Annotated in this window: 82 protein-coding genes, 1 tRNA gene and 5 pseudogenes (1 of these 88 running past the window's edge); 45 read left to right on the forward strand and 43 right to left on the reverse strand. The window is 71.7% G+C overall.

Going from position 1 to position 115343, the window contains the following annotated elements:
- The 6 genes from CG747_RS17145 to CG747_RS17170 form a co-directional block, all read right to left on the reverse strand.
- Positions 1-11797, reverse strand: partial view of a type I polyketide synthase gene (locus tag CG747_RS17145; protein ID WP_100602595.1) — the 5' portion only. The gene continues 16718 nt to the left of window position 1, outside the view; only the first 11797 of its 28515 coding nucleotides appear in the window; its start codon is at positions 11795-11797; the stop codon falls past the left edge of the window.
- A 352-nt stretch (positions 11798-12149) separates the two neighbouring features.
- A complete protein-coding gene (locus tag CG747_RS17150; RefSeq protein WP_374701780.1) occupies positions 12150-12884 on the reverse strand; it encodes a LuxR C-terminal-related transcriptional regulator in 735 nt (244 codons plus the stop codon).
- A 320-nt stretch (positions 12885-13204) separates the two neighbouring features.
- Positions 13205-15973 (reverse strand): AAA family ATPase, encoded by a 2769-nt coding sequence (locus CG747_RS17155; RefSeq protein ID WP_100602596.1) that lies wholly within the window; start codon positions 15971-15973, stop codon positions 13205-13207.
- Positions 15974-15976: 3 nt separating this feature from the next.
- The gene (locus tag CG747_RS17160; RefSeq protein ID WP_257980478.1) at positions 15977-18859 is read right to left on the reverse strand and encodes an AAA family ATPase; all 2883 of its coding nucleotides are present in this window, start codon (positions 18857-18859) and stop codon (positions 15977-15979) included.
- A 28-nt stretch (positions 18860-18887) separates the two neighbouring features.
- Positions 18888-21782: an AAA family ATPase gene (locus tag CG747_RS17165; protein ID WP_100602598.1), complete on the reverse strand. Its 2895-nt coding sequence runs from the start codon at positions 21780-21782 to the stop codon at positions 18888-18890.
- A 729-nt stretch (positions 21783-22511) separates the two neighbouring features.
- Positions 22512-23543 carry a GDP-mannose 4,6-dehydratase gene (locus CG747_RS17170; RefSeq protein WP_100602599.1) on the reverse strand — a complete coding sequence of 344 codons (1032 nt, stop codon included), beginning with the start codon at positions 23541-23543 and terminating at the stop codon, positions 22512-22514.
- A gap of 377 nt (positions 23544-23920) precedes the next feature.
- Between CG747_RS17170 and CG747_RS17175 the strand changes: the two genes are divergently transcribed.
- From CG747_RS17175 to ccrA, 3 genes are all read left to right on the forward strand, one after another.
- Positions 23921-25729 (forward strand): ABC transporter ATP-binding protein, encoded by a 1809-nt coding sequence (locus tag CG747_RS17175; RefSeq protein WP_100602600.1) that lies wholly within the window; start codon positions 23921-23923, stop codon positions 25727-25729.
- The gene (locus CG747_RS17180; protein ID WP_100602601.1) at positions 25707-27533 is read left to right on the forward strand and encodes an ABC transporter ATP-binding protein; all 1827 of its coding nucleotides are present in this window, start codon (positions 25707-25709) and stop codon (positions 27531-27533) included. The genes CG747_RS17175 and CG747_RS17180 overlap by 23 nt, the downstream gene beginning before the upstream one ends.
- A 128-nt stretch (positions 27534-27661) precedes the next feature.
- Positions 27662-29011: a crotonyl-CoA carboxylase/reductase gene (gene ccrA, locus CG747_RS17185; RefSeq protein WP_374701781.1), complete on the forward strand. Its 1350-nt coding sequence runs from the start codon at positions 27662-27664 to the stop codon at positions 29009-29011.
- Positions 29012-29092: 81 nt separating this feature from the next.
- On the opposite strand, the gene CG747_RS17190 is transcribed toward ccrA, so the two are convergent.
- Both CG747_RS17190 and CG747_RS17195 read right to left on the reverse strand, forming a co-directional pair.
- Entirely contained in the window at positions 29093-30304 is a 1212-nt protein-coding gene (locus CG747_RS17190) for an FAD-dependent monooxygenase (RefSeq protein WP_100602602.1), read from the reverse strand.
- 175 nt (positions 30305-30479) lie between these two features.
- Positions 30480-30767 (reverse strand): phage tail protein, encoded by a 288-nt coding sequence (locus CG747_RS17195; RefSeq protein ID WP_100602603.1) that lies wholly within the window; start codon positions 30765-30767, stop codon positions 30480-30482.
- A gap of 816 nt (positions 30768-31583) precedes the next feature.
- Here CG747_RS17195 and CG747_RS17200 point away from each other — a divergent pair.
- Positions 31584-31657 (forward strand) — tRNA-Met (locus tag CG747_RS17200).
- A 325-nt stretch (positions 31658-31982) separates the two neighbouring features.
- Here the strand turns inward: CG747_RS17200 and CG747_RS17205 are convergent.
- Complete coding sequence (locus CG747_RS17205; protein ID WP_100602604.1) at positions 31983-33209, reverse strand: MFS transporter; 1227 nt, start codon at positions 33207-33209, stop codon at positions 31983-31985.
- Positions 33210-33932: 723 nt separating this feature from the next.
- Here CG747_RS17205 and CG747_RS17215 point away from each other — a divergent pair.
- Positions 33933-34622 carry a FadR/GntR family transcriptional regulator gene (locus tag CG747_RS17215; RefSeq protein WP_100602605.1) on the forward strand — a complete coding sequence of 230 codons (690 nt, stop codon included), beginning with the start codon at positions 33933-33935 and terminating at the stop codon, positions 34620-34622.
- 280 nt (positions 34623-34902) lie between these two features.
- Here CG747_RS17215 and CG747_RS17220 read toward each other — a convergent pair whose 3' ends face one another.
- Both CG747_RS17220 and CG747_RS17225 read right to left on the reverse strand, forming a co-directional pair.
- Positions 34903-36168 (reverse strand): MFS transporter, encoded by a 1266-nt coding sequence (locus CG747_RS17220; protein ID WP_100602606.1) that lies wholly within the window; start codon positions 36166-36168, stop codon positions 34903-34905.
- The gene (locus CG747_RS17225) at positions 36165-37427 is read right to left on the reverse strand and encodes a cysteine desulfurase family protein (RefSeq protein ID WP_257980479.1); all 1263 of its coding nucleotides are present in this window, start codon (positions 37425-37427) and stop codon (positions 36165-36167) included. The genes CG747_RS17220 and CG747_RS17225 overlap by 4 nt, the downstream gene beginning before the upstream one ends.
- 155 nt (positions 37428-37582) lie before the next feature.
- Between CG747_RS17225 and CG747_RS48815 the strand changes: the two genes are divergently transcribed.
- A complete protein-coding gene (locus tag CG747_RS48815) occupies positions 37583-37822 on the forward strand; it encodes a zinc-binding dehydrogenase (protein WP_308303785.1) in 240 nt (79 codons plus the stop codon).
- 65 nt (positions 37823-37887) lie between these two features.
- Here CG747_RS48815 and CG747_RS17240 read toward each other — a convergent pair whose 3' ends face one another.
- On the reverse strand, positions 37888-38715 hold the full coding sequence (locus tag CG747_RS17240) for a RimK family alpha-L-glutamate ligase (protein WP_257980480.1): 828 nt from the start codon (positions 38713-38715) through the stop codon (positions 37888-37890).
- A 300-nt stretch (positions 38716-39015) separates the two neighbouring features.
- Here CG747_RS17240 and CG747_RS17245 point away from each other — a divergent pair, with 300 nt between their 5' ends.
- The gene (locus tag CG747_RS17245) at positions 39016-40131 is read left to right on the forward strand and encodes a MerR family transcriptional regulator (RefSeq protein WP_100602608.1); all 1116 of its coding nucleotides are present in this window, start codon (positions 39016-39018) and stop codon (positions 40129-40131) included.
- 21 nt (positions 40132-40152) lie between these two features.
- Here the strand turns inward: CG747_RS17245 and hemA are convergent, their stop codons facing one another.
- The gene (gene hemA, locus CG747_RS17250) at positions 40153-41415 is read right to left on the reverse strand and encodes a 5-aminolevulinate synthase (protein WP_100602609.1); all 1263 of its coding nucleotides are present in this window, start codon (positions 41413-41415) and stop codon (positions 40153-40155) included.
- 297 nt (positions 41416-41712) lie between these two features.
- Between hemA and CG747_RS50985 the strand changes: the two are divergent.
- Both CG747_RS50985 and CG747_RS17255 read left to right on the forward strand, forming a co-directional pair.
- Positions 41713-41951, forward strand: a pseudogene (locus CG747_RS50985) (AMP-binding protein); the annotation flags it as partial.
- A 15-nt stretch (positions 41952-41966) separates the two neighbouring features.
- Positions 41967-42779, forward strand: a complete 813-nt coding sequence (locus CG747_RS17255) for an AMP-binding protein (RefSeq protein ID WP_374701782.1) — start codon at positions 41967-41969, stop codon at positions 42777-42779.
- A gap of 181 nt (positions 42780-42960) precedes the next feature.
- Here the strand turns inward: CG747_RS17255 and CG747_RS17260 are convergent.
- The 4 genes and pseudogenes from CG747_RS17260 to CG747_RS17275 all read right to left on the reverse strand — a co-directional run bounded on the left by CG747_RS17260 (position 42961) and on the right by CG747_RS17275 (position 46490).
- Positions 42961-43931 (reverse strand): annotated as a pseudogene (locus CG747_RS17260) (GNAT family N-acetyltransferase).
- A gap of 219 nt (positions 43932-44150) precedes the next feature.
- On the reverse strand, positions 44151-45131 hold the full coding sequence (locus tag CG747_RS17265; RefSeq protein ID WP_100602716.1) for an AraC family transcriptional regulator: 981 nt from the start codon (positions 45129-45131) through the stop codon (positions 44151-44153).
- 32 nt (positions 45132-45163) lie between these two features.
- A complete protein-coding gene (locus CG747_RS17270) occupies positions 45164-45322 on the reverse strand; it encodes a hypothetical protein (RefSeq protein WP_257980481.1) in 159 nt (52 codons plus the stop codon).
- 40 nt (positions 45323-45362) lie between these two features.
- On the reverse strand, positions 45363-46490 hold the full coding sequence (locus CG747_RS17275) for an FAD-dependent monooxygenase (protein WP_308303786.1): 1128 nt from the start codon (positions 46488-46490) through the stop codon (positions 45363-45365).
- Between the two features lie 182 nt (positions 46491-46672).
- On the opposite strand from CG747_RS17275, the gene CG747_RS17280 reads away from it, so the two are divergent.
- The 4 genes from CG747_RS17280 to CG747_RS17295 all read left to right on the forward strand — a co-directional run bounded on the left by CG747_RS17280 (position 46673) and on the right by CG747_RS17295 (position 51922).
- A complete protein-coding gene (locus CG747_RS17280) occupies positions 46673-47011 on the forward strand; it encodes a hypothetical protein (protein ID WP_100602610.1) in 339 nt (112 codons plus the stop codon).
- Positions 47012-47243: 232 nt separating this feature from the next.
- Positions 47244-48011: an SDR family oxidoreductase gene (locus tag CG747_RS17285; protein ID WP_100602611.1), complete on the forward strand. Its 768-nt coding sequence runs from the start codon at positions 47244-47246 to the stop codon at positions 48009-48011.
- Between the two features lie 28 nt (positions 48012-48039).
- Positions 48040-50958, forward strand: coding sequence for a BTAD domain-containing putative transcriptional regulator (locus tag CG747_RS17290; protein ID WP_100602612.1), 2919 nt, complete (start codon positions 48040-48042; stop codon positions 50956-50958).
- Positions 50959-51514: 556 nt separating this feature from the next.
- Positions 51515-51922 (forward strand): hypothetical protein, encoded by a 408-nt coding sequence (locus CG747_RS17295; RefSeq protein WP_100602613.1) that lies wholly within the window; start codon positions 51515-51517, stop codon positions 51920-51922.
- A 217-nt stretch (positions 51923-52139) separates the two neighbouring features.
- Here CG747_RS17295 and CG747_RS17300 read toward each other — a convergent pair whose 3' ends face one another.
- The 3 genes from CG747_RS17300 to CG747_RS17315 all read right to left on the reverse strand — a co-directional run bounded on the left by CG747_RS17300 (position 52140) and on the right by CG747_RS17315 (position 56367).
- On the reverse strand, positions 52140-54158 hold the full coding sequence (locus CG747_RS17300) for a collagenase (RefSeq protein WP_100602614.1): 2019 nt from the start codon (positions 54156-54158) through the stop codon (positions 52140-52142).
- A gap of 182 nt (positions 54159-54340) precedes the next feature.
- Positions 54341-55303 (reverse strand): LysR family transcriptional regulator, encoded by a 963-nt coding sequence (locus tag CG747_RS17305; protein ID WP_100602615.1) that lies wholly within the window; start codon positions 55301-55303, stop codon positions 54341-54343.
- Between the two features lie 281 nt (positions 55304-55584).
- Positions 55585-56367: a helix-turn-helix domain-containing protein gene (locus CG747_RS17315; protein ID WP_100602718.1), complete on the reverse strand. Its 783-nt coding sequence runs from the start codon at positions 56365-56367 to the stop codon at positions 55585-55587.
- 262 nt (positions 56368-56629) lie between these two features.
- On the opposite strand from CG747_RS17315, the gene CG747_RS17320 reads away from it, so the two are divergent.
- The 3 genes from CG747_RS17320 (at position 56630) to CG747_RS17330 (ending at position 59720) form a co-directional block, all read left to right on the forward strand.
- Complete coding sequence (locus CG747_RS17320; protein WP_100602616.1) at positions 56630-57292, forward strand: DUF4097 family beta strand repeat-containing protein; 663 nt, start codon at positions 56630-56632, stop codon at positions 57290-57292.
- Positions 57293-57469: 177 nt separating this feature from the next.
- Positions 57470-58714 (forward strand): serine hydrolase, encoded by a 1245-nt coding sequence (locus tag CG747_RS17325; protein WP_100602617.1) that lies wholly within the window; start codon positions 57470-57472, stop codon positions 58712-58714.
- A 307-nt stretch (positions 58715-59021) separates the two neighbouring features.
- Positions 59022-59720, forward strand: a complete 699-nt coding sequence (locus CG747_RS17330) for an SDR family oxidoreductase (protein ID WP_100602618.1) — start codon at positions 59022-59024, stop codon at positions 59718-59720.
- Between the two features lie 198 nt (positions 59721-59918).
- Here CG747_RS17330 and CG747_RS17335 read toward each other — a convergent pair whose 3' ends face one another.
- The gene (locus tag CG747_RS17335; protein WP_100602619.1) at positions 59919-60911 is read right to left on the reverse strand and encodes a S9 family peptidase; all 993 of its coding nucleotides are present in this window, start codon (positions 60909-60911) and stop codon (positions 59919-59921) included.
- Positions 60908-61828, reverse strand: a complete 921-nt coding sequence (locus CG747_RS17340; RefSeq protein ID WP_100602620.1) for a zinc-binding dehydrogenase — start codon at positions 61826-61828, stop codon at positions 60908-60910. Before CG747_RS17340 ends, CG747_RS17335 begins: the two co-directional genes overlap by 4 nt.
- Positions 61829-61917: 89 nt before the next feature.
- Between CG747_RS17340 and CG747_RS17345 the strand changes: the two genes are divergently transcribed.
- A complete protein-coding gene (locus CG747_RS17345; RefSeq protein WP_100602719.1) occupies positions 61918-62862 on the forward strand; it encodes a LysR family transcriptional regulator in 945 nt (314 codons plus the stop codon).
- A gap of 276 nt (positions 62863-63138) precedes the next feature.
- Here the strand turns inward: CG747_RS17345 and CG747_RS17350 are convergent, their stop codons facing one another.
- A complete protein-coding gene (locus CG747_RS17350) occupies positions 63139-63885 on the reverse strand; it encodes a phosphotransferase family protein (protein ID WP_100602621.1) in 747 nt (248 codons plus the stop codon).
- Between the two features lie 518 nt (positions 63886-64403).
- On the opposite strand from CG747_RS17350, the gene CG747_RS17355 reads away from it, so the two are divergent.
- A complete protein-coding gene (locus CG747_RS17355; RefSeq protein WP_180985576.1) occupies positions 64404-65255 on the forward strand; it encodes an META domain-containing protein in 852 nt (283 codons plus the stop codon).
- Positions 65256-65389: 134 nt separating this feature from the next.
- Here the strand turns inward: CG747_RS17355 and CG747_RS17360 are convergent, their stop codons facing one another.
- The 5 genes and pseudogenes from CG747_RS17360 to CG747_RS17375 form a co-directional block, all read right to left on the reverse strand.
- Positions 65390-65851 (reverse strand): pyridoxamine 5'-phosphate oxidase family protein, encoded by a 462-nt coding sequence (locus tag CG747_RS17360; protein ID WP_100602623.1) that lies wholly within the window; start codon positions 65849-65851, stop codon positions 65390-65392.
- Between the two features lie 140 nt (positions 65852-65991).
- Positions 65992-66195: pseudogene (locus tag CG747_RS49515) on the reverse strand (NUDIX domain-containing protein); the annotation flags it as partial.
- Positions 66196-66212: 17 nt separating this feature from the next.
- Complete coding sequence (locus tag CG747_RS47325; protein ID WP_146022096.1) at positions 66213-66509, reverse strand: hypothetical protein; 297 nt, start codon at positions 66507-66509, stop codon at positions 66213-66215.
- Positions 66500-67048 (reverse strand): hypothetical protein, encoded by a 549-nt coding sequence (locus CG747_RS17370; protein WP_100602624.1) that lies wholly within the window; start codon positions 67046-67048, stop codon positions 66500-66502. Before CG747_RS17370 ends, CG747_RS47325 begins: the two co-directional genes overlap by 10 nt.
- A gap of 260 nt (positions 67049-67308) precedes the next feature.
- On the reverse strand, positions 67309-68163 hold the full coding sequence (locus CG747_RS17375; RefSeq protein ID WP_180985577.1) for a family 43 glycosylhydrolase: 855 nt from the start codon (positions 68161-68163) through the stop codon (positions 67309-67311).
- On the opposite strand from CG747_RS17375, the gene CG747_RS48060 reads away from it, so the two are divergent.
- From CG747_RS48060 to CG747_RS17385, 3 genes are all read left to right on the forward strand, one after another.
- Positions 68156-68653 carry a hypothetical protein gene (locus CG747_RS48060; protein ID WP_180985578.1) on the forward strand — a complete coding sequence of 166 codons (498 nt, stop codon included), beginning with the start codon at positions 68156-68158 and terminating at the stop codon, positions 68651-68653. The two genes, CG747_RS17375 and CG747_RS48060, sit on opposite strands and share 8 nt — an antisense overlap.
- Before the next feature lie 533 nt (positions 68654-69186).
- Positions 69187-69534 (forward strand): PadR family transcriptional regulator, encoded by a 348-nt coding sequence (locus tag CG747_RS17380; protein WP_100602626.1) that lies wholly within the window; start codon positions 69187-69189, stop codon positions 69532-69534.
- Positions 69531-70247: a hypothetical protein gene (locus CG747_RS17385; RefSeq protein WP_100602627.1), complete on the forward strand. Its 717-nt coding sequence runs from the start codon at positions 69531-69533 to the stop codon at positions 70245-70247. Before CG747_RS17380 ends, CG747_RS17385 begins: the two co-directional genes overlap by 4 nt.
- Positions 70248-71093: 846 nt before the next feature.
- Here CG747_RS17385 and CG747_RS17390 read toward each other — a convergent pair.
- Positions 71094-72020 (reverse strand): IS630 family transposase, encoded by a 927-nt coding sequence (locus tag CG747_RS17390; protein ID WP_146022097.1) that lies wholly within the window; start codon positions 72018-72020, stop codon positions 71094-71096.
- A gap of 83 nt (positions 72021-72103) precedes the next feature.
- On the opposite strand from CG747_RS17390, the gene CG747_RS49520 reads away from it, so the two are divergent.
- Entirely contained in the window at positions 72104-72982 is an 879-nt protein-coding gene (locus tag CG747_RS49520) for an ATP-binding protein (RefSeq protein WP_100602629.1), read from the forward strand.
- A 60-nt stretch (positions 72983-73042) separates the two neighbouring features.
- Here the strand turns inward: CG747_RS49520 and CG747_RS49525 are convergent.
- Positions 73043-73225: pseudogene (locus CG747_RS49525) on the reverse strand (IS5/IS1182 family transposase); the annotation flags it as partial.
- Between the two features lie 150 nt (positions 73226-73375).
- Between CG747_RS49525 and CG747_RS17405 the strand changes: the two are divergent.
- From CG747_RS17405 to CG747_RS47330, 4 genes are all read left to right on the forward strand, one after another.
- On the forward strand, positions 73376-73867 hold the full coding sequence (locus CG747_RS17405; protein ID WP_100602631.1) for a DUF2975 domain-containing protein: 492 nt from the start codon (positions 73376-73378) through the stop codon (positions 73865-73867).
- Complete coding sequence (locus CG747_RS17410; protein ID WP_100602632.1) at positions 73867-74139, forward strand: helix-turn-helix transcriptional regulator; 273 nt, start codon at positions 73867-73869, stop codon at positions 74137-74139. The genes CG747_RS17405 and CG747_RS17410 overlap by 1 nt, the downstream gene beginning before the upstream one ends.
- A 234-nt stretch (positions 74140-74373) precedes the next feature.
- Positions 74374-75531, forward strand: a complete 1158-nt coding sequence (locus tag CG747_RS17415; RefSeq protein WP_100602633.1) for an NAD(P)/FAD-dependent oxidoreductase — start codon at positions 74374-74376, stop codon at positions 75529-75531.
- Between the two features lie 129 nt (positions 75532-75660).
- Positions 75661-75930, forward strand: a complete 270-nt coding sequence (locus CG747_RS47330; RefSeq protein ID WP_146022098.1) for a hypothetical protein — start codon at positions 75661-75663, stop codon at positions 75928-75930.
- Between the two features lie 82 nt (positions 75931-76012).
- On the opposite strand, the pseudogene CG747_RS17420 reads toward CG747_RS47330, so the two are convergent.
- Positions 76013-76823: pseudogene (locus tag CG747_RS17420) on the reverse strand (transposase); the annotation flags it as partial.
- A 22-nt stretch (positions 76824-76845) separates the two neighbouring features.
- On the opposite strand from CG747_RS17420, the gene CG747_RS17425 reads away from it, so the two are divergent.
- The 3 genes from CG747_RS17425 to CG747_RS17435 all read left to right on the forward strand — a co-directional run bounded on the left by CG747_RS17425 (position 76846) and on the right by CG747_RS17435 (position 81249).
- Positions 76846-77613: an alpha/beta hydrolase gene (locus CG747_RS17425; protein WP_308303787.1), complete on the forward strand. Its 768-nt coding sequence runs from the start codon at positions 76846-76848 to the stop codon at positions 77611-77613.
- Between the two features lie 218 nt (positions 77614-77831).
- Positions 77832-79214 (forward strand): MFS transporter, encoded by a 1383-nt coding sequence (locus CG747_RS17430; protein WP_100602635.1) that lies wholly within the window; start codon positions 77832-77834, stop codon positions 79212-79214.
- 106 nt (positions 79215-79320) lie between these two features.
- The gene (locus CG747_RS17435; RefSeq protein WP_100602636.1) at positions 79321-81249 is read left to right on the forward strand and encodes a helix-turn-helix domain-containing protein; all 1929 of its coding nucleotides are present in this window, start codon (positions 79321-79323) and stop codon (positions 81247-81249) included.
- A gap of 64 nt (positions 81250-81313) precedes the next feature.
- Here CG747_RS17435 and CG747_RS17440 read toward each other — a convergent pair whose 3' ends face one another.
- Complete coding sequence (locus tag CG747_RS17440; protein WP_100602637.1) at positions 81314-82036, reverse strand: TetR/AcrR family transcriptional regulator; 723 nt, start codon at positions 82034-82036, stop codon at positions 81314-81316.
- 174 nt (positions 82037-82210) lie between these two features.
- On the opposite strand from CG747_RS17440, the gene CG747_RS17445 reads away from it, so the two are divergent.
- The 4 genes from CG747_RS17445 (at position 82211) to CG747_RS17460 (ending at position 88853) form a co-directional block, all read left to right on the forward strand.
- Entirely contained in the window at positions 82211-83653 is a 1443-nt protein-coding gene (locus tag CG747_RS17445) for an APC family permease (protein ID WP_180985579.1), read from the forward strand.
- A 62-nt stretch (positions 83654-83715) separates the two neighbouring features.
- On the forward strand, positions 83716-85353 hold the full coding sequence (locus CG747_RS17450) for an amidohydrolase (RefSeq protein WP_100602639.1): 1638 nt from the start codon (positions 83716-83718) through the stop codon (positions 85351-85353).
- Between the two features lie 469 nt (positions 85354-85822).
- A complete protein-coding gene (locus CG747_RS17455) occupies positions 85823-87058 on the forward strand; it encodes a cytochrome P450 (RefSeq protein WP_100602640.1) in 1236 nt (411 codons plus the stop codon).
- 271 nt (positions 87059-87329) lie between these two features.
- Positions 87330-88853, forward strand: coding sequence for a chitinase (locus CG747_RS17460; RefSeq protein WP_100602641.1), 1524 nt, complete (start codon positions 87330-87332; stop codon positions 88851-88853).
- Between the two features lie 87 nt (positions 88854-88940).
- Here CG747_RS17460 and CG747_RS17465 read toward each other — a convergent pair whose 3' ends face one another.
- Genes CG747_RS17465 through CG747_RS17485 form a run of 5 tightly spaced genes read right to left on the reverse strand, consistent with a single transcriptional unit; the run spans position 88941 to position 94351 of the window.
- Positions 88941-90128 carry an MFS transporter gene (locus CG747_RS17465; RefSeq protein ID WP_100602720.1) on the reverse strand — a complete coding sequence of 396 codons (1188 nt, stop codon included), beginning with the start codon at positions 90126-90128 and terminating at the stop codon, positions 88941-88943.
- Positions 90129-90133: 5 nt separating this feature from the next.
- Positions 90134-90751, reverse strand: a complete 618-nt coding sequence (locus CG747_RS17470; protein ID WP_100602642.1) for a GNAT family N-acetyltransferase — start codon at positions 90749-90751, stop codon at positions 90134-90136.
- The gene (locus CG747_RS17475) at positions 90748-91977 is read right to left on the reverse strand and encodes an alanine racemase (protein ID WP_100602643.1); all 1230 of its coding nucleotides are present in this window, start codon (positions 91975-91977) and stop codon (positions 90748-90750) included. Before CG747_RS17475 ends, CG747_RS17470 begins: the two co-directional genes overlap by 4 nt.
- Positions 91974-93305 carry a DUF6271 family protein gene (locus tag CG747_RS17480; protein ID WP_100602644.1) on the reverse strand — a complete coding sequence of 444 codons (1332 nt, stop codon included), beginning with the start codon at positions 93303-93305 and terminating at the stop codon, positions 91974-91976. Before CG747_RS17480 ends, CG747_RS17475 begins: the two co-directional genes overlap by 4 nt.
- Complete coding sequence (locus CG747_RS17485) at positions 93287-94351, reverse strand: phytanoyl-CoA dioxygenase family protein (RefSeq protein ID WP_100602645.1); 1065 nt, start codon at positions 94349-94351, stop codon at positions 93287-93289. The genes CG747_RS17480 and CG747_RS17485 overlap by 19 nt, the downstream gene beginning before the upstream one ends.
- A 579-nt stretch (positions 94352-94930) precedes the next feature.
- On the opposite strand from CG747_RS17485, the gene CG747_RS17490 reads away from it, so the two are divergent.
- The 6 genes from CG747_RS17490 (at position 94931) to CG747_RS17515 (ending at position 103118) form a co-directional block, all read left to right on the forward strand.
- A complete protein-coding gene (locus CG747_RS17490) occupies positions 94931-96454 on the forward strand; it encodes a glycoside hydrolase family 3 N-terminal domain-containing protein (protein ID WP_100602646.1) in 1524 nt (507 codons plus the stop codon).
- 139 nt (positions 96455-96593) lie between these two features.
- Entirely contained in the window at positions 96594-96965 is a 372-nt protein-coding gene (locus tag CG747_RS17495) for a hypothetical protein (RefSeq protein WP_100602647.1), read from the forward strand.
- Between the two features lie 343 nt (positions 96966-97308).
- Positions 97309-100011 carry a SpoIIE family protein phosphatase gene (locus CG747_RS17500; protein ID WP_100602648.1) on the forward strand — a complete coding sequence of 901 codons (2703 nt, stop codon included), beginning with the start codon at positions 97309-97311 and terminating at the stop codon, positions 100009-100011.
- 197 nt (positions 100012-100208) lie between these two features.
- Positions 100209-100445: a ferredoxin gene (locus CG747_RS17505; protein ID WP_100602649.1), complete on the forward strand. Its 237-nt coding sequence runs from the start codon at positions 100209-100211 to the stop codon at positions 100443-100445.
- On the forward strand, positions 100435-101829 hold the full coding sequence (locus CG747_RS17510; RefSeq protein WP_100602650.1) for an NAD(P)/FAD-dependent oxidoreductase: 1395 nt from the start codon (positions 100435-100437) through the stop codon (positions 101827-101829). Before CG747_RS17505 ends, CG747_RS17510 begins: the two co-directional genes overlap by 11 nt.
- 53 nt (positions 101830-101882) lie before the next feature.
- Entirely contained in the window at positions 101883-103118 is a 1236-nt protein-coding gene (locus CG747_RS17515) for a cytochrome P450 (protein WP_100602651.1), read from the forward strand.
- Here the strand turns inward: CG747_RS17515 and CG747_RS17520 are convergent.
- Both CG747_RS17520 and CG747_RS17525 read right to left on the reverse strand, forming a co-directional pair.
- The gene (locus CG747_RS17520; RefSeq protein ID WP_100602652.1) at positions 103108-104970 is read right to left on the reverse strand and encodes a glycoside hydrolase family 15 protein; all 1863 of its coding nucleotides are present in this window, start codon (positions 104968-104970) and stop codon (positions 103108-103110) included. The two genes, CG747_RS17515 and CG747_RS17520, sit on opposite strands and share 11 nt — an antisense overlap.
- 99 nt (positions 104971-105069) lie before the next feature.
- The gene (locus CG747_RS17525) at positions 105070-105780 is read right to left on the reverse strand and encodes a hypothetical protein (RefSeq protein ID WP_100602653.1); all 711 of its coding nucleotides are present in this window, start codon (positions 105778-105780) and stop codon (positions 105070-105072) included.
- 407 nt (positions 105781-106187) lie between these two features.
- Here CG747_RS17525 and CG747_RS17530 point away from each other — a divergent pair, with 407 nt between their 5' ends.
- The 3 genes from CG747_RS17530 (at position 106188) to CG747_RS17540 (ending at position 109770) form a co-directional block, all read left to right on the forward strand.
- A complete protein-coding gene (locus CG747_RS17530) occupies positions 106188-108950 on the forward strand; it encodes a LuxR C-terminal-related transcriptional regulator (RefSeq protein ID WP_100602654.1) in 2763 nt (920 codons plus the stop codon).
- Between the two features lie 111 nt (positions 108951-109061).
- The gene (locus tag CG747_RS17535) at positions 109062-109283 is read left to right on the forward strand and encodes a hypothetical protein (RefSeq protein WP_100602655.1); all 222 of its coding nucleotides are present in this window, start codon (positions 109062-109064) and stop codon (positions 109281-109283) included.
- 70 nt (positions 109284-109353) lie between these two features.
- Complete coding sequence (locus CG747_RS17540) at positions 109354-109770, forward strand: SHOCT domain-containing protein (RefSeq protein ID WP_100602656.1); 417 nt, start codon at positions 109354-109356, stop codon at positions 109768-109770.
- 71 nt (positions 109771-109841) lie between these two features.
- Here the strand turns inward: CG747_RS17540 and CG747_RS17545 are convergent, their stop codons facing one another.
- On the reverse strand, positions 109842-110966 hold the full coding sequence (locus tag CG747_RS17545) for a hypothetical protein (RefSeq protein WP_100602657.1): 1125 nt from the start codon (positions 110964-110966) through the stop codon (positions 109842-109844).
- Positions 110967-111193: 227 nt separating this feature from the next.
- Here CG747_RS17545 and CG747_RS17550 point away from each other — a divergent pair, with 227 nt between their 5' ends.
- Entirely contained in the window at positions 111194-111808 is a 615-nt protein-coding gene (locus tag CG747_RS17550; protein ID WP_100602658.1) for a GPP34 family phosphoprotein, read from the forward strand.
- A gap of 67 nt (positions 111809-111875) precedes the next feature.
- Here CG747_RS17550 and CG747_RS17555 read toward each other — a convergent pair whose 3' ends face one another.
- Complete coding sequence (locus tag CG747_RS17555) at positions 111876-112400, reverse strand: SRPBCC domain-containing protein (protein WP_100602659.1); 525 nt, start codon at positions 112398-112400, stop codon at positions 111876-111878.
- Between the two features lie 237 nt (positions 112401-112637).
- Here CG747_RS17555 and CG747_RS17560 point away from each other — a divergent pair, with 237 nt between their 5' ends.
- Entirely contained in the window at positions 112638-113429 is a 792-nt protein-coding gene (locus CG747_RS17560) for an SDR family oxidoreductase (RefSeq protein ID WP_100602660.1), read from the forward strand.
- Here the strand turns inward: CG747_RS17560 and CG747_RS17565 are convergent.
- Positions 113392-114429 carry a RimK family alpha-L-glutamate ligase gene (locus tag CG747_RS17565; RefSeq protein ID WP_100602661.1) on the reverse strand — a complete coding sequence of 346 codons (1038 nt, stop codon included), beginning with the start codon at positions 114427-114429 and terminating at the stop codon, positions 113392-113394. The genes CG747_RS17560 and CG747_RS17565 overlap by 38 nt on opposite strands.
- Before the next feature lie 161 nt (positions 114430-114590).
- Positions 114591-114896, reverse strand: a complete 306-nt coding sequence (locus CG747_RS17570) for a helix-turn-helix transcriptional regulator (protein ID WP_100602662.1) — start codon at positions 114894-114896, stop codon at positions 114591-114593.
- A gap of 108 nt (positions 114897-115004) precedes the next feature.
- Here CG747_RS17570 and CG747_RS17575 point away from each other — a divergent pair, with 108 nt between their 5' ends.
- Complete coding sequence (locus CG747_RS17575; RefSeq protein WP_100602663.1) at positions 115005-115325, forward strand: NIPSNAP family protein; 321 nt, start codon at positions 115005-115007, stop codon at positions 115323-115325.
- Positions 115326-115343 lie beyond the last annotated feature (18 nt).

The following is a 115343-nucleotide window of genomic DNA, read 5'->3' on the forward strand; positions in this document are numbered from 1 at the left end:
CGCGGTCCAGCGTCGGTGCGCCGTCGGCCTGGCGCAGCACGTCGAGCAGGGACCAGTCGACGAACTCCGAGAGGGCGGTGGCGCATTCGGTCAGGCGCTCGGCGAAGACCGGGGACTCGTCGAGCAGCCGCGCTCCCATGCCGACCCACTGGGAGCCCTGGCCGGGGAAGACGAAGACGGTCTTGCCTTCGGTGTCGGCCGTGCCCTGGACGACGCCGGGCGCGGAGCCGCCGGTGGCGAGGGCGTCGAGGGCCGCGCGCCGGGTCCGGTCGTCGGTGCCGACGACGACCGCGCGGTGGTCGAAGAGGGTGCGCGCGCTCACCAGGGAGTGGCCGACGTCGAGGGCGTCGGGCGTCGGTTCGGCGTCGAGGTGGGCGGCGAGGTGGGTTGCCTGGGCGCGCAGCGCGCCCGGGGTGCGGGCGGACAGCATCCAGGGGATGGCGTCGCCGGCCGGGGGCACCGACGGTGCCGGGGCTGCGTCCTGCGGGCGCGGGGCCTCTTCGAGGATGGTGTGGGCGTTGGTGCCGCTGATGCCGAAGGAGGAGACGGCGCAGCGGCGCGGGCGTTCGCCCTCGGGCCAGTCGTGGGGTTCGTGCAGCAGCGCGACGGTGCCCGGGGTCCAGTCGATGTGGCTGGAGGGGGTGTCGGCGTGCAGGGTGCGCGGCAGCGCGCCCCGGCGCAGGGCCAGGACCATCTTGATGACGCCGGCGACGCCGGCCGCCGACTGGGTGTGGCCGATGTTGGACTTCACCGAGCCCAGCAGCAGCGGGTGTTCGGCGTCGCGGCCCTGGCCGTAGGTGGCGAACAGGGCCTGCGCCTCGATGGGGTCGCCGAGGGCGGTGCCGGTGCCGTGTGCCTCGACGGCGTCGATGTCCTTCGCGGCCAGTCCCGCGTTGGCCAGGGCCTGGCGGATGACGCGCTGCTGGGAGGGGCCGTTGGGGGCGGAGAGGCCGTTGGAGGCGCCGTCCTGGTTGATGGCCGAGCCGCGGACGACGGCGAGGATCTCGTGGCCGTTGCGCTGGGCGTCGGAGAGGCGCTCCAGGACGAGGACGCCGACGCCTTCGGCGAGGGTCATGCCGTCGGCACCGTCGGAGAACGCCTTGCAGCGGCCGTCGCCGGCCAGGGCCCGCTGCCGGCTGAAGGCGACGAACGGGTTGGGGTTGGTCATGACGGTCGCGCCGCCGGCCAGGGCCAGGGAGCTCTCGCCGTTGCGCAGGGACTGGCAGGCCAGGTGCAGGGCGACCAGGGAGGAGGAGCAGGCGGTGTCGACGGTGACCGCCGGTCCTTCGAGGCCGAAGAGGTAGGCCAGGCGGCCGGAGAGCACGCTCGGGCTGGTGCCGGTCACCAGGTGGCCGGCGGAGCCGTCCTCGACGCCGAGTCCGTACTCCTGGTAGGTGGAGCCGATGAAGGTGCCGGTGGCGCTGCCGTGGACGGTGGTGGGGTCGATGCCGGCGTACTCGAACGCCTCCCAGGTGGTCTCCAGCAGCAGCCGCTGCTGGGGGTCCATCGACAGTGCTTCGCGCGGCGAGATGCCGAAGAAGGAGGCGTCGAACTCGCCCGCGTCGTGGAGGAAGCCGCCCTGGGCGGAGTAGGTCGTGCCCGGGTTGTCCGGGTCGGGGTGGTAGAGGCCGGTGTCCCAACCGCGGTTGATGGGGAAGTCGGTGATGGCGTCGACGCCGTCACTGACCAGGTCCCACAGGTGCCGCGGGGAACGGACGCCGCCCGGGAAGCGGCAGCTCATGCCGACGATGGCGATGGGCTCGTCGAAGCGGCCCGCGGACGTCGCGGCCACGGCCGTCGGAGCGGCCGGGTCGCCGGCGGTGCCCAGCAGTTCCTCGCGCAGGTGGCGGACGAGGGCGGCGGGGGTCGGGTAGTCGAAGACCAGGGTGGCGGGCAGGGCCAGGCCAGTGAGGGCGGCCAGTCGCTTGCGCAGTTCCACAGCGGTCAGCGAGTCGAAGCCGGCGTCGCGGAAGGCCCGCCGCTCCGCGATGGCGTCCGCGGAGTCGTGGCCGAGGGCCACGGCCGCCTCGGCGCGCACCAGGTCGATCAGCAGCCGCGTCTGCTCGTCCTCGTCGAGACCCCGCAGGCGTGCGGCGAATTCCGGCGCGGCGTTGCCGTCCTCGGTGCGGTCGAGTGCCTGGACCTCGGCGATTTCGTCGAAGAGGGCACTCGCGCGGGCGGCGGTGAAGACCGGGTGGTAGCGCTCCCAGTCGATGTCGGCGACGGTGACCGTGACGTCCTCGTGGAGGACGGCGCGGCGCAGTTCGGTGAGGGCGTTCGCGGGCGCGAGGAAGCGCAGTCCGCGCTTGTGCAGTTCGTCGGTGACGGCCTCGTGGGTGGCCATTCCGGCCTCGGCCCAGGGGCCCCAGGCAACGGAGGTGGCGGGCAGGCCGCGGGCCGTGCGGTGCTCGGCCAGGGCGTCGAGGTAGGCGTTGGCGGCGGCGTAGGAGCTCTGTCCGGCGCTGCCCCACACGCCCGCGATCGAGGAGACCAGGACGAAGAGGTCCAGGTCGTGGCCGTCCAGGAGGCTGTCGAGGTGGGCCGCGCCGAGCATCTTGGCGGCCATCGCGTCCGCGGCGTCGGCCAGCGGGGTGTCGGTGAGGGCGGCGTTCTGGCCGACGCCGGCGGCGTGCACGACGCCGGACAGCGGGTGCTCGGTGGGGACGGCGGCCAGCAGGGCGGCCAGTGCGTCGCGGTCGGCGGTGTCGCAGGCCGCGATCGTGACCCGAGCCCCCAAGTCCTCTATTTCCGCCGCGAGTTCGGCCGCGCCGGGGGCGTCGGGGCCGCGGCGGCTGGTGAGGAGGAGGTGGTCGGCGCCGCTGCGGGCGAGCCAGCGGGCCACCTCGGCGCCGAGCGCACCGGTGCCGCCGGTGACGAGCACCGTGCCGCGCGGCGCGGTGAAGGCGTCGGCGGGCGGCAGTTCGGCCTGCGGGTGGCGCACCAGGCGACGGCCGAGCGCACCGGTGGCCCGGATGGCGAGCTGGTCCTCGCCGCCACGGGTGGCCAACGCGCTGACCAGGTGCTGGGTGGCGGGGGCGTCGAGCGTGGCCGGCAGGTCGATCAGGCCGCGCCACAGCTGCGGGTGCTCCAGGGCGGCGACCCGCCCCAGTCCCCAGACGGCTGCCTGGAGGGGGTTGCCGAGCGGGTCGGCCGGGTCGGTGGCGACCGCGCCGCGGGTCAGGGTCCACAGGGGGGCGGCGAGGTCGACGTCGACCAGCGCCTGGGCCAGGACGAGGCTCAGCGCGAGCCCGGTGGGCAGGTCCGCGCTGACCTCGGTGCCGGGGCGGTCGGCGAGCGGGAGCAGGGACAGGATGCCGGCGAAGGCGCGGTCCTCCCGGGCCCGTACGGCGTCGAGCCGGGCGGCGAGTTCGGCCCGGTCGCGGCAGGCGTCGTCCAGGGTGAGGGTCTCGAACTGGGCGCCGTGGCCGCGCAGTGCGTCCAGAATCTCGTCGCCGTCGATGCCGTCGGCGGTGACGAACAGCCAGGTGCCGTCGAGTACGGGCGCGGCGGCGGCCGTCACGGGACGCCAGGCGACCTGGTAGCGGGTGGAGTCCAGCAGCGCCTTCTCCTGCCGCAGTTGGCGCCAGGAGGACAGTGCGGGCAGCAGCGCGTAGAGGGAGGCGTGCTGTTCGTCGCGCAGCCCGAGGAGGGTGGCCAGTTCGGTCGCGTCGCCGCGTTCGACGGCGCCCCACAGTGCGGCGTCCGCCGGGTCGACGGCGGCCTGGGCGGAGCGGGCCGGGGCCGGTTCGGGCCAGTAGCGCTCGTGTTGGAAGGCGTAGGTGGGCAGCTCGACGGTGCGGGCGCCGGTGCCGGCGAGGTAGCCGGGCCAGTCGACGGCCGTGCCGCGCACGTGCAGGCGGGCCAGTGCGGTGGCCGCGCAGCGCTCCTCGCCGCGTCCGGCGCGCAGTAGCGGGACGATGTGCGCGTCCGCCGCGTCGCCGAGGACTTCCTGGGCGGCGGCCGACAGCACGCTGTCGGGGCCGACTTCGAGGAAGGTGCCGGCGCCGGAGTCGTACGCGGCGCGCACGGTGTCGGCGAAGCGGACGGTGCCGCGGGCGTGCGCGACCCAGTAGTCGGCGGAGCGCAGCTCGTCCTCGGTGGCGGGCCGTCCGGTCAGGCCGGAGATGACGGTCACGTCCGGCGCGTGGTAGGTCAGCTCGGCGGCGACCTCGCGCAGCCCGTCGAGCGCGGGCTCCATGAGCGGCGAGTGGAAGGCGTGGCTGACCGTCAGGCGCTTGGTCTTGCGGCCCTGGGCGGCGAAGTGGGCGGCGATCTCCTCGGCGGCGGCCAGGTCTCCGGCGACCACGACGCTGTGGGGGCCGTTGACGGCGGCGAGGGAGACCTCGTGCTCGCGCCCGGCGAGCAGCGGCGCGACCTCGTCCTCGCCGGCTTGGAGGGAGATCATCGCGCCGCCGGCGGGCAGCGCCTGCATCAGCCGTCCCCGTGCGGCCACCAGGCGGGCCGCGTCGGGCAGCGAGAGGACGCCCGCGAGGTGCGCGGCGGTGATCTCGCCGATGGAGTGGCCCAGCAGCACGTCGGGGCGGATGCCCCAGGTGTCCAGCAGCCGGTGGAGCGCGACCCCGACGGCGAACAGCGCCGGCTGGGTCCACTCGGTGTGGTCCAGCAGCGCGGCCTCGGGACTGCCCTCCGGGGCGAACAGGATCTCCTTGAGGGGACGGTCCAGGTGCGGGTCGAGGGCGGCGGCGACCTCGTCGACGGCCTGGGCGAACGCGGGGAAGCGGGCGGCGAGTTCACGACCGGCGCCGGGGCGCTGGCTGCCCTGCCCGGAGAACATCACGGCCAGCTTGCCGGCGCCGCCGATCTCGCCCTCGGTCAGGGCGGAGGCGGGCCGGTCGGCGGCCAGGTCGGCCAGCGCGCGCAGCAGTTCGTCGCGGTCGCCGACGACGACGGCGCGCTGGTCGAAGGCCGTGCGGGTGGTGGCGAGGGAGAGCGCGACGTCGGCCGGGTCGAGGGCGGGGCGCTCGTCGAGGAAGGACCGCAGGCGGGCGGCCTGGTCGCGGAGCGCGGCCCGGCTCTGGCCCGACAGCGTCCAGGGCACGACGGCCGGGCTGAGCGCGGGCTGTTCGCGCTGGTCGGGGGCGGCCGACGGCTCCTCGACGATGAGGTGGGCGTTGGTCCCGCTGAAGCCGAAGGAGGAGACGGCGGCGCGGCGCGGCCGGCCGGCCTGCGGCCAGGGCGTCTCCTCGGTGAGCAGGCGCACCGCTCCGGAGTCCCACTCCACGTGCGAGGACGGCTCGTCGGCGTGGAGGGTGCGGGGCAGCACGCCGTGGCGCATGGCCATGACCATCTTGATGACACCGGCGACGCCGGCGGCGGCCTGGGTGTGGCCGATGTTGGACTTCACGGAGCCCAGCAGCAGCGGGTTCTGCGAGTCGCGGTCCTGGCCGTATGTGGCGAGCAGGGCCTGCGCCTCGATGGGGTCGCCGAGGGTGGTGCCGGTGCCGTGGCCCTCGACCGTGTCGATGTCCGTGGCGGACAGGCCGGCGGCGGACAGCGCCTGCCGGATCACCCGCTGCTGGGAGGGGCCGTTGGGGGCGGTCAGGCCGTTGGAGGCGCCGTCCTGGTTGACGGCGGAGCCGCGGACGACGGCCAGCACCTGGTGCCCGTTGCGGCGGGCGTCGGAGAGGCGTTCCAGGACGAGGACGCCCACGCCCTCGGACCAGCCGACGCCGTCGGCGCCGTCGCCGAACGCCTTGCAGCGCCCGTCCGGGGACAGGCCGCGCTGCCGGGAGAACTCGATGAGGGCGCCCGGCGTCGACATGACCGTGACGCCGCCGGCCAGGGCGAGCGAGCACTCCCCCGCGCGCAGGGCCTGCATCGCCCAGTGCATGGCGACCAGCGAGGACGAGCAGGCGGTGTCGACGGTGACGGCGGGGCCTTCGAGCCCGAGGGTGTAGGAGATGCGCCCGGAGGCGACGCTCGGGGCGGTGCCGCTGCCCTGGTGGCCTTCGAACTGCCCGCCGGAGAGGACCGTGGCGTAGTCGTTGTACATCACGCCGGCGAACACACCGGTCCGGCTGCCGCGCAGGGACGCCGGGTCGATGCCCGTGCGCTCGATGGCCTCCCAGGACGCTTCGAGCAGCAGCCGCTGCTGGGAGTCGGTGGCCAGGGCCTCGCGGGGGCTCATCCCGAAGAACGCGGGGTCGAAGTCGGCGGCGTTGTGCAGGAATCCGCCGAAGCGGGAGTAGGAGGTGCCGGTGCGGTCCGGGTCCGGGTCGTAGAGCCCGTCCAGGTCCCAACCGCGGTCGGTGGGCAGGCCCGAGATGGCGTCGGTGCCCTCGCTGACCAGCCGCCACAGGTCCTCGGGCGAGGCGACGCCGCCCGGGTAGCGGCAGCTCATGCCGACGATGACGATGGGGTCCTCGTCCGAGGCGGCGCGGGGCGCGCTGGTCGCGGTGGCGGCTTCGGAGCCCATGAGTTCGGCGAGGACGTGCGCGGCGAGGGCGTCGACGGTCGGGTAGTCGAAGATGACCGTCGCGGCGGTGCGCAGGCCGGTGGCGGCGCTGAGCCGGTTGCGCAGTTCGACTGCGGTCAACGAGTCGAAGCCCAGGTCCCGCAGGGGTCGCCGGGCGTCGATGTCGGCGGTGCCGGAATGGCCGAGTACGCCCGCCACCTGCCCGGCGACGAGGTCGAGCACGACCTCGCGGCGGTCGGTCTCCGCCAGCCGGGACAGCTTCTGGACGAGGGTGACGGCCGCTTCCGAGCCCGAGACGACCGAGCGGCGGGCCGGGGTGCGGATCAGGCCGCGCCACAGCGGCGGAACTGCGCCCTGGGCACCTTGGAGGCGCAGGACGGACAGGTCGAGCCTGGTCGGCACGAGGACGGCGGTGTCCATGGCGGTGGCGGCGTCGAAGAGGGCGGTGCCCTCTTCCGCGGTGAGCGCGGGGGTGCCCATCCGGGCCAGCCGGGCGAGGTCCTCGTCGGTGAGGCCGCCGGTCATGCCGGCGGTGGGCTCCCACGGGCCCCAGGCCAGGGAGAGGCCCGGCAGGCCCTGGGCGCGGCGCAGCTGGGCGAGCGCGTCGAGGAAGGCGTTCGCGGCGGCGTAGTTGCCCTGGCCCGCGGTGCCCACGGTGCCGGAGAGGGAGGAGAAGACGACGAAGGCGGCCAGGTCCAGGTCCCGGGTGGCCTCGTGGAGGTGCCAGACGGCGTCGGCCTTGGGGCGCAGGACCGCGCTGATCTGCTCGGGGGTGAGCGACTCCAGCACGCCGTCGTCGAGGGTGCCGGCGCTGTGCACGACGGCGGTGACGGGGTGCTCGGCGGGCACACCGGCCAGCAGGCGGTCCACGGCGGCGCGGTCGGCCAGGTCGCAGGCGGCGATGGCCACCTGGGCGCCGTGTCCGGCGAGTTCGGCCACGAGTTCGCCGGCGCCCTCGGCGTCGGCGCCGCGGCGGCTGACGAGCAGGAGGTGCCGTACGCCGCGCTCGGTGACGAGGTGCCGGGCCATGACGCGGCCCAGGCCGCCGGTGGCACCGGTGAGGACCACGGTGCCTTCAGGGGCCCACTCGGCGGCGGTCTGCGGCGCCTGGGCGCGGGCGAGCCGGGCGGTGAGCACGGCGGTGCCGCGGACGGCGGTCTGCGGCTCATCCAGGGCCAGCGCCCGCAGCAGCGGCTGCGCGGCGGGCTCGTCGAGGGCGGGGTCGAGGTCCAGCAGGCCGAAGCGGCCGGGGTGTTCGCTCTGGGCGACGCGCACCAGGCCCCAGACGGCGGCGGCCACCGGGTCGGGCGCCTGCCGGGCGTCGGTGGCGACGGCGCCACGCGTGACGAAGACCAGCCGGGACCCGGCGTACCGCTCGTCGTCCAGCCAGTTCCGCAGGGATTCCAGTACGTGCGCGGTGCGGGCGTGCACGGAGGCGACGACCTCGTCGCCGGTGTCACCGGCCGCCCCCGCGACGGGGGCGAGCACCACGTCCGGGACTCGGGTGTCGGTGTCCTCCGCGCCGGGCAGCGGCAGGACCGCGAGGTCCGCCGGTACGAGAGCCCGCTCCAGGCCGAAGAGGTCCGGGCCGAGCACGCCGGCCGAGGCGGGCGCCGCCTGCGGGGACCGGTGCGGTGCGGTCCAGCGGAGTTCGAACAGGGCGTCGCGGACGAGCGGGTCGGTGGCGCCGAGCCGCTCGTCGGGCACGGGTCGCAGGACGAGCGAGCCGATGGAGGCGACGGCGGCGCCGGTGGTGTCGGCGACGGCGATCGCCACCGCGTCGTCGGCGGCCGGGGTCAGCTTCACCCGGACCGTCGTCGCCCCGCTCGCGTGCAGGGACACGTCCTGCCACGAGAAGGGCAGGCCGCCGCGGACGTGCTCGCCCAGGTCGACGAAGGCCGCGGCGTGCAGCACGGCGTCCAGCAGGGCCGGGTGGATCGCGAACGACGCGACGGACTCGGCCTCGGAGCCGTTCGTCTCGGGCAGCGTCACCTCGGCGTAGACATCGTCGCCGCTGCGCCAGGCGGCGTGCAGGCCCTGGAACAGGGGGCCGTAGCCGAAACCGGTGTCGGCCATGCGGTCGTAGAAGCCGCCGAGGTCCAGCGGCTGCGCGTCGGCCGGGGGCCAGGCGGTGGCGTCGAAGTCGGCGTGGTGCTCACCGGCGACGAGGGTGCCCGAGGCGTGCTGGGTCCAGGGGAGCTCCTCCGCGCCGTCGGGGCGGGAGTGGACGCTGACGGCGCGGCGGCCCGACTCGTCGGGGCTGCCCACCCACACCTGCACCTGGACGCCGCCCTCCTCGGGCAGCAGCATCGGGGCGGCGAGCGTGAGTTCCTCCACGCGACCGCAGCCGGCCTCGTCCCCGGCGCGTACGGCCAGCTCCAGGAAGGCGGTGCCGGGCAGCAGCACCGTGCCGCGCACGGCGTGGTCGGCGAGCCAGGGGTGGGTGCGCCGCGACAGCCGGCCGGTCAGCAGCAGGCCGTCGGAGTTGGCGACCGACACGGCCGCCGTCAGCAGCGGGTGGTGCGCCGCGCCCAGGCCGGCGGCGCGCACGTCGCCGCCCGTGGCGGGCAGGCTCTTGGGCCAGTAGCGGCGGCGCTGGAAGGCGTAGGTGGGCAGCTCGGTGGAGCGGGCGCCGGTGCCCTGGAAGTAGGGCTCCCATTGGACGGCCACGCCGCGGGTGTGCAGGCCCGCCAGTGCGGCGGTGAGGGTGTCGGCCTCGGGACGGCCCGGCCGCAGCACGGCGAGCGTGGCGGGGACGCCGTCGGCGGTCTCGGCGGCGTCGGCGGACTCGGGGGCACCGTCGGCGGCGCCGGTCGCGGCCAGGCAGGTCTGGGCCATGGCGGACAGGACGCCGTCGGGGCCCAGCTCCAGGAAGGTGGCGGCGCCGTGGCCGTGCAGCCACTCGACGGCGTCGGCGAACCGTACGGCGTGCCGGGCGTGGTCCACCCAGTACTCGGGGGAGGTCAGCTGCTCGACCGTGGCGAGGGTCCCGGTCAGGCCGGAGACGACCGGGATGACGGGCGCCTGCGGGGTGAGCCCGGAGACGACGGTGCGGAAGTCCGCCAGCATGGGTTCCATGAGCGGCGAGTGGAACGCGTGCGAGACGCGCAGCCGCTTGGTCTTGCGGCCCAGCGCGCCGAAGTGCTCGGCGACGGCGGTGACGTCGTCGGCCCGGCCGGCGATCACGACGGCGGCGGGCCCGTTGACCGCGGCGATCGAGACGTGGTCCTGCCGCTCCGCGAGCAGGGGCAGGACCTCCTCCTCGGTGGCTTCGAGGGAGACCATGGCGCCGCCTTCGGGCAGCGCCTGCATGAGGCGGCCGCGGGCGAGCACGAGGGCGGCGGCGTCGGCCACGGTGAAGACCCCGGCGGCGTGCGCCGCGGCGATCTCTCCGATGGAGTGGCCGGTGAGGAAGTCCGGCTTGATGCCGAAGGATTCGGCGAGGCGGTACAGCGCCACCTCGATNGCGAAGAGCGCGGGCTGGGCGTAGCCGGTCTGGTCGAGCAGGGCGGCCTCGGGCGTGCCCTCGGCGGCGAACAGCACGTCCTTCAGCGGCCGTTCGAGACCCTGGTCCAGGTGGGAGACGACCTCGTCCAGGGCCGCGGCGAAGACGGGGAAGCGGGCCGCCAGTTCACGTCCCATGCCCGGCCGCTGAGATCCCTGGCCGGCGAAGAGGAAGGCGAGCTTGGCGCGGGTGCGGGCGGTGTCCTGCACCAGCCCGGGGGCCGGTATGCCGTCGGCCAGCGCGGTGAGGGCGGCGCGGGCCCGGTCCAGGTCGGCCGCGGTGAACGCGGCGCGGTGCTCCAGGCCGGAGCGGGCCGTGGCCAGGGAGTAGGCCACGTCCACGGGTGCGGGATCGGGGTGCGACGCGAGGTGTTCGAGCAGCCGCGCCGCCTGGGCGCGCAGGGCGTCACGGGTGCGGCCGGAGACGAGCCACGGGACGGCGCCGGGCGCCACGGGTTCGGCGGCCGGGAGTTCCGTGTCGTCCTGGCCGGCCTCGGGGGACGGGGCGGCCGGGGCCTCCTCCAGGATCGTGTGCGCGTTGGTGCCGCTGAGTCCGAACGAGGAGATGCCGGCCCGGCGGGGCTGTTCGCCCTGCGGCCACGGGACCTGCTCGGTGAGCAGGCGTACCGCGCCCTGGGTCCAGTCGACGTGCGAGGACGGCGCGTCCACGTGGAGGGTGCGCGGGAGCAGGCCGTGCCGCATGGCCAGCACCATCTTGATGACGCCGGCCATGCCGGCCGCCGCCTGGGTGTGGCCGAGGTTCGACTTGACGGAGCCCAGCAGCAGGGGGTTTTCGGCGTCCCGGCCCTGGCCGTAGGTCGCCAGGAGGGCCTGGGCCTCGACCGGGTCGCCCAGCGCGGTGCCGGTGCCGTGCGCCTCGACGACGTCGACCTCGTCGGCCGAGAGCCGCGCGCTGACCAGCGCCTGCTCGATGACCCGTCGCTGCGAGGGGCCGTTGGGCGCGGTGAGCCCGTTGGAGGCGCCGTCCTGGTTGACGGCGGAGCCCCGGATGACGGCCAGTACCTTGTGCCCGTTGCGGCGGGCCACCGAGAGGCGCTCCAGGACCAGGACGCCCACGCCCTCGCCCCAGCCGGTGCCGTCGGCGGAGTCGGCGAAGGAGCGGCAGCGCCCGTCGGCGGCGAGCCCGCCCTGGCGGCTGAACTCCACGAAGGTGGTGGGGCTGGACATCACGGTGACGCCCGCGGCCAGCGCCAGGGAGCACTCGCCCTGGCGCAGCGAGTGGGCGGCCAGGTGCAGGGCCACGAGGGAGGACGAGCAGGCGGTGTCGATGGTGACCGCCGGGCCCACGGTTCCGAAGAAGTACGCGAGCCGGCCCGAGAGGACGCTGGTGGTCGTGCCCGTCAGGGCGAAGCCCTGGACGTCGTCGTCCGGACCCACCCGGTACTCCTGGGGCATCGCCCCGACGAACATGCCGGTCCGGCCGCCCCGGACCGTCGCCGGGTCGATGCCGGCCCGCTCGAAGGCCTCCCAGGAGGACTCCAGCAGCAGTCGCTGCTGCGGGTCCATGGCGAGTGCCTCACGGGGGGAGATTCCGAAGAAGGAGGCGTCGAACTCGGCCGCGTCATGGAGGAATCCGCCGGAGTACTGCCCCGGGTTCTCGGCCAGCAGCTCCCATCCGCGGTCATCGGGGGAAGGCGTGATGCCGTCCCCGTCGTCGGCGAGCAGGGACCAGAGCTCTTCGGGGCTGCTCACGCCCCCCGGGAAGCGGCAGCTCATGCCCACGATCGCGATCGGCTCGCGGGACGCCGCCTCCAGCTCGCCCACCCGCTGCCGGGAGCGCCGCAGATCGGCACTGGCCCGCTTCAGGTAGTCGCGGAGTTTCTGTTCCTGATCCATGTTCGCCACGTTCCAACCCATCTCAAGACCGTCGGACAGCAGAGGATTTCGTCATGGCACAGCCGTCACCGGGGACGGCTGTGCCACAACGACTGAGTTATCTGCGTGCCCTGCACGAGGCAGCTCGACTTCCCGCACGCCACACGCCCAGTCTCTGTGGGGGTGGCCATGGAATTCCGTAGAGTTGGCACGGCCCGGGGCCGGCCCACGCACGGACGAGCCGGGCGCCGCAGTTGCTCGGCGGCACTCCCGGCTCCTTGTACCTTCTCGGCCCGCCTTCCGTGCGGTCCGGGTCGCCAAAGGGCAGACCTCGACCGGCGCCCGCGCGGCGGACCATCGGATTGCGGGGGTGTTACTTGATGAAATCGTCCACGACACGGGGCGGCCAGGTCCCCACCGTCAGCACGCCCATCGCATATGCGCGGGAGACCAGGGCGGCGCGGTTCGGGGCCTTCAGTTTCCGGAGCAGTCCGGTGACGTGATACTCCACTCCGTGCTGGCTGAGATACAGCCGGGACGCCAGTGGAATCGTCGACAGGCCCGCCGCGATTCCCTCCAGAATTCGCGCGTCGATCTCGCTGAGCAGTTTCCTGCGCGGTGCCACCACCGCATCGTCCTCGGAGCCGTCGCCCGACTGCATCACCACGAGTACCGCGGTGGGATCGGGTCCGTAGCTGCGCACGGCGGCGGCGGTGAGGCTGCCGTTGAACACGTCGCCGGTCGACCGCAGCGCCACCACATTCGTGGCGAACCGGTCCCGGCGGCCCTCCAGCAGCCGCTCGAACTGCCGCATGAGGGGCTGCCGCACGCTGGGGTGCACCAGATCGCGGAAATTGCGGCCGAAGACGTCAGGGGCCGTCGACGAGGAATCGGAGGGGGCCGGGGCGAGTACGTCGGCGGAGCCTTCGACGGGGGTCGCGAAAGCGCGGAAGAAGTCCTGATTGGCCTGACGGATCGTCAGCGCTGGATCCAGTACGGATATACAGACGCTGGACCGCTCCTCCCCCCGGACCGCGGTAGCGGTCCCGCCGCCCGTACCGGGACCTGCCGTCAACTGCAGAGAGTCCACCAGAGTAGAAAGCCTCAAGGGACCGACATCCTTTCCAACCCCCGCTTACACACCAGAATTCAAGAGAGATCGAGCCAGAAGGAGAAATCCAGAGAATGGACGAACCAGGGAATACGCCGGCCCGACATCCGTCGGGAACAAATTCCGAACTCCCCCTGCACAATCGACACTAAGGACCGATCCGGACAAGCGTCAACGCTTACCCGGCCCTTACGCCTAATCCTGCGGTAGACCACTCCGCACGGTACGGTCCGGACGCGATCTTTCGGCCCCCCGAACACCCCGAACCGTTACCGCCGGTATCACCCCGGCCGTGCGGGGCGTGCGCCACGGCGCGCTCAGTGCGGTACGAACGCCCCGGGCCTGCTCCGGCCGCCCAGCAGCCCACGCCGCCCCGCGACCCCCAACTTGCGGTAGCACGACGTCAGCCGCTTCTCCACCGCACGGGTGCTCACGCCCAGTTCATCGGCGATTTCCTGATTGGTCAGCCCCCGGCCCACCAGCGAGACGACCTTGCGCTCGCCGTCGGTGAGCGGTGCCTCCTGGCTGGGGGCGGCGGCTCCCAGGGCCGCGCGGGCGCGTTCGGTCAGCCAGGGGGCGCCGCAGGCGGTGGTGAGGTCCACGGCCTCGCGCAGCACCGCCTCCGACTCCTTGCCGCCCTCCAGGGCTCGGCCCAACTGGAGCAGCGTACGCGCCAGTTCGAGCCTGTTGGCGGACGTACGAAGGATCTCGACGGACTCGTGCAGGGCGGGGACGCCCCCTCCGCCGGGCAGGAGGGCATGCAGGCGCAGGGCGCGGCCGAGCGCGGCGGGGGCCGCCCACTGCCGCGCCCAGGCCAGTTCCTCTTCCGCCAGGGCCAGCGCCGGCCCGACTTCGCCCAGGCGGTGGTGGAGGGCGATGGCGCGGGGCCGCCACGGGAACAGCGCGGAGTTGCGCCAGCCGGCCGCTTCCAGCTGGCGGCCGCAGGCCAACAGGGATTTCAGGGCGTCGGTGGCGCGCCCGCGGCGGGCGTCGAGCGAGGCCCCGAGGAGCTGCCGCACGGCCGTCGTGGCGAGGTTGGCCGGCCAGCGCTGCCCGGAGTCCTTCAGGAGGCGTTCGATCAGCTGGACGTTGCCGGATTCCATGGCCACCGCGGCCCGGACGACCGCGGCCGGTTCGCGCCAGTCCGCGTCGGCCAGCCTCGTGGCCCGGTCGGCCTGTTCACGGGCCCGGGTCAGGCGCCCGCGGGCGAGCTGGATCAGGGCGTTCTCGGCGTGCGCCCCCGCCTCCGGCAGGTCGGTGTGCGGCTCGCAGGACCGGTGGGTGTTGATGACCTCCACCGCGTCGGCGGCGTACAGGGCCAGCGCGACCAGCGGTAGTGCGGTGCGGGCACGTGCGGAGGTCATCGGCTCGCGTTCGAGGATCTGTCCGGCCAGGGCGGCGATGTCCGGGGCCGGCAGGGCGCTCGCGAGGACCCCCGCGTTGATCAGGACGGCCGTCAGTTCGCGGGCGCCGTCGGTCTCCAAAGGGGGTGTGGTGCCGAGCGAGCGCAGGCGTTCCACCGCCCCGGCCAGCTCCGCCGGGTCCTCGTGCCCGGCGTGCCACAGGCGCGCTTCGAGGCGCAGGACGATCTCGCGGGGACTTCCGTGGTGCGGCGCGGCGGGCTCGAAGTCCTCGGAGACGTCGCGCAGCAGGTCCACCACCGAGGGGGTCGCCTCGCCGAGGAAGCTGGGCGGGATCAGCAGGGTGGCGGCGGCCCGGTCGGTGGCCGACGACAGGAGGCGGACGGCCTGGCTGATGTGGCGTTCGCAGGCGGCGGGGTCGATGCCGCGTTCGGCTGTGGCCAGGTCGATCAGCAGGCGTGCCCGTTCGCCGTCGCCACCGGTGCTCTCCAGCAGCGCGCGCCGCAGGTAGCGGGCGGCGGCGTCCGGTTCGCCGCGGCGCAGCGCGGTCTCCGCGGCCGTCCGCAGTACCCCTATGGCCCATGGGCGGCGGGTGGCGGTGACGGCCATCAGCAGGTCCGCGACGTGTGCGGCCGGGCGGCCGGCCTGGTGGAGGATTTCGGCCGCGGCGTCCCGGGAGCGCTCGCGTTCGGCGATGGTGAGGGCGGACTCGACCGCGTCGCGTACCACGCGGTGGAGGAAGCGCGGGGTGTCGTGCCGGGTGAGCAGGCCGAGGCGGCGCAGGGCGCGCAGGGACCGCTGATAGCTGATGGTGTCCAGTCCGGCGTGGCGTTGGATGAGGTCGGGCTCGCCGTGATCGCCGAAGGCGGCGATGGCCGCGGCCACGTCGCGTACCGGGCCGGGCTGGGCGTGCAGGCAGCCGGCCAGCCGATCGCGGAGCTGCGCGGGGCGCGCGGCGCGGACTCGGTCGGCCTGGTCGGCGGTGGGGCGGTGGCCGTCGAGGGCCAGGTCGCGCAGGACGGACTGGAGGAGGAGAGGGTTGCCGGCGCAGGTGTCGTGGCATGCGTGGGCGTAGTCGTCCTCGGCGGGTTCGCCCAGGTGGTGGTGGATCAGGGCCCGGGTGCTGTCGAGCGAGAGCGGGGCGGGGCACAGGATGTCGGCGGCGTCCGCGAGGTCGCCGACGAGCGGGTGCTGGGCCCGGGGGTCGCCCTCCCGCAGGGTGCACACAAGGGCGACGCGCATCCCGTGGGTGCGCCGGGCCAGGTAGGCGAGCCAGCGCAGGGAGGGCAGGTCGACCCATTGCAGGTCGTCGACGAGGAGGAGTACGGGGGTGGTGGCGCAGACGTCGGCCAGGAGGGACCGCAGGCCGTGCAGTACGGCTTCGGAGGCGGGGACTTCGTGGGTGCCGGGGGCGGGGAGGCCGCCGGACGGGGCCGGGCGGGCGGCGCTGTCCGCGCCGTGGTCGCCGGGGCCGGGGAGGTCATCGGCCAGGAGGGGGCTGAGGAGCTGATGGACGATGCCGAAGGCGAAGTCCTGTTCCATGGGGGCGGCGTTGGCGCGTAACACCCGTAAGTCGCCCGGCGGTGACATGCCGGCCTGCTGGAGGAGCGTGGACCGGCCGATGCCCAGGGGGCCGGTCAGGAGGAGTACGGAGGAGCGGCCCGCCTGTGCCTGACGCACTGCGGATTCGATACGGGCCAATTCGGATTCCCGCTCGTACAGCATCGTTCATGTCCTTTCCGTCGGCCGGGTTCCTGCGAGAAGTTCCTCGCGTGAGGCGATGCGCAGCTTCTTGTACGTACTGCTCAGCCGCAGCTCGACGGTGCGTCGGCTCACCGAGAGCTGTTCGGCGATCTCCCGGTTGCCCAGACCGCGGCGGGCCAGTTCGGCGGTCTCCCGCTCGACGGGTGACAGGGCGGCCCACTCCTTTGAAGGGGCGGACTCATCGGGGGCGACGGTCTGTTCCAGCCGGGCGGTGAGCGACCGTACGCGTTCGGCCAGGCGGATGGAAGTGCGGGCGACGTCGTAGCCGGACACTTCGGCCAGCAGACGGGCCGCGGTGGCGCGGTCGCCCTTGGCGGCTTCCACGCCGGCGAGATCGGCCAGGCCCCAGGCGTAGGCGAGTTGGTTGGGCCCGCGCGGGATGCGGCTGAGATCGGCGGAGCCGGCGTCCGGTCCATGGCGGTCGAGGATTCGGGCGGACAACTGGGCCACGCTCAGTGCGCTGGCGGCGCCCCAGCGGCGGGCGCGGGTGAGTTCCTCGTGGATCAGGCGCCGGGCCTGTGCCCGGTCGCCGAGTACCAGGAAGGCTCTGCCGGCCAGCGAACGCCACGGCAGCATGGCGGGGTTGGTCCACTGTCTGCGCAGCAGCCAGCGTCCGCTCTCCTTGAACAGTTCGGCGGCCTCGCCCCAGCGCCCTTCGTCGGAAGCCACCCGGGCCCGGGCGTACAGGAGGAGGGACCAGTGGACGCTGTACTCGGCACCGGGCGGGGTGGGGGCGTAGGCCAGGGCACGGGCCACGTCGCGTTGGCGGGTCTCCACGGCGAGGATGCTGCGTACGGCTGTGAGGTGCGGGGCGGCGAAGGGGTGCCAGGCAGCGGCGGGCAGCGCCTGTTCGGCTCCGTCCACGGCGCGCTCGGCGGCGTCCAGGCGGCCGCCGCGCAGGTGCAGTTCGGCGTCCATGACCAGGGCGCGGGCGAGTGTGGGGCGGCTGTGCCGGCGGCGCAGATCGGCGACGATGGCGGCGAGGTGGTCCTCGGCTTCGGCGGCGGCGTCGGTCAGCCACAGTGCCCTGGCGGCGGCAAGGCGGGGCATGACCGGTGCGGTGTGGCCCGCTTCCAGGGCACGGCGGGCCAGCTCCGCGGCGCGTTCGCGGTGCTGGCCGCATACCGCGAGCTGCCCGGCGCGGATGCCTGCCTGGGCGGGGGCGAGGGGGTTCTCGGGCAGCGCGGGGACGCCGGGGGCGGGGACGTCGGTGACCTCGGGCCGGGTCTGGACGGCGTACCAGTACAGCGCGAGCAGGTCGTCCCGCTCGCTGCCGCGGGCGGCGGCCATGGCCTGGATGGCGACGCGTCGGCCCCAGGAGTCGTCGCCGCGGGCCAGGCCCATGTCCAGGGCCCGTACGCGCAGTTGGGACCAGAGTGTGCCCCCGCCCGGACTGTTGACCACGGCGGCGAGCCTGCGGTCGCTCGCCACGGGGGCGGACACGGCCTCGGCGCCGGCCAGGTCGAGGCTGAGCTGTGCGCGCCGGACCGGGGGTTGGGGCTCCTCAAGGGCGCGGTTCAGATAGGCGGTGGCACGGGCGAACTCGCTGCGGCGCGCGACGGCACCGAAGTCGCCGCGCGGCACGTGCGCTCCCCCGGGCTCGCCGGCGGGGTGTGCGGAGCGGGTGATGTCCTCGCTGCGGCGCATGGCGGCGCCGAATCCGCCGTACAGCGCGTTGACCGACCAGGACTCGCCGATGGGGGGTGCGTGGAGGAGGAGGCGGGCGATGTCCTCGTCGCCTGCGCCGGACCGGTAGGCGAGGTGGGCGGCGCGGGCGTACAGGTCGGCGCGTTCGTCGGCGGGCATGTCCTCCAGGACGCGGGCCCTGACGACCGGGAGGCGGATGCGTTCGTAGGGGCCGTCGGGGACGGTGAAGCCGGCCGATTCCAGTGCCGAGCGCAGCCGGGATTCGGGGACGGTGCGCAGCCCGGCCAGGTTGCAGATCAGGGTGAAGTCCAGCAGGTCGCCGCCGACGGCCAGCGCCCGCAGAACGGCGGTGGACTCCTCGGTCAGGCCCCGCAGGGCGCGCCCGGCGCGCTCGCCGATGATGCCGGTGATCACGGTGCGCAGCTGCGGGACGAGGTCCGCGGTGGGGCGGTGGCCGGCGTCGGCGAGGTAGTGCAGTGCCACGTGCAGTACGGCGGGGTTGCCGTGGCACGCCTGGGCGGCCGCGGCGGCGAACGACTCGTCGCACGGGCTACCAAAGATCATTTCGGCGAGCGTGGCGATCGCGCGGGGACTCAGTCCGCGGACGGTGAGATGGCGGGTCAGCCGCGCGGAGGGGGCCGTGTCGGCCAGCCAGTCGGGGCCGTACGGGTCCACGCCGGTGCGGCCGACGAGCAGTGCGAGGGGGAGGCCCGCGGACAGGCGGCGCACCAGAGCCTGCAGCCAGTGCAGGGAGGCCGGATCCACCCACTGCGCGTCCTCGACGGTCACGAGGGTGGGTGTGCGGCGGATCGTGTGCAGCAGTTCGAGGAGGCCCGGCAGGCCGTCCGGCGCGTGCTGCTCGCGCAGCACCCCGAGCGGGCGTTCGGCCTCCTCGCCCAGCTGGGTGAGGAGTTGGATCACGGCTCCGTGGCGCAGGTCGCGTTCGGTCAGGGAGCCGCTGGCGCGCAGGACGCGTATCGAGCGCTCCTCGGCGAGCCGGGCGGTCCAGCGCAGCAGGGCGTTGTGGCCGAAGCCCGGGCGGCCGGTCACCGACATGACGGCGGGACGGCCTTCGCCGAGCCCGGTCACCATCTGCGCCAACTGCGCCTGCTCCGGCTCGCGTTCGAGCAGGGGTGGGTCGGTGCGTTGCCGCCCCGCCCATATAAACCCAGCGTATAGCTGTTCACCGTTCTGCCCCACCACAGACACCATCCCGGTCCGCTCGCCCTCAGTCCTGGCCCGACCGCGGTGCCCGTGCCTCGCGTATGCCGGAGGAGCGGAGGACCTCGGCGAGCTGGGCACGCTCGGCGATGCCCAACTTGCGGTACACGCTGGTCAGATGCATCTCGACCGTGCGGACGCTGACGTACAGCGACTGCGCGATCGAGCGGTTTCCGGCGCCGCCGGCGGCGAGACTGGCGACCGTGCGCTCCATGCTGGTGAGCAGGTCCAGCGGCGAGGTGGTCATCTTCCGCATACGACCGCCCGCGGCCACCAGCGCACCGCGGGCGTCCTGGCCCAGCGCGAGGGCGCCGCAGCGCTGGGCGAGACCGGCGGCGGTGCGCAGGTGCTCGCGTGCGGTGCGCCGGTCGCCGTTGACCAACAGGGCCTTTCCCAGGACGAGTTCGGCACGGGCGTGTTCGACGCGGGCCGGTGAGGCGGACAGTTCCCGCACCGCCTCGCCCAGCAGCTCCACACCTTCTTCGCCGGGGGTGGCCACGCCGCGTGCCAGGGCGGCCAGCCCGAGGACGCGCGGGGTGCCCCACTGCCGGGCGAGCCACGTACCGTGCGCGGCGGGCTCCTGGGCCTCCTCGACCCGGCCCAGTTCGGCGAGCACGCAGGCCGCCTCCACCCACCAGGGCAGGTATGCCGGATGGCGCACCTCGGCCTCCTCCAGCGCCCTGCCGCACTCACGGAACAGCTCCAGCGCGCCCTCGGCGTCCCCCAACGCGTGGCGGGCACGGCCGTAGGCCATCAGGTAGCGGTGGTAGGTCCACACGTACTGCTCGCACCACACGGGCTCGGTGCCGGCCAGCAGCCGCTCGGCGGAGGCGGCCTCGCCCCGGTCCACCAGTACGCCCGCCAGGGCCAGGCGGGGCAGGGCCATGGTGTCGCCCCAGCGTTCCGCGCCGCTGATCTGGACCGCCGTTCTGGCATCCGCGAGCGCGTCCGGGAGGGCGCCCAGGCTGTGCTGGAGCGTGGAGCGGGTGGAGAGGGCCAGGGCGTAGGTCCATACGGCGGAGTTCTCCCGGCCGTGCCGCAGCACGCGGTCCAGCGCGTGCAGCGCCTCCTCGGTGCGGTCGGCGAGGCCGAGGACGAACGCCGAGTTGATCAGGGTCCAGCTCTTCAGGCGCAGTTGCGGGCTGGAGGTCGCGCGCAAGGCCACCTGGACGGCCGGTTCGGGGGGCTGGCCGTCGAGTGCCGTCAGTACGGCCATGGCCGCCAGCTTCTCGCACTGGGCGGGGGTGTCGCCCTCGGGCACGGTCATCGCCGCGGCCCGCTTCCGGGTCGCGGCGAACGTGCTGCGCCCGTGCGAGCCGACGATCAGGAACACCGACTCGACGAGCGTGCGCAGTTCCCGGTCGGCCGGCACGGGGTCGGGGCCGAGTTCGGCGTCGAGCGCGTCCAGGACGTCTTCGAGGATGCCCAGGGCGACGGAGCACTCGCGTGCGGCCAGGCCGGTCAGGCCGAACTGCGCGGCGATCCGCGCCCGGGTGCGTACGTCGACGCTCGGCGCCAGCGCTTCGCGGAGCAGGGCGACGGCCTCGGGCGGGTCGGTCTCGGCCAGCGCCCTGGCCAGTCGGACGCGGACCTCCACGCTGTCGGGGTCCGCTTCCAGTACCCGGTACAGGTAGCGGGCCGCGATCCCCAGAGCGCCGCGCTCCTCGGCGTGGGCCGCGGCTTCCAGCAGGACCCCGGGCATCCACGGTTCGCAGATCGAGGGCAGCGGCAGGAGGTGCTCGGCGACCTCCTCGGCGGGCCGGCCCGCGTCGCTCAGGAGCAGGGCCGCCCGCGCCCGCAGGTCCGACAGCGCTCGGGTGTCCAGGGGCGCCAGCGCCGCCGCGCGCAACGCGCCGTCCGCCAGGGCCCCGCCGCCGGGCGCCAGTCCGGCCTCGCGCAGTACCGTCAGAACGTCCTCGACGAGGTCTGCGGGGACGGCGGCCAGGGGGCCCACGTGGTCGGCGCCGCGCTCACCGAGGACCGCCACCGCCCGCGCGACCTCGCCGACCCAGGACGGCTGGCGGTCCAGGAGTTCGCGTGCCCAGCGCGCCAGGACGCGACCGCCGGTCTCGGCGATCCGGTCGGCGCCGCCCACTCCCGGCCCGGCGCCCTCGGCCCGCAGTTCGCGCAGCAGCCGGCCCAGGAGGCGGGGGTTGCCGCCGGTCGCTGCCCGTGCGCGGGTGACGAAGACGGGGTCGGCGGGTACGGGGAAGAAGTCCTTGACGATCTCGGCGACATCGGGTTCGGTCAGCGGTCCCAGGCGCAGCGTCGTCGTGCGGTGGTAGGCGGCCAGGTCCGCCAGGGCGTGGTAGGCCGGGCCACGGCGGGTGAGGGCGGCCTCGGACTGCTGGGTGAGGACGATGAACAGCGGGAGGCCGTCGGACCGGCGGAGCAGGAATTCCAGCCAGCGCAGGGAGAGTTCGTCGCAGTGGTGGACGTCGTCCAGGGCCAGCACGAGCGGGCCGCGGCTCAGGGTGTCGGCCGTGCGGCGGTGCAGGTCGTGGAACGCGTGCTGGACAGCGGGAGCGTGCGGCGGCTCACCGGCCAGCGCGCCGGGGGCGAGTGCGGGGAGGGCGAGTGTGGGGAGGGCGTGGCGGGTGGCGCCTTCACGTGGGGCACCCTGTGCGGTCGGGCCGAATAAAGTCCGTAACCCGCTGAAGGCCGCGTCCGACGCGCCCTCTTCGCAGGTGCCCCGCAGAACCGTCGCGTGCCGGCGGGCGTCTTCGCCGAGGAAGGCACTCAGGAGAGCGGACTTGCCGATTCCGGTCGGGCCGGTCACGACCGCCGAGCACGCACGCCCGGAACGCGCGTGATGGGCGGAGCGGTTGAGCTCTCTCACGACATCGGCTCGGCCCGCCAAGGCGCTGCCTATATCAGGATCTAAGCTCCGACTCCGCACCATAGGACTCCTCGCACTTCGGAGACACAACGGATGTGACGGGGCGTCACCACATCGAACTGTAAATCACCCTAAAGAGTGATGTCTCGTGTGCGTTAGAGTACATGATCAACAGCAAACGGAGCCAGCAACACGCCCGGGCGCGCCGACTCCCTTTCTGCCGACCGGTGTTCACATGGAGGCGCCGCTACGGCGGGGCCGGATGGCCGAGGAAGAAGCGACCGCCCGCCTGGACCGGGTGCTCCGAGGCACCCGTGGCGTGCCCGTCAGTCTTAGGCGCCCTTCAGAGTCGGCCCCCCTGGTCGCCGGTGTGCCGCACCGACGGCACCCACCGAGGACGACGGCCCTGCCGGCACCTGGAGGAACCGCGAGGACCGACCGCCCGGGTGCGGGAAGCGGACGCACTCGCGCGGGCGGTCGCACCGGGCCGGAACCCGTCCGCTGCGATGGTCGACATGACTCCGGCCCCTCCTCCTGGCCATGGCACCGGACCGGTCCGCCGGGGTACGGCGGACGATCACCGGACCGGTGTTCCCCCATCCCACCGGGAGGATGACGGGAAATTCCGTAGTCTCCTCGATCGCGTTCGCAAAGTCCCGCCTGTTGGGCGGCGACTTCGCGGACACGCCCTGGGCTCCGTGCGACGGCCCGGTCGCCGTGTCGAAGCGGTACGGGCTACCCCGGGGGCTGACGACGCCGCAGGTCCGGGGTATCCCGTACGCTCCGGCCGGACTACCAGCTACCGGCCAGCAGCAGATCCCCGAACTCCCGCTCGCGGGACGCCTGGCGCAGGTCGGAGTCGACCATCATGCGCATCAGCTCGGGGAAGTCGACGCTGGGCTCCCAGCCCAGCTGGGTGCGGGCGCGCTCGGCGTCCGCGCACAGGATCTCCACCTCGGCCGGGCGCACCAGCGAGGGGTCGATGCTGACGTAGTCCTCCCAGTTCAGGCCCACGTGCTCGAAGGCGATGCGGACGGCGTCGCGGACCGAGTGCATCTGGCCGGTACCGATCACGTAGTCGCCGGGCTCGTCCTGCTGGAGCATCAGGTGCATGGCGCGGACGTAGTCGCCGGCGAAGCCCCAGTCGCGCACGGCGTCGAGGTTGCCCAGGGACATCTTGTCCTGGTAGCCGAGCTTGATACGGGCCACCGCGAGGGAGATCTTCCGGGTCACGAACTCCGCACCCCGGCGCGGCGACTCGTGGTTGAACAGCATGCCGGAGACCGCGTACATCCCGAAGGACTCGCGGTAGTTGCGGGTGATGAAGTGACCGTAGGTCTTCGCGACGCCGTACGGGCTGCGCGGCCGGAAGATGGTGGTCTCGCACTGCGGGGTCTCGACGACCTTGCCGAACATCTCCGACGAGGACGCCTGGTAGAAGCGAATCTGGGCGCCGTCGCTGCTCCGCGAGCCGTTCAGGCCGCTGACCATGCGGATCGCCTCCAGCATGCGCAGCACGCCCATGCCGTTGATCTCGGTGACGAGTTCCGCCTGCTGCCAGGACATCGGCACGAAGGAGATCGCGCCGAGGTTGTAGATCTCGTCGGGCTGCACCTTGTCGACGGCCGACACCAGGCTGGCCTGGTCCATCAGGTCACCGTCGACGAAGGACAGGTCGGAGACCAGTCGGCTCACCCGCGACTTCCGGGGATTCGCCTGGCCACGTATCAGGCCCCACACTTGGTAGCCCTGCGCGAGCAGGTGCTCGGCCAGATAGGAGCCGTCCTGACCGGTAATTCCGGTGATCAGCGCACGCTTGGACATCTCATTCCTTTCCTCCGCTTAGAACAGACCGCCCAAACGCAGAGCCGAGTCTGCCACTTGACCTCTCGGCGTCGAATGGCGTCGAAATAACGCCGCGGTCCGGACGCCGGATAAGCGCACGCTTCCAAGCGGCCGGTCGTGATGTCAAGAAATTCCGGTAACACTACGGAATTCCGGAGTCCCCGCCCTCGTGTGTTCACGGCGCGTTCGGGACCGGGTCGCCGGAACCGGCGCGGCCCCGTGGCACCCGGCAGCAGGACACTACGGATTTTCCGGTGTGCGGTGCGCTGCACTGTCCGGACGTGCCCCGCCCAGGCCCGGTGGGCGCCTCATCCGCGCCGCCGACCGGACCTGCCCGTCTCCTGGAGCGTCACCCGGTGCTGCTCAGAATCCTGCGAACCCGACTGCGTCCCCACCGGCGCGCCGTCACCCTGCTGGGGCTCCTGCAACTGGTCCAGATCATGGCCACTCTGGCCCTGCCGACGATGGGCGCCGCAGTCATCGACCACGGCGTGATCAGGGGTGACAGCGGCTACATCGTCCGGATCGGCCTGGGCATGCTGGCCGTTGCGCTGGTGCAGATCACGACGTCCGTGGGCGCGGTGTCACTGAGCGCGCGGACCGCCATGGCGATGGGCCGCGATCTGCGTTCGGCCGTCTTCCGCCGGGTGCTGGACTTCTCGGCCCGCGAGGTCGGGCAGTTCGGCACGCCGTCGCTCATGACGCGCACCGTCAACGACGTCCAGCAGGTGCAGATGCTGGCACTGTCCGCGTTCGGCGTCGCCGTGTCGGCGCCCCTGATGTGTCTGGGCAGCATCGGTCTCGCACTCCAGCAGGACATTCCGCTCTCAGTGCTCCTGGTGGCACTGATGGTGGCCCTCGGATTGTCCTTCGGTCTCATTCTCGGCCGCACCGATCCGTTCTACGAACGTATGCAGAAATACTTGGACCGCGTGAACGGCCTGCTACGCGAACGCATCACGGGAGTCCGCGTCGTACGGGCTTTTGTGCGTGACGGACACGAAGGCGAGCGATTCGGCCGAACCAATTCCGAATTGTGTGACATCTCGTTGCGCGTCGGCCGGCTGCTGGCCACCATCGCCCCCGTCGTGCTGCTGGTCCTGAACGGCTTCATGGCCGCGGTGGTGTGGATCGGCGCCCACCGCATCGACTCCGGGGCGATGCGGTTCGGTGCGCTCAGCGCGTTTCTGAGCTACCTGACGCTGATTTTGATGTCGGTGTTGATGGTGACCTTCGTGTGCCTGGCGATGCCGCGCGCACGGGTCTCGGCCGAGCGCATCCAGCAGGTGCTGACGACCGAGCCGAGCGTGACGGCGCCGCCCCGACCGGTTCACACCGCGCCCGCGACCGGCCGACTCGACCTGCGTGGCGCCGGGTTCCGGTACCCGGGGGCGAAGGAGCCGGTGCTGAGCGGGATCGACCTGAGTGCCGGCCCCGGCGAGACGGTGGCGATCCTCGGCAGCACCGGCAGCGGCAAGACCACCCTGCTCAACCTCGTACTGCGGCACTTCGACGCCACCGAGGGCTCCGTCCACGTGGGCGGCGTCGACGTCCGCGCCCTGGACCCGGAGACGTTGCGCCGCACCGTCGGCTTCGTCCCGCAGCGGGCGTACCTCTTCTCCGGCACCGTCGCCGACAACCTGCGGTTCGGCAACCCCGACGCCACCGACGACGACCTCTGGCACGCGCTGGAGATCGCGCAGGCCCGCGAGTTCGTCCAGCGCCTGCCCGAGGGACTCGACTCGCCGATCACACAGGGCGGCACCAACGTGTCCGGCGGCCAGCGGCAGCGACTGGCGATCGCCCGCACCCTGCTGCGCCGACCGGACATCTACCTCTTCGACGACTGCTTCTCCGCGCTGGACTACGCCACCGACGCCGCACTGCGGGCCGCCCTGGCACCGGAGATCTCCCGGGCGACGGTGCTCACCGTCGCCCAGCGCGTCAGCAGCGTCCAGCACGCGCAGCGCATCGTGGTCCTGGACGAGGGCCGGGTGGCCGCCACCGGGACACACCAGGAACTGCTGCGTACCAGTACGGCGTACCAGGAAATCGCCCGGTCCCAACTCACCGCGATCCCCCACCACTACGGCGGCTCCGACCCGGACGCCACGGCCGTCACGACCCCTCAGGAGGCTGTCCATGGTCTCGGCGGACAGCTCTAACCGCGGGCGGCGCGGCCCCGCCCGCCACACGCTGGGACTGCTGCGGCCGCACCGCGCCCTCGTCGCCGTGGCGGTCGCCCTCGGCATCGGCGGCGTCGTGCTCAACGCGGCGGGCCCGATACTCCTCGGCCGGGCCACCGACCTCGTCTTCGACGGCATCCGGCACGCCCACGGCTCCCGAGGAGTCGACTTCGACGCGATCGCCCGGGTGCTGCTGATCGCGCTCGGGCTGTTCGCCACCGCCTCCTTCCTCACCCTCCTCCAGGGCCGGCTGGTCGCGACGGTCGTGCAGCGTGTGGTCTTCACGCTGCGCCGGAACGTGGAGACCAAGCTCGCCCGCCTGCCGCTGCGGTACTTCGACCGCAACCCGGCGGGCGAGGTCCTCAGCCGGGTCACCAATGACGTGGACAACCTCCAGCAGACCCTCCAGCAGACCCTCAGCCAGCTGATCACCGCGGCGTTCTCGGTACTGAGCATGCTGGTGCTGATGCTCGTCGTCTCACCGCTGCTGGCACTGATCATGCTGGCCTGCCTGCCGGTGTCCGTCGTGCTCGCGGCCCTGATCAGCAAGCGCGCGCAGCCGCGGTTCGCCGACCAGTGGTCCGCCACCGGAGCGCTGAACGCCCACGTCGAGGAGGTCTACACCGGCCATGCGCTGGTCAAGGGCTTCGGGCGGCGCGAGCAGGCCGAGCGCGCCTTCGACGAGCACAACGAAGCCCTCTACCGCGCCGGCGCACGGGCCCAGTTCAGCTCCGGCGCCATCGAGCCGTCGATGATGTTCGTCTCCAACCTCGGCTATGTCGTCGTGGCGGTCGTCGGCGCGCTCCGCGTGGTCGCCGGGACCCTGTCCATCGGCGACGTCCAGGCGTTCATCCTCTACTCCCGGCAGTTCAGCCAGCCGATCGTGGAGGTCGCCGGCATCGCCGGCCGCCTGCAGTCCGCCCTCGCCTCCGCGGAGCGGATCCGCGACCTCCTGGAAGCGGACGAGCAGGAACCCGACCCCGACCGCCCCTCCCGGCTCCAGAACGTCCGCGGACACGTCCGGTTCGACAAGGTCCACTTCCGCTACTCCCCCGACACCCCGCTCATCGAGGACCTCTCCCTCACCGTCGAACCCGGCCGGACCGTGGCGGTCGTCGGCCCGACCGGCGCGGGCAAGACCACCCTGGGCAACCTCCTCATGCGCTTCTACGAAACCGACCAGGGGCGCATCCTCCTCGACGGCACCGACATCACCACCCTGACCCGCGAGGAACTGCGCTCCCACATCGGCCTGGTGCTCCAGGACGCCTGGCTCTTCTCCGGCACCATCGCCGAGAACATCGCCTACGGACGCCCCGACGCCACCCGCGAGGAGATCGTGGCCGCCGCCCGCGCCACCTGCGCCGACCGCTTCATCCGCACCCTGCCGGACGGCTACGACACCGTCCTGGACGAGGAGTCCACCAACGTCAGCGCCGGCGAGCGACAGCTCATCACCATCGCGCGGGCCTTCCTGGCACGGCCCTCGATCCTGCTCCTGGACGAGGCGACCAGCTCCGTCGACACCCGCACGGAGGTGCTCATCCAGCGCGCGATGCACTCGCTGCGCGCGGGCCGCACCAGCTTCGTCATCGCCCACCGCCTCTCCACCATCCGCGACGCGGACCTGATCCTCGTCATGGAGAGCGGCCGCATCGTCGAACAGGGCACCCACGACCAGCTCATGGCCGCCGCGGGGCCCTACGCCCGCCTGCACTCGGCGGTGGAGGACGGGGCGGGGCTGGAGGACGGTGCGGGACTGGAGGACGCCGCCGCACGTTGAACCGGCCCGTGCCGCAGCAGGCGGGACACGCCGCCCCGCCCCCGCCCCCTCGTCCCCACGCCGGAACACCGCACCGTACCGCCCCGCACCGCACGACCTGCCGAAACGCTCAACGGAGCCGATCCACCATGCCCGACAGCCATGCCCTGACCGAACTGCTCGCCGCGATCAGCGCACCCGACCGCACCTCCGAGGACATCGCCGCGCTTCCCCTGCCCGAGTCCTTCCGGGCCGTGACCGTCCACAAAGAGGACACCGGGATGTTCCACGGCATGACCAGCGCGGACAAGGACCCGCGCAAGTCACTGCGCGTCGACGAGGTACCGGTGCCCGAACTGGGGCCCGGCGAGGCCCTGATCGCGGTGATGGCCAGCTCGGTCAACTACAACACCGTGTGGTCGTCCATCTTCGAGCCGCTGCCGACCTTCGGCTTCCTGGAGCGCTACGGACGCACCTCGCCGCTGGCCGCCCGCCACGACCTGCCGTACCACATCCTCGGCTCCGACCTGGCCGGCGTGGTGCTGCGCACCGGCCCCGGGGTGAACGCCTGGAAGGCCGGCGACGAGGTCGTGGCGCACTGCCTGTCGGTGGAGCTGGAGAGCGCGGACGGACACGACGACACCATGCTCGACCCGGCCCAGCGGATCTGGGGCTTCGAGACCAACTTCGGCGGCCTGGCGGAGATAGCCCTGGTCAAGTCCAACCAGCTGATGCCCAAGGCCGCCCACCTCACCTGGGAGGAGGCCGCCGCGCCGGGCCTGGTGAACTCCACCGCCTACCGTCAGCTGGTCTCCCGCAACGGCGCCGGCATGAAGCAGGGCGACAACGTGCTGATCTGGGGCGCCAGCGGCGGTCTGGGCTCGTACGCCACCCAGCTCGCCCTGGCCGGCGGGGCCAACCCCGTCTGTGTGGTCTCCAGCGAGCGCAAGGCCGAGGTGTGCCGGACGATGGGCGCGGAGGCGATCATCGACCGCTCGGCCGAGGACTTCCGGTTCTGGAGCGACGAGCACACCCAGAATCCGCGGGAGTGGAAGCGGTTCGGCGCCCGCATCCGGGAGTTGACCGGCGGCGAGGACGTCGACATCGTCTTCGAGCACCCCGGCCGGGAGACCTTCGGGGCGTCCGTCTACGTCACCCGCAGGGGCGGCACCATCGTCACCTGCGCCTCAACCTCCGGCTACCGCCACGAGTTCGACAACCGCTATCTGTGGATGCACCTCAAGCGCATCGTCGGCACCCACTTCGCCAACTACCGCGAGGCATGGGAGGCGAACCGCCTGGTCTCCAAGGGGAAGATCCACCCCACCCTCTCCTGCACCTACCCGCTGGCGGACACCGCGCTCGCCGTCCACGACGTGCACAGCAACGTCCACCAGGGCAAGGTCGGCGTGCTGTGCCTGGCCCCGACGGAGGGCCTGGGCGTGCGCGACGAGGAGATGCGCGCGAAGCACGTCGACGCGATCAACCGGTTCCGCTGACCTCTCCCGCGGCCCGGGGCCCTTCCGCCGCACGCCGCGGACACACCGCAGGAGGGGCCCCACCGTCCACATCCGCGCAGGTCACCCACCGTGCCGCGACGTCGTCGCGAGGTCGGGCAGGTGCAGCGTGTCCGCGGGCGGGCTGAACACCGCACTCGCGACGTCCCCGAACCGGTTGGCCAGCGGGCTGGTGGCCGCCCGCAGTCCGGCCCAGACCAACGACCGCTGCCGTCGGGTGCGGGGATAGATGACACCCGGGATCCCCGGCCGGAGTTGCTGGGCCTTCTCGACGAACGGGCGCATGACCGCCTCGTAGCGAGCGAACGCGGTCTGTACGTCGGCGTGTTGACTGAGCTCGTGGGCCAGGACATAGGCGCCGGTGAGGGCCAGGGTCGTGCTCATACCACTCATCGGCGAGGCACAGTACGCGGCGTCCCCGAGCAGCACGACCCGGCCGCGGTTCCAGCGCGGGAGGCGTGCCTGGCCGAGCGCCTCGAAGTACAGCGGGGCGTCGTCGAGGGCGTCGAGGATCCGTGGCGTTTCCCAGCCGACGTCGGCGAACGTCGCGCGCAGGATCGAGACGACCTCGTCGCGGCCGAGGCGGTCGAGGCCGCGCACGGAGCCGCGCATGTTCAGCCCGGCCCGAATGGTTCCGACGTCGTCCGGCCGCAGGGTCACACCGCGGCCGCGGTCGCAGATCAGCCACCGCCACCGGTTGTTGTCGGCGTCGGTGCGCGGAATCGTGAGGTAGGCGCTGTAGACGCCGAGTTCGCGCACGTGGACGTCCGGGATCACCATCGAGCGGGTGCGCGAGCGGAGCCCCTCGGCGACGACCACGGCATCGAACCGGCGGGCCGGTCCGTGGAGGAACTCGACGTCCACGCCGTGCCCGTCGTCGTGCAGCGCGGTGATCTGGTCGCCGAAGACGTATGCGGCGCCGGTGGACGAGTGGTCGTAGAGGATCTGCCCGAGCCGCCCGCGCAGGATCTCCAGCTCGGCGGTACCACCCGAAGTGTCGTCGGTACCGGCGGCGAAACGCGCCAGCGGCCGGCCCCGCTCATCGACGAAGTCCAGGCCGGTCTCCTGGGTGTGGGCGGCGCGTACGGCGTCTTCGAGGCCCATCCGGCGCAGCACTTCGCGGCCGGTACCGCGGATGTCGATGTTCTGGCCCTCGTCGCGCAGCCGGTCGAAGCGTTCGACGACGGTGACGTCCCAGCCGGCCCGGGCGAGCCAGGAGGCGAGGGCCGGTCCCGCGATACTGGCGCCGGAGACGAGAACGCTCGGAGTGCTCATACTTGCTGGCTTTCCTCTCTCGGTGACACATACGAAGCCCCATGGCCTCGCGCGCACATACCTACCCCGCGGAATACCCAAAAGCGACGGGGACGGCCGACCTGCCCGCCCGACCGAAGAAGATCAGCCATCCCCGTCGCCGCACCACCTACCGCCCGCACTGACGGGACACCCCTCAGACGATCTCCATCTCACCGAAGATGATGCTGATCGACTCGCCCACCACTTTGTAGATCCACGCGTCAGTGAACTCCCAGCGATTTATTGGCTGGTTGTTGCCGTCAAACGTCGTGACGACGAAATTCCGCCCGGCATCCGGGCCATTGTTGATCGCAGCGTTGATCCAGTCGTCGAAGAGAGCACTGTGTTCCGCACCACGGGTCAGGGTGATGTGGTTCGGATACAGCGCGTCCACGTTGCTGATGTTCTCGGCGTCCTGGCCGTTGATCTGGAGGCTGAACATACGCCGCGCCGCTCAACTCTCGTCGTGCGCTCGCCCGCACGACGCGGCGACGGGACCGACACCGGCACCAGCACCGGCACAGCGGCGGAAGAAACAGAACACAGACACAGACACAGACACAGAAACAGACGCAGATATGGACATGTATACGGACATAGCCATGCTCGAACATCCCTTTCGTCTTCTCACGAGCGACTTTCGTGGTGGAAGCTGCGGTCGATGGATGCTGCCCCTTTGTGAGCGGCGGCAGGCAGCGGCCGTACCAGAGGCGTAACCGACCGAGGACGTGCCCCCTCGGCCGCTTCCAGTGGAGCAGCGGTGGGCCCTGAGGGAGCCGTCGACGCGAACGTCTTGACGGACAATTACGCATGAGCGGCCGAGGGAACGTTCTCGCCCGACGGCCGACGGGTCCTACAACGGCGAGGCCGGACTCGCCCGGAACGAGCGCGGCGGCGACCTGCGGGGGCGGCGGTTGCGGACGCTGGACACGTGGGTGAGCCCCTTCGATGGTGCGGCAGGCGTGCTGCCAGGATGCCCCGAGCGTGCGGGATGACCTGTCCCAGCCGCAACGAAACCCGGGCAGTTCGGGACGCTGGAACGCGAAAATGGTCCTTGACCAGGGGAAACGCAAGCAGCCTGGAACGCGAAAACGGGACGCGCCGAACCTCGGCGAAGGGAAGGAAGGGGGTCGGAGACGACGTCAGCCGCCTCGGACACCCCGGAGAGCAGGACGCCCGCCGACGACGAGCCCGCCGAGCCGGGCACGAACGTCGATTCGACCGATCCGGCCCGTTGCCGTAGAGTTCACCATACCGACGCGGGGTGGAGCAGCTCGGTAGCTCGCTGGGCTCATAACCCAGAGGTCGCAGGTTCAAATCCTGTCCCCGCTACTCAGAAGTGAAGGCCCGGTGGGTACCACCGGGCCTTCACTGCATTCTGGAGAATTCACTTCAGCGACAGGCTTTTGGGGCTCTTCCCCGGTCAGGGGCGAGTGACGGGTTCCGCGTACCGTAGGCGAATTTCCTGGCCCAGTTCGCCGGGGGCCCGGCCGAGGATCCCCCGGTTCTTCCCGGCCTTCTCTTTGGCTGACGACATACGGTGCGCGCAGACTGAAGGATTGCCCACTGAACGGCGTCACGTTCGTGAGCTGGCCGGTACGCGGCGAAGAGACGAGCTCCCGTCCGGTGGGGACAGTGGACGGGGCGGCGGAATTCCCTACCGACTCTGCTCCGTGTGTGCGGATTCCGCGAGTGGCGGAGACTGCGGGGCGGGCGCGGTCAGGGTGCGGTCGGGGAGCCGGGTGGCCATGACGGCAGGAAGGACGAAGGCCGCGAGGAGTGCGTAGAAGACGGCGGGCAGGCCGCTGGTGTCGGCGAGCCATCCGAACGCGGGCGAGCACAGACCGCCCGCCGCCATCGCCAGCCCCAGGGTCAGCCCACTGGCCGTACCCGGGCGATTGGGCAAGTAGTCCTGGCCGAGGGTGACTTGGGCGGCGAACGGCAGGAACATCGCCACGCCGAACACTGCCGCGCTCAGCACCAGGACCGGGAACGCGGGGGCCCAGGCGATGCCCAGCAGGGCTGGGAGTGCGACGAGGTAGCCGACCCGTACCGAGGTCATCCGGCCGCGCCGGTCGCCCAGCCAGCCACCCAGCAGCGTGCCGACCGCCCCGGCCGCGGTGTAGGTGCTGAGCACGGCGGCGCCCGCCGCCGCGGACTCTCCCAGGTCGCGTTGGGCGTGCAGCGACACCATCGACGTGACCGTGACGTACGGAATGGACCATCCGATGATGACGGCCACCAGGCGGGCGAAGGAGCGCCAGTCATCCGACCGCCCCGTGTTGCTTGCCGCCTTGGCCGATGCGCCGGTGACCAACGCAGTGGCCGCCGTGTGGCCCCGCGCTCGCGTCCACGGGCCCTTGAGGGCCCACAGGATGACCATGACCAGGGCGGGGACCGCCAGCAGAGGACTGCCACCGAACCCCGCTCCCCCGATGACGAGGGTGACCAGCGTCGGAGCGAGCGCACCGCCGATGGTTCCGCCGACGGAGAAGACGCTCATGGCCTTCTGCGACGATCCGCCGGCGGCACGGGCCTGGCTGGTCGCGGGCGGGTGATAGGCCGCGATGCCGATTCCGGCCAGCGCGACGCACAACCAGGTGACCAGGTAGTTCCCGGACAGGCCGGCCGCCGCCACACCCAGGGCCGCGGTGCCGAACCCCGTGGGGACCAGCCAGGGCAGCGGCCTGCGGTCGGAGAGCGCACCGAACACCGGCTGGAGCAGGCTGGAGAGGCCGCTCGCCGCGAACGCCAGGCCGGAGACCGCCGCGTAGCTGTAGTGGCGTTGGGACATCAGGAACGGCAGCATCGCGGGGATCGCGCCCTGATAGAGGTCGTTGACCAGGTGCGTGCCGGCCAGGAAGCCGAGTTGCCCTTTTCTCATGCTGAACGATCGCTCTCTTTCTTCTCGGGGGAATCCAGGACCTCAGCCGCTCGGGCCCTCGTGCCGTGCCCGGCCGGGGCGCCGCCTCGCCCCGGTGGGTGGCGGACGAAGTCGAAACCGGTCTGGCCGGCGGACGGGTGGCCGACCTCGATCTCCTTGAACTCCGTGGCGACCAAGGGGCGGGGCGCCGCGGTCGTGCACCGGCTGATAGCGGTGGTGCGGCATCGCGCCGGGTCGTTGCGGATTCCACCGCGGCGCATGCACCGGGAGGTCGCCGGGCGGAGTGCGCGGAGTGGGGAACTCCGTGGTGTCGCCGGAGCCCATGTCGCGGAACTTCTCTCGGTCGGCCGTCTGGCGACCGGCGCAGCCCGGAACCCCGCTACGGGGTGCCGGTCGTGTCAGGCCCCGTAGCGGCAGCCGAGGAGAAGGAGCTCGTGCAGCAGCATGGAGAGTACAGTAGCGGCCATCAACTCCTCAGACAACCTGAGGGGTTGATGGAAGTGGTACCGGGATGTCGAGGGACGGCGCCACGGCCAAGGGCGTTGACCTGTCGCATGGTTGACGTTCGAAGAGGCGGTGGGTAGAGCGGAGTTGCGGCCGTGGTCATCACGCCTCTCCCCCACCACACCCCACCCGGCCGGTCACCCGATTCCTGTGGCGGCGAGCCCGTACCGAGTACACTCACCCCCCGCATCATCAGACAACCTGAGAGGTGAGTGCGGGATGCCGCTCGGTGCCCTCCGCCCCAGTCCGCTGGTCGAACAGGCAACCCAGCACCTACGCGACCAGATCAACGGCGGACAGTGGCCGGTGGGGACCAAGCTCCCCGCGGAGACCGCCCTGGCCAAGACGCTCGGCGTGGGCCGCTCCACCGTGCGCGAGGCGTTGCGCGCGCTGGCCGGGGCCGGTCTGCTCCAGGCCCGGCAGGGCGCCGGCGTCTTCGTCATCGCCACCGAGCCCGAGGAGGACTGGCCCACCCGGCTGCGGCGCGCCGAGGTCACCGACGTCTACGAGGTCCGCATGCTCGTCGAGGTGCAGGCCGCGCGCCTGGCCGCGCAGCGCCGTACGAAGGCCGATCTCACCGCCATGCGGACCGCCTTGGAGGCCCGTCGTGCCGCGGCGGCCGGCGATGACGCGGCCTTCGTCGACGCCGATATCGCGCTGCACGCCGCGGTCGTCACCGGCGCCCGCAACCCCGTTCTGAGCGATCTGTTCGTCGAGTTCGTCCCCGCGCTCCGCACGGGGCTGATCGAGCTGCTGGACATCCTCGACCTGCGGGCCCACGCACCGAATCACGGGGACGAAGCCCATGAGGCCCTGGTGCGGGCCATCGAACGCGGAGACGCCGACGCCGCCGGCAGCACCCTGCAGACCGAGCTGGCGGAGACCCTCGCGCGCCTGCACCGCCTCTGACGCACGGCGGAAGGGGACCCAGGAACCCGAGTGGCGGCCGTGCGCATGTTTCGCCCCGAGCATATGACGGTCCGTCACATACTTTGCCTACAGCGGGCGTTCCCACGATGTGGCGACACGAATCCGCCCCCGTACGCTGCCCGGGAGCGGTGCCCATGGCCACCCAGGCAACCACTCCCCCGACGCCCGCCGACCTCGGACGCGTCGTCGCGGCCAGACACCTCGTCGCGGCCAGTCGCGTCGGGATCACCGTGGCGTCGGGACCACCGTCGAGTGGGGTTCATCGGCGGTAGGCGGTCGCGGCGACGGCGGGCAGGAGGGCGAGGGAGAGGATGCCGCCGGCGAGGGCGAGGGCGGGGTAGCTGGTGGCGGCGACCATGATGCCGGAGGCCATGCCGCCGGTGGCGCCGGCGATGGCGATGGAGACGTCGACCATGCCCTGGGTCCTGGCGCGGGTGGCGAGCGGAACGGTGTCGGTGATGATCGCGGTGCCCGCCACGAGGCCGAAGTTCCAGCCGAGGCCGAGCAGGGCGAGAGCGAGGGCGAGGAGGGCGACGGAGTCGCCGGGTGCCACGGCGGCGAGGATGCCGGCGGCCAGCAGGGTGATGCCGGAGGCGGCGGAGATCTTCATGCGGCCGAAGCGGTCGACGAGCCAGCCGGTGAGGGGGGAGGGCAGGTACATGGCGCCGATGTGGATCGCGATGACGAGGCCGGAGGCGGCGGTGCCGTGGCCGTGGTCGTGCATGTGCACCGGCGTCATGGTCATGATCGCGACCATGACGAGCTGGGTGAGGACCATGACCAGCGCGCCGAGGACGACGCCGCCACGGCCCTCGCTCGTGTCGGCGGCCTCGGCGGCGGCCGGGTCGGTCGCGGCGTCGGCTTCCTTGGCCTGGGCGACGGTGCGGGCCAGGAGCAGCGGGTCGGGGCGCAGCCAGAGGGCGAGGACGAGCGCGGCCAGCGCGTAGGCGGCGCCGGCGAGGATGAAGGGCCCGGTGAGGTCGGGGATGCCGAGGTGTGCGGCGAGGGTGCCGGTGGGGGCGGCGAGGTTGGGGCCGGCGACGCCGCCGAGGGTGGTGGCGACCAGGACGGTGGAGACGGCCCGTCCGCGGTGTCCGGGGTGGGCGAGGTCGGCTCCGGCGTAGCGGGCCTGGAGGTTGGTGGCGGTGCCCGCGCCGTAGACGAACAGGGCGATGAACAGCAGGACCGGGTTGTCCAGGGCGGCGGCGATGATGACGCCGGCCGATCCGATGGCGCCGGTGAGGTAGCCGGCGGCGAGGCCGGGGCGGCGGCCGCGGGCCTGGGAGATGCGGCCGACGGCGACGGCGGCGAGCGCGGAGCCGGCGGTCATCAGGGCACTGGGCAGCCCGGCGAGGCTTGTGTTGCCGAGCATGTCCTGGGCGAGGAGGGCTCCGACGCTGACGCCCGCGGCGAGCCCGGCGCCGCTGAGGACCTGGGAGGCGACCAGGGCGCGCAGTATGCGGCGCTGTGCCTGGTCGGGGTCGGATATGTGAGCCGTCGTGTCGGCGGATGCGGTGCTGGTCATGTCCTCTTCCGGGGCAGGGGTGCGGGCGTGCGGGCGTGGTGGCGCACCGGCCCGGGCCCGGCGCGGTCGGTTGTGGGCCGGTGTGCGGCAGCCGCCCGGATCAGGGCCGTTGCCGCCGTCTCGATGTCCCCCGGCGTGATCCAGCGGCCCAGTGACAGCCGCATCGCCCCGAGTGCCCGGACCGGGTCGACGCCCATGGCGGTCAGGACGGGCGAGGGACTGCGGGTGCCGCTGTGGCAGGCCGATCCGGTGGACGCCGCGATCTGGTCGGCGGCGGCGAGGACTTCGTGGCCGAGGACGCCGTCGACGCTGATGTTCAGGGTGTTCGGCAGCCGGTTCTTCTCGGGGCCGTTGAGGTGGACGCGGCCGGGCAGTCCGTCGGCGAGCCGCCGGTGGAGGTCGTCGCGCAGGGCCGCGATGTGCGCCGGGGCACCGTCGGCGAGCTCGACGGCGGCGATCCGGGCGGCGGTGCCGAGCGCGACGGCCAGTGCGACGTTCTCGGTGCCGGCCCGCAGGCCGCGTTCCTGGCCTCCGCCGTAGACGACCGGTTCCAGCTCCGTGCCGTGGCGTACGTACAGGGCGGCGGCCCCCTTCGGCGCGTACATCTTGTGCCCCACGATCGCGAGCAGGTCGACGCCCAGCGCCGTCACGTCGAGGGGGATCTTCCCCACCGCCTGGGCGGCGTCGCAGTGGAACAGCGCCCCGTGCTCGTGGGCGAGAGCGGCGAGTTCGGCGACCGGCTGGAGGGCGCCGGTCTCGTTGTTCGCCGCCATCACGGAAACCAGCACCGTGTCCTCGTGTAACGCGGCGGCCAGGGCATCGGGGGCGACGAGGCCGTCGCTGCCGACCGGCAGCACGGTCACCCGCGCACCGTGCAGCCGCTCCAGGGCACGGCAGGTCTCCAGGACCGCCGGATGCTCGGTTGCCTGGGTGACCACGTGCGGATGCGGTCGGCCGGAGGCCAGGACCGCGCCCCGCAGCGCGAGCAGGTCCGCCTCGGAACCGGAGCCGGTGAACACGATCTCGCCCGGCCCGGCGCCGACCAGGTCCGCGACCCGGGCGCGGGCCTCGGCGAGCGCCCGCCGGGGCTCGGCGCCGTGGGGATGGCTGCTGGCGGGGTTGCCGAAGAAGTCGGTCAGGTGCGGCAACATCGCGTCGGCCACGCGCGGATCGACCGGGGTGGTGGCGTTGTAGTCGAGATAGACCGGCCGGCCGGTCAGGCCGGGGTGCGGTGGGAGTCCGGGCCCCAGGCCCGTCACGTCAGGTCCGAGGCGTCGACGGGCAGCTCCGACAGGCGCCACTCCAGCATGCCGTCGTTGAGCCGGATCGCCCGCCGCCCGCGGTCGGTCAGCAGCCGTACCGCGTCGTAGGCCAGGACGCAGTACTCGCCGCGGCGGGCGGAATCCTCATCGACGTGCGGGGCAGCGGCCCCGACCGCACTGCCGTCCGGGAGCAGGCCACGGCGCGCGGCCTGCGGTTCGCCGAGTTCGGGTTCACCCCGTCCGGCGCCGACCTGGAGAGCATCACCAACCTGGTGGAACGCGGCAGCCTCCGCGTCGCGGTCGATCATGTCCTGCCACTGGAGGAAGCGGCCAAGGCACACGAACTCAGCGAGACGAACCGTGTGACAGGCAAGATCGTTCTCACTCCCTGACGCCGCGCACGGGGCGGCACCTCGGCGTCACGGCTCCGCCTGCCTGGTCACCACGCTCGCAACGGTCACAACATGGCCAAGTGTGCTTGTACATACGTTACCGCGACCGACTCCGTGGGGTGCACCGAGCCGAGCATCGGGTGAACATTGACTTCGAACACCACGCCGCCGTTCTCGGCGGCGAGGTCGACACCGGCGAAGGGCAGCCCCATCGCCTCGGTGGCCGAGACGGCCAACTTGCCCAAGTCTGGGGAAAGTTCATCGACCGGCAAGGGGGTGCAGCTCGCTCCCTGAGCCTCGTTGCACGGAGCATCGGCGTCCCTTTGGACGTGTTCGCACGCCTGGACCGGGCGCCCGTCCAACACGGTCACACGGAATTGATGACGCAGCCCCCGGGCGTCGAAGTTGCCGGCATCGCGGGAGATCAACCAGTCCTGCCCGGAACGGGCGTAGTAGTCGATCGCGGTGCGCAGCTGCTCCGACGTGGTGACATGGAAGACGTCGTCTCCGCAGGTCCCCAGGAACGGCCGGGCCCAGACGTTCCCGCCCAGCCGCTCGAACGCCGCGGCAGCGCTGTCAGCGCTGGGGCGGGACAGGCTGATGGTTTCCATATGCGGGATACCGTGCCGGACGAACCGCTTTACCGTCAGGTTCTTTTCGGTGGCCGCCCGCCAGGCATCGGCGTCCGTTCCGAGCGACAGCACCCCGTGGCGGCGCAGCAGTCGCTGGAACGGGGCGAAGCCGCCGCGCTGGGGAGGCTGGATCTCGTAGATCAGTACGACCGAAGGGGTCACCGACAGGCCCTCGCCCGGCACCTCGATCTGAACTCCGGCCTGCGCACTGCGTGTCCGGCCGGTGCCGCCCGCCATGAAGTGCCGCGCATCGATCAGCACGGGTCGCCGTCCGGTGAGCAACTCGACGGCGGCGGCCAGAGCGGATCGGCTGCCCTCCGTCGACCCGTGGTCGGTCATCAACACAACCTCGCGTGTACCCATACCGGCCTGGTCCCCTCGCCCGCTGGGTCGTGCCTCGCGAGCCCACGCCGCGAAGCACCGATCCTGGCAACCCGACTACGGAAGGCGATAGTGGAATTACGGACAGCCCCAGCCTGGCAGGCCCGGCGATGGACCCACCCGCGGCACCAGGAGCGAATCGCTTGACCCTCACGTGACGTCAGGCCGCATCGTCGGCGCATGGAAGAGCATCTGACCGTGGGACGCGTGGCCGAGCTGGCCGGCGTGAGCGTGCGCACGCTGCATCACTATGCCGGGATCGGCCTCGTGCAGCCGTCCGCGCGAACCGCGGCCGGGTACCGGGCCTACTCGGCGGGCGACGTGGAGCGACTGCGGGAGGTGCTCGCCTACCGGCGGCTGGGCTTCGGATTGCGCGAGATCGCGGATCTGGTCGACGACCCGACCACCGACGCGGTCGCGCACCTGCACCGGCTGCGCGGCCTGCTGCTGGAACAGCGCGACCGCGCTGCTGCCATGGCGACGGCCATAGACAGGGAACTGGAGGCAGGGGCAATGGGGATCAGAGCGACGCCGGAGGAGCAACTGAGGCCGTTCGGCGCGCAGTTGTACGAAACCATCGGGTCCGCCTACCCGGCGACGCGGCGCACCGAGCCGCGGATCGCCGCGCGGATCTGGGATGCGCTCGGGGACGCCCGGACAGTACTGAACGTCGGGGCCGGCACCGGCTCCTACGAGCCCCCGGACCGCGACGTCACGGCGGTGGAACCGTCGGCGGTCATGCGGGCGCAGCGTCCCGCGGGCGCGGCGCCGTGCGTGGCCGCCAGTGCGGAGCGCCTCCCGTTCGAGGACCAGTCCTTCGACGCCGCGATGGCGGTCAGCACCGTTCACCACTGGCCGGACCCGGTCGCCGGGCTGCGCGAGATGCGGCGCGTGGCCCGCCGGGTGGTGGTGTTCACGTACGACGCCGGTACCACCGGCTGGCGTGAGCGGTTCTGGCTCACCCGCGACTACCTGCCGGAGTTCGCCGGCCTTCTCGTCGACTGGCCTTCGCTCGCCGATCTCACCCGTGCGATCGACGGGCGTGCGGAGCCGGTGCTCGTCCCGTGGGACTGCGCCGACGGCTTCTTCGAGGCCCACTGGCGGCGGCCCGAGGCGTACCTGGACGAGCATGTGCGCCGCGCGGTATCGGTATGGACCAGAGTCGGGCCGGAGGCCGAGGAGCGGGCGGTGAACGGACTCCGCGACGACCTTTCCTCAGGCCGGTGGGCCGAGCGCAACCGCGACCTCGTCGCCCTCGACGCGGCAGAGCTCGGTCTGCGCCTGCTCGTAGCCTGAGCCCTGATGGACGCGGCTCCCTCAGCTGCCGCCAAGCCTCCCCTGGACCGCCTCACGGTTCGGCGGCGACACGGCAGGGACGGCGTCGAGCTCGTCCCACACCGTGCTCAGCGCCGCGGCGAACTCCGCGACGTCGGCCTCGGTGTGGACGGCGGAGGGGGCGATGCGCAGGACTTCCGCACCGGTGCGGACACTCGGCGCATTGATGGCCTGGACGTAGCTGCCGTGCCGGTGGAGGAGCCGGTCCGCGGCTTCCTTGCAGGTGGCGTCGTCGCCGACGACGACGGACACGATATGGGAGTCGGCCGAGGCGTAGGGGATACCGCGCTCGGTGAGCAACCTCTTCAGGATGCGGGCGTTGGCGTGCAGCCGGGTGCGTTCGCGGTCGGACCCCCGCAGGTGGCGGACGGCCGCGAGGGCGCCGGCTGCGACGGCCGGCGGAAGCGACGTCGTGAAGATGAAGGGGCGGGAGAAGTTCTTCACGGCGTCGACGAGGGGAGCCGGCCCCGCGATGTATCCGCCGGCGGTGCCGAATCCGTTGCCCAGAGTCCCCATGACGAGGGTGAAGTCGCCGCCGAGGCCGTCGCGGGCGGCGACGCCGGCTCCCTGCGGGCCGTAGATACCCACCGCGTGGACTTCGTCCAGGTATGTGGTGGCCCGGTGGCGCCGGGATATCGCCGCGATCTCGGCGAGCGGAGCCGTGTCGCCCGTCATGGAGTAGAGGGATTCCACGACGATCAGTTTGGGGCGGTCCGGGTCGGATGCGGCGAGCAGTTCTTCCAGGTGCGCGGTGTCGTTGTGCCGGAAGATGAGCTTCTCGGACCCGCTGTGCCGGATGCCGTCGATGATGGAGGCGTGATTGAGCTCGTCGGACAGGACCAGGCAGTCGTCCATGCGTCCGGCGAGCACCGTCAACGCGCCGTCGTTGGCGGCATATCCGGAACTGAACAGCAGCGCGGCCTCCTTGCCGTGCAGTGCGGCCAGCTCCTTTTCGAGCAGAACATGAAGGTGATGGGTCCCACCGATGTTCCGTGATCCCCCCGAACCGGCACCGAATTCGTCGATGGCGCGCTTCATCGCCTCCACCACGACGGGATGCTGTCCCATGCCGAGATAATCGTTGCTGCACCATACGTTGATCTCGGTCATCGTCCTGCCGGGGCGGACCGCGCGGGCGAATGCCCGGGGAAAGCGGCCGGCCCGCCGCCCGATTTCCATGAAGTCTCGTCTTCCGTTTCCCAGTTCGGCCAGTACACGCGCGAAGAATTCGGTGTGCTGCGACATGAGGCCACCTCGATTCGTTGCGGATTGTGGTCACCATGATGATGTCGAGGTTCCCGTCCATCGAGGTTGTTGACCCACCAGGACAGTTGGTGGACACGCAACTCCCCCTGAGGTAACAAGAGTTGTCGGTCCGGGTATTCCCTGCCTCATCGCAGGCAACGGACGCGGGTCGAGCGCGTTCGCACTGCTCTCACAGCGGTCGGCGGCAGGATACGAAGAGCGGCGTGATCAGCACGACAGGGCGACAGGACGACAGGGCGAAGCCCGATCGAGGACGATCCAAGGACGGAGACTGTCATGCCTCTCTCGGCTGCGGCCATACTCGCGGATTCCGCGGAGCGTCGGCCGGAAAGTCCGGCGGTTTTGTACGGAGCGGAAAGCGTGTCGTACCGCGAACTCTGGCGCAGCGCCCGGCAGTACGCAGCAGTGCTGCGCGAGCACGGAATCGAAGCGGGGCACAAGGTCGCACTCCTGCTGCCCAACGCTCCGGAATTCCCGGCGGCGTACTTCGGCGTACTGGCGCTCGGGGCAGTCGTGGTCCCGGTCAACACATGGAGAAGCAGCGGTGCACGGTGTTCATGGGCGTCCCCACCATGTACTCCGCACTTCTCACGGCAGTCGAACTGGTCGAACGACGCCCCCAATTGGATCGGGCCTACTCCGGCGGATCGGCACTGCCCGTGACGACCCTCGGGCAATTCCAGGCGACCTTCGGCTGCCGGATCTACGAGGGGTACGGACTCACCGAGACCTCCCCCGTGGTCGCCTACAACCAGAAGGCATGGCCCTGCCGCCCCGGCACCGTGGGTCGGCCGATCTGGGGAGTGGAGGTGGAAATCGCCAGGTCCGATGTGGAGGATGCCGTGGAACTCCTGCCGGCCGGCGAGTTCGGCGAAATCGTCGTACGCGGGCACAACGTGATGGCCGGATACCTCAACCAGCCCGAGGCGACGGCCGAGGCCGTGGTGGACGGCTGGTTCCGCTCGGGTGACCTCGGAGTCAAGGATGCGGAAGGCTATCTGACCATCCTCGACCGGAAGAAGGACCTGGTGCTGCACGGCGGATTCAACGTGTACCCCCGTGAGGTCGAGGAGGTACTGACCAGGCATCCGGCCATTGCCCAAGTGGCGGTCATCGGACTCCCCCACGAGATCTACGGCGAGGTGGTCTGCGCAGTGGTGATCCCCCGCCCCGGCGTCCCGACGGGACCCGAACTCGCCCGGGAAATCATCGCCTGGAGCAAGGAACGCCTCGCCGTCTTCAAATGCCCGCGGTCGGTCGAGTTCGTCACCTCCTTCCCGACCGGACCGAGCGGAAAGGTACTCAAGCGCGAACTGCTGAAGTCGGTCCGACGGGTCGGGTGACCGGTGAGTGTGCTGATCGATTCGGTCGGCGTGGGGAACCCGACCGGCAACAGGTGCCGGTCCCGGCGCCATTCACGTGACGTACGCGAGACGGCGCTTCTGGGAAGCCTGCCTGACCTACCCCTCGCATGGCCGCTGACAGTGGACGCGTACGCGTCTCTCGGCCCTGGCGAGCGCACAATCAGAACCAGTGCAGGCAGTGCGCGGGGCGGTCGGTGCGGAAGAGGGCGTCGGCGAGGGTGGCCGCGCTCGGGTGGTGGGCCCGGATGTGTCCGGCTCGTACGAGCGTGCTCGGGGCGGTGCCGCCGAGGTAGACCGACCCCAGGTCGCTGATGTCCAGGGACAGGTCGGGCTCCCGGTCGGTCGGGACGCAGTCGGCACTGTTGTCCCGGACGGTCAGCAGGTAGCGGCCGTGTTCGCCGAGGAACGGGTCGTCCACGTCGAGGACGAGCTCGCCGTCCGTGAACCAGCCGCGGGCGGTCAGAGCGCGCGGGATGTCCAGCAGGCGCACCCAGAGCCAGTCGGTGTCGTCGCTCACCTGGCCGGCGCGGAAGTCCGCGAACTGCCAGCGCAGCGGGTGCTCGGGCGGGACGTGCTTGAAGACGACCCTGGTGACCAGGTCGTGTCCGAGTACGAACCGGGCCGGGGCCGTGAAGACGGCGTCGTCGGTGGCGATGGTCTCGTCGACCGTCAAGGTCTGGGGATCGCCGATCGAGTAGCTGGCGTACCCGTCGGGGACGCCAGCCGTGCCGTGTAGGTCGCCGGTCCGTAGCCGAACCTGCCGTAGATCGGGGCCTCGGAGGCCAGCAGCACGGAGAGCAGCTCCCCGCGGGCCCGCAGCTCGGCGAGCTGATGCCGCATCATCGTGCTGAGCACGCCCCGGCGCCGGTGCGACGGCAGGACGCCGACGGCGGTCACCCCGGCGGCCGGGACGAGGGTCCCACCGGGCAGGGTGAGCTCGAAGGAGTGCGCGGCGGCGGTGCCGACGGGTCGCCCGTCCGCCGTCAGGGCGAGCAGGCACCGGTCCGTTTCGAGCGCCGACCACCAGAGCCCGCCGCCCTCGATCGGGGTTTCCGGGAAGAGTCCGAACGCGGCATGGAGGGTGTCGACGAAGACCTCGAAATCCTGGTCGGTCGTGGGACGGATCTCCATCGCTGCCGCTGCCTCCTCGGGATTCCGGCACCACGGCTCGTGGCGTCCGGCAGCCACAGTGCAGCGTCGACACGTGGCCAGGTCAAACGAATTGCGGTTCAGCCCGCGGCCGGTCACAGCACAGCCATGGTCCCGGCGCGGCCCCCGTCCCAGCCCGATGCCGGGGGCCCCGGGCTGATGCGCTGACAGGCAGGCAGGAAGGGAGACGGGGAGGCCGGGTCACCTGCGGGCTGCGGTGTCGGAGGGCAGTTCGGCGAAGCGGGCGCGGTACTCGCCGGCGAAGCGGCCGAGGTGCGAGACGCCCCACCGGTAGGCGATCGTGCCGACGGGGTCGGTGGAGGCGAGGATGTCCTCACGAATCCGGTCGAGTCGCAGGTTGCGGACGTAGGAGAGGGGCGAAAGGCCGAGCCGGCCGCGGAATGCGGAGCTGAGGGTCCGCGGGCTGCAGCCTGCGGCACCGGCGATGTCGCCGAGGCTGATGTGCTCGGCGAGGTTCGCTTCGATGAACGCGAGGGCTGCCCGCAAGGAGCGTGGGAAGCCGGGTTGCGGACCGTCGTGCAGCTCGCCGGTGTGCGAGTGCGGCTGGGCCAGCAGCAGGGCGGTGACGAGGCAACGCAGCTGGCTGCGCTGCAGCTCCGCGCGCCGGAACAGGGGGTCTGCCGAGTCCAGCTGTTCGAGCAGGGAGCGGACCAGCAGCCGCACCGCCCGGCCCTTGGAGTCGGCCAGGTCGAGGGCGAAGTCGAAGCGCACGGTGGACACCGGCGGACGCCCGGTCAGCGCGGCGAATTCCTGGTGAACCAGGGCGGCGTCGATCCGCAGGCCCAGGAACCGCGTCCTCCGGCCGGGCAGGGGCCGCAGTTCCTGGGTGTCCCCGGGGTTGGCGACTCCCGCCGTCGCCTCGTCGAGGGTCGCCCGCAGGCCGCCGCACGATGCCGAGATGGCGCCGGAGTCACCGATGTTGACGAAGTAGGAGCCGCGGTCGCGACCCGCGGCCGAGGTGACCCGCACATCGAGTGGCGAGACGAAGTAGCCCACCGCGAAGTCGTGTGCGGCGACGCCGCGCAGTTCGTGTTCGCCGCCGCACAGCTCGCCCAGGGGCGAGGTGGCGATCGAGCCGCCGAACAGGCAGGTGGCGGCGTTGAGCAGGTCGACGGGGTTCCGGGATCTGGTGATGAGGTGGTTGCGCAGGGGCGTCGGCACGATGGTGGGGTCACCTCCCTGGGGGCCCATTGTCAGCCATGGCGGTCGGCGGGTTCCGTGGCGGGGACACCGGTGTCACCGGCGGTCTCCGTCAGCCCCCACAACTCGGTGTAGAAGCACCGCTGTTCGGCGAAGTTCGGCATGGCGACATCGATGTGCCGCCGGTGGGTGATCAGACTGCTGTTGCTCATGGTGTACTCCCTTGATCGGGACGGGCTTCGCGCCGGATGGTCACGCGGGCTCGGCCATGAGCCGGTGGCAGGATTCGACCAGCGGATACGCCTCGCGGTGGCGCTGCGCCTGCTCCAGGCCGGCGATCGCCACCGAGGTCTCCACGAGCGTTCGGCACCGCTGCGCGCGCCGGCCGGCGAACGCCTGGAGCCCCGCGGCGACGGTCGCGTGCCGCCCGAGTTCGCGGGCCAGCACGAGCCCGTCCTCGACGGCCAGGGCAGCGCCACTGGCCATCTGCGGTGCGGGCGCATGCGCGGCATCACCGATCACCACCGCGTTGCCCCGGTTCCAGGCACCCTCCAGGAGCGCCGTGAGCACCGGGCGGCGCACCACCGATTCCGACCCGGACACCAGGGAGCGGATCTCCTCCACCCGGCCCGGGAAGGGCTCCAGCAGTTGCCGCAGGCGCGGTGCGAGTTCGGCGTCGGGCAGGGCGCTCCGTTCCACTCCGTTCTCCGTCAGGAACACGTAGGCCTGCCGGTCCGAGAGGGGGACGAGGCCGGCCGTGTCGGCCTTCCCGGCGAACTGATGGATCCCGGTGGCCCACCGCGGGCGGGGCACCAGGGCCCGCCAGACCATCTGCCCGTGGAATTCGAGCGAGGTCTCCAGCCCCAGCAGGCCCCGCGCCGACGAACGGATCCCGTCCGCGGCCACCAGCAGCGCGACCTGCCGGACTGTCCCGTCCGACAACCGCACGCGGACCAGGTCCCGCTCCTGGTCCACCGCGGCAACGGTCACTCCGTGGCGTACCACCACACCGCACCGCTCGGCTTCCGCGTGCAGGATGCGGTGCAGTACGGGGCGTGCGATACCGACCATCGCCGGCCGCCGCGCACCGATCAGACGCGGCAACCTGACCTCGCCCGCGGGCTCGCCGTGCACGTCCGCATGCGTGATCGTGCTCATGCCGTGGCCCGCGGCCAGACACGCGTCCGCAAGACCCAGTTCGTCCAGCCCGCGCAGCGCAGGTCCGGTCAGGCACAACCCCCATCCGGAAGTCGCCTCCGGCGGGCCGACCTCGGCGATCTCAACCTGCCATCCGCCGCGTGCCAGGGCCGTGGCGGCTGTCAGACCAGCCACGCCCGCTCCCACGATCACGGCCGTCCGCGCACCGCGACAGCTGTCCATGTACGCCTCCAGAGCGCCGATTTCCTCGAAACCGTAGGGCGCGTCGGCGCTCCGCCCTGTCCGAATCGGGCGGCGGTCATCCGCTGTCGGCAAGCGGCCGTCCGAGAGGCAGGGCAGTCGTCCCCGCACATGAGTAGCCGCACCGATGTGTGGACGGGTGTCAGGACGCTTGACTCTGTGCCATGAACACACTCTCGGTCCGGCCGCAGCGCGACCCATGGTGGTGGCTGCCACCGCTGTTGGGTGCCGCCGCGCTCGGCTCACTGTTTCTCGTCGACTTCTTCTTCTACAGCTTCAGCGTCATGTACACCGACTCGTGCGGCCCTGACCACTGCCCCGCGAGCGTGACCGTGCCGCTTTCCGCGGCACCGGTGCTCTACGGGGCCGGAATCCTCCTCGTGCTGCTCTCGGCGCTGCTGCCTTGGCGGCTCACCGTGCGGCCGACCCGCATCGCACTGGCGGCGACCGGAGTTGCGTCGGCCGCAGCCGTGGTCCCGGTACTGCTCGTGATCCACCGCTGAACCGGTTCACACCGCCGCCGCGTTGTCATCCTCGATGTCGCGCGGGCCGCGGCCGGTGCAGTCATGCCGGTGGACGGCGTCCAGGCACTCGGCGACGTCCGGTCCGCTCGTCAGGCCGACTGGCGCCGGCGTACCCCGGTGAGCCCGCGGTGAGCTCGCGGTGAGCCCTGGCCGTGACTGTGGGGGGCATCGCCGGATCCGCCGCGGACCGGCCACCCGACAGGGAGCGACGATGAACGTTCTGACCGGCAAGACGGCACTGGTGACCGGCGGCTCGCGGGGAATCGGCCGGGCGGTCGCGCTGCGACTGGCGGCCGAGGGCGCGCTGGTTGCCGTCCACTACGGCGGCAACGACCAGGCGGCCGAGGAGGTCGTGGGGCGGATCGAGGAGGCGGGCGGCCGGGCGTTCGTGATCCGGGCCCGGTTCGGCGAGGACGGCGCGGTGGACCGGCTGTTCGAGGAACTGACCGTGGGACTGGCGGGGGCCGGGCTGGACATCCTGGTCAACAATGCGGGCATCAGCTCGGGCAACCCGATCTCGCAGGTCACCGAGGAGGAGTTCGGCAGGTTGATGGGGATCAACGTCGCCGCCCCGTTCTTCGTGATCCAGCGCGCGATGGCGCTGCTGAACGACGGCGGACGCGTCATCAACATGGGTTCCGTGGCCAGCCGGTTCGCGGTCTCCACTCAGATCGGCTACACGATCAGCAAGGCGGCGCTGGAGTCGATGGCACCGTCGCTGGCCAACGAGCTCGGCCGTCGCGGCATCACGGTGAACACGGTCGCGCCAGGCGCCGTGCGGACCGACATGACCGCGGGCTACACCTCCATCCCCGAGGCGGTGGCGGGACTGGAGTCGATCACCGCGCTGGGGCGGTTGGGCGAGCCCGAGGACGTCGCGGACGTCGTCGCGTTCCTGGCCGGCCCGCAGGGCCGTTGGGTGACCGGCCAGACCGTCGACGTCTCGGGCGGGACCTTCCTCGGCCCGATTGCGCCATGATCCTGCGCGCCGATGAATAATCCCCGGCATGCGGTTCGGAATCCTCGGCGAGACCCGAGCATGGCACGGCGACGGCGGCGAGGCCCCGTTGGGCGGACCGGCCCGGCGGGCGCTGCTGGCCCTGCTGCTGGTGCGCCCCGGGGAGGTCGTCTCGACGGACCGGTTGGCCGACGAGATCGACCCCGCCGGGGTGCTTTCGGCACATGCGCTGCAGTCCCAGGTGTCCAGGCTCCGTACCGCACTGGGCGCCGGGGCCGCGATCGAACGGGCCGGCGCGGGGTACCGGATCGTGGTCGATCCGGACGACGTGGACACCTCCCGGTTCGAGCGCCTGGCCGGGGAGGGCCGTGCGGCGCTCGCCGACGGCGACGCCGGACGGGCGGTCGTGCTGCTGGGCGAGGCGCTGGAGTTGTGGCGGGGACCGGCGCTGGCCGACCTGCCCGAGAGCGAGACGGCCCGGGCCGCCGCCGTGCGGCTGGAAGAACGCCGGCTCGGGGCACGGGAAGACCGCATCGAAGCGGGGCTGCGGCTCGGCGAGCACCGGACGGTCGTACCCGAGCTGCGCGAGCTGGTCGGCCGCCATCCGCTCCGGGAACGGCTGGCGGGGCTGCTGATGCGGGCGCTGTTCGCCGAGGGCGGGCAGGCCGAGGCGCTGATGGTGTTCGAGGCGACCCGGCGGCACCTGGCCGACGAGCTGGGCGCCGACCCCTCGGCCGAACTGACTGCGCTGCACCGGGAGTTGCTGCGCGCCGATCCGACGCCGTCGCCCGCCGCTCCGCCCGCCCAGCTGACGAGCTTCGTGGGGCGCGCGGATGAGGTGGCCGAGGTCGCCGAGGTGCTGCGGGTGGCCCGGCTGGTCACCCTCCTCGGGCCCGGCGGCGTCGGCAAGACCCGGCTCTCGGTCGAGGTCGCGGGGGTCGGGGGCACCGAGGGCCAGGTGTGCTTTGTGGAGCTGGCCCCGCTGCGTGACGGCGCCGGCCTGCCGCATGCCCTGCTGCGCGCGCTCGGCCTGCGCGAGAACGGGCTCCAGATGGACGGCGGCGCGAAGGGGCCGGTCGATCGTCTGGTCGCGGCGCTGTCCGACCAAGTGCTGCTGCTCGTCCTGGACAACTGCGAGCACCTTGCCGACGAGGTCGCCGGGCTGGCGGCGCGGCTGCTGACGGCCTGCCCGCGGCTGCGTGTGCTGGCGACGAGCCGGGAGCCGCTCGGCATCATCGGCGAGTACCTCCACCCCGTGCGGCCGCTCGACGAGGACACGGCCGTACGGCTGTTCACCGAGAGGGCCGCTGCCGTGCGGCGCGGCTTCACCGCCGACCCCGAGGTCGTGCGGCGGATCTGCGCGGCGCTCGACGACCTGCCGCTGGCCATCGAGCTCGCGGCGGCGCGATCGCGCACCCTGGAGATCGACGACCTGGCGGGACGGCTGGACGACCTGCTCGCCATCGGCGCCCGCGGCAACCGCACGGCGGACGAGCGGCACCGCACGCTGCGCTCAGTGGTCGCGTGGAGCTGGGACCTGCTCTCCGAGCCCGAGCAGCGGGCCGCGCGGCGGTTCACGGTGTTCGCCGGGGGCGCGACGGCCCAGTCCGCGCTTCGGGTGTGCGGCACCGACGGTGAGACGCTGGAGGCGCTGGCCGACAAGTCGCTGCTGGAGGTCGCGGGCGGCCGCTACCGGATGCTGGAGACGATCCGCGCCTACGGTGCCGAACGGCTCGACGAGGCGGGCGAACGCGATTCCGTGCGGCGCGCCCACGCTCAGCGCCTGCTGGAGCTCGTGCGGACGGCCGACCCGCATCTGCGGCGGGCCGAGCAGCTGGAGTGGCTGCCCGCGGTCGCCGCCGAACACGGTGACCTGCTGGCGGCACTGCGCTGGGCAGTTGCGGAACCGGCAGTGGAGACGGCCTTCGAGCTGCTCGCCGCGGCGTTCAACTACCTGTGGATCCGGGGCGCGTCCGCGTCCGTCGCGCCACTGGCGATCGCACTGCTCGCATCGGTCGGCGAGGCGGTCCCCGACGGGCTCGGCGAGGAGTACGCGACGTGCGTGCTGCTCGCCGGCGCGGCGTCGGCGACGGGCGAAGCCGGGAGGCAGGCGTGGCAGCGGCACCGTGCGGCGGCCGGCAAGGCGCTGGCGGCCGCGTGGCCCGGCGACCGGTCGGGCCGGTACCCGGTCGTCCTGCTGCTGTGGATGATGCGGAACGCGGGCGGGCCGGACCCGCAGGGCGCATTCGCGCTCGTCTCGTCCCAACGCGACTGTCCCGAGCCGTGGGCGCGGGCCGCCGCCCACTACGTGTCGGGGTTCGGGCACCTCGGCCGGCGGGATCCCGATGCGGCCGAGGACGCCTTCGGCCAGGCCCTGGAGGGATTCCGCACGCTCGGCGACCGCTGGGGCATGGCGCTGGCCCTGGACACGCTGGCCGGCACGGCCGGCGCACGCGGTGACCGGACGCGGGAGGTCGCGCTGACCGACGAGGCCCTGGTGCTCACCGAACGGCTCGGCGCCCTGGAGGACAGTGCCGACCTGCTGGTCAACCGGGGCGATCACCTCGCCGGCGCCGACGCGGCGGGAGCCCGTACCGCCTATGCGAACGCCGCCGCGCTCGCCCGCCGCGCCGGCAGCTCCACCTACCTGGCGGCTGCGCTGCGCGGGCTCGGCGACATCGCCCTGGAGGAGGGCGACCTGGCAGCGGCGGAACGGCTCTACAGCGAGGCGCTGGAGCGGATCGATCCGCACTGGATCAAGAGTCTGGGGCCCCGGGTGCGCACGCTCATCGGCCTCGGCCGCGTCGCCGCGGCCCGGAGCCACCACACGGAGGCGCGCAAGCACTACCGGCAGGCCGCCGAGGTCGCCGACACGGTCGGGGCGCGCGCCCCGGAGGTGCTGCGCATGCTGGGGCTGTCCGAGAAGGCCGTGGAGTCCGTCCTGGAGGCCGTGGCCGCGGACCGGTGAGCGCGGTCGTTCCTCTACAAGGTCACGCCGTACCTGCCGGGCAAGAACACGGCCGCCAGGATCGCCCGCACGGCCGCGGAGAACATCGCGCTCCGCGACTACCGCGAACCGGCCCGGCGGTAAGCGCGCGGCAATGCCTCCCCCCTGCTTCGGGCGGTTGATGCGCCGCTCGACGGTATTGCGCTGTTTTTTACAGGTCTTCCGATCGAGTCCTCTTTCAATTGCGCATTCCGACTCTTTGCGGCGGGGCCCAGGTCGAGCGGAAACCCAGGAAACTCCCCTTCGCAAGCAATTTCAGCCGGCTCCGGGATTTGCCGTGCATGCGGGCCGACTTTCCGGATGGCGCCAGACGTCAGGGGTTCAAGACTGCGGCACACGACGCGTCCGGATACGCCAGTCCGCGCAGACCACGAGCGGAGCAGACGCTCTGGCAGCAGAGGCCAGCTGACCAGGCAGATCCGCGCTCACAAGCCACTGCCGCAGCCCCGGGCTCGATTGGCTTCAACTCCCCTATTTCCATTATGATTTGGGTGCACCAATCGAAAGGGACGCAGTTATGGCCGTGAAAGAAACCATCCAGGTTGACGAGTCTCAGAAAAGCGAGCCGGGAGTCCAAGAGGTCATCACTCCCGTCCCGGTCGGCAGTGAGATCGTCAAGAAGGCGACTTACTGGCGATCAGTTCTCCAGGATGACCTCAACCCCGAGGTGACGGACGGCGTCACGACCGTGAAGCTCGCCGTCCCGGCCTTGGTCGAGGAGGAGTACGAAACCGGGGAGACCAACGAGGACGGCTCGGCAAAGCTCGGTGTCCGTCAGGTCCGTGACATGCAGTGGTATGACATCGACCTCGGCGAAGAGAGCCTGACCGCTCTTGAGGCAGCGATCAGGCCCTTCACCGAAGTGGCCCGCAAGGCCGAGGCTCCCGGAGCGAAGCCGGTACGCAAGAAGCGCACAACGAAGTGATTGTCGACGCCCCCTCGCAGAGAGGGGGCGTTCTTTTTGCGCCGCAACTGTTCGCCCCGTGCGCCGCGTTGACGGTGACCGCCGGACCCCGTCGAGCCCGCCCGGCAAGCGAAGAGGCCCTTCGACGGCCGGCCGGCTGTGGGGAAGGCGCCGGCCGTCGAAGGGCCATGGCCGTGCGGTGCGGGTGTGCCACCGCCGGGCCGGGTGGAGCTATCGGTCAGTGGGAAGGTCGGACCGGCGTCGCGTGTGCCGACGGCGCGGTCTTCGCCCCGGGCTGGGCTGCGCAGGCGCCACCCGCGCAGGCGGTGAGCCAGGAGTCGAAGTCGGCGTCGTAGCGTGTGCCGATGTTGCTGTTGTAGACCGCGTAGCCGCCCTGGTAGTCGCCGGTCCGGAAGTGCCCGAGGATGTTGGCGACGTCATCGGGGTGCTTCTCGACCATGTAGCGGGCCGCGAGGTAGCCCCAGGCGTAGGTGCGGTTGCTGTCGGTGTTGCTGTAGGTGGTCTGGAACAGCGTGCTGAGCTTGTAGGTGTGCTTGCCGGCCTCGCTGACCGCCTGGTCGTCGGTCTTCTTGCGGTAGGTGTACGAGACGTACTCGGCGAGGCCCTCTATCCACCAGACATCCGGAACCGACGTCTGCTGGGCGAAGTCGCCCTTCATGTCGTCACGGGCGTCGAGGTAGTGCGTGTACTCGTGGTTGAGGTTCCAGATCCGGGCCGGGAAGCCGTTGTCGTCGCTCCGCTGGTACATGAGGGACATCGGCTTGTTGTCGGGTTTGGTCGGGTCCCCGATCAAGGTGATGCCGCCGTTGTTGGTGTCGACGCCGAAGATGGCCCCGGCGTAGGTCTGGTAGTCGTTGCGACTGCCGAAGACGACGAGCTGGATGGTCGATTCGTGCTGGTTGGGGATCGGGCCGTTGTTCTTCACGACGTTCTGGAAGAACGGGTCCTGGCTCAGCAGGCTGGTGCAGGCGGCATTGAGCTCGTCCGAAGTCAGCGCCTGCGCCTTGATGGTGTGCGTCGCGTCGCAGGAGTGGTCGACCGGCAGCGCGGCCTTGGTCAGCTGGTCGGGCAGGTTGCAGACGCCGTAGAACGAGCAGTTGTCCTTGTCGTAGGCGGCGGCGTTGGATGCGACGGTGACCCACAGGGACGCGGTCGGGCCGGTTATCTTCGAGGCGTCCAGCAGGCCCTTCATGAGCGGCTTGACCTTGTCCCGCAGCTCCTGGTGCTCGACGTACCGCGCGACGTTCATGCCGGCGTTGGAGTCGAGGTAGGAGTTCTCCTTGCCGAGCATGCCCATGTGGTCGAGCGCGAACTTGTTGAGGGTGTCGATGATGCTCGGGTCGGCCGCGACCGCCTTGACGTACTCGGGGTTCCAGTTTCCGCGCCAGACAGGCGTGTAGACGTTGTTGACGGCGGCCAGCATGCTGGGGATGGAGTCGTAGGAGCTGTTGTACCCGCTGAGGAACTGCTTGTAGACGTTCAGGTAGCGGGCCTGCTCGTTGGCGCTGTCCGTGAGGATCATGACCTCGCTCAGGACGTCACCGTTGCCCGAAGTGACGTCCTTGGAGTGCGAGTTGGCGAAGAAGGCGTCCAGGCTGCCTTCGATGGCCGTCGCCAGGGTCGGGCCGTACTTTCCGACATCGTCCGGGTGGCCGTACTGCACGTAGTAGCCGGCGCGCAGGAACAGCACCAGCTGCAATACGTCTGCCTTGTTGTCGCCGGGGTACGCCGCGGCCGCGTCCTTGAAGGCGTTGGCCACGGTCACCATCTGCTCTTCGCGAAAGACGTCGTGGGCGTCTTTGCCGGCGACGCTGAACAGGGTGTTGACGCAGGCCGTCTCCGAGGCCTTGACGAACGTGACGAGGTCGGCTCCGGTCCGGCTGCCGAAGTCGGACGGACTGCACGAGGCCGCGCGGTGCTTCGCACCTTTCTGCCGTGCCGCAGCAGTCGAAGAAGTGGGGGGATTCTTCGCGTTGAGCGGGCGGAGCTGGGTGACGCCGACCGATCGGCCCGGTTGCGCGGGCCTTTCGTTCGCGCCGACTGTCGGGCCGGTCGGTGGTACGGCATGGGGGGTGGTCCGGGCCGCGGTGACGGCCTGGGCGGCGGTGGCGGCCGTCGAGTGCGGCGTCGCCAGTGCCGGGGAGGCCAGTGCCGGCGCGGCCAGCAGGCCGGCTGTGGTGACGCAGACGGCCAGGCCGCCGGCCAGGCTTCTGGGCAGGGGGAAGCGGTAGCGCATCCGTGCTCCTTCGTGGGCAGATGCGCCTCGGGATCGAACTGAGGCGCGTGTGGCACCTTCTCAGCGCGACCGACCGCCGACAATAAGGTGTGACATAGCACATGGGCTGAACTCGCCATAACATCCAGCTGGATGGCCTCGCCGGCGGCCGGCACCGGGACCACCCGGCACCGCCGGAGTACCTACCAGCGCCCGGCCACACTCCAGGTTCGCGAGGCCCAGGCCCGGAAGTGCGGTGACTGCGCGATGAGCGTGCGGTACGCCTCGGCGGCGGAGGTGAAGAGCGTGTCCGCGACCTCGTCGGCAGGGCTCTTGCGTCGCCAGGCCAGCACGTAACGGCACCACAGGGGTGTGCCGACCAGCGGTTTGACGAGGACGTCGGGGATCGGCCGGAGTGTCGCCTGCACGACGGCGACCCCGATGCCTTCCGCGATCATGTTCTGTAACTGCCCCTGGTCGCCCAGGAATTCATGGACCGCCGCCGGGGTGAATCCGGCCGCGCGACACGCCTCGTAGAACACCCCGGGCCAACCCGCTCCGTCGTCCGGGGTCAGGAACCACGCGTCGTCGGCCAGGTCGGCGAGCGCCACCTCCCGGCAGTGCTGGAGCCGGTGCCCGGCCGGCAGGGCGACGAAGGACGGCTCGGTGACCACTCCGCGGTGCGCCACGGCGGCCGAGTGCCGCAGTTCACGTCCGGGATAGTCCGCGGCGATCGCGGCGTCCACCGCACCGTGCTCCAGGAGTTCGACGATCTCCGAGGACGAATACACACTGCTCACCGTGAGCGCGAGATCGGGCAGTCGGCTCCGGAGCCGGATGAGCATGCCGGCCAGGACCGGCGAGTTGGTCGCGGCCAGCCGGAGGGGTCGGCGCGTTCTCGCACCGTCTTCGGCCGGCCTGCGCCCTATCGCGGCAGCGCGGGTCAGGACATCACGGGCCTGGGCCAGGACCTCCGTGCCGAACCGCGTCAGCTCCACACCCGAGGTGTTCCGCTCGAACAGCGACTGACCGAAGTGCTGCTCGATCCGCTGGAGTTGGGTGCTCATGGCCGGTTGCGAGTACCCGAGGTCCGACGCGGCCCGGCCCACGCTCCCGGCATCGGCGATCGCACACAGCACTCTCAGGTGCCGAAGCTCCAATTCCACGCCCGCACTCCTCCCGCCCCGCTGAGCTGAGCGTCAAGCTACCTCTGCGCGACGGCGTACGCCTGCCCGGTTGACGTCTTTCTCGCCGCGGATGCGGCAGGGAGGCGTGGCGGAGCGGGCCGTGGCGGCCCGGGTGTCGGCCCGCTGCGGTGCCTTCCGCACGGAAGCGGGCGACTTCGCGTACGACCAGCAGCGCATCCCGGACCGAACCCGTCTGCCGGGCGTCGAAGACGATCCGGCCCAAGCGTCTCGGGCCCCCGCCGGGCACGGTCGGCTTCGCCTCATGGTGTGGGCGTCGAGGCGGCCGTCCGTCCGTCATCCGAACTCGGCCTGGCGGCGCCGTCCGAGGCCGACTCGGTTCTGGTGTACAGGACTTCGCGGCCCTGTTCCGCGGCGCGGATGAGTCCTTCGCTGACGAAGTCCAGGAAGCGGGCGGCGTTCTCCAGGCGGGTGGCGGCCGGGGTGCCGCGACCGAGGACGCCGACGCCCTGCCGTGCGACCTCGATGAACTGGTCGTTGGCCCGGGCACTGCGGATCATCGCCTGGTACCAGAGGTCGTCGTCGACGACGTAGCGCTCGCGGCGGCGTTCGTCCCGTTCCCGGCGGACGAGGTCCTGGCTCTCCAGGAACGTGATCGCTTTGGAGATCGACGCCGGGCTGACTTGGAGGCGCTGGGCAAGCTCGGAGGCGGTGAGGGCGCCGGTGTCGGTGGTGTAGAGGCAGCCCAGCACCCGGGCCATCATCTTGGGCAGGCCCGAGGCCATGTAGACGGCGGTAAGGGCCTCCTGGTAGTCACGCACGGCTTCGACATCGCGCCCATACGCCTGCGGTGACGCCTGCGTCCCCCGGGGCGCGGCCTGCCTGGGCCCGTGCGTGCGCTGCTGGGTGGCGCGGTGGGCCAGGTCGGCGCGGTAGCCGGCGGGGCCGCCGTTGCGCATCACCTCACGCGTGATCGTGGAGGTCGGCCGGTCGAGACGGCGGGCGATCTCGGCGTAGGCCAGCCCGTCGGCCAGTCCCGCGGCGATCTGCTGACGTTCGGTCTGGGTGAGCCTGCCTCCCGGCATCACGACCCCCTTCATGCCCCACGGATGCCCCATGGCGCTGCTCGATGTTCCCCTACGCCGCCACCATAGCGTTCACCTTCAACCCATTGCAACGACCGACCGCCTCATCGTTGCGTTAATCGAGAGGACGTTGCAATGATTACCGCGCTTTGACCTGTATGAATGGCCTTCCCGGGCGAAGAAATCGTTGCCGAGAATCGGAAAGCAACGTAGCGTTTCCATTGTTCGGAAACAGCGAGCCGCAAGTACAAGGGAGAGCACAATGCAGAAGTTCGACACCCCCGCCCCGATCTCCGCCGTCCTGCACATCCCCGCCGGACGCGTCCAGTTCATCGCCGCGGAGCGGGCCGACACGGTGATCGAGGTCCTGCCCGCCAACGCCTCGAAGGGCCGGGATGTGAAGGCGGCGGAGCAGACCTCGGTGGAATACGCCGACGGGATCCTGCGCATCGTGTCCTCGGCGAACGACCAGTACTTCGGCCCCTCGGGATCGGTCGAGGTGACGGTCAAGCTGCCTGCCGGTTCCCAGGTCGAGGCCAAGACCGCCAGCGCCGAACTGCGGACGCTCGGCCGGCTCGGCGACGTCGTCTTCGAAGGCGCCTACAGCCAGATCAAGCTGGACGAGACCGCCGGCCTGCGCCTCACCGCGGTCGACGGCGATGTCGAGGTCGGCCGACTGGGCGGGCCCGCGGAGATCAGCACCGCGCGGGGCGACATCCGGATCACCGAGGCCATGGGCGGCAAGGTCGTGCTCCGCACCCAGTCCGGCGACATTTCGATCGGCGCCGCCGACGGAGTCTCGGCCGCTCTGGATGCCGGCACCGCCTACGGCCGCATCAGCAACGCCCTCAAGAACGACGGCACCGCCGAACTCGACATCCGCGCCACCACCTCCCACGGCGACATCACCGCCCGCAGCCTCTGACCGCCCCCGGCAGCACCCTCAACACAACCCGGCCATCGGGCGCACGCCAACGCCATGGACACCACGCCGGAGACGCGTCCCGCACGGCGAACACAAGCACCACCACCGCCCTGGGACGCGCCTCCGGCGGCCACACCCCACCAGGTCAACCACCCACATCTCGGAAGGAACCACCACATGTCCCTCGACATCACTCCCGCCCAGCACCGCGGCCTCTCCGAAACCGGGCTGCGCAGGGTGCGCGATGTGTTGGCACGGCACGTGGAGTCCGGAAGGATTCCCGGACTGGTCGCCCTGGTCAGCCGGGACGGTCACGCGCACGTCGAAGCGGTCGGCACGATGCGCCACGACGGCGGGGCACCCATGCGCCGGGACACGATCTTCCGGATGGCCTCGACGACCAAGCCGGTCACGATGGCGGCGGCGATGGTCCTGCTGGACGAGTGCCGGCTGCGCCTGGACGACCTGGTCGAGCCGTGGCTGCCCGAACTCGCCGACCGCCGAGTGCTCAAGCAGGTCGACGGCCCGCTTGAGGACACCGTCCCGGCGCGGCGGCCGATCACCGTACGGGACCTGGTGACCTCCACCTTCGGCCTGGGCATGGATCTGACGGCAGTGGGCACCCCGATCATGGACGCGATCTTCGAGCGGGGCATCTTCAGCCAGAGCGCGACAGCGGTGGCCGCGCCGGACGAGTGGATGCGCCAACTGGCCACGCTGCCACTGATGCACCAGCCCGGAGAGCACTGGCAGTACCAGATCAGCAACGACCTGCTCGGCGTCCTCATCGCCCGGGTCACCGGCCAGTCGTTCGACACGTTCCTGCGCGAACGTGTCTTCGGCCCGCTGGGGATGAAGGACACCGGCTTCCACGTGCCCGCCGGCCAGATCGACCGGCTGCCACCCTGCTACACACCCAACCCGCAGACCGGGGAGTTCACCGTGTGGGACGAGGCGGTGGGCGGGCAGTACAGCACGCCTCCGGCGTTCCCGTCAGGCGGCGGCGGTCTGGTCTCCACCGTCGACGACTACCACGCCTACTTCCGCATGCTGCTCAACGGCGGGATACACGAGGGCCAACGCATCTTGTCCCGCCCCGCCGTGGAACTGATGACCACCAACTGCCTCACCCCCGAACAGAACGCCGCCCGCAACGACCTGGCCCGCAACAACGTCCACATCTCCTTCGGCCAAGGACAGCACGGCGGCTGGGGCTACGGCATGGCGGTACGCAGCTACCGCGGCGACTACGCACCCATCGGCCAGTTCGGCTGGGACGGCGGCACCGGCACCACCGCCTACGCCGACCCGCACAACGGACTCGTCGGCATCCTCCTCACCCAGGTCGGTCTCTCCCTCCCCGACCCCGCACAACTCATCCACGACTTCTGGACCACGCTCTACCAGGCCATCGACGACTGACATGACGCCGTACGTCTGCAACGCAGCCTGAGCACATGTCACAACGGGCGAGGGCGCCTTGGCCCCGCAGCACACACTGGAGACAGGGCCCGCAGCGGTAGCCGCGGGCCCTGTTCCGTTGCGTCGTGGGGAACATGGCACTTGAACCGCCGCACCAGCAACCCGACGGGAAGATCGCTGGGTATAGTTCAGGCGTTTCGGGGAGCCGGCGAGCCGGAGCCGGTCGACCGCACGTGCCGCCTCGCGTTCAGCGGCATCCGGGACCCTGGCGGAGCCCCGATGACCACATCGCCGAGGAGGCCGTCCCATGGAACCCGTCACGCTGATCACCGGTGGCTCGACCGGAATCGGCGCCGCCACCGCCCGCACCCTGCTCAAGCAGGGCCACCGCCTGGCCGTCACCGGACGTGACGCGGACAAGCTGGCCGCCTTCGCCGCTTCGGCCGGAGCGGGCGAGCGACTGCTGACGATCACCGGCGACACCAGTCACGCGGACGACGTCGCCTCCGCCGTGCGCCGCGTGGTGGACGCGTGGGGCCGACTGGACAACGTCATCGCCAACGCCGGTTTCTCACTGCCCGGCAACCTGGAGAGCCACGCCCCCGAGGACATGCGCGCCATGGTCCTCACCAACGTCCTGGGCCCGGCCCTGCTGGTGCGGGAGACCCTGCCGCATCTCAGGGAGTCCAAGGGCCGGATCGTGATCATCGGCTCGGTCGCGGGGGTGCGCAACACGCCTGGCAACCTGTACTCGGTCACCAAGTGGGCCGCGCACGCACTGGCCGAGAACACCCGGCTGCTGGTCGGCAAGGACGGAGTCGGCGTGACCCTCGTCGCCCCCGGAGTGGTGGACACCCCGTTCTGGGACGAGCGCGGCGGCACCCCCGAGGCGGCGCCGGCGATGACGGCCGAGCAGATCGCAGACACGATCCTCTTCGCCGTCAACCAGCCCTCGGGCGTGGACATCAACCACATCACCATGCGGCCGTCCGGGCAGCTCGGCTGACGCCGCGCTCCTCGCCGTCGTCCCACGCCGGAGCCCGCTTCGAGGGAGGCCGCCTCCCCCGAGGGGAGACTCAAGCCGCCCGCTCCCCGCGTACCCGCCGGCGGCGCGACAAAGTACCTGAACCCCGCACAACAACCAAGGCCCCAACGACACGTTGAGTCACTCGTCACTTCCCGGCGGCTTCGGGAGAACGAGCCTTCAGGCTGGTGCTCCCATCAGCGTGTGCGTGAGGTGGTCGCTGAGGTGAGGCAGCCAGTCCGGCCGCGCGTTTCCGAGGAGGTGGTCGCCGTGTGGGACGGACAGGTAGCTGCCGTGCGGTGCCAGGCGGGCCAGGGACTCGCCGTTCGCCACGCCGGGGATGACGTCCCGGCCGCCGTCCACGACCAGTAGCGGGGCCGCGATGCGGGGCGCCAGGGCGGCGAGGTCCACGTGCTGTGCGAACTCGTGTGCGGCGTCGGTTCCTCCGGCGCGCCGGGCCATGATCTCCCTTACCGGCTGCGGTAGTTCCTCCCAGTCGAGGCGGGAGGGACCGCTGACGGTGGCGACCGCCGCCACGCGCGGCTCGAACGCCGCGGCCCGGGCCGCGAAGTAGCCGCCCAGACTCAGGCCGACGAGCCCGATGCGTGCGGCGCCGAGGGCATCGATGGCCCGGCCCACGACCCACTCGTAGTCCGGCACGAACGTCGTGGTGGCCGCGAGCACGCCCTGACCGGGACCGTCCATCGCGAACACCGCCAGTCCTCGGGCCAGCAGCGCGGACACGAGATCGAGGAACTCCTCCTTGGCCGAGTCCAGGCCGGGGACGACGACCACGGTCCCCGGCGGGTTAGCGGGGCCACGCAGCCAGCCGGTGAATCCCTCTCCGCTCACCCGCCGCGCACCGGGCTCCAGGAGGGTGAGAGCTCTGCTCAAGGCGTGATCCGCCGCGGCGGCGGCACGCTGCGCTTCGGCGTACGGCGCCAGGGTGGCCAGGTGGAACCACCGGGCCGCCACCAGCAGGTACTCGCCCGCCGAGCGGACTGATCCCGCGTCCTCCGCGCGCTGGAGGTAGCTCTGTCCGGTGCGCAGGAAGGCCGGGCCCCAGTCGGCGACGGAGGTGAGGCCGTCGGTGATGCGCTGGTACTCGTGCGGGTCCACGCCTGCGCCAGTGGCACGGGTCCACTGGGCCGCGGCGAACTCGGTGGGGTTCATCGTGCTCCTCCAGTCAGCAGGACGGCCTTGCCGCGTATCCGGCGCTCTCGCAGGTCGACCAGGGTTTCGGCGGTCTGTGCCCAGTCGGCGATACGGCCGATCTCCGGGTGCAACCGGTCCTGCTCCACCAAGCCCACCAGCGCCGAGAGATCGCATCCGTACGGGGCGCCGGCGTAGTGGAAGTGCTGGATCGTCACGCGCTCGGGCCCGCCGAGGAGCTGGAAGAAGTCGAGGGACACGGGGGTGCGGCTCGCCTGGCCGAACCAGATGAGCAGGCCGCCCGGGTGCACCTTCGACAGGGCGAGTGGCAGCTCCGGCCCGCCTGTGGACTCCAGCACGACATCGAACGGGCCCTGGGCCGCCGCGACCTCGTGCACCACCCGCGCGCCCAGCGCCGCGAGCCGCTCACCGCGCACCGGCGTGGCCGTCACCGCGGTCACCGCCGCTCCGGCCCCCACGGCCAGCTCGGTGACATAGTGGCCGACGCCGCCCGAGGCACCGGTCAGCAACACCCGTCGGCCCACCAGGGATCCGGCCGTACGCAGCAGCCGCAGGGCAGTGATCCCGGCCAGGGGCAGAGCCGCCGCCCGCGCGCTGTCGACGCTGTCCGGGAGCACCGCGAGCGAGTGCGTGGGCACGGCGGCGTACTCGGCCCAGCCGCCCTGTGCCGGGTGCCCGACAACGCGGGTACCGATGCCGGGGCCGGAGCCGTCGGCCGCCGCCTGTACGACGAGCCCTGCGATGTCTTTGCCTGGCAGCAGATCCGGCCGGGGGCGTTCGAGAAGGAACGTCTCGCCCCGGTTCGGGGCGAACGCCTCGACCTTGATCAGTGCCTCACCAGGCTCCGGTATGGGCTGGGAGACCTCGGCGAAGGAGACCGGGCGCGCCGCATCTCCCGTGGGAATCAGTCTTTGCACGGAGAGAATGCAACCTCCGCGGCCGCCCCGCGATCCAACAACGAACAAGCAAACCCGACAACTTTTGGTTGTCACCTATGGTGGGAGCCATGGACCTCGACGTGGCGCAGGTACGTGCCTTTGTGCGCACCGCCGAAGAACTGCACTTCGGCCGGGCGGCCGGAACGCTCGCAATCTCCCAGCAGGCGCTGTCCAAGAGGATCGCGCGGCTGGAATCCCTGCTCGGCACCGAACTCTTCCGGCGCGGCGGCAACGGCGTACGCCTCACCGAGGCCGGACAGCGTTTCCTCCCACCTGCCCGGCAGACCGTGGCGGCCGCCGATGCCGCAGTCGCGGCCGTGTCCGCGAAGGAACATCCGCTACGCGTGGACGTCTGGGGGCACCTCTACGCGCCCATGCGGACGCTGGCCCAGGTTGCCGGACGGGCCGGGGAACTGGCCCTGGGGCACGGGCGCGACCTGTCGTCGGTGACGACGGCACTGCTGCACGGCGACATCGACGCGGCCTTCGGTCGAGTCCACCCTCCGCTGCCCGCGGGGCTGACGCACCGCCTCGTCCGACTCGAACCGGTGGACGCCGTACTGAGCACGGACCATCCGCTCGCGTCCGAACCGGCTCTGCGGCCGGACCAGTTGAGCGACAGCACGCTGTGGGCACCCGGTGCACTGGACCGGCTCGACTTCCTCCACCGGTTCGCCGACCGATTCGGCATCCGGAACACGGCCACGAGCGTCAACCTGGGGCTCGCCCACTTCCTGGCAGAGGTGGCGGGCGAACCACGAAGCTTCTCGCTGGTGCCCGCCGACGTGCCACTGCCGGAGGTCCCAGGACTGCGCTCCGTCCCCCTGGTCGATCCCACACCGCTGTACGCCTGGTCGCTGCTGTGGTCCACCGGAAACGGACACCCGGGACTGAACGACCTCGCCACCACCTGCACCGAGGAAGCAGGGCGAAGCCGATGGCTGGAGTACGACCCGACCCGCGACTGGCTGCCTGAACCACCCACGAGTGATCCCGGCTCCGGACAAGGATGACCTCGTCCAATTGCGCGGCTGGGGTGCCTAGTCGGTGATCGTTGCCGGTCCCAAGAGCTGAGATTCGTTCCTCTCCTCGATGACGATCTTCACGGACCCCGGGATGAGGACGCGGCGCAGGGGAGCCTGCGCCGCCCGTTCCTGTCCGAGGGGGGAGACATCCGCGCCCGGTGGAACCTGAGCTGCGGCCGTCCGGGACTCGTGTCCTCACGGAGCTGCTCGTCGGTGAGGACGGGAACGTCGGAGCGCATGCGCAGCAGTCGGGCCCGCGCCGCCTCACATCCGGGATCTCAGCACGTCGACCTCACAGCCCGGCGCGAACGGGTCGAAGCCGTGCTCGATCAGCCAGCGAACTGCCAGCAGGCTTCGCAACGACCACCACGCGTGGATCACGTCGAGGTCGACGTCGGTGCCATAGCCGGCGAGGACGTCGTCGAGGTGCTCCTCGTGTCCGAGCGTGAAGGTGGCGAGGTCGTACAGGGCATCACCCTGGCCCGCCTCGGACCAGTCGATGATGCCCGTGACCTCGTCGCCGTCGACGAAGACGTGCGCGATCTGCAGGTCGCCGTGGGTGAACGCCGGAGTCCACGGCCGGAGTGCGGCCGCGGCGACTTGGCGGTTGTGGGCGACCAGGTCAGCGGGCAGGAGGCCGTTCGTCACGAGCAACTCGCACTCGTCGTCGAGTTCCGCCGCCAGCGCGACGATGCTCCGGCCGGCCCGGCCGGGCCGGGGCGGCAGCGGCGCGTCGTGCAGCTTCCGGATGGCGGCGCCCGCCGCGGCCCACGCCGCCGACGACCCGGTCGACGGCCCGCCGAGGCGCCCAAGCGTCTTCCCCGGGAGTGCGGCGATCGCGAGCACGGGCGGCTTGCGCCACAGGACCTCCGGGGTCGGGACCGGCGCGAGGGACATTGCCTCGACCTCGACGTCGATGCGCGCCTGATCGGCGTCCACCTTCAGGAACACGTCGCCGACGCGCAGGGTCGCACGCTCGGAATGGGCGACAACGACTTTGACCTCATCCATGGGCGACCAGTATCCCGGGGATGATCGCCGATGTCGCCGGGTTTGTCGCGTGCGATTACGCGGCTGACTGCGTCCCCATACTCGGCAGCCTCGTGCGCGACACCAACCTCTGACCAGGTCAAGTCCATTACTTTTGGCAGGAGTTCTCAGTGCCGCGCCGACAGCGTGGACGCGTCAAGGTGCAAGAGCGGGCGGAACGTCTTCCGGCGAGGCCGGTCGCGCATCACCGTGGCCTCGGCCGCTCGGCCCGGTGGACTGTGGCGCCCGCGCCCGGGTGGTCAACTACATTCGCCGGAAGTGGATTTCCGAGAAGGGCGCGTGGTTCGGCATGCTGATTTCGCTCAGACGTGTTGCAGGGATCGTCGCTGGCATAGTGGTGGCGTGCGGCGGGCTCTCGGCCTGTGGGACGGCCCCAGGCGACGCGGGCGGCCGGAGCGGTGGCGGCACGGCATCCGCTTCGCCGACGGAGAAGGGGCCAGGGGGCCTGGGGGGGCCGCCTGTTCGGTGGAATCTGGACCTTGGACGAGCGCACACTCACGGTGGACGGACAAAAGGTGCAAGGGCCCGAGCAGGCCAGTCCGTGGCTGGAATTCCGTGCGGACGGTTCCGTTGCGGGGGACTACGGCTGCACGCCCTTCCACCGGACAGCCGAACTGACGGCGACCACACTGACGTTGGGCGAAGACCTTCCGGCCCTGCCATCGCCTTCGGAGACGCCCGCTCCACCCGACGCGACGGTCTCCTGCCCGAAGCCGGAGGCACAGCAGGGGGACCCCGCGAGTTCCACGGGTGGTGGCGCGCAGGAGGCGGATCCGGAGGGCAGCAACCCGGGCCTGGCGGATTTCGAGGCGAAGGTCAAGAAGTTCTTCCACCGAGGCGCGCTGACGATCGCCGAGCACAAGCTGGCGCGGCAACCGGGAGGGCCGCCGCCCGGCTCGTTGCCGCAACTGCGCAACGCACAGGGTGACGTGGCCACCCTCACCGTCGTCCGGACCCCGGGCTTCTTCGACACCGAGTTCCACCTGACCGAGTGGTCGGTCTTCGACAGTCGCGACAATTTCAAGTCCGCCGAGGACACTTCCTTCACGTTCCGGCGCGACGGCACCGTCACCGGCAAGCTCGGCTGCAACGACTTCACCGCCAAGGTCTTCTACGACGGCTCCCATCTCTTCTTCCGGGACACCCGACTCACCACCCACCGCACCTGCGCCGCGCAGAACATGAGAGACGAGGCGGCCATCGTCAGAGTGCTGGACCGTTCCTTGTACTACAGCTATCACGGCAATCGCAGCGGGCTCTCCCTGAACGACGAGCACACCAGCCCGGACCAGCTGTCGGGCTTGTACTTCGATGCCGCCACAGGCACGTAGCCCGCAACCGCCCGGCACGCCGGGGTTGCCCGCCCAGTTGGCAGTCAGGCATCTGGCTCATGCGGCCGGTGTCAACGGGAGCGAACAACATCCGCAACGACGGGGATCGGGGAAGGCCGATCAGGGAGCGGCTGCTATGCCAACCACGTTCCATCGCGCATGATGACCCTCCCGCGAAGCTCTGGCTCGCCGCGCCAAGCGCGCACAGTCTTCGGCGCCATGCGTATGTACAGAAAGGAAGCCGCCTCCCCTCGCGGGTCCCATCCGAACTTGGCGGCGAACGCTTCCGCTGCGTCTCCGGGCACTTCCTGGTCCGGGAAACACTCCACCTCACCCTGGAGAAGCACCACGTCGAAGGTATCTGGCAGCGCCAGGCGAACGCGCGGCTCCTTGCGGACGTTCCGCGCGGTCACGGAGGTAGCACTGGTGCACATCCACACCGCTCGTCCATCCCACAAGAACCACAGCGGCACCTGGTGCGGCCCGTGAGCAGGGTGAGACGTTGACACCCATACTTCCCGTTCGGTGACAAGCCGTTCACACGTGTCGCGCCTACGCTCCGCCGCTTGGCGACGAACGTCCTCTGTGTTGTGCATGAGCGCTGACGCTACCCAGCGTGCTCAACGCGCGCATGAGGCCAGGGACCTACTTCCCACGTACGATGAACTCCTGAGCCTACGGCTCGGCGGCGGCCGACCGGAGTACGCCCAGCGACGCCAACGGACGTCGGGGGAGGTTCGACCACCGTGTCGCAGCCGGTCTCCTCAGCGACCTCCCGGATCACCGCATCGAACGGATCCTCCGCGTGCTCGCCCCTGCCGCCCGGAAGGGTTCAGATGCTCTCGCCCTGCTGCGGTACGTGACGGCCGAGCAACACCCGTCCGTCCTTGATGCATTCGGCGAACGCCGCCAACCGGAAACTCGTCCCCGCGCCTCCCAAGTGCTCACTGACACCGCTCAGCAGGTGCCGGCCGTGACCTTGACGGATAGCTGGACGGGCTCGATGGACGAGGGCTCTCGCTTGGGAGTCGAAGTGATGCGCATGCAGAACAAGGTGCTGTGCGACCCCATGTCGGTCACGGCATAGTTGTCGGTGCCGCTGGGATCCGATTGCTCGACGCGGCCCACCGAGACGTTGGGGACTTTTGGGCTTTGGGGTGACCTGTCGAGGAGGTCACTGATGTGCACCTCAAGGCTGGTCGAGTTGGTCCACGGTTCTTTCAAGCTTGCTGCGCCTTCGGGCTCTACGACCATCTCGGTTCACGGGGCTTGGTGTGCTTGCTACCTGGCCGGTGCCGGCTTCGAGCCAGCGTGTGGGCGTCGTATTCCGTCTTGCTCATCGCCGTACGTTGCTCGGGCTCGATCACGGTCTTGGCTGATCGCCAAGGCACGGCCGACGTCCAGCCGATCACCGGCATGGTCTCGTCGAAATGCGGAGCGAACTCCGCACATCTGAGCCTGGGCATCTGGTAGTTCAGGCCGCGGACACGCTCGGTGAACGCGGCGGGTAGGAGGACGTGGTGCGTCTCCACGTAGTGAGGGAAGTCCTGTCGCCAGAGCCATGCTCCGTCGGTGACCAGCGAGGAACAGCCGAGCGAGTGACGGTGGGCTGCTCCGGTGATGACGTCATTGCCGCCTTCCATCACGTCGAGCAACACATGACCGGCATCGAGGTAGGAGACGAGTGCTGCCTCGTCTGGTTCTCCGACGGGTCGCACGGCATCACGCACAGGACCGCTCGGTTGCCCGGGATGTCTTTCGAACTCGTCATAGAAACCGAGCAACCCCAACATCGCTTCCCCTCCCCCGATTGCGTCACCAGTCTGCCAGCCGCGCTTGGACTTGTCTGGGCGATGATGCTTGGAGCCAGATGATCAGGACTGCCGCGGCGGTGGCGCCGAGGAAGGCGCGGCTGCGGGTTGCGCCATCCGTTCACGGCGGAACCTGAATATCCGGCGGCCGCCACGGCGGGCCGAGGCAGCGGCACCATGGGGCCGAGCCGAGCGCCGGACAATGACGACGCAGTCATGGTGCGGGGTTCACAACGACCGAGTTAGCTGGTGCCCCACACCACGCCGGTGTCGGCGTTGATGGTGACTTTCGCGTGCCAGGCCATCGTCAGCGACCTGTCGGAGGGGAACCGCAGCGGCAGCCAGACGTAGGTGGAGTCATTGTGCGTGCCACCTCTAGGCTGCGCCCATCGGTCGCCGAGGTAGAGGTACGAGGTCGTGCGGCTGCCTCGTACGGGGAGAACGGACGTGACCTGCGAGCCGTAGGCGGTACTGTCGCCGAGGTTGGCCATGCTGCTCCAGGGACCTGCGATGTTGGTCGCTGTCGCGTACTTCTGCTGGTTCGGGTTCCAGCCGGTGGTGCCCGAACTCACGAGAAAGTAGACGCCGTTGCGCTTGAAGACCGACTGCGCTTCCCGTCTGACGTTGTGCAAGGTGGTCACCCTGGCGGCGATCCCGAGGTAGTCGGAGGTCAGGCGGAAGATGGTCAGGTCCTTCTGCCCGTTGGTCGTCGAGAGCAGGTATGCCTGGCCGTCGGTGTCACGGAAGACGGTCATGTCGAAGGACCGGTACCCCATGGGGCGGAAGCTGCCCCGGTAGGTGTAGTTGCCGTCCACCGTGGGCGAGGTGGCGATTGCGACCTTGTTCTCGGTCATGGGGGACGGGTGGTTCTCCTTGCGCAGGAAGAGCACGTATTGCTGGGTGCGAGCGTTGTAGATGATCCTGGGTCGCCAGACTCCGGCGTTCTGCAACTCGGGCGCCGATGCCTGCCTCAGCGCGCTGTTACGAAACTCCCAAGTGCGGAGGTCAGTGGATCGGTAGACCGGGATCGATGCGAATTGGGAGTTGGGGTAGGTGTTTTCCCCGAACCAGTAGTAGTACCCACCCACTTTGATCATGCTGCCGCCATGCCCGTGTACCGCGTCTCCGGCGGTGTTGATGAACTGGGTTCCGTTACTGAACGGCACCGGGGCGGCCTGGGCTGTGCCGGCAGCCGATAGCGGCAGGAGAAAGCCGATCCACATGGCGACGACTAATCGCAGAACAGCATGCAATGCTCTACCCATAGGTGCACATCCCTTTACGCATTCCTACAGCGAATACACGCAAGGAGTTCCTGAAAGCCTCCAAGGCCAAAAGAAATACCCCTCGACGACCGCCGGAAACGTCAAGATGAAACCCGACCGAGAAGGCGAGCAGCCAGGCCGCATCCCGTGTCAGCGCTTGGCCGATGGGCTACGACGCCGGTCACACATTGTGGTGCGGGTGCGCGAGAAAGTGCTTCAGGGTGAAGGAGTTGAGATCGGCAGCCGCGGTGTGCAGCAGCAGGAGTTACTCAACTTCATTGAAGGTGCTGGCGCCGACCTGCCGGGCCACAGTGACGAGTAGCCGGGCCAGGCCTTCCTGACCGTGGGCAGGGGCGAGACGGAGGGCCGGTCGGTATTGTCGTCCGATCCCGCAGTCCTCTGCCGGGTCACGGCCTGGCCTCAGCCGTCGTGCGGTCGTTCGCCGAGCGCAGGCCCTGCGCCCCGTGGGGCAAGCCCGACCCCCATCACCGGGAGCTGCCGCCTGCGCTCGTCCATGGGACAAAGCCCGCGGGAGATCGTCGACTCAAATCCGGCCCGCGACATGCCGCTCCAACTATGCAGCCCCGGACCGCTTCGGCGACCGGGGGTGTCTGCGTTGCGAATCAACCGATCTGCGGCCGGGCCCATCCTGGAGGAATCGCTGCCTGCGGACCTTGCGCGTACGGAGACGGGGCGGCGGGGTAACCGTCGCCGGTACGAACGTGTGGCGACCCCTGACAAGGCAGGTGCGCCGGCGGACAGCCGAAGCGCACGTACCGGCCCCGCGGAAGCCCCTACTACCTTGCACTGCACTAGCTTGTAGTGCATGAGTCTTGCTGTGTAAGGTACTGGCTCATGGAGGAGACATCCACCCCACGTGCCCAGTGGCTGCGAGGGGTCCTGGACATGTGCCTGCTGGCCCTGATGGCGGAATCCCCGGTCTACGGGTACGAGTTGACGGTCCGGCTCGCCGAGGCCGGGCTCGACGTCGCGGACGGATCGATCTACCCGGCGCTGGCGCGCCTGCGTAAGCGCGAGCTGGTCGAGGTCGAACGCCGCAGTGGGGGCGGGGGCCCTGCCCGGACCTACTACAGGCCCAGCGAAGCAGGCATGCGGCTTCTCCGGTCTTGGAGTCGCGACTGGAGTGAATTCGCTACGAGCATCGACTCCATAGTCACCCAGCCTGCACGGGAGGAATCATGACGCCGACGGTCGAGGATGCGATACACCAGGCCATGGAGACATGGCACCGCCTCGGGATCGAACAGGACGAGGCCGATGAGATGGCCGAAGAACTGGCCGCCGACCTGACCGCCGCCGCCCTCGACGGCCGGTCGGCCACCGACTACATCGGCGGCGACATCGAGGCGCTGGCCACCTCCTGGGCATCCGAACGCGGTCTGCTGCCCACCCGCCGACGCCTGAAGGAGACTGCCCTCGCGGCGGCCACGGGCGCCGCGATACCCGCCCTTGCCGCGCTCCTCTTCTGGTGGGTGTCCTGGTCCCACTTCCTCGACCCCAGCAGCGAATCAGCGGTCACCACGCTCGACGGGCATGTGCTGCGGGAGGTGCGCAAGTTCCCCAATGCCGGCGTTCCGTTGATGTGGGTGGGCTGGGTCGCATGCCTGCTCACCGCGTTCTTCTTCATCCGGCGCGCCGTGGACGAGAGCTTGCGGCTTCCCCGCGACCCCGCACGCGAGGCGACCGTGCGGGCCCTCACCAAGGCCCTCCCGGTCATCCTCGTGGCGGCGGCCCTGCTGGGCGTCGGGATCGGGATCTTCGGGGCATACGTGGTGGGATACTTCCAGCTCCTCTTCACCATCCCGGTCGCGCTGGTCGGAATGATCGGCGCCGTCGCGGCCGGTGCCGCTTGGGTCCGGCACCGTACCTGCCCGCCCACAACCGCCACCTGCTGAACCGCGGACTGTCGGCTGTCTGCGCTGCGGAAGCATGCGGCCAGGGACTGCTCCAGGACGACCATCTCAGAAGCCGGCTGGTGGCGAGGCGGTGACGTTCGCCGAGGTCCGGCACCGCGCCTCGGTATCCAACTGGCTCGTCTACGCCGACGGCGTTCACGAGCACATCGACAGGCACGCACCCAGCAGGTTCTCAAACCTGCCCAGGACCCGGAGGCCGGCGTCTCCGCGAGCGCCGCCAGCCTGAAGACGAACCTCGAACTCACTCGGGAAGAGGCCCGCGCGCCGCGCCGGGAGCGCGGTGAGCTCAAGCGGCCCTGCGGCGGAGCCTCAGCCATCAGCTCGAACAGATGGCGGACACGGACCTGGTGGCGGGAATCGACGAACTCACGGAAGTCGCCCATCGACTGATCGGGGAACGGGATAGCACGCGACTCTGGATCATCTGGAGCGATCAAACGTACCCGAACCCGATCGGCCCCAACCCCGTCCATACGGAACCCCTGTCACGCACACGACTACGGCCAAGTCGGCTGTAACGCAAGCGACTTCGAGGCATGGACAGTACACAGCCCTTCTATGCCCTAGTGAAGTCGCAGGACGCCGGCCCCGGATCGCGGATGACCTTCAACACCGCAATGACCGGCGGTCCACCACCCGGTCTCCGCATGCTGGCGGGACAGGCCCAGCCCCTGGCGACGGCGGCTCCAGGGTCGTCGTGGCGGACCTTCTCCGTCGGCCATCGCACCAAGCGTGTCGAGAGCGTGGACGTGACCCTCGAAGAGCGATCGCGCAGGTGGAACCAAGGGGCTCTTGGGCTTCTCCCCGAAGCTTCGCACCCCGCCGTTACCAGCGACGCACGTCCGGGTGGGCACGGGGCATCGGACGCGGCCCCGGGGCTACCCTCATATCGGCGACACCGCTGCCCCTTTCCAAGAGCGCCCACTCCACGCACGCGACCTCGTGTCGCGCCTCTACGGTGTGGGAGGAGCAGTTGTCGAGCACGACGTGGATCTCCTTGTCAGGAGCGATCGCCCGATCGAGCTGGTCCTGGAAGGCGGTGAAGGTCGCCGCGTTGTTGCGGGCGATCACCTCAGTGCGGACCTCACCGGTACGCACGTCGAGAGCGGCGACGAGGGAGGCGGTGCCGTGACGCCGGTGCTCGAACTCCTGCCGGGCGGGTTCACCGGGGCGTGCGGGACGACCGGGATGGCGGTGTGAACGGGCGGCGATCGCGGTCTTCTCGTCGATCGAGAGAACCACCGCTCCCTCCGGCGGATCAAGGTAGAGGGCGCATACCCCGGACGTTCGCTGCCAGAAGTCGGGGGTGTTCCGGCGGGTGAGCCAGCCACGGACCTTGTGCGATTTCAGGCCCAGACCAGCCAGGATCCGGCCGACCTGGGAGGCGGAGACCGACACGAAGCAGGCTCCGGCCACGTGCTGGGCGACGGCCCGGTGCGACCAGGTCGCCTCCGGATGCGGCGGCATGCTGGTTGCTGTGGCCACGGTCGCTACGCGAACCTCGGGCCCGTAGGTCTTCGGCCGTCCCGACCGTTCGGCCTCCCGCAAGCCGTCCGGGCCCAGTGCGGCGAACCGCCCTCGCCACTTGCGCACCGTGTTCACGCTGAACTTGGGCTCTCTGGCGATCGCGCCATTGGCGACTCCGTCCGCCGCCGCGAGGACGATTCGGGCCCGTAGCGCCGCCCGCACCTCGGACTTCGCCGAGGCCACCATCCGCACCAGCCGCTCGCGGACCCGTGAATCGATCGCCACCGCCACCGCTGCCCCCGGCCGTCGCCCACCCTCCACGGCAAACGATCATGGCGGGCCGCCGCCGCACCCGGCAGGATGGGCCCGTGCCGAAGAACCCCCCGGAATCGATGCAGCACCACCTGCGCCGGCGTCTGAACCGCCACGCCCGCGCATGCTGGCCCCACGTGGACGCCATCACGGTCCGCTTCCGCACAGGATTCGCCTACGTGGCAGCCGAGTTGCCCGGCGAAAAGAGCCTGCCACTGTGCCGACTGCGCTTCACCGGCGTGCTGCACACCTGGGGCTACGCCCTCTACCTGGCCAGCAACGACAGCTACCGGGACAACATCCTGCCCAGCGGACTGCCCGCCGGCTCCCCGGAGGAAGCCCTCGACTGTGCAGGCGACCTCTACCTCAACGCTCTCGCGCCCGTCATCCGGGTGCCGGCAGGACTCGTCGTCCTCGTCGGCCCACCAGCCTCGGGCAAGACCAGCTTCGTTCGGGCACTGATCGCGCGCCGCCAGATCGACGCGGAAGCCGTGGTGTCCAGCGACGAGATCCGCGCGGAGCTTTTCGGCACCTCACCCGCGGAAGCGGAATCCGACGCGGCGGACGCACGGGTTTTCGAGGAACGTGATCGCAGGATCGCCGCCAGGCTAGCCGCCGGACACAGCGCAGTCGCCGAGTCAACGAACGTCACGCCGCAGGCACGCGCACGACTCATCGGCATCGCCAGGCGCTTCAACGCCCCGGTGACCATGCTGCGATTCAACCCGGACCTCACCGACCTCCTCCAGCAGTACACCGAGCGAGGCCGCGCGGACCTCACCGCCACGGACGTCCGTGCCTACGCCGCCATCATGACCCGGGACGCCGGTGCCGACCAGCTCCGCTCCGAGGGCGCAACCCTCGTCCACGATGTCCCTGGACGCCGCCAAGCGACCACTCCCGCCGCAGCCGCTGCGCACTTCTCCTTCGCCTGACACAACCGGTGTGTCCAGACCTGCCTTCCGACCCCCTCCACGAACTTCCGCGGAGCAGCACTAGGCCGTTTCTGATGGCTCTTGGACGGTGTCGCGGAGCCAGATGACGATCGCTGCGACGGTGAGGGTGCCGTTGAAGATGTAGTCGCGTTTGTCGTACCTGCTGGCCACTGCGCGGTGCTGCTTCCACTTGCTGACGCAGCGCTCGACGGCACTGCGGCGGCGGTACTGCGTCTTGTCGAAGGCCCCGCTCCACCTGGGCGCTGAAGGCAGCTCGCCTCACTGCGTCAGGAATTCGGGAGGGCACGCAGGCCCATCCCGCCGACGGATCCGACTTGCCGCCCCTATCGATATTCGATAGATTCCCATCGCGATTCGATCTAGGGAGTGGCATTGGGGAAGCTGACAGTGCTGGCGCTGCGCGCCGTGATGGTGGTGCTGCAGGCCGGGGCGGTGTTCGCCCAGACGGTGATGGTGGCGATGCTGACGGGCGCCATGGAGGAGAGCGTGCTTGCGGACCGCCGCACTCCGGTCCTCGTGATCGCGGTCCTGGGCGTTGTGACGGTCCAGGTCGTCCTGGTCTGCGTGTGGCGGCTGGTGACGATGGCACAACGCGGAACCGTGTTCTCCCACGCCGCATTCCGCTACGTCCATCTCGTGATCGGCGCGTTCGTGGCAGCCGCGCTCCTGGTGTTCGCGCTCGGAGCGGTGCTGGCGCCTGGCGAGGTCGTGCCCCCGGTGGGTGTGGCCCTGCTGGGCGGGGTTTGCCTGGCGCTCTTCGGGAACGCGCTCATCGTGTTCGTGCTGCGGTTGCTGCTCGCACAGGCCGTCGCACGCGACGTCGAAGCGTCGCAGTTGGGGGCCGAGTTGGCCGAGGTGATCTGATGCCGATCGTCGTCGACATCGACGTGATGCTGGCCAAGCGGAAGATGTCCGTGGGCGAACTGGCGGACCGGGTGGGGATCACACCCGCCAACCTGGCGGTGCTCAAGAACGGCCGCGCCAAGGCGGTGCGCTTCACCACGCTCGCCGCGCTGTGCGAGGTGCTCAAGTGCCAGCCTGGAGACCTGCTGCGCTGGGAGCCCGATGCCCCCGGGGATCGGGACAGGGCTGCGCACGAATCCGGAGCATCCGCCCCAGCTGGATCCTCGCCGTGATGAGCGCCGTCGCGGTAGCCGGCCGCCTGCGCACGATCACCAGGCACGACGCCCTCGACCATCACTGCCGCGCGACCCGCTCCGCCTGATCGTCAGCAAGCTCCCGGGCGACGACCTGACGACGACGTCCGCACACCTCATCGCGCCACGGGCCGCTCCGTGCTGCCCGCAGGCGGTCGGTGCCTGCCGTGCGCCGAACACCGATGACGGACTCCACAAGGAACAGAGCAGACCATGACGACAGCACGCCTTTCATACCGTTTCGGGGGCGCGGACAGTGCCGACGTACTGGTGGTCGGGGCCGGGCTGGCCGGACTGAACACCGCCACGCTCCTCGCCCGACAAGGCCACGACGTGCTCCTGGTCGAACGCCGAACCAGTCTTACCGGCGCGATCCGCACCACAGGAATCTTCGTACGCAAGACACTCGACGACTTCCCGCTGCCCCCGGACTGCCTGGGACCACCGATCCGACGCGTGGTCCTCTACCCCCCGAACCTGCGCCGCCCGGTCAGCCTCACCAGCCCCCGCGACGAATACCGGGTCGGCGACATGGCACCGCTCTACGAAGCGACGGCTGCCACCGCTGTCGACACCGGCGTACGCATCGCACTGGGCACGCGCTACGCCGGCCGACAGGGCAACATCTTCCACCTGGCCGGTCGCGACGGACCGACCACGGTCCGGGCCCGCTTCGTCGTCGGCGCCGACGGAGCCCGCTCAAGAGTCGCCCGCGACCTCGCTCTCGACCGCAACAACCACCTGATCGTCGGCGCCGAAGAAGTCTTCGCACTACCCGGCAGCGACCAGCCACCGACATTCCACTGCGTACTCGACCCCTCGCTCGCCCCCGGCTACCTGGCCTGGGTAGTCAACGACGGGCAGCACGCCCATGTCGGAGTCGCAGGCTATGCCGACCGCTATCCAGACGGTCTTCGCCGTGCGATGGAGCGGTTCAGCGCCTCAGCGCCCGGGCTGACCGGCATCGAACGTCCCGAAACGGTGGAGCGGCGCGCAGGCCCCATACCCGTCGGCGGCCTGCTGCGCCGCATCAGCTGCGCCAACGGGCTTCTCGTGGGGGATGCGGCAGGCGCGGTCTCCCCACTCACCGCCGGCGGCCTGGACCCGTGTCTACGACAATCGCAACTCGCAGCCGAGGTCCTCAACGACGCACTGCGCACCGGAAAACCGGAAACACTCACCAACTACGACGGAGCCGCACTCCGCCCCCACTTCCGCGGACGACTCATGCTGCGCCGGGCATTGGCCCACGTGCGGACGCCCACCACAGCAGCAGCGGCATTCACTCTGCTACGCACACCATTCGGTCGGGCCGCGGCAAGCCGAGTCCTCTTCGGCGACAGATCCTTCCCCGACCCCACACCCAAGTGAACCCACCGAGCGAGAGGCCAAGCCATGCCTGCATCCCCCGTACCAGCACCCATCAAGCTCATCACCACGATGGCGGGGCTGGCTGTTACCTGCGGACTCCTGACGGCTTGCAGTGCCGATAGTTCCGACGTGACGTACAAAGCCTGGACCGAAGGAGGCAACCTGCAATCCGTCAGGCACGACTACACCGACGGCCTCAACGGCGCGGTAAGCGTGCCGGCCAAGGTGAGCGGAGCAAGCTGGAGCGCACGGGAGGACGGCGGGCACGCTCCACGCCTCAAGGTCGCGCCTACTGACAAGGGCGTGGCGCACTGCCTCCTGATGGAAGGCGACGGCCGCGTCCTGGACCAACGGAAGGGAGCAGCAGGCCAGCCGGTGACATGCTCTGCCCAGCGGTAGTACGCGCACGCCAGCGCGCGCCGATCTGCCGCAACCCCATTCTACGAGGCGAACGTTGCTTGATGCGGCACTAGCTTGATCTTTAACCTTTGCGGCGGGGGCGTGGGGTTGTTGATTTCTTCGTTCGTCGTTTCGTTGTGTCTGTTTTGCGGACTGTGTGGACGTCGTGGCGGGGTGTGGGGTGGGTGTTCTTGCGGCCGGGAAGGTCGGCCTGGGCCGGGTCGGGAGGGTTTCGGTGCTTCGGCTGGGCAGAGCGTCTTCGGGCGGAGGTGCCTGAAGTCGCGGCGGACTCGGGCCGGGGTGAGACGGTCGGACGGATTCGGTTTCTCCCACGGCCGCCGCAGGTCGGCCGCCAGCGGCCGGGCCAGCCGTAGTTGGGCGTATGCGGCCAGGATGAGCCAGGTCCACCGGTCGGCGGCTTCGGGGGTGCGGATCTTCGGGCGGGTCCAGCCCAGGGTCTGCTTGAACAGCCGAAAGGTGTGCTCGATGTCGAAGCGTCGCAGGAAGACCTGCCAGAGCAGGTCGACCTGAATAGGGGTGGCGTCGGTGCCCGACCACCACAGCCACACCGGTTTCGGGATGGCGCCGCTGGGCAGGTGCTCGACCCGCAGATGGATCACGGTTCCCTCGATGAGTGGGAGGGTTCCCAGTTCGGCGACCCAGGCGGAGCGGTGTGTCAGCCGTGGGTGGAGGCGGTCCCATGCCTGGGCGGTGGCGGTCCCATACAGCCGGGTCTTCGTGACGGTCTGCGCGTCGGGGATGTCTCAGGTGGCCTGGTCGCTGAAGGCGAACTCGCCGCCGTGACGCGGCGGGCGGCCCATCGTATGGGGCTTTCGCGGTGGGGCGGCACGGCGCAGGACACGGGCCGAACGCATCCGGCCCAGCACCTGCACCGACGACCCTAACCCGGCGCGAGTGGGGCGTGGTTGGCTGGCCAACACAGCGGTCGGCGCCGACGACCGGTTCCCCGACTTCGCCCGATGGGCCGCCGACCCGGCCCGCGCTCGCGACGGGCTGCGCCTGGCCCAACTCCCAAGCGAAGTACGACCGAAGGTGCTGACTCTTGCCGACCGCCTGGACCGCGCACCCCGACCCACCACCACCCCGAACAAACCTCTCACCGGCAACCTTCTGCGCCAGGCCGTCCAACAGGCGCTGACCGGGGACGCCAACTTCCCTTGGCTGGCCCGCCTGATCAAGGCGGCCGAGGTCTCGCACACCACACCCGCCCTGCCCCCGGGGTACGGAACGCCGATGCCGGACCGGGACGCCGCAGTGTTCATGGCGACACAATGCAACGACGTGCGCTGGCCCCACGACGTTCGCGGCTACGCCCACGACGTGGCCGCCGACCGCGTGCGACACCCACTCACCGCCGGGCAGCCGGTGAACATCACCCCGTGCGCCTTCTGGCACAGCGAGCCGGCCGACAAGCCGGTCCACATCACCCCGGACGGGCCCTCCAACATCCTGATGATCCAGAACCTCCGGGACCCCACCACGCCCTGCTTCGGCGCCCGGCACATGCGAGCCGCCCTCGACCGGCGCGCCCGCCTGGTCACCGTCGACCACGGCGGCCACGGCGTCTACCTCGCCAACGGCAACGCCTGCGGCGACCGGGCGGTGACGGAATTCCTCACAACCGGGCACCGCCCGGCGACCGACCGGCGATGCAACGCTTAAGCGGACTTGCCACCGAATCATCCCAAACGACGCAACTTTGACACCATCGGATTCGGGCCCTTGAGTGGTCGCCATGCCCCCGTCCGCTGCGGTGATGGTGCCCCCGCACACCTCTCGGCCCGTAAGTATGGCGGTCCACCACATACCCCCCTGACCTGCGCGTTTCTACGGTGTGGCGACACGAATCCGTCCCCGTAAGCTGCCCGGAAGTGGTACCCATGGCCGCCCCTGCAACCGCTCCCCCGACGCCCGCCGGTCTCAGACGCGTCGTCGCTGCCAGTCTCGTCGGGACCACCATCGAGTGGTACGACTACTTCCTCTACGGCTCCGCCGCGGCGCTGGTGTTCGGTCGCGTCTTCTTCCCGGAGTCGGACCCGTTGACTGGCACCTTGCTCTCGTTCCTGACGTATGCCATCGGGTTCGTCGCCCGGCCGCTGGGCGCCCTGGTGTTCGGCCATTACGGCGACCGCATCGGCCGCAAGAAGCTGCTGGTGGTCAGCCTGTTGATGATGGGTGGGGCCAGTGCGTTGATCGGCTGTGTGCCGGGCTACGACACCATCGGGGTCACCGCGCCGGTGCTGCTGACCGTGCTGCGCCTGGTCCAGGGCTTCGCCCTCGGGGGTGAGTGGGGTGGGGCGGTGCTCCTGGTCTCCGAGCACGGCGATGCCGAGCGGCGTGGCTTCTGGGCCTCGTGGCCCCAGGGCGGCGCCCCGGCGGGCAATCTGCTCGCCGTCGGCGTGCTGTCGTTGATGACGACCCTGCAGAGCGATACGACGTTCGCCGCGTGGGGCTGGCGCGTTCCCTTCCTGTTGTCGGCGGTGCTGGTCGGCGTCGGTCTGTGGATCCGCCTCTCCGTCGACGAGTCGCCGGTGTTCCAGGCGGCGTTGGCCAAGGCGGAGCGGCGCAAGGCCGCGCAGGGCGCCGAACAGCCGCCGCTGCTGGCGGTGTTGCGCCACCACTGGCGTGATGTGCTGGTCGCCATGGGGGCGCGGATGGCCGAGAACATCTCGTACTACGTGATCACGACGTTCGTGCTCGCCTACTGCGTCGAGCATCTGAAGGTCGAGAAGCAGGACGCGTTGAACGCCGTGTTGATCGGCTCCGCGATCCAGTTCTGCCTCATTCCGCTGTTCGGGGCGCTGTCGGACCGGATCGGACGCAAGCCCGTCTACCTGGTGGGGGCGGTCGGCGTCGGCGGGTGGGCGTGGGCCTTCTTCGCGCTGCTGGACACCCGGTCGTTCCCGGCTCTCGTGCTGGCGGTGACGGTCGGATTGGTGTTCCACAGTGCGATGTACGCGCCGCAGGCCGCCTTCTTCTCCGAGATGTTCGCGACCCGCATGCGGTACTCGGGGGCGTCGATCGGTGCCCAGTTCGCTTCGGTGGCGGCGGGAGCGCCGGCGCCGCTGATCGCGACCGCGCTGCTGTCGTCGTACGGCAGCGCGACGCCGATCGCGCTGTATGTGACGCTGGCCGCGCTCCTGACCGTGGGCGCACTGTTCGCCGCGCGGGAGACCCGGGGGCGCGACCTGGCCGACGTCGGCCCGGGAACTGACGGCAAGTCAGCTCCGGCCCCGGGGGAGACAGCCGCTTCGTCCGCCTGAGATCCTGCGGCGGGAGGGGGACGGGCAGCCCGGCCCCCGCCCGCCGCCGTCCACTCGCCTTCCGACCCCGCCACCGTTCGCCCTCCTTCCCACCATGGCTCGCCACATGACCCCGGACACCACCACCTCCGCCGCTCCGTATCTGCGCCGCCTGCTCGATCTCCTCGGTGCGGACGCCCCCGCCGAGGAGATCGGCGCGGTCGCCGCCCAAGCGCGTGTCGAGGGGGTCGGCGAGCCGGACCTGGCGGAGGTGGAGAGCGCCACCCGCACCGCCCTGCGGATGGGGAGCGTGCTGCGCCAGCACCGCCGGCGCGAGGCGGAGCTCGCCGCGCTGTTCGACACGGCCGGCGACCTGGCCGGGTTGCGCGACCTCGGGGCCGTCCTCCAGTCGATCGTCCGCCGCGCCAGGACGCTGCTCGGCACCGACACCGCGTATCTCACGCTCCCCGACGCGGCGGCCGACGACACCTACATGCGGGTGACCGACGGTTCGGTGTCCGCGCTCTTCCAGGGGCTGCGACTGGGGCTGGGCGACGGCCTCGGCGGCCTCGTCGCGCAGAACGCCAAACCGTACGTCACACCCGACTACCGCACCGACAAGCGCTTCCGTCACACCCGCACCATCGATGCCGGGGTCCTGGACGAGGGCCTGGTGGCGATCCTCGGGGTACCGCTGCTCCTGGGGTCCGGCAGCGGCGGCGGTGGCGAGGTCATCGGGGTGCTCTTCGCCGCCGACCGCACCCCACGGACCTTCTCCCCGGACGAGGTCGCCCTGCTGTGCTCGCTGGCCGCGCACGCCGCCATCGCCATCGACACCGCCGAGGCGCTCACCCACACCCGGGCCGCCCTCGCCGAACTGGCGGCCGCCAACAAGGTCATCCAGGAGCACGCCGCCGCCGTGCAGCGCGCCGAGGAGGCGCACGACCGGCTGACCGATCTGGTGCTGCGCGGCGGCGACGTGCCGGAGGTGGCCGCCGCGGTCGCCGGGCTCCTGGACGGAGCCATCACGATCCACGACCCCGAGGGGCGCGCCCTCGCCGCCGTGGGCCCGGGCGGCGCCGCGTTCACCGGCGGCGGCACCGTGGCCGAGGTGGTGGCGGACGCCCGGGCCGCCGGCCGGACGGTGTTCCACGACGGTCGCTGGACGTGTGCCGTGCTGGCCGGGCAGGAGTTGTTGGGGAGCCTGGTCCTGTACGGCCGGCCCGACCTCGACGACGCCGACCGGCGGCTCTTCGAGCGGGCCGGTGTCGTCACCGCTCTGCTCCTCCTGCAACGGCGGTCCGTCGCCGAGGCGGAGAACCGGATCCGGGGCGAACTGATCACCGATCTCCTCAACGCGCCGGACCGCGATCCCATCGGCCTCGCGGAGCGCGGCCGCCGACTCGGCTTCGACCTCGACAGCCCCCATCTGCTGCTGGTCGCGGGGGCGGACGCCGCGTCCCGCCAGCGGCTGGCCGCGGCCGCGATGCGCTACCGCTCCGCCGGCGACAGCATCAGCGCCGAACACGCCGGAGCCGTGGTCGTCCTGCTCACGGACGACGGCACCGCGCCGGGCGAGGCCGCCAGGGCCGCCGCCGCGCACCTCACCCGACTCACCGGTGCGCCGGTGACGGTGGCCGCGGCCGGTCCCGCCGCCGGCCCCCAGGCACTGGCCGCCGCCCACGCCGAGGCGGCCCGCTGTCTGCGGGCGTTGCGCGTGCTGGGGCGGGTGGGCGGTGCCTGCGCCGCCGACCTGGGGTTCCTGGGGGTGCTGCTCGGTGACGAGAAGGACGCGGAAGGGTTCATCACCAGCGTCCTGGGGCCGCTCCTGCGGTACGACGACCGGCGCGGCACCGCACTCGTGCGCACCCTGGAGGCGTACTTCGGCTGCGGCGGGAGTCTGACCCGCGCCAAGGACGAACTCCACGTCCACGTCAACACCGTCGTGCAGCGGCTGGACCGCATCCAGACCCTGCTGGGCCGCGACTGGAACAGCCCCGAGCGTGCGCTGGAACTGCAGATCGCGCTCAGGCTCCACCGGCTGGCCGGGAGCTGACGGACCGTCGGTCCGGGGCGGCGAGCGGCACCTCGGTCGGCTTCGCCCCGGGGCGGGTGCCGGATCAGGGCCCGTGGGGCGGTTCGTTCGGCCGCGGCAGGCGGGCCGCCGCGGCCTCCAGCAGCATCTCCAGTGCGTACGGGTAGCCGCTGCGGCGCATATCGGCGGCCAACAGGGGGGCGGTGGCCGCGATGTTGGGGTGGGTGTCGGCCGTCAGGCGACCGTAGCTGGCCTGCCAGACGACGTGATCGGCGGTCCGTGCGGCGGCGGGCAGGGCCAGGGCGGCCGCGTCCAGGGCCGCGAACCCCAGGCTCTGGTCGACGAAGGCGTGGTAGATCCGGACCGCTTCCGGGTCCGGGAAACCGGCCCCGCGGAGCACGCCGAGAATCGCCTCGACGGCACGGGCCTCGTGGGTGCGCCCGGTGGTCCGGTGGGCGGCCAGCAGTGCCGCCTGGGGGTGTGCCTGGTATGCGCGGTGGATCCGCAGGCCGATCTCGCGCAGGTCGGCGCGCCAGTCACCGGTGGGTCGCCAGCCGTGCTGGGCGCGTCCGATGAGTTCGTCGGCGACGGCGAGGAGCAGGTCGTCGGTGTTGCGGAAGTACCGGTAGACCGCGCTGGGGTCGGCGCCGAGCGCGGCGCCCAGCCTCCGTACCGTCAGCGCCTCGGCGCCGTGCTGGCCGACCAGGCGCAGCGCGGTCTCGACGATCAACTGCCGGGAGAGCACGACGCCTTGTTTGGTCGGTCTTCTGCGCCGCCGCTGCGGCTCGGGAACCACTCGTTCGGCCATGGCCTCGCACCTTACGACAACGTCATTGACCTGAGAAGTCCGTGGGCGCTTTCATTTCCAGCCAACCGGCCATCCGGTCGGATTCCTTACGAGTACGGCGGTGATCCATTGGCAGCCAGGGTCAAGGACACGAGCACACGTCCAGGTACGGCCGACGGGCGCCACCCGACCGGCATGCCCAGGTCGGTCGGGGTCGGCGGCGCGGTGGTGATCGCCGCGTCGAGCACCGCGGCCACCTCCAGCATCGGCATCGGACTCGGGCTGACAGCCGGGGTCGTCGGCCTGCACCTTCCGGCGATCATGCTGGTGGCGTTCCTGCCGGTGCTCGCCATAGCCGGCGCCTACGGGCGCCTCAACCGCGTCGAACCCGACGCCGGCAGCAGCTACCGGTGGGTGGGTCGCATCCTCAACCCCTGGCTGGGCTTCCTGACCGGCTGGGTCAACGTCGTCGGCACCGTCGTCTTCATGGCCTACACCACCGCCGTGACCGGCTCGGCCGTCCTCCAGTTGCTCGGCGAGGCCACCGTCCACCGCGTCGGCCGACTGGCCCTCGATCCGGACTCCACCCTCCAGTCGACCCTCGTCGGCCTGGTCGTGCTGATCGCCGCCGCCCTGGTCGCGATCCGCGGGCTCGACCTGGCGGCCCGGCTCCAGAAGTACCTGCTGGTCTTCGAGTACGCCGTGCTGCTCGGCTTCTGCGGCTACGGCCTGTTCGCCGGCGACCAGCCGTGGTCGCTGGAGTGGTTCAACCCGTTCGGCATCCCCTCGATGTCGGCCCTCGCCCAGGGCATGGTGCTGGCGGTGTTCTGCTACTGGGGCTTCGAATCGGTCTTCAGCGTCGGCGAGGAGGTCCGCGACGCACGCGACGCCTCCCGTGGCGGCTTCATCTCCCTCACCCTGATGATGCTGCTGTTCGTCTTCGCCGGAACGGCCTTCCAGCGGGTGCTCCCGTTGGGCGAACTGGCCGACAACGGTGCGCACGGACTGACGTACTTCGGCAGCAAACTCGCCCACCAGCCGCTCGCCGCCCTGCCGTTGATCGCGCTGACCTTCTCGGCGGCGGCGTCCCTCCAGGCCTCGGTCATCCCCACCGCACGCGGGATGTACGCGATGGGCCGGGACGGCACGCTCGGGCGGGTGTGGACCCGGCTCCATCCCCGCCACCGGACCCCCGCCGCGGGCACCCTGCTCATCACGGGGGTCGCCATCCTGCTGGCCCTGCTGTCGCTGGTCATCCCCACCGTCGGCGCGCTGATCTCCGCCGCGGTCAACGCCATCGGCATCGTCGTCGCGCTGTACTACGCCCTCACCGCGATCGCGGCCGCGGTGCACTTCCGCCCGCTGCTGCGCACCTCTCCCGGCGAGGCGCTGCGGGTGGTCGTCGCGCCGCTGCTCGGCGCGCTCGTCCTGCTCGCCGTCGGCGGCTACCTGGCCTGGGACTTCTTCCGGTCGACGGACCACTTCGCGCTCGCCGCCGACAACGGCTGGTTCGAGCTGGCGGTGGTCGCGTTGATGCTCGTCTCCGGGCTGCTGGCCGCCGCGTGGGCCCGCTGGCGCCGACGGGCACCATACTTCCTGCCGCGCTCCGAGGAAGACGCGGCGACGCCGGGCGCCTGACCGACCGCCACGCCCTCTGCCCCGCGGATCGTCCGCGGACCCCCACCTGACGGGAGACCCCCATGGCCAAGGCCGACCTTGTCTTCACCAACGGTCCCATTCACACCTCGGACCCCGCCCGCACCCGGGCGAGCAGCCTCGCCGTGACGGGCGAGCGGATCACCGCCGTCGGCCACGACGACGTCCGGGAGCTGATCGGGCCCGGCACCGAAGTGGTCGACCTGACCGGCAAGTTGCTGCTGCCCGGCTTCCAGGACGCGCACATCCACGCCGTCTTCGGCGGTCTGGAGCTCGCCGAGTGCGACCTCACCGGAACCGTCGGCGTCGACGAGTACCTCTCGCGCGTCCGCGAGTTCGCCGACGCGCACCCCGAACGTGCCTGGATCACCGGTGGCGGCTGGTCTCTGGAGAGCTTCGCCGGCGGACTGCCCACCCGCCAGCTGCTCGACTCCGTGGTGCCGGACCGCCCGGTCTACCTCCCCAACCGCGACCATCACGGCGCCTGGGTCAACACCCGCGCCCTCGAACTGGCCGGTCTCACCAAGGACTCCCCCGACCCGGCCGACGGGCGGATCGAGCGCGAGCCCGACGGCACGCCGAGCGGCGTCCTCCAAGAGGGCGCCACCGGCCTGGTCACCCGGCTGGTGCCGCAGCGCACCGCCGCCGACCGCCTGGCCGCCCTGCTGCACGCCCAGGCACTGCTGCACTCCCTCGGCGTCACCGGCTGGCAGGACGCCCTGCTCGGCTCCTTCCACGGCCAGGCCGACCCCTCGGACGCCTATGTGACCGCCGCCCGCACCGGAAGCCTGACCGCCCGGGTCACCGGCGCGCTCTGGTGGGATCGGGAGCGCGACGCCCAGCAGATCCCCGAACTCGCCGCCCGTCGCGCCGAGTTGGGCCACGGCAGGTTCCGGGCCGGGTCGGTCAAGATCATGCAGGACGGCATCGCGGAGAACTTCACCGCCGCCATGACCAGCCCCTATCTGGACGCCTGCGGTTGCGCGACCGCCAACGCCGGTCTGAGCTTCGTCGATCCGGCGGCGCTGCGCGACTACGTCACCGCACTCGACGCGCTGGACTTCCAGGTGCACTTCCACGCCCTCGGCGACCGCGCGGTCCGCGAGGCCCTGGACGCCATCGAGGCGGCCCGCGCCGCCAACGGCCGCCGCACCGCCCGGCACCACCTCGCCCACCTCCAGGTCGTGCACCCCGACGACCTGCCGCGCTTCGCCCGGCTCGGCGCCATCGCCAACATCCAGCCGCTCTGGGCCGCCCACGAACCCCAGATGGACGAGCTGACCATCCCCTTCCTCGGCCCCGAACGAGCCGGCTGGCAGTACCCGTTCGGCTCCCTGCTGCGGGCCGGTGCCACCCTCGCGGCCGGCAGCGACTGGCCCGTCAGCAGCCCCGATCCGCTCGCCGGCCTGCACGTCGCCGTCAACCGGAGGGAACCGGACGCCACCGACGACCGGATCTTCCTCCCCGAACAGCGCCTCGACCTCACCACCGCCGTCGCCGCCTACACGGCCGGCTCGGCGCACGTCAACGGCCACGACGACGCCGGTACGCTCCAGGCCGGCCACCTCGCCGACCTGGTGGTCCTGGACCGTGACATCTTCACCGCCCCGGCGGAGGAGATCGCCTGCGCCAAGGTCCTCCAGACCTACGTCGGCGGCGAACGCGTCCACACGGCCGACTGACCGATCCCACGGCGCACGAACCGGGCCGGGGCGACGTCCCGCGCGACCCGCGGGGTCGGCGCGCGCCACCGCCCGAGCCCCCCGTCGGGCATTGCGCGGCGGCCGTGGCCGGTCTGCGCCACTGGCCGGGGGACACACACCACCGGTTTTCGACCACGGCGCTCCAACCTGCTCCCCGGAAGCCCCAACGCTCCCACCCGACCCCCGCTGAACAGGCCCTGAGCAGCACATTCGGTCGAGTGCGGGCAGGGCGTGCCGCCCGGTCCTCCGCGGGTAGCCATAGGGGCAGGGTGCCCGCGCGCCTCCCAGGACCCCGTCGTAGCGGACTCGGACTCCGCCCCGCCCGCCCCACCGCACCGACGCGGTGCCCGCATTCGGCACCCGCCGCCTCCTGCCACGCCGCGCCCCCTCCGCACCTCCCCTCGCCCGTACCCGCGTCCGCGGCACCCGTCCCGAAAGAGAGCCGGCCATGCCTCAGCAGTCACCCCACGTCCTCGACCCGTCCGGCCAGGACCGCCAGGCCGAGGACGTCTCCTTACGGGCCGGCGGCCCCCTGGTCCGGGTCGATGTGCTCGGCGAGGAGGCGTGGGCCGTCACCGACCCCGAGTTGCTGAAGCGGCTGCTCCTGGATCCGCGGGTGTCCAAGAACGCCCACCGGCACTGGGACCGCTTCCCCGACCGGACCACCGACTGGCCCCTGCACCTGTGGGTGGCGGTCGAGAACATGTTCACCGCGTACGGCTCCGAGCACCGGCGCCTGCGGCGGCTGATCGCCCCCGCGTTCGCGCCGCGGACCATCGCCGCGCTGGAACCCGACATCGCGCGCTTCACCGGCCGGCTGCTGGACGACCTCGACACCGCGGAGGTGGGGGACGTGATCGACCTGCGCGAGCGGTTCGCCGCTCCGCTGCCGGTCCGGGTCATCAGTCATCTGATGGGACTGCCCGGCCACCTGCTGCCCGACTTCCGGCGGGCCGTGCACGGCGTCTTCGCCACCAACGTCACCGCCGAGGCGGCCGCCGCCAACACACAGCGCCTCTACGCCGCGCTGGACGAGTTGCTCGCCGTCAAGCGCGACCGGCCCGGCGACGACCTCACGACCCGCCTCATCGAGGCCCGTGACCCCGAGGGCCAGGAGCCCGGCCTCACCCTCCAGGAGGTGCGGGACACCCTGCTGCTGGTGGTCAGCGCCGGGTACGAGACCACCGTCAACCTCATCGACCAGGCACTGGTCGCCCTGCTCAGCCATCCCGCACACCTCGCCGCGGCCCGGTCCGGCGCGCTGTCCTGGGGCGATGTCGTCGAGGAGACGCTGCGCTGGCAGGCGCCCGTACCCCTCCTCCCGATGCGGTTCGCCACCATCGACATCCCCCTGTCGGACGGGACAGTCATCCGCAAGGGGCAGGCGATCCTCGCCGCCTACTCCGCCGCCAACCGGCATCCCGCGCTGCACGGGCCGAGCGCGGACCGGTTCGACCCGACGCGCCCCGACAAGACCCATCTCTCCTTCGGCCACGGCGTCCACACCTGCCTCGGCGCCACGCTGGCCCGGCTCGAAGCCACCACCGCCCTGCGGATGCTCACCGCCCGCTTCCCCCGCCTGACCCTCGCGGTGCCCGTCGGCCGTCTCGTCCCCCTCCCGTCCTTCCTCACCAACGGCCACCAGACCCTCCCCGTCCTCGTCCGTCCCGGTCCGGCGGTGTGACCCCGGACCCCGGAACCGCCGGGTCGGACGGTGCCGTGCGCGCCTCCGCCGTGCTCGGCCGACGGGCGGTCCACGCCCCGGAACGCGCGGGTGCGTGGTCCAGCGCGGCGGGCGGGCGCTGGGCAGGACCATGGCGCATCCCGAGTCCTATTGGTCTAGTCCTATCTTGGTCCAGTCCATTGACATGCCCCTGACGCCAGGGTTATCCCAGAGGCAATACCGCTGCGTACAAGGGGAATTGGCGGTCGACCTCTCCACACCCGGGACAGTCATGAGACGCAGGCGCACCCTCCGAGCACTCCTCACCGCAACCGTCACCGCCGTGGCCACGGCCGGCCTGACCGCCCTGGGCGGTGGCGCCGCCCACGCGGCGACCCCGCTCCCGGCCCACGTGTTCGCTCCCTACTTCGAGTCGTGGACGGGCGAGAGCCCCGCCGCGCTCTCCGCCCAGTCCGGCGCCAGGCACCTGACGATGGCCTTCGTCCAGACAGCCGCCAAGGGCTCCTGCACCGCCTACTGGAACGGCAGCACCGACACCCCCATCTCCACGGCCTCGTTCGGCAGCGACATCAAGACCATCCAGGCGAAGGGGGGTGACGTCATCCCCTCCTTCGGCGGGTACACCGCGGACACCACCGGCACCGAAATCGCCGACAGCTGTACCGACGTCGACCAGATCGCCGCCACGTACGAGAAGGTGATCACGACATACGACGTCACCCGGCTCGACATGGACATCGAGGCCGATTCACTGGACGACTCCGCCGCCGTCGACCGCCGGAACAAGGCCATCAAGCTCGTCCAGGACTGGGCGGCGGCCAACGGCCGCACGGTCGAGATCTCCTACACCCTGCCGACGACGACCCACGGACTGACCGACAGCGGACTGGCCGTACTGCAGAGCGCGGTCCGCAACGGCGCACGCGTGGACGTCGCCAACATCATGAAGTTCGACTACTACGACAACGCCACCCACGACATGGCCAAGGACACCCAGACCGCGGCCCAGGGGCTGTACGACCAGCTCGCACCGCTCTACCCGAACAAGACCCCGGCCCAGCTGTGGTCCATGATCGGGATCATCGAGATGCCCGGCGTCGACGACTTCGGCCCGGCCGAGACCTTCACCCTGGCCAACGCCACCGCGGTCTACAACTGGGCAGTGGCCAAGGGCATCAACACCCTGTCGTTCTGGGCGCTGCAACGGGACAACGGCAGCTGCCCCGGCGCCCCGTCCGGCGACACATGCTCCAGCATCCCGCAGAACACCTGGGACTTCAGCCACATCTTCGAACAGTTCACCGGCGGCGGCACGGCACCGGCCGACGACTTCTCGGTGACCGCCAGCCCCGCCACCGGCTCGGTGGCCGCGGGCGGCCGGGCCACCGCCACGGTGCGAACCGCGGTCACGGCCGGCACGGCACAGTCACTGGACCTCACCGTCAGTGGGGCCCCCGCCGGCGTCACCGCTTCGCTCAGCCCCACCTCGGTGACCGCGGGCGGCACCTCGACGCTCACCCTGTCCACCACCACGGCGGCCGCCTCCGGCACCTACCACCTCACCGTCACCGGCACCGGCCCGTCCGGCAGCCACAGCACGTCGTACGCACTGACCGTCACCGGCGGGACCGGCAACCAGTGCACGGCCGCCCCGTGGGCCGGCGGCACGGTCTACACCGGCGGCCAGCAGGTCTCGTACCAGGGGCACAACTGGAAGGCCAAGTGGTGGACGACGGGCGAGGAGCCCGGGACCACCGGTGACTGGGGTGCCTGGCAGGACCTCGGCACCTGCTGAACCGCCTTACGGCCCGGCCGCGTTCGGGCCCGTGGACAGCCGCGGTCGCGCCCCGACGGGGTGCGACCGCGGCTGCGGTGGAGCGGATCAGGCGGGTTCGCCGGCGGACGCGGCGGCCGGTGTCGTCCGGGACGGCCAGCGGATCCGGGTACTGCACAGCGCCACGACGACCGCCGAGGCGGCGACCGCGCCCATCCCCCACGCCAGGCCGACGGCGTTGGCGACGAAGCCGATGAACGGCGGTCCGGCCAGCAGGCCGAGCGTGCCCATCGCGGCGACCAGCGTGAGCGCCCGGGCGCCCTGTCCGGCCGCGGCCACGTAGACGCACGGGGTGACGGCGGCGATGCCCAGACCGACGCAGGCGAAGCCGATCAGGGCCGGCACCGCGCCACCGCTCAGCAGGGCGAGCGCCAGACCCACCCCGGCCAGTGCGCTGCCGGCACGGACGAGGGGCCCGTCGCCCCAGCGGCCCCGCCAGCCGTCGGCGAACAGCCGGGCCAGGACCATCACGCCCGAGACGACGGCAATGCCCATGGGCGCCAGTTCCGCCGATGCCTTGGCGACGTCCTTCAGGTAGAGCGCCGACCAGTCGTTCATGGCGCCTTCGGTCACCGTGCCGAACGCCATGGCGCAGCACATCCACAGCGTCATGCGGGACGGCAACGCCCATCGGCCGCGGCTCTTCGGCTCCTTGCGCGCCGCGGGCCGCTCTTCGGTCAGCAGACCCGGCCCGGCGTATCCCACCAACAGCAGCAGGACGGCGGCGGCCACCGCGAAGTGCGCGGCCACGGCCGAGGTCACCGCGGTCATCCCCGAAGCGAGGACGGCCGCGGCCAACGACCCAGCGCTGAAGGTCGCATGCAGTCTGGCCATCGCGTGCCGCCGGTGCCTGGCTTCGAGTGCGGCGCCCTGCGCGTTCATGGCGACGTTCAGGCATCCCACCAGAACGCCGTCCACGCCCATGACCGCCAGGGCGGTCGGGTAGTCGGGCGCCGCCGCCAACGCGAACAGCAACAGGGTCAGGCCGAGCGCGGACAGCAGCGCCAGGCGCTTCGCCCCCAGTCGGCTCATCAACAGCGTGACCAGGGGGAACGACACCGCCGCACCCACCCCGGTGGCCATCAGCAGCACCCCCACTTCCGCGGCGGTCAGGCCGAGGTGTGCCTTGAGCGCGGGGATCCGTGCCGCCCAGGTGGCGTACTGGAATCCCAGCGAGCAGAACAGCGCGGCAATCGCCAACTGCGCCCGTAGGAAAGGATCGTGCACGCGGAACACCGGGATCACTCCCCTTCGTCATCGTGTGGTGCCGGACCGGGCGACGCCGCGCCGGCCGGCTCGGGCCCTTCGGCGCGGCCCGCCCGGACCGGCCTGGACATGTAGACGGCCTGCCCGCCGTAGGCGCCAGGGGGGACCACCCCGTGGTGCGGGGCGAATCCGTTGGCCCCCCAGAAGCTCTCGCTGCCGGCGACGGCGACCAGCGAGATCTGCTCGTACCCGCCCGCCCTGGCCGTCGCCGTCAGCCGGCGCAGCAGCCGTCGGGCGAGGCCCCGGCCGCGGAGTGGCGCGGCGACGACCAGGTCGTGCAGGTGGAGGTTGCGCCACGGGACGGCGATCCGTTCCGTGGCCCCTTCCGTGGACCCTTCCGCACGGCTCAGGTCCGGGTACTGGAACATCGGGTAGGGCAGCGCCAGCAGGTAGCCCGCGAGCCGCTGCGGGAAGGCGAGTGCGAAGCACGTCGCCGGTGAGGCGTGGGCGCGGGACCGCAGCACGGCCGGTTCCTCCGAGAGGCCGAGGGCGGCATAGGCCCGGGACTCCAGCGCGGCGATGCCGTCCCAGTCGCCCTCCGCTATGTGCCGTACGCGGGCGTCGGTGTGCCGTATGCGGGCGTCGTGGGTCATCTGCTCCGCACCTCCCGCGGCCGCCCCGGCTGCCGGGCCCGGTCGCGTCCGGTGCCCGCACCGTGGATCCAGGTGTACGGGAGCGGGCGGAAGCCGTTGAAGCCCTGGGTCAGGTAGCTGACGGCGTAGGCGCCGCTGGACAGCACCCAGACCGGGTCGCCGGAGGCGAGGTCCGCGGGGACCTGCACCAGGCCGTGCTTGTGCGCGAAGGCGTCGTCGCCGTCGCAGGTGGGGCCCGCGACGGCGGCCGGCAGCCGCGCGCTGCCGGCGTGCGCGGGGAAGACCAGCGGGTACTGCAACTGGTCCATCTCGTAGAGGCCGTTGAACTTTCCCACGCTCAGGTACAACCAGTGCGCCCGGGTGCCGTCCGGTTGCTCCCGCCCGGTCAGCCGGGTCACGTGCGCGCGGATGGCGCCGTGGTCCGCGACGAGGTAGCGGCCCGGTTCCACCAGGAAGTCCAGGTGGTGTCCGCAGACCTCGGTGAGGTGCGCCATGCCCTCCCGGATCACGGCGAAGATCTTGTCCATCGGCGGGTCGAGCGGTCTGCCGTACCGGTCGGCGTAGCCGAGGGCCGGCAGGCCGCCGCCGAGGTTGACGTGGTCCACAAAGACGGCTCGCCGGCGCAGGGCCGCCAGGGTCGCGGCCGTCCGATCGAAGGCCCGGCGCCAGGCATCGGCCGTCATCTGCTGCGAGCCGACGTGGAAGGACAGTCCGGACGGGGTCAGCCCGGCCTCCCGCACCGCGGCCAGTACCCGTACCGCATCGGCGGGCGAGCAGCCGAACTTGTTGCCGAGCCCCCACAGTGCCCCGTCCCCGTCGGTGGCCAGTCGGCAGAACACCCGGGCGCCGGCGGCATGGGCGGCGATCGCCGCCACGTCCTCCAGGCTGTCCGTCGCGTAGTCCCGGACGCCCAGCCGGTGGGCCTCGGCGAGGTCCCGGTCGGACTTGACGGTGTTGCCGTAGTGGATCCGCTCGACCGGTACGCCGGATCTGAGGGCCTGGGCGATCTCGCGGGGGCCGGCTGCGTCGACGCCCGCCCCCCGCTCGGCCAGGCAGGCGAGCACGGCGTCCACCGGGCAGGCTTTCATCGCGAAGCGGACCGCGACCCCGGGCAACTCCCGTTGCAGGATGGTGTAGTTGTCCGCGATGCCCGCCAGGTCGAAGACGATCTGGTCCTCGGTCGCGGCGGCCAGGGCGGCGCGCAGGGATGTGTTGTCGTCGGTCATCGGCGTTCCCGGTCCGGGGGCCGGAGGAAGCCCTGCGGGCCGGCGGCCCGGCTCGCCCCGGTCAGTGGCGCCCAGGCTTCGATGAGGAGGGCGAAGTCCGCCATGTCCTGTCGGGCTTCGTGCAGCAGGCAGTCGCGGCGGGAGGCCAGGACGTCGGCGAACGCCGCGTATTTTCCACCGAGTTTGCGGTAGGAGGCGTCGAGGATGTCCAGTCGCTCGATGTTCTCCGCCGGGTCCAGTCCGGTGCTCTCCCGGACGATGCCGGCGATCGCGGCGGCCCGGACCCGCTGGTGCTCGTCGAGCAGTGCCTGGCCGGCGCGGGCCATCCGGTCGTAGACGAAGGAGAAGTAGAGCATGGAGAGGAAGAACTTCGCGAAGCGTGTCTGGTACGCCAGGAACCCCGGACCGGTCCGGCGCTCGCCGGTGTGGAAGTTGACGATGTTGCGGTTGTGCAGGACGCCGGGCAGCGCGGCGTCGTGCACCAGGTGGATGAGGAAGTAGTCGCTGCCGATGGTGTTGGTGGCGGGCGGCAGCGGTACGCGTTCGTGCACCTGGTGGAAGCTGATGTTGCACATGTCCACGCGCATCGGGTCGACCAGGGTCAGGACGGAGTGGTCACGGGTGAACGCTTCCGTGCCGGCGCCCCGGAAGGACTCGTCGACGAGCTGCTGCTTGGCCTGGGCCGACCACTGGCCGGGCGCCCACAGGCCGACCACGTCGGTGTAGACGCCGGGGTCGGTCCGGTGGATCTCGGCGATGTCCACGGACAGCTCGCCCACGAACGAACTACCCACCATGGCAACGGACTTGTGCGCGTGTTGCGGATCGAGCGCGGTCGTGGAGACGTCCTGCGCGGCGTCGCTCGCGCGCTTGCCCAGCGAGCGGAGCTCATGGTGGATCGGAAAGACCGGCGCCCCGTTCAGGGTCTGGTAGCGGCTGTCCGAATCCCGGCGGTGGACCGACTCGCAGCCGAGGGCTGCGGCGATCAGGAACGCCCGGTTGGTGCAGGCGCCGTAGGAGGGCTCCGCCGGGAGCATCAGGTCCAGCATCAGTTCGGGCTTCGCGACACCGGAGTCGCGGATCACCCGCCGCAGGAAGTCCCGCTGTGCGGCCTCGCCGAGGTGGTGCACGACGACGTTCGGTACCGGGCGCGCCGCGCGTACGGCCCGCGCGTGCGCGGCGAACACCTCGTCGGCGCAGGAGTCCAGGATCAGCAGGTGGACCTCGACGTCGAAGTGCTCGGCCGCGTGGGCGGCCTCCGCGCCGATGGCAGTGATCATCTCGGTGCAGGCGCGGTTGGTGGGCAGGGTCAGACAGATTCTGCGCATGCGCCTGCTCCCATGGGCTCCGCCGGTTCCCGCCCGTGCCACGGCTCCAGGCCCAGGAGTCTGGCGCCCAGGCCGGTCAGGTCGGGCGTGCCGTATCTGAGGGACTCGGGCCGGGTGGCGTCGCCGAGCAGCGTCGCGTTCCAGTCAGGTGTCCGCAGGTGCCGCCAGGAGTCGACGCGGGATGCGGCGAGTTCCCGGTGGGATTCGAGCGCCGGCATCATGGCGAGGTACTGGACCGCGCGCACGCCGTCCCGTGACGTGTTGGCCGCGACGCCGTGCGCCAGCAGGCCGTTCCAGATCAGCAGGTCGCCGGCGGTCAACTCCGGTCGGATAACGGGGAGTTCGGCCGGGTCGACGGCGGGACGGATCGGGTCGCGGTCGGCCGGCTGGTGGGCCCGCCACCGCTCGAACCGGCGGAACAGCTCGGGCGCGCACTGGAATCCGCCGCACTCGGGCTCGGTGTCGTTCAGGGCGATGATCCCCTGGACCCGTTGCGGCGGTATCCCGAGGGAGGTGTCGACGTCCCAGTGGAGCGCGATGTCGAAGCCGCGCTCCGTCGGCGCGACGAGTGCCCGGTCGCGGTTCTTGATGTTGGGCGGGTTCAGGTTGAGCCGGTCCAGGGTCACCCACAGCTCTTCGCAGTCCCACACGTCGACGAACGCGTCGTAGACCCGCTGTGTCTGGCGGCTGTCCCAGAGGAACTGGTGGTGGTACGCCTCGACGAATCCGTAGACGTGCAGGTCCCGGTCGAGGTCCGAGCGGAACTCCCGGTCCTGGTACCAGGTGTCCGGCCGGTCCGGGTCGAGTCCCTGGAACTCCCAGGCGAAATCCAGCAGGCGCCGGGCCGCGGCCGCCGGGATCGCCTGTTTGACGATGACGTAGCCGTAGGTCTGCCAGAAGGCGAACTGCTCCTGGGACAGCACCCGGAGTTTCCGTGTCTTGCGCAGCTCGCGCAAGGGCGTCCGGGCCAGGTAGGTCTCGCCGTCCGCGCTGAAGTACGGCACGTCCGAGGCGGCTCGGTGCAGATATCCGTCAGTCGCTGGCATGCAGCGCTCCAAAGGTCGAATCGATGGGTGCCGGCGCGGAGCGCTCCTGGTCGGGTCCGATGCCGCGGGATGCCCGGGTGGCGTCCGGGCCGGCGCGAACGGCACCGCGAACGGCGTCCGCGCGCCGCGGTGCCCGTACCGCGCCGGGGGGGGCACGGTGCCGTCGCGGTGTGCTGGGGGGAGCGTTGATCCGCGCTGCGGTGGGTGTCGTTGCCGGAGGTGAACAAGGTTCGGGGCGACCGGAAGTGAGGGGAGCGCGACGGTGCGCCCACCAGTCACCCGCGGAGCAGGGGTGGTCTCGGCGAGTTCGGCTTCGGCCCGCGCATCCGCCGAGGACGGTCGCATCCGCCCCTCAGGCAACACAGGCCACTTGCCTAACTCACGCCCCAACAAAGTGGACTAGACCAACTGACCGTGTCAAGGCCGGAGTTGCCGTGAGCCGCGGATCCCGCGACCGGAGCCTCCCGACCGGCAACGGGTGGACCACCCCTTGACATCGCGGATTGGACTAGGTCAACATCCGCTGGTCTGTACCAACGCTCCGATCGATGTGTCGCCACGACCCGGAAGGCCCCGTCGATGTCCTCCAGCAAGCACAGCCAGGAGTTGCGCCGCCTCGCACGCTCCGTCCTCCAACCGGGATTCGTGGGCACCGAGGCACCGGACTGGGTACTGCGCGACATCGGCGACGGCCTGACCTCCGTCGTACTCTTCGCCCGCAACATCGTCTCGACCGAGCAGGTCGCCCGACTGACCGACCAACTCCGCGCGGAAAACCCGGAGTTGATCGTCGCCATCGACGAGGAAGCCGGCGACGTCACCCGCATCGAGTCCTCGACCGGCGCCACCCGGCCCGGCAACTTCGCCCTCGGCACCGTGGACGACGCCGACCTCACCGCATCCGTCGCCCACGACCTGGGGCGCCAACTGCGGGCCGCCGGCATCAGCCTGGACTACGCGCCGAGCGTGGACGTCAACTCCAACCCCGACAACCCCGTCATCGGGGTCCGCTCGTTCGGCACCGAGGCCGCGCTCGTCTCCCGCCACGCCGCCGCCTGGATCCGGGGACTCCAGTCGGCCGGCGTCGCCGCCTGCGCCAAACACTTCCCCGGCCACGGCGACGTCGCCGTCGACTCCCACCACGGCCTGCCCAGCTACGACGCCGACCTCGACGAGATCGCCGCACAGGCACTGCCCCCGTTCCGGGCCGCCGTGGCAGCCGGCGTGGGCGCGATCATGAGCGGCCACCTTCTGGTACCCGCGCACGACCCGCACCTGCCGGCCACCCTCAGCCCTCGCATCCTCCACGACCTGCTGCGCAAGGAGATCGGCTTCGACGGCCTCATCGTCACCGACGCCATCGAGATGGGCGCCGTCGCGGACCGCCACGGCCTCGGCGGCGCCGCGGTCAAGGCCGTCGCCGCCGGCGCCGACGCGGTCTGCGTCGGCGGGGAGAACGCCGAGGAGTCCACCGTCGCCCTCCTCGCCGACGCGCTCGCCGACGCCACGTCCCGCGGGGAGCTCACCGAAGAGCGCCTCACGGAGGCCGCCGATCGCGTCCGGTCGTTCGCCGCGTGGTCACACCGGTTGGGCCAGGACGTCCCGGTCGATCCGATCCTCGGCGACATCGGCTTCGTCGCCGCCCGCCGCGCCCTGCACACGCACGGCCCGGACGGCGCCCTCCCCCTGACCGCCGCGCCGCACGTGGTGGAGCTGGTGCCCTCGACCAACCTCGCGATCGGCAACGAGACGCCCTGGGGCGTCGCCGCACCGCTGCGCGAACGACTGCCCGGCACCACGTTCGTCCGCCTCCCGCACCGGCGACTCGCCGCCCGCCCCGAGATCCTGGCGCAGCACGCGCTGACGCCCGCCACCGGGCGCCCGCTGGTCGTCGTCGTCCGGGACGCCGCCCGGCACACCTGGATGGGCCGCGCCCTCGCCGACCTCACCACCGCCCGCCCGGATGCCGTCGTGGTCGAGATGGGCCTGCCGAGCGACTCCCTCCCCGGAGCCGTCCGGATCTTCACGCACGGCGCCACCGCCGCCTCGGGTGTCGCCGCCGCGGAAGTCCTGGCCCACGGCCGCCCGGCCCGTCCGGCGTAGGTCTCGACCCGCCACCGACACCGCCCCCCAAGGCCCGATATGCACGCCTATACGGCCGAAAGTACGCAGCGGAGGCTGTTCGTCCCCTCCTACGATGCTCGCGGCCGGCGAAGCCGGCCACCAGGGGAGGGAGACAACCATGCGCACGATCATCCGCCGCGCCACCGCGGTCGCCGTCGCCGGCGTGGCCTTGACCGCGCTGGCGGCCGGCACCGCCGACGCCCGGGCCGCATCCGGACCATGGGCCGGATGCCCGTACGGGGCGGTCTGCGTCTATCCGCAGAACCAGGACCCGGCCGCCAGTCCCACCGACGTCTTCTGGAGCTACGGGGCGCGCAACCTCAGCAACCAGTACGGGTGGCACTGGGTCCTCAACAACCAGTCGGGCGGCGCGCACGCCCGCCTGTGCACCGGCTCCGGCGGCGCGGGCTGCACCTACGACATGGCCGCGCAGAACGGCGTCTGGGCCGACCTGACACCGATCAACTCGATCACCCTCGACCGGCCCTGAGGCCGGGCGCGGCGACCGCGTTCCGTCGCGGCCGGGCCTGCGGCCACCCGCTGCCGACCCGGCCGCGACGGCGCCACCTCTCGATGCCGGGCCGGGCGTCGCAGGGTGGCGGCACGGCGCCGGTGGCGCGCGCACGCCCCGTCCGGACAGCACCGGGTGACCGCCGGTCGGCACACCGTCCTCCCCCGGACGGGCCCGTGGCCGCGTCGACAGCCATCCACCGGCCCCAGCGGTGCGGTCACGGTCGGTGGCGGGCCGCTACGCGGGCGACTGAGCCGCGCCGACGGCGAACACGACGGGCGGCGGGCGGCGGTCCCGCCCGGGGAGTGTTAGAAATAGCAGCATGGCCGCAGGGTCCGGCCGATACCGGCGCGCAACAGTACGGTCACTGACCGAACGACGCCCGCAGAGTCTCGCGGGGCAGGTCTTCCTGCTGCAACTCACCGTCGGCCTCCTCATCGTGCTGGGCGCGCTGGCGGCGCTGCTGCTGACGTCGCGGCACGACGCCGAGGAGGAGGCGCGCAGCCGCTCGGTGGCCGTCGCGGAGACGTTCGCCCACTCCCCCGGCGTCCAGACCGCGCTGAAGGCCCCCGATCCCTCGAAGATCCTGCAGCCGCTCACCGAGGTGGCCCGCAAACGGGCCGGTGTCGACTTCATCGTGGTGATGAACACCCACGGCATCCGCTACACCCACCCGCAGCCCCAGCAGATCGGCCACCGGTTCGTCGGCAACATCGGCCCGTCGCTGGCCGGCCGGGTCCGCGTCGAGAGCGTGCACGGGCCACTCGGCCACGAGGTGCAGGCCATCGTGCCGATCACCGATCCGCACGGCTCGGTCGTGGGCCTGGTCTCCGCGGGCATGAAGGTGGCGAGCGTGAGCCGGGCGATCGCCGGGCACCTACCGGTGATCTTCGGCATCAGCGGCGCGGCACTGGCGCTCGCCACGGCCGCCACGGCGGTGATCACCACCAGGCTGCGGCGCCAGACCCGCGGGCTGGGGACCGTCGAGATGAGCCGCATGTACGAACACCACGAGGCGGTGCTGCACGCCGTGCGGGAGGGCGTGGTCATCGTCAGTGCCGAGGGCCGCCTGCTGCTGGCCAACGACGAGGCCAGACGGCTGCTCACGCTGCCCGAGGACGCCGAGGGGCAGGAGGTGTCCGAGCTGCCCGGCCTCGCCCCGGGGCTGGCCGGCCTCCTGGCGTCGGGCCGGACCGCCACCGACGAGATCCACCAGGCGGGTGGCCGGCTCCTCGCGGTGAACCAGCGGCCCACCGACCGGCACGCCGCCGGCATGGGGACGGTCACCACCATCCGCGACTCCACGGAACTGCGACTGCTCTCCGGCCGCGCCGAGGTCGCCCACGAGCGCCTGCGGCTGCTCTACGAGGCCGGGGTGAGCGTCGGCACCACCCTCGACGTCGCCCGGACCGCCGAGGAGCTCGCGGAGGTCGCGGTCCCGCGGTTCGCGGACTTCGTCACCGTCGATCTGGCCGCCCCCGTTCTGCGCGGCGACGAGCCGGCCGGGAGCGGCACCCAGCAGATGCGCCGCACCGCCGCGCACGGCATCCGCTCCGACCACCCCTTCCACCCCGCCGGCACACCGATCACGTTCGTGGACGACACGCCCCAGGCCCGCGGGATGACCAACGGACACTCCCAGGTCGTCCCGGACCTGTCGGCGACCCCCGCGTGGCAGTTGCAGGACCCGGAACGGTCCCGGCGCGTCCTGGCGTGCGGCATCCACTCGCTGATCACCACACCGCTGAAGGCCCGCGGCAACATCCTGGGCGTGGCCAACTTCTGGCGGGCGCAGGAGTCCGAGCCCTTCGACGACGAGGACCGGTCGCTGGCCGAGGAGCTGGTGGCGCGCGCCGCGCTGAGCATCGACAACGCCCGGCGGTACACGCGGGAACACGCACTGGCGGTGACCCTGCAACGCAGTCTGCTGCCGCGCACGCTGCCCGAGCAGAGCGCCATGGAGGTGGCCCACCGCTACCTGCCCGCCCAGTCGGGGGTGAGCGGCGACTGGTTCGACGTCATCCCGCTGTCCGGCAGCCGGGTCGCGCTGGTCGTCGGGGACGTCGTCGGCCACGGACTGCACGCCGCGGCGACCATGGGGCGGCTGCGCACCGCGGTGCACACGTTCTCCACGCTCGACCTCACGCCCGACGAGCTGCTGGGCCACCTCAACGACCTCGTCGACCAGATCGACCAGGAGGAGGCGGAGGCCGGCAGCGGCACCGTCATCACCGGCGCCACCTGCCTGTACGCGATCTACGATCCGGTCTCCCGGCGCTGCGACATGGCCCGGGCCGGCCATCCGCCGCCGGCACTGGTCCACCCCGACGGCACCGTCGAGTTCCCGGACCTGCCGGCCTGCCCGCCCCTGGGGCTGGGCGGCGTGCCCTTCGAGACCACGGAGCTGCACCTGCCCGAGGGCACCCAGATCGTCCTGTACACCGACGGGCTGGTCGAGGAACGCACCCGGGACTTCGACGTGGGCATGGAGCTGCTGCGCGCGGCGCTGTCCCATCCGGGCCGGTCCCCGGAGGAGAACTGCCGGGCGGTGCTCGACCGGCTGCTCCCGGACCGCCCGCGGGACGACGTGGCGCTGCTGATCGCCCGCACCCGCGTACTCGGCCCGGACCGCGTCGCCGCATGGGACGTGCCGTTCGACCCCGCGGCCGTCGCCGGGATGCGCTCCAGCCTCTCCGACAAGCTCGCCGAGTGGGGCCTGGACGAACTCGCCTTCGCGACGGAGCTGGTGATCAGCGAGTTGATCACCAACGCGATCCGCTACGGCTCACCGCCGGTGAAGGCGCGGCTGCTGCGGGACCGCAGCCTCGTCTGCGAGGTGGCCGACGGCAGCAACACCTCGCCCCACCTCCGGTACGCGGCGACGACGGACGAGGGCGGGCGCGGACTGTTCCTGGTGGCCCAGCTCACCGAGCGCTGGGGCACCCGCTACACACCGCAGGGCAAGGTCATCTGGGCGGAGCAGCCCCTGCCCCCGAACGGCCCCGGCGGGTCCGCCGCCCCGTAGCCCCACCGGCCTCCCGCAGGACCGCGACGCCCCTCCCCGTCCGCCGCGCAGGCCCGCGGCTCACCCCGACGGCCGGGTGGGCGTGCGCCGCGCGGGCGGGCTCCCCATGCTGGACCGGGAGCGGCCCACGATCCGGTGGTGCGCCCGGACGCACGGCGACCGGGCGCCCGACCACGTCGCGGAGGAGCGGAGAGTTCATGAGGCTTGTCGTCGACCTCAACCGGTGTCAGGGATACGCCCAGTGCGCCTTCCTGGCACCGGACGTGTTCACCATGCACGGAGACGAGGCGCTGATGTACGACCCGCAGGCCGATGACGCGCAGCGGGAGAACGTCCGTAGGGCCGTGGACGCCTGCCCCGTGAAGGCCATCACCCTCGACTACGCGGACCTGGACGGGGCCGAGGAGAAGGCGGGTGCGTCCCGTGTCGATTAACGGGTATCTGGAGGCGTTCCGGCGCGAGGGGCGCATCGTCGTCGTCGGAGCGTCGCTGGCCGGTCTGCGGGCCGCCGAGACGCTGCGCGCGGAGGGTTTCGCGGGCACGCTCACCATGGTCGGCGACGAGCCCCACGAGCCGTACGACCGGCCGCCGCTGTCCAAGCAGGTCCTGCTGGGCAAGGTGCCGGCCGATCACACCCGGTTGCCGAGGCGTCGCCCCATCGACGCGCAGTGGCGGCTCGGGGCGGCGGCCACCGGGCTGGATCTGGCCGGCAAGCGGGTGCGGCTCGCCGACGGCGACACGCTCGACTACGACCGGCTGCTGATCACCACCGGGGTCCGGGCCCGTCCCTGGCCGCACGAGATGGAGGCCGACCTGGACGGGGTCTTCGTGCTGCGCACCCAGGACGACGCCGTGCGGCTGCACCGCCGGCTCCGGGCCGGTCCGCACCGGGTGCTGGTGATCGGGGCCGGCTTCACCGGCTCGGAGATCGCGTCGGCCTGCCGTGAGCGGGGCGTGCCGGTCACCGTGGCGGAACGCGGGGCGGCCCCGCTGGTCGGCGCGCTCGGCGGAGTGGTCGGCGAGGTCGCCGCCGAACTCCAGCGCGCGCACGGTGTCGACCTGCGATGCGGCGTCCAGGTCACCGGGCTGGAGGGGGACTCCGCCGGCCGGGTGCGGAAGGCGCACTTCTCGGACGGCAGCGCGGTCGAGGCGGAGATCGTGGTCGTCGCGCTGGGCGCCACCCGCAACACCGAGTGGCTCGCGGACTCCGGTCTGGGCGCCGGCCCGCGCGGTATCGCCTGCGACGCCGGGTGCCGCGCCTTCGACGTACGGGGCATCGTCACGGACGACGTCTTCGTCGCCGGTGACGTGGCCCGCTCTCCGCATCCGCTCTTCGGCTACCAGTTCCTGTCGCTGGAGCACTGGGGCAACGCGGTCGCCCAGGCGGAGGTCGCGGCCCACAACATGATCAGTGCCAGCGCCGAGCGGCGGCCCCACCTGTGGATGCCGTCCTTCTGGTCCGCGCAGTTCGGGGTGAACATCAAGTCCGTCGGTGTGCCGCCGATGGCCGACCAGATCATCGTCACCCAGGGGTCGCTCGCCGAGCAACGCTTCACCGCGGCCTACGGCCACCAGGGGCGGGTCATCGCCGCGGTCACCTTCGACCAGGCGAAGTGGCTGGACTTCTACGAGCGGCAGATCGAGCAGGCCGCGCCTTTCCCGCCGGAGTTCACCACGGTCGACCGGCGCCCGGAAGGGCTCCATCCGGTGTCGGCCGGCTTCCCGGACCCCTCGCAGCCCAGCCACGGCCCCACCGTCACCCTCAGCGGGTACTCCCCGACCGACCGGCGCGTCTCGTTCACCCCGCGACGCGCCTGACCCGGGTACGCCGACAGGTCACCTCCGACCGCAGCACCTTGGAAGGAACCCCCATGACGTCGGTCGCACTCCTGGGCCAGATCCTCGACTACGCCAACCGGCCCGACCCGTACCCGCTCTACGCCGAGCTCCGCAGGACACCGGTGGTGCGCGATGAGGCGGGTCCCTATCTGGTCAGCACCTACTGGGAGATCAAGGGGCTGCTGCACGACCCACGGATCAGTTCGGACGCCCGCAACCTGACGCCCGAGGCGGCCGAGGCCACCGGCCAGGTCGAGGATCCCAACCTGCCGCCGTCGTTCCTCCGGCTCGATCCGCCGGAGCACGACCGGCTGCGCCGGCAGGCCATGCGCCCGTTCGGCCCGCCGCACACCCCGCGCCGGGTGTTCGACATGCACGGCGAGCTGGCCGGGATCGTCACCGGCCTCGTCGACGGCCTGCGCGGCCGCGACACGATCGATCTCGTCGACGACGTGTCCTACCCGTTCCCGGTCACCGTGATCTGCCGGATCCTGGGCGTCCCGCGCGAGGACGAGTCGCACTTCCACGAGTGGGCCGACACCATCGCCGCCGGCCTCGACCCGGTCGGTACTGCCGAGGAGCGCGCGGCCAGGGCGCAGGCCGTCCGGCAGGCCCGGGGCGACCTCGCGGCGTATCTCGCCGGGCTGATCGAGGAGCGTCGGCGGGCGCCCCGGGACGACATGCTGTCCGCCATGGCCGCCGACCACGGCCCGGACGGGCAGATGTCACCGGTGGAGATGATCACCACGTCGGTGCTGCTGCTGATCGCCGGCCACGAGACCACGGTCAACCTCATCACCAACGGGATGCTCACCCTGATGCGGAACCCGGACGTGCTCCAGCGGTTGCGTGCCGAGCCCGGTCTGGTGGTGCCGCTGGTCGAGGAGTTGCTGCGGTTCGAGCCGCCCGTGCAGATGCTGCCGCAGCGCACGACGTTGGCCGACATCGAGATCGCCGGGACCGTCATCCCCAAGGGCGCGTCGCTCTACCTCATGGTGGCCTCCGGCAGCCGGGACCCGCAGCGCTTCACCGATCCCGACCGGTTCGTCCCCGACCGCCCCGACAACCAGCACCTGGGCTTCGGCCACGGTCTGCACAACTGCTTCGGCGCTCCCCTGGCCCGGCTGGAGGCACAGCTCGCCCTGACCGAGCTGGTCCGCCGACTCGACGCCCCGCAACTGGTCGAGGATCCGCCCCCGTACCGGCAGAACGCGGTGCTGCGCGGTCCCCGGCACCTGCCGCTCACCATCGCCGGGGTCAGGGACTGAGCCGCCCGTGCGGGCGGTCCCACCCGGACGCGTCGTCGCGCTGCCGGTCCAGGGCGTCGTCCAAGGTGGTGGCCGCCATGATGAGGGACAGGTGGGTGAACGCCTGCGGGAAGTTGCCCAACTGCTCGCCGCTGGGGCCGATTTCCTCCGCGAACAGGCCGACGTGGTTGGCGTAGGTCTGCATCTTCTCGAAGGCGTAGCGCGCCGGGCGGAGCCGGCCGGCGCGGGCGAGGGCGTCGACGTAGAGGAAGGTGCACAGGCTGAAGGTGCCTTCGGCGCCGCGCAGGCCGTCGGGGGAGGCGAGCGGGTCGTAGCGGTAGACGAGGCTGTCCGACACCAGGGTGCGCTCGATCGCGTCCAGCGTGGACAGCCAGCTCTCCGTCTGGGGTGCCAGGAAGCCCACGCGCGGGAGCAGCAGCAGTGAGGCGTCGAGCACCGTACCGCCGTAGTGCTGGACGAGTGCCTTCTGCTCGGCGTCCCAGCCGCGCTGCATGACCTGTTCGAGGATCGCGTCGCGGGCGGCGGTCCATTGGCGGGTGTTGGCGGGCCGGCTGTACTCGTCCGCCAGGCGCAGTCCCCGGTCGAAGGCCACCCACGACATCATCCGGCTGAACGTGAAGTCCTGGCGTCCGCCGCGGGTCTCCCAGATCCCTTCGTCGGGGCGGTCCCAGGAGTCGGCGAGCCAGTCCAGGGTCCGGGCGAGGTTCTTCCAGCCGTGGTAGCCGGCCCGCATGGCGATCTCGCGCCCCTCCGACAGGGCGTAGAGCGCCTCACCGTAGATGTCCAGCTGCAGCTGGCCGGTGGCGGCGTTGCCGACGCGCACCGGGGCCGAACCGCGGTAGCCCTCCAGGTGGGACAGGATCTCCTCGGGGAGGTCGGGCTCGCCGTCCACCCGGTACATGATCTGGAGCGGTTCGCTCCAGTCGTCCTCCGGGGGCTGCAGGCGGTCTCCCAGCCAGCGGGTGAACTGTGCCGCCTCCTCGGCGAACCCCAGGTCGAGGAGGGCCCGTACGGACAGTGACCCGTCGCGGACCCAGGTGTACCGGTAGTCCCAGTTGCGTTCGCCGCCCACCTGCTCGGGCAGCCCCATGGTGGCCGCGGCGACCGGCGCCCCGGTGGGGGCGTAGGTGAGCAGTTTGAGGGTGATCGCCGAGCGGTGCACGACGCCCGGCCACCGGCCCCGGTACCGGGAGATGCGCACCCAGCGCTGCCAGAACTCCACGGTCTCCCAGAAGCGGTCCGCCACGGCCTCCGGCGTCAGGGGTGGCGGGGCCGGCGCGCCCAGTGACGTGTCGACGGTGAAGACGGCCGCGGCCTTCTCTCCGGAGTGCAGGGTGACGGTGCCGCCCACGTCGGCGCCGTCGCGGTGCAGCGGGAAGGTGCTCTGAAGGTGTGCGGTGATGCCCGGCGCCCGGAAGGTGGCGGTGCCGTCCCGCAGGTCGCAGGTGTGGGCGGCCCGCGCGTAGTCGAAGCGCGGCCGGCACTCCAGGTCGAAGCGGACCGTGCCGCGGACCGCTCGGGCGCCGCGGATCAGCACGTGCCGGTCGGACGGCGTGCCCGGGCGGTCCGGCGGCATGCAGTCGAAGACCTCGCCGACACCGTCCGGGGACATGAACCGGGTCACGAGTACCGCGGTGTCCGGGTAGTAGAGCTGCTTGCAGGTGCCGCCCCGGTCCTCGGGGCCGAAGCGGAAGTGGCCTCCGCGGTCGTGGTCGAGCAGTGCCGCGAAGACGCTGGGCGAGTCGAACCGGGGCGCCGCGAGCCAGTCGACGACGCCTTCGGACGAGATCAGCGCGGCGGTCTGCAGGTCCCCGACGAGGCCGTGATCCGCGATGGCTGGGTACCGTTCCATGATCGTCCCGCTTCCGTGGGGGCATGTACCTCCACTTTCCGCCCCCGCCGGCGGGTGCGCGAAGGCGGCGGCCCGGGGACGGCCCGCTCCGTGCGGGACTCAGGCCCCCGCCGCCGAGGCCGGGCCCGGCCGGCCTCCGTTCCGGTCGCGACGCAGCGTGACCACGAAGACGTGGCAGCTGACGGCGAACATCCACAGTGGGAAGACGAGTTCGGGGTGGGTCGTGCCGCCGACGGCGAAGAGCAGCACCAGCGCGACCAGATAGCCCAGCCACACCAGCCAGCGGGGGAAGATGCCGACCCGGTACCCGATGGTCGTGGTCGACACCACGAACACCGCGGCCATCCGCGTGGCGTAGCTGCTCAGCAGCTCCAGGACGAGGTGGCGTCCGTACTGCCAGAGCGCCCGCTCCCCTGCCGAGGCCGAGCCGGACACGTCCGTCACGGCCAGCAGGCTGCCGGTCGTCGCCGCGAGGACGAACAGCATGGCCACGAAGAGCAGCCCGCTGCCGAGGAACAAGGTCGCGAAGAACCGGTCCTCGGCCTCGCCGACGAAGTCCCGGACCGCGCCCATGAACCACAGGAAGAAGATCCCGGCGAACGGCAACAGGGACAGCGCGGTGCGCAGGAGTTGCCGCTGGGAGGTGTCGCGGATCCAGTCGGCGGCGTCCTCGGGGTGCTCGGGCACCGCCAGGTGCACGAAGAGGATGGCCGCGCCCAGCAGGAGAGCGGAGACGATCCCGGCCACCGCCGCGCCCCGCGGGGTCCGCAACCCCCGGGCCGGGGCCGTTGCCCCGTCGGTCGTTCGCATCACGTTCTCCCGCTGCTCGTCACTGGCCGCGCCCGGCCCGGCCGCGCGGCGGGCGCGGACCGACCGGGCCGGCGGACCGACCGGCTCACCGGCGGTTTCCGAAAACGCCTGACTGCCAGTTGTACGACCCGGCGACGCACCGCACCGATTCGCCCGGGCCACTCGGGTGAGCGCCCCCACCGCGCTCCGGCACCGGCGTCGTCGCGCACGGTCCGGAACCTCCGCGTCGCACGCGGTGCGGGGCGGCTCGGCGCCGGACGGGAGGGCCGGGGCCTCGCGTGGCAGTGCCGGGCCGTCCTTGCCACGCTGGGAGGTGACGGCCGTCCCGGCGGACGCCTCTGCGGCGCGGGCCGGCACCGCGGGCCGTGCCGCGGCGCGGCGGGGTGGCTGTCCTGGTAGGGAGCGTGATGCCACCGGACGATGCCTTCCGGACCTCGACGGACCGTGGCGGACCGGCACGGTCCGGGTCACCGGCCGTCCGCGGGCCACTCCCCGCCGGCGCCCCCGAGCCCCCGGCGGGGTACGCCGGGAAGCCGCTCCTCGCCGCGAAGTTCGTGCCCCCGGAGCGTCCGCACGCCTACGTCCACCGGCAGCGGTTGACCGACCGGCTCGCGAGCGCCGCGACCGGTCCGCTGACCCTGATCACCGGTCCGGCGGGGGCGGGCAAGACCACCCTCGCCGCCTCCTGGGCCCGCACCGGCCCGCTGCCCGGCCCGCTCGTCTGGCTCACCCTCGACTCCTGCGAGAGCGCTCCCGGAGACTTCTGGGCGTACGTACTGGAGGGCTTCCGGCGGACGCTGGGGACGACGCCACGGGAGACCGCCGGGCCCCCGGGGGCCGACCGCGGCGGCCACTCCCGCCTCCTCCGCCTCGCCGCGCTGCTGGAACGGCTGCCCCGGCCACCGGTGCTGGTCCTCGACGGTTTCGACCGGGTGCGCGCCCGGGAGGTGGCGGAGGACCTGGAGTTCCTGTCGGAGCACGCCGGGCCGGGGCTGCGTCTGGTGCTGACCAGCCGGGTGGAGCCGCTGCTGCCGCTCCACCGCTACCGGGCCGAGGACCGGCTCGCCGAGATCCGCGCCGCCGACCTGGCCTTCACCCCGTACGAGACCGCGGTGCTGCTGGAGCGGCACCGGTTGAGCCCGGCGCCCGCCACGGTCGGCCTGCTCACCCGCCGTACCGAGGGCTGGGCCGCCGGACTGCGGCTGTGCGCCCTGGCCCTGCAACAGTCCGTCGATCCGGACGCGGTCGCCCGGTCGTTCGCCGCCTCGCCGGGCGCCGTCGCCGACTACCTCCTCAACGAAGTCCTCGACACCCAACCCGCCGCCCTCCGCGACCTGTTGCTGCAGCTGAGCGTCCTGGACCACGTCCACCCCGACCTCGCACGGGCCCTGACCGGTCGTCCGGACGCCGCCGAGCTGCTGGACCGGCTCGTCCGCGGCAACGTCTTCGTGACGCGGCTGCCGGGCACTCCGTGGTGCCGCCTCCACCCGCTGTTCGCCCAGGTCCTCCAGGCACAGCTGCACCACCGGCGACCAGGGCTGGCCGCGCGGCTCCACCACCGCGCGGCCCGCTGGTTCGCCGCCGCCGACGACGCCGACCGGGCCGTCGGTCATGCGGCCGCGGCCGGCGACTGGCGCTACGGGGCCGACCAGGCGGTACGGACCCTGCTGCCCGGACGGCTGCTCGCGGCCCCGGGGAGCGAGGCGTTGTACCGGCTCTTCTCCCGCATGCCCGCGGACCTGCCCGGCGCCGGCCCGGCCCTCGTCGCGGGCGCCTGCGCCCTGTACCGGCACGACGCCGCCGCCTGCCGCGAACGGCTCGCCGCGGCCGCCCACCAACTGGGCGGGGACGGCAGCGGCCCCACCCCGGAGGCCGCACTCGTCCACGCCCTGCTCACCCTGGTCTGCGCACCGCTCGCGCCCGGGCAGGACGACCGCGGGCTGCGCCGCCGCGCGGGCGAGGCGGCCCGGCAGTTCGACACGCTGCTGGAGCGGGTACCCCGGCCGCTGGTCGAGCGGCATCCGGAGCTGGCGGCGCTGCGCTGTGCGGGACTGGCCCACGTCCTGCTGCGCACCGGTGAACTCGACGCGGCGCGGCGCTACTTCACCAGGGCCGCGGGTCCCGACGACGGCCCGCCCGACGACCGCGGGACGGGCCGGTTGCGGCACGCCGCACTGGGCCTCCTCGCCGTCACCGAGAGTCTCCGCGGGGAGCTCACCGCGGCGACCGGCCACGCCACCGCGGCGATGGCGCTCGCGGACCGTACGGGCCTCCCACCGCACCGCCGCTCCGGCGCCGGTCACCTGGCGCTCGCCATCGCGGCGCACGGACACGGCGCCCACCAGGACGCCCAACGGCACCTGACCCGTGCCGAGCAGTGCCCCGACACCCGCCACGACCCGACGCTGCGTGTCGAGTGCGGCCTGCTGCGGGCCCGCCTGCACCTCGCCCGCGGCCGCCGGGAGGCCGCCCGGAGCGCGCTGGACGACTGCGGTCCGGCGCCCTCGGCATGGTCGGCGCGGCGACTGGCCGCGGCCCGCTCCGCCGCCGCGCTGGCACGCGGGGACACCGCGGCGGCCCTCGCCGCCGCGCCCGCCGCACCCGACGGCACCGCCCCCGCCGCGGCCCTCGCCCGGGCCCGCGCGCACCTGGCCGCCGGGCACCCGGACCGGGCCCTGCGGCACCTCGCCGCCCTCGACGGCGCGGCGCTGTCCCGGCCGGAACAGGTCGACTCCCTGCTGGTCAGAGCCCACGCCGCGGTCCTGACGGGGGTACCGGACACCGCCCGCGAACTGCTCGCCCGGGCGCTGGACACCGCACGGTCCGAGCAGCTCCGCGCCCCGTTCACGGAGGCCGGGCCCTGGCTGCGCACGCTCCTGGACGGCACCGGTTACCGGGCCGGGCCGGCCACCGGGCACCTCTGGTTCGGCGTCCGATGGGGCGACGGCCGGTCCGCCGCGGGCACGCCCTACCTCGTCGAACCGCTGAGCCACCGCGAGCGGCAGGTCCTCGCCGGTGCCGCGCGACTGCTCTCCGCGGACGAGATCGCCGCGGAGCTGTGCCTCTCCCCCAACACCGTCAAGACCCATCTGAAGGCCGTCTACCGCAAGCTCGGCGTCTCCCGCCGCCGCGAGGCGGTCGACCGCGGCCGGGAACTCCGGCTGCTGTGAGGCCCCGGACCCGCCCGCCGGACACCCGCGTCACCTCGCACGGGTGATGTCCGCCCGGCCCGCGGACCCCAGCATGAAAGGGCTACGGACCACGGAGGAGGGGGATCCGGCATGCGCTACGAGTTCCGGGTCACCGGCCGCTTCTCGCCCTCCCTGACCGGGGAGTTCCCCGAGCTGGACACGGTGCGCGTCCCGGAGCAGACGGTGCTCTTCGGCACGGTCACCGACGAGGCGCACCTGTACGGGCTGCTGCTCAGGTTCCAGGACCTCGGCCTGCACGTCGAGGAGGTGCGGCGGCTGCCGGAATCACCCGCATCAGGTGGTGCCCCCTGAGGCGGGCGGCGGTGTGCTGGAGGACGGAGGGCGGTGCTCCTCCGCGTATCGGTACCGAGAGGAGAGAGCAATGGTCGGTCACCTGAACCTGGCCTACGACTACCCGGTGCTCGGCGCCTTCTGGACCGCGATGTGGGTCTTCCTGTGGATCATGTGGGTCCTCCTGCTCTTCCGGGTCGTGATGGACATCTTCCGCGACGACACGCTGAACGGCTGGGCCAAGACCGGATGGCTGGTCTTCGTCCTGGTACTGCCCTTCCTCGGCGTCTTCGTCTACGTCATCGTCCGGGGCCGGGACATGGGCCGCCGCGAACAGCAGCACGCCCGGGCCCAGCAGGAGGAGGTCAAGCGGTACATCCGCGAGACGGCGGGCGGCGGGGCCGGCACCAGCGAAGTGGAACAGCTCGCCAAGCTCTCCGAGATCCGGGCCCGGGGCGACATCACCGACGAGGAGTTCGCCCGCGCCAAGGAGAAGATCCTGCACTGAGCGGCGAAGCCGCGCCGGCCGGCGTCCCGCGGCCCGCCCGCGGTGGCGTCGTGCACGGCCGCGTCGGCCGCTCAGCGCCGGAGCTGCCGGGCGAAGTACCCGGTGCGCTCCGGGCCGGCGTACCGCAGCAGCGCGCCCAGCCCGTCGTCCAACTCCAGTTGCCGGTGCGGGACCACGAGCAGCTCCGCGCCCGTCCGCACCGCCGCCCGGATCACCGCGGCCCGCGCGGGCCCGCCTCGGAAGCCGAGCGCACCGTAGGGCTCCGGATCCGTGTCCGACGGGTCGGCCTGCGCTGCCCCCACGGTCACGGGGAGTTGTACCGGGAAGCGCAGCGGGACGTTGAGCAGCACGGTGCCGACCTGGGAACGCCGCAGCGCGGCCACGACGTCGGACAGGCCCTCGACCGCACCGTGCCGGCTGGTCCGGCGGGCCCGGAACAGGTCGAGGCGGCCCTGGTCGGTGGTCCGCAGCCGGTCCCGGAACGCCGCGGAGAGGTCGTGTTCCATCAGCGCCCGGCCCTCCGGGGCCGGGTGTCCGTCGCCGCCGTCGGTCACCATGCGCTTGCGCCAGCGTACGGACAGGTGGTCGGCCAGCGTGTTGCGCGCCCAGGTGATCCCGCTGAGCACGATGGTCTCGGCGCCGGTGCTGCGGGCCAGTTCGGCGATGCGGTCGGCGACCTGCCCGGCCCCGTCGAGCCAGCCCACGGCGGGGCCGCTCGTCCGGTGGCAGACGCCCGGCGCGACGGCGCTGATCGGCCACGTCCCGGCCTGGTACGCCACCTCAAGGTCGTCCGAGGGCGCCTCCGGTGGGCCCGGACGACTGTGCACGGTGGCGGCGACGTAGCGGATGTCCGGCGCGTGCTGCACCGCCAGCGGCATCAGATCGGGCAGCGCGGTGAACACCGCCTCGTCGCGCACCGGCGGCTCGGGCAGTTCCTCGGTCAGGACCACCCGCCCGTGGCTCGCGACGATCGCCTGTCCGTGCCGGCCGGCGATGTCCCGGTCACACCCCGCGACGGCGGCCACGGCCTCCACCGTGGCGGCGTCGGCGCCCTGCTCCGCGAGCGTCTCGCGGACCCGCCGCCTGCGGCGCGCCATCGCCCGGTCCGGCTCCGCGGTGTCGCGTGACGTGTCGAGATAGGCGCAGACGTACGGTCCCCCGCTCGCGTACACCGCATTCAGGAAGGCCAGTTCCACGATGCCTCCACCCTCAGCGACGTTCCCGTTCGCTTCTGAGTCCTTCTGCCTCCACCCAGTACAGCCCGAAGGGATCCGCCCCGCGCGCCGAGGGCGGTCCTCGGCGCGCACGAACGGGCCGGAGCTGGTCTGCTGGAGGGCGGGGGCCGTCGCGCCCGTTTCCGAGCTCGCCGGGCCTGCGAGGCCAACGCCCCCGTCGACCCTCCCGATCGAGGCGAACCTGACCCATGACCACATCACGGGACCTGATGATCACCGCTCTGGACGTGGCGCCCGGCCGCCCCGTGGAACAAGGTGACCTCTCGCTCGCGCTCGCCGGGGCCGAGGTGATCGACCTCCTCGCGGCCGAGGCCGTCGCGCTGGACGACGATCGCATCGTGCCGGGCTACCGCCCCACCACCACCGACCCCCTGCTGGACCAGGCCGCGGCGTCGCTGGTCCGCGAGACGCCGTACGAGTCGGTCGGCGACTGGCTGTGGCGCCGGGGCCGCGGACTGTCCGCGGCCTATCTGGCGGCCCTGGAGGCGGACGGCCTGCTCAGCCGGCAGCCCCGCCGCGGGGTGCCTCTGCGGGCCGGTCACATCGTGCTGGCGGACTCCCCGGACCGACGCACCGCGGCGCACCGCTGGGCATCGGACGAGCCCGTCCTGGCCTTCCTGGGCACGGTCGTGGGGATCCGCGGGACGGACGCGGAGGGCTCTGTGAACTCCCCGAGCGTGGACGACGACGGCGTGGACACCGTGCTCGCCGCGGTCCACGACGCGCTGCTGCAGTTGGAGGCCCTACGGCAACGACGGGCCATCGAACAGGCCGCCTTCGACAACATCTGGCGCGGCGACTGACCCGGCGCCCGACACGCTCCGGACGCCCGGCCGCACCGACGACACCCACGACCCCGACGACACCGCCTCACCGATCCCCTTCGGTTTCCGCTTCGGTTTCCGCTTCGGCTTCGGCTTCGGTCTCGGCTTCGGTCTCGGCTTCGACCCAGCGCGCGAGGTTGGCCAACGCCCTGCGGGTGCCGACCTCGTTCGCCGCCGCGGGGACGGCATCCGGGACCCCCTCGTGGAGCAGCACGACGGTGGTGCCCCGACCGGTGGGGACGAGTGTGGTGGTGAGCGTCATCGTGCCGGCGAAGCGCGCGTCGTCCGTCTCGAACCGGAGCACCTCGACGACCTTCTCGAAGGGCACCAGTTCCGCGAAGCGCCCCTGGTACGTGTCGGTACGGTCCGCCGACTTCCCGGTGCCGGGCCGGCCGTCGTCGTAGGTGAGCGAGACCCGGAAGGCACCGCCGACGCGGACGTCGAACTCGTGCACCCGGCAGGTCATTCCGTCCGGGACCCGCCAGCCGGCGACGGCGCGGGCGTCGAGCAGTGCCCGGTAGACGGCGGCGGGCGGGGCGCTGATGTAGCGGGACACCTCTGTCGCGTACATGTGCCGAGCCTAGGGCGTTGCGGCCAGGGGCCCGGCGTGCCTCACCCCGGGCGCAGCGGAACCGGCGACGGCCCTGAGGCGCACAACCGCGGACCTCCCGTGATCCCGTGCGCCCTGCCAGGCGCCACGTCCGGTGCGGTACGTTCGCCGTTCGACCGACGCACTGCGTGTGCAGTGCCCCGGCCCGCACGCCGAGCGCCGCGTCGGAACCGAGTCTCGTCCGTGGGGAGATCACCCTTGGCCGACCGACCCTATCCCTACCGAACGGCGCTGATCACCGGCGCCTCCAGCGGCATCGGAACGGCCATGGCACGGCAGTTGGCGGCCCGGGGCGTCTCCCTGGTACTCGTCGCCCGCCGCGAGCGCCTCCTTCAGGATCTCGCCGAGGAGCTGCGCGACCACCACACCGTCGAGGTGGAGGCGCTGCCGGCCGACCTCACCGACACCGGCCAGACGGCGCGGGTGGAGGCGCGGCTCACCGATCCGGCCCGGCCGATCGAACTCCTCGTCAACAACGCCGGTTCCGGGGCGTCCGGCGTCTTCGCCAACCTCCCGGTGGAACGCGAGGAAGCCACGCTCCAGCTGAACAACCACGCCGTGGTGCGGCTCTCCCGGTCCGTGCTGTCGCGGATGCGCGCCGAAGGGCGCGGCGGGATCCTCAACGTGTCGTCGTTGACCGGCGAGTTGCCGTCGCCCTCGCTCGCCACGTATGCCGCGACCAAGGCGTTCCTCACCCATTTCTCGGAAGACCTGGCCATCGAGAACCGCGGGTCCGGCGTCCACGTCACCGTGCTGCTGCCGGGCCTGACCAAGACCGACTACTTCGCGTCGAACGGCCTCGCCCCCGCCACGATGCCGGGGTTCTTCTGGCTGGAGGCGGAGCAGGTCGCGGCCGCCGGACTCAAGGCCGTCGCGGCCGGCACCAGGCGCTGTGTGCCCGGGGTGCCCTACAAGGCCGTGACCGCGCTGCTCCCCCTCACGCCCCGACCGCTCAGGCGGGCCCTCGGGCGCTATCTGTGGCATCGGTGAGCTGACTCCCCGCGCCAACGCGCCGCTCGTCGTTGCCGGTGCCGCCATCACTGTTGGTGTTGGTGTTGGTGTTGGTATTGGAGGCGGGGTCGGCCAGGCGCTTGTCGACGGCCGCGGTGATCGCGGGGATCACCGTGGTCATGCGGGGCCGCCAGCCGGGCACCGCGTTGACTTCGCAGAGGGTGTGGCCGCCGTCGTCGGTGAAGAGCAGGTCGACCCCGGCGATGGTCAGACCGAGCGTCCCGGCGGCCCTGACCGCCAGGGCTTCGGCGTCCGGGAAGCGGCCCAGGCACAGTTCGGCGGAGGCTCCCCGGGCGAGGTTGGAAGCCAGCGACCCGTCCTGGGACGTGCGGATCTGGGCGGCCACCGGCTCGCCGTCCACGACGACCACCCGCAGGTCCCGGCCGTGGGAGGCGGCGACGTACTCCTGGAAGATCAGCGGCACCTCTTGGGCGAGGCTGCCCGACACCGCCTGGAGCAGCCCGGTGTCGGGGACGAGGAACACGGACGCGCCGTTGCGCCCGTTGACCGACTTCACCACGCACGGCGTCCGCACCTGGGGACTGCGCACCACACCGGCGAGGGGCGCGGTGGCGTACGACAGCGTGTCCGGCACCGGGAGTCCGGCCGCGGCCAACTCCTGCAGCTGCCAGACCTTGTTGCCGCACAGCTGGTGGGAGGCCGCCGAGTTGAGGAGGACCGCGCCCAGTCGTTCCAGGTGCCGGAGCAATGTCAGTTCGCGGTTCTGCACCATGGAGCCGGGTGTCTGCCGCACCAGGACGACCTTGGGTGGCGGCACGTCCTGGCCGCCGAGGGTCTGCAGCACCAACTGGCCGTCCCGGACGCCGAAGAGGAGTTCGTCGGAATGCCAGACGGCGAACCGCGGGCCGTAGGCCCGCTCCAGTGCCCGGCTCAGTGCGCGGGTCGCCTTCATCAACGGTGCCGGGTGTTCCCGCGCCAGCACCCAGACCTCGGCAGGATTGACGATCGCCGACGGCATCCACACTCCCCTTCCGTAACTGACCCGCCCCGAGGGTAGCGGTGCCGCGCCAGGCCGTGCGTGCCGCGGCCCGGCGCGCGGACGCCGTCGGGGCGGCGCACCGGACGACCGCCGCGACCCGTGGCGCCGCCCGCTGCCGGCGGGGCGTACCGGGTGATGCCTCAGGTGTCCGCGTCGAGGCTGAGCACGGTGTGCAGCAGGCCGGGGAAGCGGTCGTCGAATTCGGAGCGCAGCGAGACCCAGCAGCGGGTGCCCTCCGGTCGGCTGCGGGTGATGCCGCCCTGCCGGAGCTTCTTCATGTGGTGGCTGAGTGTGGACTGTGCGACGCCGAGGTCGAAGTCGCCGGCCAGATGCTCCCCGCTGTCGGTCAGCACGCGCACGATGGCGCGGCGGGTCGGGTCGGCCAGCGCGGCGAGGGCGTCGGAGAGCGACACCGAGGAGAGCTGCGGGTGGTCGAGTGCGCGCATGGCGCCAGTGTACGCACTCCATCGATTATCGACGAACATCGATGTATGGTGGGCGGAAGGGAGCCCGGAGGCTCCGCCGAAGGCCGAGCGCGACGACAGGGGAACGTCATGATCGTCGACCATCGCGTGTACACCATCCAGCCCACGCGCGTCGCGGACTGGGTGGCGCTCTACCGGGAGAAGGGGTACCCGCTCCAGGAGCGGCACCTCGGCCGGTGCGTGGGCTGGTACGTCCCGGTCGAGGGCCGGCTGGACCAGGTCGTCCACCTGTGGGCCTACGAGGACCAGGCCGACCGGGAACGGCGCAGAACCGCGCTCTACGCCGACCCGGAATGGCAGGCGTACCTCGCGGAGATGAAGCGGGCGGGCCTGCTGCTGAGCGCGGAGAACCGGATCCTCACGCCGACCGACTTCTCCCCTGTTCCGTGACGCCGGCGGCCGCCGGCC

It is taken from the genome of Streptomyces sp. CB02959, assembly GCF_002803155.1.
In the GTDB taxonomy this organism is placed as follows: domain Bacteria; phylum Actinomycetota; class Actinomycetes; order Streptomycetales; family Streptomycetaceae; genus Streptomyces.

Excerpts from the sequence above, each read along its gene's own strand:
- CG747_RS17155 (WP_100602596.1), bottom strand. The coding sequence starts at position 15,973 with ATGCTGTACGAGCGGGAATCCGAATTGGCCCGTATCGAATCCGCAGTG.
- CG747_RS17165 (WP_100602598.1), bottom strand. The coding sequence starts at position 21,782 with ATGGTGCGGAGTCGGAGCTTAGATCCTGATATAGGCAGCGCCTTGGCG.
- CG747_RS17170 (WP_100602599.1), bottom strand. The coding sequence starts at position 23,543 with ATGTCCAAGCGTGCGCTGATCACCGGAATTACCGGTCAGGACGGCTCC.
- CG747_RS17180 (WP_100602601.1), top strand. The coding sequence starts at position 25,707 with ATGGTCTCGGCGGACAGCTCTAACCGCGGGCGGCGCGGCCCCGCCCGC.
- ccrA (WP_374701781.1), top strand. The coding sequence starts at position 27,662 with ATGCCCGACAGCCATGCCCTGACCGAACTGCTCGCCGCGATCAGCGCA.
- CG747_RS17190 (WP_100602602.1), bottom strand. The coding sequence starts at position 30,304 with ATGAGCACTCCGAGCGTTCTCGTCTCCGGCGCCAGTATCGCGGGACCG.
- CG747_RS17195 (WP_100602603.1), bottom strand. The coding sequence starts at position 30,767 with ATGTTCAGCCTCCAGATCAACGGCCAGGACGCCGAGAACATCAGCAAC.
- CG747_RS17205 (WP_100602604.1), bottom strand. The coding sequence starts at position 33,209 with ATGAGAAAAGGGCAACTCGGCTTCCTGGCCGGCACGCACCTGGTCAAC.
- CG747_RS17215 (WP_100602605.1), top strand. The coding sequence starts at position 33,933 with ATGCCGCTCGGTGCCCTCCGCCCCAGTCCGCTGGTCGAACAGGCAACC.
- CG747_RS17220 (WP_100602606.1), bottom strand. The coding sequence starts at position 36,168 with ATGACCAGCACCGCATCCGCCGACACGACGGCTCACATATCCGACCCC.
- CG747_RS17245 (WP_100602608.1), top strand. The coding sequence starts at position 39,016 with ATGGAAGAGCATCTGACCGTGGGACGCGTGGCCGAGCTGGCCGGCGTG.
- hemA (WP_100602609.1), bottom strand. The coding sequence starts at position 41,415 with ATGTCGCAGCACACCGAATTCTTCGCGCGTGTACTGGCCGAACTGGGA.
- CG747_RS17255 (WP_374701782.1), top strand. The coding sequence starts at position 41,967 with ATGGAGAAGCAGCGGTGCACGGTGTTCATGGGCGTCCCCACCATGTAC.
- CG747_RS17270 (WP_257980481.1), bottom strand. The coding sequence starts at position 45,322 with ATGAGCAACAGCAGTCTGATCACCCACCGGCGGCACATCGATGTCGCC.
- CG747_RS17275 (WP_308303786.1), bottom strand. The coding sequence starts at position 46,490 with ATGGACAGCTGTCGCGGTGCGCGGACGGCCGTGATCGTGGGAGCGGGC.
- CG747_RS17280 (WP_100602610.1), top strand. The coding sequence starts at position 46,673 with ATGAACACACTCTCGGTCCGGCCGCAGCGCGACCCATGGTGGTGGCTG.
- CG747_RS17285 (WP_100602611.1), top strand. The coding sequence starts at position 47,244 with ATGAACGTTCTGACCGGCAAGACGGCACTGGTGACCGGCGGCTCGCGG.
- CG747_RS17290 (WP_100602612.1), top strand. The coding sequence starts at position 48,040 with ATGCGGTTCGGAATCCTCGGCGAGACCCGAGCATGGCACGGCGACGGC.
- CG747_RS17295 (WP_100602613.1), top strand. The coding sequence starts at position 51,515 with ATGGCCGTGAAAGAAACCATCCAGGTTGACGAGTCTCAGAAAAGCGAG.
- CG747_RS17300 (WP_100602614.1), bottom strand. The coding sequence starts at position 54,158 with ATGCGCTACCGCTTCCCCCTGCCCAGAAGCCTGGCCGGCGGCCTGGCC.
- CG747_RS17315 (WP_100602718.1), bottom strand. The coding sequence starts at position 56,367 with ATGCCGGGAGGCAGGCTCACCCAGACCGAACGTCAGCAGATCGCCGCG.
- CG747_RS17320 (WP_100602616.1), top strand. The coding sequence starts at position 56,630 with ATGCAGAAGTTCGACACCCCCGCCCCGATCTCCGCCGTCCTGCACATC.
- CG747_RS17325 (WP_100602617.1), top strand. The coding sequence starts at position 57,470 with ATGTCCCTCGACATCACTCCCGCCCAGCACCGCGGCCTCTCCGAAACC.
- CG747_RS17330 (WP_100602618.1), top strand. The coding sequence starts at position 59,022 with ATGGAACCCGTCACGCTGATCACCGGTGGCTCGACCGGAATCGGCGCC.
- CG747_RS17335 (WP_100602619.1), bottom strand. The coding sequence starts at position 60,911 with ATGAACCCCACCGAGTTCGCCGCGGCCCAGTGGACCCGTGCCACTGGC.
- CG747_RS17345 (WP_100602719.1), top strand. The coding sequence starts at position 61,918 with ATGGACCTCGACGTGGCGCAGGTACGTGCCTTTGTGCGCACCGCCGAA.
- CG747_RS17350 (WP_100602621.1), bottom strand. The coding sequence starts at position 63,885 with ATGGATGAGGTCAAAGTCGTTGTCGCCCATTCCGAGCGTGCGACCCTG.
- CG747_RS17360 (WP_100602623.1), bottom strand. The coding sequence starts at position 65,851 with ATGCACAACACAGAGGACGTTCGTCGCCAAGCGGCGGAGCGTAGGCGC.
- CG747_RS47325 (WP_146022096.1), bottom strand. The coding sequence starts at position 66,509 with ATGGTCGTAGAGCCCGAAGGCGCAGCAAGCTTGAAAGAACCGTGGACC.
- CG747_RS17370 (WP_100602624.1), bottom strand. The coding sequence starts at position 67,048 with ATGTTGGGGTTGCTCGGTTTCTATGACGAGTTCGAAAGACATCCCGGG.
- CG747_RS17375 (WP_180985577.1), bottom strand. The coding sequence starts at position 68,163 with ATGATCAAAGTGGGTGGGTACTACTACTGGTTCGGGGAAAACACCTAC.
- CG747_RS17380 (WP_100602626.1), top strand. The coding sequence starts at position 69,187 with ATGGAGGAGACATCCACCCCACGTGCCCAGTGGCTGCGAGGGGTCCTG.
- CG747_RS17385 (WP_100602627.1), top strand. The coding sequence starts at position 69,531 with ATGACGCCGACGGTCGAGGATGCGATACACCAGGCCATGGAGACATGG.
- CG747_RS17410 (WP_100602632.1), top strand. The coding sequence starts at position 73,867 with ATGCCGATCGTCGTCGACATCGACGTGATGCTGGCCAAGCGGAAGATG.
- CG747_RS17415 (WP_100602633.1), top strand. The coding sequence starts at position 74,374 with ATGACGACAGCACGCCTTTCATACCGTTTCGGGGGCGCGGACAGTGCC.
- CG747_RS17430 (WP_100602635.1), top strand. The coding sequence starts at position 77,832 with ATGGCCGCCCCTGCAACCGCTCCCCCGACGCCCGCCGGTCTCAGACGC.
- CG747_RS17435 (WP_100602636.1), top strand. The coding sequence starts at position 79,321 with ATGACCCCGGACACCACCACCTCCGCCGCTCCGTATCTGCGCCGCCTG.
- CG747_RS17440 (WP_100602637.1), bottom strand. The coding sequence starts at position 82,036 with ATGGCCGAACGAGTGGTTCCCGAGCCGCAGCGGCGGCGCAGAAGACCG.
- CG747_RS17445 (WP_180985579.1), top strand. The coding sequence starts at position 82,211 with ATGCCCAGGTCGGTCGGGGTCGGCGGCGCGGTGGTGATCGCCGCGTCG.
- CG747_RS17450 (WP_100602639.1), top strand. The coding sequence starts at position 83,716 with ATGGCCAAGGCCGACCTTGTCTTCACCAACGGTCCCATTCACACCTCG.
- CG747_RS17455 (WP_100602640.1), top strand. The coding sequence starts at position 85,823 with ATGCCTCAGCAGTCACCCCACGTCCTCGACCCGTCCGGCCAGGACCGC.
- CG747_RS17460 (WP_100602641.1), top strand. The coding sequence starts at position 87,330 with ATGAGACGCAGGCGCACCCTCCGAGCACTCCTCACCGCAACCGTCACC.
- CG747_RS17470 (WP_100602642.1), bottom strand. The coding sequence starts at position 90,751 with ATGACCCACGACGCCCGCATACGGCACACCGACGCCCGCGTACGGCAC.
- CG747_RS17475 (WP_100602643.1), bottom strand. The coding sequence starts at position 91,977 with ATGACCGACGACAACACATCCCTGCGCGCCGCCCTGGCCGCCGCGACC.
- CG747_RS17480 (WP_100602644.1), bottom strand. The coding sequence starts at position 93,305 with ATGCGCAGAATCTGTCTGACCCTGCCCACCAACCGCGCCTGCACCGAG.
- CG747_RS17485 (WP_100602645.1), bottom strand. The coding sequence starts at position 94,351 with ATGCCAGCGACTGACGGATATCTGCACCGAGCCGCCTCGGACGTGCCG.
- CG747_RS17490 (WP_100602646.1), top strand. The coding sequence starts at position 94,931 with ATGTCCTCCAGCAAGCACAGCCAGGAGTTGCGCCGCCTCGCACGCTCC.
- CG747_RS17495 (WP_100602647.1), top strand. The coding sequence starts at position 96,594 with ATGCGCACGATCATCCGCCGCGCCACCGCGGTCGCCGTCGCCGGCGTG.
- CG747_RS17500 (WP_100602648.1), top strand. The coding sequence starts at position 97,309 with ATGGCCGCAGGGTCCGGCCGATACCGGCGCGCAACAGTACGGTCACTG.
- CG747_RS17505 (WP_100602649.1), top strand. The coding sequence starts at position 100,209 with ATGAGGCTTGTCGTCGACCTCAACCGGTGTCAGGGATACGCCCAGTGC.
- CG747_RS17515 (WP_100602651.1), top strand. The coding sequence starts at position 101,883 with ATGACGTCGGTCGCACTCCTGGGCCAGATCCTCGACTACGCCAACCGG.
- CG747_RS17520 (WP_100602652.1), bottom strand. The coding sequence starts at position 104,970 with ATGGAACGGTACCCAGCCATCGCGGATCACGGCCTCGTCGGGGACCTG.
- CG747_RS17525 (WP_100602653.1), bottom strand. The coding sequence starts at position 105,780 with ATGCGAACGACCGACGGGGCAACGGCCCCGGCCCGGGGGTTGCGGACC.
- CG747_RS17530 (WP_100602654.1), top strand. The coding sequence starts at position 106,188 with ATGCCACCGGACGATGCCTTCCGGACCTCGACGGACCGTGGCGGACCG.
- CG747_RS17535 (WP_100602655.1), top strand. The coding sequence starts at position 109,062 with ATGCGCTACGAGTTCCGGGTCACCGGCCGCTTCTCGCCCTCCCTGACC.
- CG747_RS17540 (WP_100602656.1), top strand. The coding sequence starts at position 109,354 with ATGGTCGGTCACCTGAACCTGGCCTACGACTACCCGGTGCTCGGCGCC.
- CG747_RS17550 (WP_100602658.1), top strand. The coding sequence starts at position 111,194 with ATGACCACATCACGGGACCTGATGATCACCGCTCTGGACGTGGCGCCC.
- CG747_RS17555 (WP_100602659.1), bottom strand. The coding sequence starts at position 112,400 with ATGTACGCGACAGAGGTGTCCCGCTACATCAGCGCCCCGCCCGCCGCC.
- CG747_RS17565 (WP_100602661.1), bottom strand. The coding sequence starts at position 114,429 with ATGCCGTCGGCGATCGTCAATCCTGCCGAGGTCTGGGTGCTGGCGCGG.
- CG747_RS17570 (WP_100602662.1), bottom strand. The coding sequence starts at position 114,896 with ATGCGCGCACTCGACCACCCGCAGCTCTCCTCGGTGTCGCTCTCCGAC.
- CG747_RS17575 (WP_100602663.1), top strand. The coding sequence starts at position 115,005 with ATGATCGTCGACCATCGCGTGTACACCATCCAGCCCACGCGCGTCGCG.